Annotated in this window: 112 protein-coding genes and 1 riboswitch (2 of these 113 only partly in view); of the genes, 83 read left to right on the top strand and 29 right to left on the bottom strand. The window is 61.7% G+C overall.

Annotated features, from left to right (window positions below; all coding sequences use genetic code 11):
• The 4 genes from rlmD to V6M90_RS04860 all read left to right on the top strand — a co-directional run.
• Nucleotides 1-1,301 carry the 3' portion of a 23S rRNA (uracil(1939)-C(5))-methyltransferase RlmD gene (gene rlmD, locus V6M90_RS04875; protein WP_332846157.1) on the top strand. It extends 52 nt beyond the left edge of the window, so 1,301 of the gene's 1,353 nt are visible here — the last part of the coding sequence; the start codon falls outside the window, past its left edge; the stop codon is at nt 1,299-1,301.
• A 124-nt stretch (nt 1,302-1,425) separates the two neighbouring features.
• On the top strand, nt 1,426-3,669 hold the full coding sequence (gene relA, locus V6M90_RS04870; protein ID WP_078734156.1) for a GTP diphosphokinase: 2,244 nt from the start codon (nt 1,426-1,428) through the stop codon (nt 3,667-3,669).
• 152 nt (nt 3,670-3,821) lie between these two features.
• Entirely contained in the window at nt 3,822-4,655 is an 834-nt protein-coding gene (mazG, locus tag V6M90_RS04865) for a nucleoside triphosphate pyrophosphohydrolase (protein ID WP_332846156.1), read from the top strand.
• A gap of 25 nt (nt 4,656-4,680) precedes the next feature.
• The gene (locus V6M90_RS04860; RefSeq protein ID WP_078734154.1) at nt 4,681-5,226 is read left to right on the top strand and encodes a DUF2058 domain-containing protein; all 546 of its coding nucleotides are present in this window, start codon (nt 4,681-4,683) and stop codon (nt 5,224-5,226) included.
• Nucleotides 5,227-5,324: 98 nt separating this feature from the next.
• On the opposite strand, the gene V6M90_RS04855 is transcribed toward V6M90_RS04860, so the two are convergent.
• The 4 genes from V6M90_RS04855 to purM form a co-directional block, all read right to left on the bottom strand.
• Nucleotides 5,325-5,513 carry a hypothetical protein gene (locus V6M90_RS04855; RefSeq protein ID WP_003175379.1) on the bottom strand — a complete coding sequence of 63 codons (189 nt, stop codon included), beginning with the start codon at nt 5,511-5,513 and terminating at the stop codon, nt 5,325-5,327.
• A gap of 215 nt (nt 5,514-5,728) precedes the next feature.
• On the bottom strand, nt 5,729-6,442 hold the full coding sequence (locus V6M90_RS04850) for a DUF3108 domain-containing protein (RefSeq protein ID WP_003175378.1): 714 nt from the start codon (nt 6,440-6,442) through the stop codon (nt 5,729-5,731).
• Between the two features lie 8 nt (nt 6,443-6,450).
• On the bottom strand, nt 6,451-7,101 hold the full coding sequence (gene purN / locus V6M90_RS04845) for a phosphoribosylglycinamide formyltransferase (protein ID WP_003175377.1): 651 nt from the start codon (nt 7,099-7,101) through the stop codon (nt 6,451-6,453).
• Nucleotides 7,101-8,159 carry a phosphoribosylformylglycinamidine cyclo-ligase gene (gene purM, locus V6M90_RS04840; protein ID WP_003175376.1) on the bottom strand — a complete coding sequence of 353 codons (1,059 nt, stop codon included), beginning with the start codon at nt 8,157-8,159 and terminating at the stop codon, nt 7,101-7,103. Before purM ends, purN begins: the two co-directional genes overlap by 1 nt.
• 356 nt (nt 8,160-8,515) lie before the next feature.
• On the opposite strand from purM, the gene V6M90_RS04835 reads away from it, so the two are divergent.
• From V6M90_RS04835 to V6M90_RS04815, 5 genes are all read left to right on the top strand, one after another.
• Nucleotides 8,516-9,553, top strand: a complete 1,038-nt coding sequence (locus tag V6M90_RS04835; RefSeq protein ID WP_332846155.1) for a DUF2066 domain-containing protein — start codon at nt 8,516-8,518, stop codon at nt 9,551-9,553.
• A gap of 38 nt (nt 9,554-9,591) precedes the next feature.
• Nucleotides 9,592-10,665 carry an AI-2E family transporter gene (locus V6M90_RS04830; protein ID WP_003175374.1) on the top strand — a complete coding sequence of 358 codons (1,074 nt, stop codon included), beginning with the start codon at nt 9,592-9,594 and terminating at the stop codon, nt 10,663-10,665.
• Nucleotides 10,666-10,868: 203 nt separating this feature from the next.
• Complete coding sequence (gene hda, locus V6M90_RS04825; protein WP_003175373.1) at nt 10,869-11,573, top strand: DnaA regulatory inactivator Hda; 705 nt, start codon at nt 10,869-10,871, stop codon at nt 11,571-11,573.
• Between the two features lie 209 nt (nt 11,574-11,782).
• The gene (locus tag V6M90_RS04820) at nt 11,783-12,412 is read left to right on the top strand and encodes a C40 family peptidase (RefSeq protein WP_003175372.1); all 630 of its coding nucleotides are present in this window, start codon (nt 11,783-11,785) and stop codon (nt 12,410-12,412) included.
• A gap of 144 nt (nt 12,413-12,556) precedes the next feature.
• The gene (locus V6M90_RS04815) at nt 12,557-13,096 is read left to right on the top strand and encodes a C40 family peptidase (protein ID WP_003175371.1); all 540 of its coding nucleotides are present in this window, start codon (nt 12,557-12,559) and stop codon (nt 13,094-13,096) included.
• Nucleotides 13,097-13,178: 82 nt separating this feature from the next.
• On the opposite strand, the gene V6M90_RS04810 is transcribed toward V6M90_RS04815, so the two are convergent.
• Nucleotides 13,179-14,492 (bottom strand): PQQ-dependent sugar dehydrogenase, encoded by a 1,314-nt coding sequence (locus V6M90_RS04810; protein WP_141063581.1) that lies wholly within the window; start codon nt 14,490-14,492, stop codon nt 13,179-13,181.
• Between the two features lie 99 nt (nt 14,493-14,591).
• A riboswitch (cobalamin riboswitch) is annotated at nt 14,592-14,837 on the top strand.
• A 78-nt stretch (nt 14,838-14,915) separates the two neighbouring features.
• Here V6M90_RS04810 and cobO point away from each other — a divergent pair.
• The 14 genes from cobO (at nt 14,916) to V6M90_RS04740 (ending at nt 26,200) form a co-directional block, all read left to right on the top strand.
• The gene (gene cobO, locus V6M90_RS04805; protein WP_003175369.1) at nt 14,916-15,527 is read left to right on the top strand and encodes a cob(I)yrinic acid a,c-diamide adenosyltransferase; all 612 of its coding nucleotides are present in this window, start codon (nt 14,916-14,918) and stop codon (nt 15,525-15,527) included.
• On the top strand, nt 15,524-16,852 hold the full coding sequence (locus tag V6M90_RS04800) for a cobyrinate a,c-diamide synthase (RefSeq protein WP_332846154.1): 1,329 nt from the start codon (nt 15,524-15,526) through the stop codon (nt 16,850-16,852). Before cobO ends, V6M90_RS04800 begins: the two co-directional genes overlap by 4 nt.
• Nucleotides 16,849-17,499 carry a 5,6-dimethylbenzimidazole synthase gene (gene bluB, locus V6M90_RS04795; RefSeq protein ID WP_003175367.1) on the top strand — a complete coding sequence of 217 codons (651 nt, stop codon included), beginning with the start codon at nt 16,849-16,851 and terminating at the stop codon, nt 17,497-17,499. Before V6M90_RS04800 ends, bluB begins: the two co-directional genes overlap by 4 nt.
• The gene (gene cbiB, locus V6M90_RS04790) at nt 17,496-18,404 is read left to right on the top strand and encodes an adenosylcobinamide-phosphate synthase CbiB (RefSeq protein ID WP_305427593.1); all 909 of its coding nucleotides are present in this window, start codon (nt 17,496-17,498) and stop codon (nt 18,402-18,404) included. Before bluB ends, cbiB begins: the two co-directional genes overlap by 4 nt.
• On the top strand, nt 18,397-19,386 hold the full coding sequence (gene cobD, locus V6M90_RS04785) for a threonine-phosphate decarboxylase CobD (protein WP_003175365.1): 990 nt from the start codon (nt 18,397-18,399) through the stop codon (nt 19,384-19,386). The genes cbiB and cobD overlap by 8 nt, the downstream gene beginning before the upstream one ends.
• Nucleotides 19,383-20,834 carry a cobyric acid synthase gene (locus tag V6M90_RS04780; protein ID WP_332846153.1) on the top strand — a complete coding sequence of 484 codons (1,452 nt, stop codon included), beginning with the start codon at nt 19,383-19,385 and terminating at the stop codon, nt 20,832-20,834. The genes cobD and V6M90_RS04780 overlap by 4 nt, the downstream gene beginning before the upstream one ends.
• Nucleotides 20,835-20,907: 73 nt before the next feature.
• Nucleotides 20,908-21,429, top strand: coding sequence for a bifunctional adenosylcobinamide kinase/adenosylcobinamide-phosphate guanylyltransferase (cobU, locus tag V6M90_RS04775; RefSeq protein WP_003175363.1), 522 nt, complete (start codon nt 20,908-20,910; stop codon nt 21,427-21,429).
• On the top strand, nt 21,426-22,481 hold the full coding sequence (gene cobT, locus V6M90_RS04770; RefSeq protein WP_332846152.1) for a nicotinate-nucleotide--dimethylbenzimidazole phosphoribosyltransferase: 1,056 nt from the start codon (nt 21,426-21,428) through the stop codon (nt 22,479-22,481). Before cobU ends, cobT begins: the two co-directional genes overlap by 4 nt.
• The gene (gene cobC, locus V6M90_RS04765) at nt 22,478-23,053 is read left to right on the top strand and encodes an alpha-ribazole phosphatase family protein (RefSeq protein WP_332846151.1); all 576 of its coding nucleotides are present in this window, start codon (nt 22,478-22,480) and stop codon (nt 23,051-23,053) included. The genes cobT and cobC overlap by 4 nt, the downstream gene beginning before the upstream one ends.
• Nucleotides 23,054-23,055: 2 nt before the next feature.
• The gene (locus tag V6M90_RS04760; RefSeq protein WP_305427589.1) at nt 23,056-23,784 is read left to right on the top strand and encodes an adenosylcobinamide-GDP ribazoletransferase; all 729 of its coding nucleotides are present in this window, start codon (nt 23,056-23,058) and stop codon (nt 23,782-23,784) included.
• Nucleotides 23,785-23,826: 42 nt separating this feature from the next.
• Nucleotides 23,827-24,231 (top strand): MarR family winged helix-turn-helix transcriptional regulator, encoded by a 405-nt coding sequence (locus tag V6M90_RS04755; RefSeq protein ID WP_003175359.1) that lies wholly within the window; start codon nt 23,827-23,829, stop codon nt 24,229-24,231.
• A gap of 63 nt (nt 24,232-24,294) precedes the next feature.
• Nucleotides 24,295-25,494: an MFS transporter gene (locus tag V6M90_RS04750; protein ID WP_181408593.1), complete on the top strand. Its 1,200-nt coding sequence runs from the start codon at nt 24,295-24,297 to the stop codon at nt 25,492-25,494.
• Nucleotides 25,491-25,613, top strand: a complete 123-nt coding sequence (locus tag V6M90_RS04745; protein WP_003175357.1) for a hypothetical protein — start codon at nt 25,491-25,493, stop codon at nt 25,611-25,613. Before V6M90_RS04750 ends, V6M90_RS04745 begins: the two co-directional genes overlap by 4 nt.
• Nucleotides 25,614-25,648: 35 nt before the next feature.
• Complete coding sequence (locus tag V6M90_RS04740; protein WP_078734133.1) at nt 25,649-26,200, top strand: glutathione peroxidase; 552 nt, start codon at nt 25,649-25,651, stop codon at nt 26,198-26,200.
• A 65-nt stretch (nt 26,201-26,265) separates the two neighbouring features.
• On the opposite strand, the gene V6M90_RS04735 is transcribed toward V6M90_RS04740, so the two are convergent.
• The 4 genes from V6M90_RS04735 to V6M90_RS04720 all read right to left on the bottom strand — a co-directional run bounded on the left by V6M90_RS04735 (nt 26,266) and on the right by V6M90_RS04720 (nt 29,431).
• A complete protein-coding gene (locus V6M90_RS04735) occupies nt 26,266-27,549 on the bottom strand; it encodes an OmpP1/FadL family transporter (RefSeq protein ID WP_141063587.1) in 1,284 nt (427 codons plus the stop codon).
• A 145-nt stretch (nt 27,550-27,694) separates the two neighbouring features.
• Nucleotides 27,695-28,177, bottom strand: coding sequence for a hypothetical protein (locus V6M90_RS04730; RefSeq protein ID WP_332846150.1), 483 nt, complete (start codon nt 28,175-28,177; stop codon nt 27,695-27,697).
• Between the two features lie 280 nt (nt 28,178-28,457).
• Nucleotides 28,458-28,682 (bottom strand): hypothetical protein, encoded by a 225-nt coding sequence (locus tag V6M90_RS04725; RefSeq protein WP_003175353.1) that lies wholly within the window; start codon nt 28,680-28,682, stop codon nt 28,458-28,460.
• A 443-nt stretch (nt 28,683-29,125) separates the two neighbouring features.
• Nucleotides 29,126-29,431, bottom strand: coding sequence for a hypothetical protein (locus V6M90_RS04720; protein WP_003175352.1), 306 nt, complete (start codon nt 29,429-29,431; stop codon nt 29,126-29,128).
• A 457-nt stretch (nt 29,432-29,888) separates the two neighbouring features.
• Here V6M90_RS04720 and V6M90_RS04715 point away from each other — a divergent pair, with 457 nt between their 5' ends.
• Nucleotides 29,889-30,212: an SEL1-like repeat protein gene (locus V6M90_RS04715; protein WP_003175351.1), complete on the top strand. Its 324-nt coding sequence runs from the start codon at nt 29,889-29,891 to the stop codon at nt 30,210-30,212.
• A 175-nt stretch (nt 30,213-30,387) separates the two neighbouring features.
• Nucleotides 30,388-31,752: a DNA recombination protein RmuC gene (gene rmuC / locus V6M90_RS04710; protein WP_332846172.1), complete on the top strand. Its 1,365-nt coding sequence runs from the start codon at nt 30,388-30,390 to the stop codon at nt 31,750-31,752.
• A 40-nt stretch (nt 31,753-31,792) separates the two neighbouring features.
• Here rmuC and V6M90_RS04705 read toward each other — a convergent pair whose 3' ends face one another.
• The 3 genes from V6M90_RS04705 to V6M90_RS04695 all read right to left on the bottom strand — a co-directional run bounded on the left by V6M90_RS04705 (nt 31,793) and on the right by V6M90_RS04695 (nt 36,369).
• Nucleotides 31,793-35,263: a hybrid sensor histidine kinase/response regulator gene (locus tag V6M90_RS04705; RefSeq protein ID WP_305427588.1), complete on the bottom strand. Its 3,471-nt coding sequence runs from the start codon at nt 35,261-35,263 to the stop codon at nt 31,793-31,795.
• A 114-nt stretch (nt 35,264-35,377) separates the two neighbouring features.
• On the bottom strand, nt 35,378-35,761 hold the full coding sequence (locus tag V6M90_RS04700; protein ID WP_042945088.1) for a YbaN family protein: 384 nt from the start codon (nt 35,759-35,761) through the stop codon (nt 35,378-35,380).
• Between the two features lie 20 nt (nt 35,762-35,781).
• Entirely contained in the window at nt 35,782-36,369 is a 588-nt protein-coding gene (locus V6M90_RS04695; RefSeq protein WP_003175346.1) for a UPF0149 family protein, read from the bottom strand.
• Nucleotides 36,370-36,646: 277 nt separating this feature from the next.
• Between V6M90_RS04695 and recQ the strand changes: the two genes are divergently transcribed.
• Nucleotides 36,647-38,773, top strand: a complete 2,127-nt coding sequence (gene recQ / locus V6M90_RS04690; RefSeq protein WP_003175345.1) for a DNA helicase RecQ — start codon at nt 36,647-36,649, stop codon at nt 38,771-38,773.
• Nucleotides 38,774-38,894: 121 nt separating this feature from the next.
• Nucleotides 38,895-39,329 (top strand): MarR family transcriptional regulator, encoded by a 435-nt coding sequence (locus V6M90_RS04685; protein WP_003175344.1) that lies wholly within the window; start codon nt 38,895-38,897, stop codon nt 39,327-39,329.
• A gap of 113 nt (nt 39,330-39,442) precedes the next feature.
• On the opposite strand, the gene V6M90_RS04680 is transcribed toward V6M90_RS04685, so the two are convergent.
• Nucleotides 39,443-41,632, bottom strand: a complete 2,190-nt coding sequence (locus tag V6M90_RS04680; protein WP_332846149.1) for a patatin-like phospholipase family protein — start codon at nt 41,630-41,632, stop codon at nt 39,443-39,445.
• Between the two features lie 84 nt (nt 41,633-41,716).
• Here V6M90_RS04680 and V6M90_RS04675 point away from each other — a divergent pair, with 84 nt between their 5' ends.
• On the top strand, nt 41,717-42,004 hold the full coding sequence (locus tag V6M90_RS04675; protein ID WP_003175342.1) for a SelT/SelW/SelH family protein: 288 nt from the start codon (nt 41,717-41,719) through the stop codon (nt 42,002-42,004).
• Nucleotides 42,005-42,045: 41 nt separating this feature from the next.
• Here V6M90_RS04675 and V6M90_RS04670 read toward each other — a convergent pair whose 3' ends face one another.
• Both V6M90_RS04670 and V6M90_RS04665 read right to left on the bottom strand, forming a co-directional pair.
• A complete protein-coding gene (locus V6M90_RS04670; protein WP_332846148.1) occupies nt 42,046-42,327 on the bottom strand; it encodes a hypothetical protein in 282 nt (93 codons plus the stop codon).
• A 127-nt stretch (nt 42,328-42,454) separates the two neighbouring features.
• A complete protein-coding gene (locus tag V6M90_RS04665) occupies nt 42,455-43,339 on the bottom strand; it encodes a DMT family transporter (protein WP_003175340.1) in 885 nt (294 codons plus the stop codon).
• A 190-nt stretch (nt 43,340-43,529) separates the two neighbouring features.
• Between V6M90_RS04665 and V6M90_RS04660 the strand changes: the two genes are divergently transcribed.
• Nucleotides 43,530-44,339: a UDP-2,3-diacylglucosamine diphosphatase gene (locus V6M90_RS04660; protein ID WP_141063591.1), complete on the top strand. Its 810-nt coding sequence runs from the start codon at nt 43,530-43,532 to the stop codon at nt 44,337-44,339.
• Between the two features lie 62 nt (nt 44,340-44,401).
• Here the strand turns inward: V6M90_RS04660 and V6M90_RS04655 are convergent, their stop codons facing one another.
• The 3 genes from V6M90_RS04655 to phhA all read right to left on the bottom strand — a co-directional run bounded on the left by V6M90_RS04655 (nt 44,402) and on the right by phhA (nt 46,842).
• The gene (locus V6M90_RS04655) at nt 44,402-45,595 is read right to left on the bottom strand and encodes an amino acid aminotransferase (RefSeq protein ID WP_332846147.1); all 1,194 of its coding nucleotides are present in this window, start codon (nt 45,593-45,595) and stop codon (nt 44,402-44,404) included.
• Nucleotides 45,595-45,951 carry a 4a-hydroxytetrahydrobiopterin dehydratase gene (locus V6M90_RS04650; protein WP_003175337.1) on the bottom strand — a complete coding sequence of 119 codons (357 nt, stop codon included), beginning with the start codon at nt 45,949-45,951 and terminating at the stop codon, nt 45,595-45,597. The genes V6M90_RS04655 and V6M90_RS04650 overlap by 1 nt, the downstream gene beginning before the upstream one ends.
• A gap of 99 nt (nt 45,952-46,050) precedes the next feature.
• Nucleotides 46,051-46,842: a phenylalanine 4-monooxygenase gene (phhA, locus tag V6M90_RS04645; protein WP_332846146.1), complete on the bottom strand. Its 792-nt coding sequence runs from the start codon at nt 46,840-46,842 to the stop codon at nt 46,051-46,053.
• A 257-nt stretch (nt 46,843-47,099) separates the two neighbouring features.
• On the opposite strand from phhA, the gene V6M90_RS04640 reads away from it, so the two are divergent.
• The 52 genes from V6M90_RS04640 to yegS all read left to right on the top strand — a co-directional run bounded on the left by V6M90_RS04640 (nt 47,100) and on the right by yegS (nt 99,010).
• Nucleotides 47,100-48,662 carry a sigma-54-dependent phenylalanine hydroxylase transcriptional regulator PhhR gene (locus tag V6M90_RS04640; RefSeq protein WP_042945085.1) on the top strand — a complete coding sequence of 521 codons (1,563 nt, stop codon included), beginning with the start codon at nt 47,100-47,102 and terminating at the stop codon, nt 48,660-48,662.
• 265 nt (nt 48,663-48,927) lie between these two features.
• Nucleotides 48,928-49,668, top strand: coding sequence for a flagellar basal body rod protein FlgF (locus V6M90_RS04635; RefSeq protein WP_003175334.1), 741 nt, complete (start codon nt 48,928-48,930; stop codon nt 49,666-49,668).
• Nucleotides 49,669-49,748: 80 nt separating this feature from the next.
• Nucleotides 49,749-50,534: a flagellar basal-body rod protein FlgG gene (gene flgG / locus V6M90_RS04630; protein ID WP_078734118.1), complete on the top strand. Its 786-nt coding sequence runs from the start codon at nt 49,749-49,751 to the stop codon at nt 50,532-50,534.
• 53 nt (nt 50,535-50,587) lie between these two features.
• A complete protein-coding gene (flgH, locus tag V6M90_RS04625) occupies nt 50,588-51,283 on the top strand; it encodes a flagellar basal body L-ring protein FlgH (RefSeq protein WP_003175330.1) in 696 nt (231 codons plus the stop codon).
• 27 nt (nt 51,284-51,310) lie between these two features.
• Nucleotides 51,311-52,399, top strand: coding sequence for a flagellar basal body P-ring protein FlgI (locus V6M90_RS04620; RefSeq protein WP_141063612.1), 1,089 nt, complete (start codon nt 51,311-51,313; stop codon nt 52,397-52,399).
• 10 nt (nt 52,400-52,409) lie between these two features.
• The gene (gene flgJ / locus V6M90_RS04615) at nt 52,410-53,675 is read left to right on the top strand and encodes a flagellar assembly peptidoglycan hydrolase FlgJ (protein WP_332846145.1); all 1,266 of its coding nucleotides are present in this window, start codon (nt 52,410-52,412) and stop codon (nt 53,673-53,675) included.
• 10 nt (nt 53,676-53,685) lie between these two features.
• On the top strand, nt 53,686-55,722 hold the full coding sequence (gene flgK, locus V6M90_RS04610; RefSeq protein ID WP_003175327.1) for a flagellar hook-associated protein FlgK: 2,037 nt from the start codon (nt 53,686-53,688) through the stop codon (nt 55,720-55,722).
• Nucleotides 55,723-55,736: 14 nt separating this feature from the next.
• On the top strand, nt 55,737-57,320 hold the full coding sequence (locus tag V6M90_RS04605; protein WP_003175326.1) for a flagellar hook-associated protein 3: 1,584 nt from the start codon (nt 55,737-55,739) through the stop codon (nt 57,318-57,320).
• 277 nt (nt 57,321-57,597) lie between these two features.
• On the top strand, nt 57,598-58,527 hold the full coding sequence (locus V6M90_RS04600; protein ID WP_003175325.1) for a ketoacyl-ACP synthase III: 930 nt from the start codon (nt 57,598-57,600) through the stop codon (nt 58,525-58,527).
• Between the two features lie 274 nt (nt 58,528-58,801).
• Nucleotides 58,802-60,247 carry a flagellin N-terminal helical domain-containing protein gene (locus tag V6M90_RS04595; RefSeq protein WP_141063592.1) on the top strand — a complete coding sequence of 482 codons (1,446 nt, stop codon included), beginning with the start codon at nt 58,802-58,804 and terminating at the stop codon, nt 60,245-60,247.
• A gap of 75 nt (nt 60,248-60,322) precedes the next feature.
• Nucleotides 60,323-60,682, top strand: a complete 360-nt coding sequence (locus V6M90_RS04590) for a flagellar protein FlaG (RefSeq protein ID WP_003175322.1) — start codon at nt 60,323-60,325, stop codon at nt 60,680-60,682.
• 79 nt (nt 60,683-60,761) lie between these two features.
• On the top strand, nt 60,762-62,162 hold the full coding sequence (fliD, locus tag V6M90_RS04585; protein WP_003175321.1) for a flagellar filament capping protein FliD: 1,401 nt from the start codon (nt 60,762-60,764) through the stop codon (nt 62,160-62,162).
• A gap of 136 nt (nt 62,163-62,298) precedes the next feature.
• Nucleotides 62,299-62,688, top strand: coding sequence for a flagellar export chaperone FliS (gene fliS / locus V6M90_RS04580; protein WP_003175320.1), 390 nt, complete (start codon nt 62,299-62,301; stop codon nt 62,686-62,688).
• Nucleotides 62,689-62,712: 24 nt separating this feature from the next.
• The gene (locus V6M90_RS04575; protein WP_003175319.1) at nt 62,713-63,009 is read left to right on the top strand and encodes a flagellar assembly protein FliT; all 297 of its coding nucleotides are present in this window, start codon (nt 62,713-62,715) and stop codon (nt 63,007-63,009) included.
• Between the two features lie 168 nt (nt 63,010-63,177).
• On the top strand, nt 63,178-64,653 hold the full coding sequence (locus tag V6M90_RS04570; protein WP_003175318.1) for a sigma-54 dependent transcriptional regulator: 1,476 nt from the start codon (nt 63,178-63,180) through the stop codon (nt 64,651-64,653).
• A gap of 110 nt (nt 64,654-64,763) precedes the next feature.
• Nucleotides 64,764-65,975: a sensor histidine kinase gene (locus V6M90_RS04565; protein ID WP_332846171.1), complete on the top strand. Its 1,212-nt coding sequence runs from the start codon at nt 64,764-64,766 to the stop codon at nt 65,973-65,975.
• A 6-nt stretch (nt 65,976-65,981) separates the two neighbouring features.
• Nucleotides 65,982-67,358 carry a sigma-54-dependent transcriptional regulator gene (locus tag V6M90_RS04560; protein WP_332846144.1) on the top strand — a complete coding sequence of 459 codons (1,377 nt, stop codon included), beginning with the start codon at nt 65,982-65,984 and terminating at the stop codon, nt 67,356-67,358.
• Nucleotides 67,359-67,711: 353 nt separating this feature from the next.
• Complete coding sequence (gene fliE / locus V6M90_RS04555) at nt 67,712-68,041, top strand: flagellar hook-basal body complex protein FliE (protein ID WP_078734109.1); 330 nt, start codon at nt 67,712-67,714, stop codon at nt 68,039-68,041.
• Between the two features lie 16 nt (nt 68,042-68,057).
• Nucleotides 68,058-69,836, top strand: a complete 1,779-nt coding sequence (fliF, locus tag V6M90_RS04550) for a flagellar basal-body MS-ring/collar protein FliF (RefSeq protein WP_078734108.1) — start codon at nt 68,058-68,060, stop codon at nt 69,834-69,836.
• Nucleotides 69,829-70,845: a flagellar motor switch protein FliG gene (fliG, locus tag V6M90_RS04545; protein WP_003175313.1), complete on the top strand. Its 1,017-nt coding sequence runs from the start codon at nt 69,829-69,831 to the stop codon at nt 70,843-70,845. Before fliF ends, fliG begins: the two co-directional genes overlap by 8 nt.
• Nucleotides 70,846-70,855: 10 nt before the next feature.
• Nucleotides 70,856-71,620, top strand: a complete 765-nt coding sequence (gene fliH, locus V6M90_RS04540) for a flagellar assembly protein FliH (protein WP_332846143.1) — start codon at nt 70,856-70,858, stop codon at nt 71,618-71,620.
• A complete protein-coding gene (gene fliI, locus V6M90_RS04535) occupies nt 71,610-72,968 on the top strand; it encodes a flagellar protein export ATPase FliI (protein WP_305427585.1) in 1,359 nt (452 codons plus the stop codon). Before fliH ends, fliI begins: the two co-directional genes overlap by 11 nt.
• A 3-nt stretch (nt 72,969-72,971) precedes the next feature.
• Nucleotides 72,972-73,421, top strand: coding sequence for a flagellar export protein FliJ (gene fliJ, locus V6M90_RS04530; protein ID WP_003175310.1), 450 nt, complete (start codon nt 72,972-72,974; stop codon nt 73,419-73,421).
• A gap of 120 nt (nt 73,422-73,541) precedes the next feature.
• Nucleotides 73,542-73,847 carry an STAS domain-containing protein gene (locus V6M90_RS04525; protein WP_003175309.1) on the top strand — a complete coding sequence of 102 codons (306 nt, stop codon included), beginning with the start codon at nt 73,542-73,544 and terminating at the stop codon, nt 73,845-73,847.
• Between the two features lie 14 nt (nt 73,848-73,861).
• Nucleotides 73,862-75,562 (top strand): ATP-binding SpoIIE family protein phosphatase, encoded by a 1,701-nt coding sequence (locus V6M90_RS04520; RefSeq protein ID WP_408637278.1) that lies wholly within the window; start codon nt 73,862-73,864, stop codon nt 75,560-75,562.
• Nucleotides 75,563-75,592: 30 nt separating this feature from the next.
• Complete coding sequence (locus V6M90_RS04515) at nt 75,593-75,940, top strand: Hpt domain-containing protein (protein WP_003175307.1); 348 nt, start codon at nt 75,593-75,595, stop codon at nt 75,938-75,940.
• 87 nt (nt 75,941-76,027) lie between these two features.
• Nucleotides 76,028-77,368: a flagellar hook-length control protein FliK gene (locus V6M90_RS04510; RefSeq protein WP_305427584.1), complete on the top strand. Its 1,341-nt coding sequence runs from the start codon at nt 76,028-76,030 to the stop codon at nt 77,366-77,368.
• A 136-nt stretch (nt 77,369-77,504) separates the two neighbouring features.
• Entirely contained in the window at nt 77,505-78,011 is a 507-nt protein-coding gene (gene fliL, locus V6M90_RS04505; RefSeq protein ID WP_003175305.1) for a flagellar basal body-associated protein FliL, read from the top strand.
• Between the two features lie 9 nt (nt 78,012-78,020).
• Nucleotides 78,021-78,989: a flagellar motor switch protein FliM gene (gene fliM, locus V6M90_RS04500; RefSeq protein ID WP_078734099.1), complete on the top strand. Its 969-nt coding sequence runs from the start codon at nt 78,021-78,023 to the stop codon at nt 78,987-78,989.
• Between the two features lie 44 nt (nt 78,990-79,033).
• Nucleotides 79,034-79,501 (top strand): flagellar motor switch protein FliN, encoded by a 468-nt coding sequence (fliN, locus tag V6M90_RS04495; RefSeq protein ID WP_003175303.1) that lies wholly within the window; start codon nt 79,034-79,036, stop codon nt 79,499-79,501.
• Nucleotide 79,502: 1 nt separating this feature from the next.
• Nucleotides 79,503-79,937, top strand: coding sequence for a flagellar biosynthetic protein FliO (fliO, locus tag V6M90_RS04490; protein ID WP_003175302.1), 435 nt, complete (start codon nt 79,503-79,505; stop codon nt 79,935-79,937).
• Nucleotides 79,937-80,680: a flagellar type III secretion system pore protein FliP gene (gene fliP, locus V6M90_RS04485; protein WP_003175301.1), complete on the top strand. Its 744-nt coding sequence runs from the start codon at nt 79,937-79,939 to the stop codon at nt 80,678-80,680. The genes fliO and fliP overlap by 1 nt, the downstream gene beginning before the upstream one ends.
• Before the next feature lie 4 nt (nt 80,681-80,684).
• A complete protein-coding gene (gene fliQ, locus V6M90_RS04480; protein ID WP_003175300.1) occupies nt 80,685-80,954 on the top strand; it encodes a flagellar biosynthesis protein FliQ in 270 nt (89 codons plus the stop codon).
• A 4-nt stretch (nt 80,955-80,958) separates the two neighbouring features.
• Nucleotides 80,959-81,744: a flagellar biosynthetic protein FliR gene (fliR, locus tag V6M90_RS04475; RefSeq protein ID WP_332846141.1), complete on the top strand. Its 786-nt coding sequence runs from the start codon at nt 80,959-80,961 to the stop codon at nt 81,742-81,744.
• A gap of 3 nt (nt 81,745-81,747) precedes the next feature.
• Nucleotides 81,748-82,884, top strand: coding sequence for a flagellar biosynthesis protein FlhB (gene flhB, locus V6M90_RS04470; RefSeq protein WP_003175298.1), 1,137 nt, complete (start codon nt 81,748-81,750; stop codon nt 82,882-82,884).
• A 141-nt stretch (nt 82,885-83,025) separates the two neighbouring features.
• Entirely contained in the window at nt 83,026-83,238 is a 213-nt protein-coding gene (locus tag V6M90_RS04465) for a hypothetical protein (RefSeq protein ID WP_141063598.1), read from the top strand.
• A gap of 27 nt (nt 83,239-83,265) precedes the next feature.
• The gene (cspE, locus tag V6M90_RS04460) at nt 83,266-83,469 is read left to right on the top strand and encodes a transcription antiterminator/RNA stability regulator CspE (RefSeq protein WP_141063599.1); all 204 of its coding nucleotides are present in this window, start codon (nt 83,266-83,268) and stop codon (nt 83,467-83,469) included.
• Nucleotides 83,470-83,769: 300 nt separating this feature from the next.
• Nucleotides 83,770-85,884 (top strand): flagellar biosynthesis protein FlhA, encoded by a 2,115-nt coding sequence (gene flhA, locus V6M90_RS04455; RefSeq protein ID WP_370694860.1) that lies wholly within the window; start codon nt 83,770-83,772, stop codon nt 85,882-85,884.
• A 12-nt stretch (nt 85,885-85,896) separates the two neighbouring features.
• Nucleotides 85,897-87,213 carry a flagellar biosynthesis protein FlhF gene (flhF, locus tag V6M90_RS04450; protein WP_141063600.1) on the top strand — a complete coding sequence of 439 codons (1,317 nt, stop codon included), beginning with the start codon at nt 85,897-85,899 and terminating at the stop codon, nt 87,211-87,213.
• A gap of 104 nt (nt 87,214-87,317) precedes the next feature.
• Nucleotides 87,318-88,151, top strand: a complete 834-nt coding sequence (gene fleN / locus V6M90_RS04445; protein WP_003192912.1) for a flagellar synthesis regulator FleN — start codon at nt 87,318-87,320, stop codon at nt 88,149-88,151.
• On the top strand, nt 88,148-88,888 hold the full coding sequence (gene fliA, locus V6M90_RS04440) for an RNA polymerase sigma factor FliA (protein ID WP_003175292.1): 741 nt from the start codon (nt 88,148-88,150) through the stop codon (nt 88,886-88,888). The genes fleN and fliA overlap by 4 nt, the downstream gene beginning before the upstream one ends.
• A 168-nt stretch (nt 88,889-89,056) precedes the next feature.
• Nucleotides 89,057-89,431 carry a chemotaxis response regulator CheY gene (locus tag V6M90_RS04435; protein WP_160385018.1) on the top strand — a complete coding sequence of 125 codons (375 nt, stop codon included), beginning with the start codon at nt 89,057-89,059 and terminating at the stop codon, nt 89,429-89,431.
• A gap of 18 nt (nt 89,432-89,449) precedes the next feature.
• A complete protein-coding gene (locus tag V6M90_RS04430) occupies nt 89,450-90,238 on the top strand; it encodes a protein phosphatase CheZ (RefSeq protein ID WP_003175290.1) in 789 nt (262 codons plus the stop codon).
• Between the two features lie 11 nt (nt 90,239-90,249).
• The gene (locus V6M90_RS04425) at nt 90,250-92,457 is read left to right on the top strand and encodes a chemotaxis protein CheA (RefSeq protein WP_332846140.1); all 2,208 of its coding nucleotides are present in this window, start codon (nt 90,250-90,252) and stop codon (nt 92,455-92,457) included.
• Nucleotides 92,458-92,505: 48 nt separating this feature from the next.
• Entirely contained in the window at nt 92,506-93,645 is a 1,140-nt protein-coding gene (locus tag V6M90_RS04420; protein WP_332846139.1) for a protein-glutamate methylesterase/protein-glutamine glutaminase, read from the top strand.
• On the top strand, nt 93,645-94,385 hold the full coding sequence (locus tag V6M90_RS04415; protein ID WP_003175287.1) for a flagellar motor protein: 741 nt from the start codon (nt 93,645-93,647) through the stop codon (nt 94,383-94,385). The genes V6M90_RS04420 and V6M90_RS04415 overlap by 1 nt, the downstream gene beginning before the upstream one ends.
• 76 nt (nt 94,386-94,461) lie before the next feature.
• On the top strand, nt 94,462-95,349 hold the full coding sequence (gene motD, locus V6M90_RS04410) for a flagellar motor protein MotD (RefSeq protein ID WP_003175286.1): 888 nt from the start codon (nt 94,462-94,464) through the stop codon (nt 95,347-95,349).
• 51 nt (nt 95,350-95,400) lie between these two features.
• Nucleotides 95,401-96,189 (top strand): ParA family protein, encoded by a 789-nt coding sequence (locus V6M90_RS04405; RefSeq protein ID WP_003175285.1) that lies wholly within the window; start codon nt 95,401-95,403, stop codon nt 96,187-96,189.
• 2 nt (nt 96,190-96,191) lie between these two features.
• Complete coding sequence (locus tag V6M90_RS04400) at nt 96,192-97,004, top strand: CheW domain-containing protein (protein ID WP_003175284.1); 813 nt, start codon at nt 96,192-96,194, stop codon at nt 97,002-97,004.
• A gap of 80 nt (nt 97,005-97,084) precedes the next feature.
• Nucleotides 97,085-97,567, top strand: coding sequence for a chemotaxis protein CheW (locus V6M90_RS04395; protein ID WP_003175283.1), 483 nt, complete (start codon nt 97,085-97,087; stop codon nt 97,565-97,567).
• Nucleotides 97,568-97,963, top strand: coding sequence for a DUF2802 domain-containing protein (locus V6M90_RS04390; protein WP_003175282.1), 396 nt, complete (start codon nt 97,568-97,570; stop codon nt 97,961-97,963).
• A 126-nt stretch (nt 97,964-98,089) separates the two neighbouring features.
• Nucleotides 98,090-99,010, top strand: coding sequence for a lipid kinase YegS (gene yegS, locus V6M90_RS04385; RefSeq protein WP_332846138.1), 921 nt, complete (start codon nt 98,090-98,092; stop codon nt 99,008-99,010).
• On the opposite strand, the gene V6M90_RS04380 is transcribed toward yegS, so the two are convergent.
• From V6M90_RS04380 to V6M90_RS04370, 3 genes are all read right to left on the bottom strand, one after another.
• Nucleotides 98,969-99,628 (bottom strand): response regulator transcription factor, encoded by a 660-nt coding sequence (locus V6M90_RS04380; RefSeq protein WP_042945074.1) that lies wholly within the window; start codon nt 99,626-99,628, stop codon nt 98,969-98,971. The genes yegS and V6M90_RS04380 overlap by 42 nt on opposite strands.
• Nucleotides 99,625-100,518, bottom strand: coding sequence for a sensor histidine kinase (locus V6M90_RS04375; RefSeq protein ID WP_042945072.1), 894 nt, complete (start codon nt 100,516-100,518; stop codon nt 99,625-99,627). Before V6M90_RS04375 ends, V6M90_RS04380 begins: the two co-directional genes overlap by 4 nt.
• Nucleotides 100,519-100,875: 357 nt before the next feature.
• Entirely contained in the window at nt 100,876-101,325 is a 450-nt protein-coding gene (locus V6M90_RS04370) for a hypothetical protein (protein ID WP_176156659.1), read from the bottom strand.
• 553 nt (nt 101,326-101,878) lie between these two features.
• On the opposite strand from V6M90_RS04370, the gene V6M90_RS04365 reads away from it, so the two are divergent.
• Together V6M90_RS04365 and V6M90_RS04360 are read left to right on the top strand one after the other, a co-directional pair.
• On the top strand, nt 101,879-102,814 hold the full coding sequence (locus V6M90_RS04365; protein WP_003175278.1) for a chemotaxis protein CheV: 936 nt from the start codon (nt 101,879-101,881) through the stop codon (nt 102,812-102,814).
• 40 nt (nt 102,815-102,854) lie between these two features.
• On the top strand, nt 102,855-103,661 hold the full coding sequence (locus V6M90_RS04360; RefSeq protein ID WP_003175277.1) for an MOSC domain-containing protein: 807 nt from the start codon (nt 102,855-102,857) through the stop codon (nt 103,659-103,661).
• Nucleotides 103,662-103,726: 65 nt separating this feature from the next.
• On the opposite strand, the gene ppnP is transcribed toward V6M90_RS04360, so the two are convergent.
• The 8 genes from ppnP to V6M90_RS04320 all read right to left on the bottom strand — a co-directional run.
• The gene (gene ppnP / locus V6M90_RS04355; protein ID WP_332846137.1) at nt 103,727-104,008 is read right to left on the bottom strand and encodes a pyrimidine/purine nucleoside phosphorylase; all 282 of its coding nucleotides are present in this window, start codon (nt 104,006-104,008) and stop codon (nt 103,727-103,729) included.
• Nucleotides 104,009-104,072: 64 nt separating this feature from the next.
• Nucleotides 104,073-104,615: an exonuclease domain-containing protein gene (locus tag V6M90_RS04350; protein WP_003175275.1), complete on the bottom strand. Its 543-nt coding sequence runs from the start codon at nt 104,613-104,615 to the stop codon at nt 104,073-104,075.
• Nucleotides 104,616-104,688: 73 nt separating this feature from the next.
• Entirely contained in the window at nt 104,689-106,572 is a 1,884-nt protein-coding gene (locus V6M90_RS04345) for an acetyl/propionyl/methylcrotonyl-CoA carboxylase subunit alpha (RefSeq protein ID WP_003175274.1), read from the bottom strand.
• Nucleotides 106,573-106,690: 118 nt separating this feature from the next.
• Nucleotides 106,691-107,452, bottom strand: coding sequence for an enoyl-CoA hydratase/isomerase family protein (locus V6M90_RS04340; protein WP_332846136.1), 762 nt, complete (start codon nt 107,450-107,452; stop codon nt 106,691-106,693).
• Nucleotides 107,449-108,606, bottom strand: a complete 1,158-nt coding sequence (gene atuD, locus V6M90_RS04335) for a citronellyl-CoA dehydrogenase (RefSeq protein ID WP_332846135.1) — start codon at nt 108,604-108,606, stop codon at nt 107,449-107,451. The genes V6M90_RS04340 and atuD overlap by 4 nt, the downstream gene beginning before the upstream one ends.
• 16 nt (nt 108,607-108,622) lie before the next feature.
• Complete coding sequence (locus V6M90_RS04330; protein WP_332846134.1) at nt 108,623-110,239, bottom strand: acyl-CoA carboxylase subunit beta; 1,617 nt, start codon at nt 110,237-110,239, stop codon at nt 108,623-108,625.
• 3 nt (nt 110,240-110,242) lie between these two features.
• Entirely contained in the window at nt 110,243-111,115 is an 873-nt protein-coding gene (locus V6M90_RS04325) for an SDR family oxidoreductase (RefSeq protein ID WP_141063606.1), read from the bottom strand.
• Between the two features lie 11 nt (nt 111,116-111,126).
• Nucleotides 111,127-112,814, bottom strand: partial view of an acyclic terpene utilization AtuA family protein gene (locus V6M90_RS04320; protein ID WP_003175269.1) — the 3' portion only. Its footprint extends 91 nt past the window's final position; only the last 1,688 of its 1,779 coding nucleotides appear in the window; its start codon lies off the right edge, out of view; the stop codon is at nt 111,127-111,129.

Raw genomic sequence — 112,814 nt, 5'->3', positions numbered from 1 at the left:
CCCCGCAGATTCCGGTGGGCAAGAAACAGCGCCTGACCATCGAGCGCCTGGCCAACGACGGTCGTGGCATCGTGTTCTTTGAAGGTCGTACCTGGTTCGTCAATGGCGCATTGGCCGGCGAAGACGTCGAAGCGCGCGTATTGGGCGCCCACGGCAAAGTGGTCGAAGCCCGCACCGAGCGGGTGTTCAAGGCCAGCGAGCTGCGTCGTCCGGCACCTTGCGCGCACTTCGGCCGCTGCGGCGGTTGCAGCGTGCAGCATCTGCCCCACGACGAACAACTTGCCCTGAAACAGCGCATGCTCGCCGAGCAACTGTCGCGTGTGGCCGGTGTCGAACCGCAAGAGTGGGCGCCACCGTTGAGCGGCCCGGAATTGGGCTACCGACGCCGCGCCCGCGTGGCGGTGCGTTGGGATGCCAAGGCGAAAAAGCTCGAGGTGGGCTTTCGCGCCGTGGCCAGCCAGGACATCGTCGCCATCGATGATTGCCCAGTGCTGGTACAGGCCTTGCAACCGATCATGCAGCGCCTGCCGAACACGCTGCGTCGCTTGAGCAAACCTCAGGCGCTGGGGCACGTGGAGCTGTTCAGCGGTTCGTCCATCGCCGTGTTGCTGCGGCACATGGCGCCGTTGTCCGACGCGGACCTGCAGGTGCTGCAAGAATTCTGTGCTTTCCATGAGGCCCAATTGTGGCTGCATGGCGAAGGCCAGCCGCAACCCGTCGAGCCCGATCAGGCCCTCGGCTTTCGGTTGGAGGCCTGGGATCTGGCGCTGGCTTACCGGCCAGGCGATTTTGTTCAGGTCAACGCCGGGGTCAATGAGGCGATGGTTACCCAGGCCCTGGAGTGGCTGGCACCCCAGCCGGATGACCGCGTGCTGGACCTGTTTTGCGGCTTGGGCAACTTTGCCCTGCCACTGGCCAAACAGGTACGCGAGGTGGTCGCGGTGGAAGGTGTGCAGACCATGGTGGAGCGGGCGGCACTCAACGCCGTCAGCAATAATCTGGATAATGTGCAGTTTTTTCAGGCCGATTTGTCCCAGCCTTTGACTGACGCGGAATGGGCCAAACAGGGCTTTTCTGCGGTACTCTTGGACCCACCCCGCGATGGTGCCCAAGAGGTTGTGCGCAAGCTCGCCACTCTGGGGGCCAGGCGCCTGGTGTATGTGTCCTGCAACCCGGCCACGCTGGCACGGGACACGGTTGAGCTGGTCAAGCAGGGCTACCGGCTAAAACGGGCCGGGATCCTCGACATGTTTCCGCAGACCGCGCATGTCGAGGCCATGGCATTATTTGAAGCGGGCTAGGATGCCCGTTTAATCCGACCGGCCTGCGTTCTCCAGGGCCTATGACCTGCCACGGAGCTTGCAGTAAACAAGGTCGGCGATGATTTTGGCGCATCGAAGATGCGCCGTAGGGAAGGTAAGAGAAATGGTACAGGTGAGAGCACACCAGCCGATCAATACTGACGGCAGTATCAACCTGGAGGCATGGCTGGACCATGCCATCAGTGTCGACCCGGCACTGGACCGTGAAACCATGAAGGCCGCCTGCGAGTTCGCACGTGAGTCCGAGCAACAAGACAATGCGGCCAAGAACCTGTGGGCCGAAGGCACTTCCAGTTTTCGTACCGGTCTGGAAATCGCCGAGATCCTCGCCGATCTCAAGCTGGACCAGGATTCGCTGATCGCCGCCGTACTCTATCGCGGCGTGCGCGAAGGGCACATCCCGTTGGCGACCGTGGGCCAGCGTTTCGGCTCGGTGGTGGCCAAGCTGATCGACGGCGTGCTGCGCATGGCCGCCATCAGCGCCAGCCTCAGTCCGCGTCAGTCCCTGGTGCTGGGCACCCAGGGCCAGGTCGAGAACCTGCGCAAGATGTTGGTGGCGATGGTCGACGACGTGCGCGTCGCGCTGATCAAGCTGGCCGAGCGCACCTGCGCAATTCGTGCGGTGAAGACCGCCGACGACGAAAAGCGCAACCGCGTCGCCCGCGAAGTCTTCGACATCTACGCGCCGTTGGCGCACCGCCTGGGCATCGGCCATATCAAATGGGAGCTGGAGGATTTGTCCTTTCGCTACCTGGAGCCCGACCAGTACAAACAGATTGCCACCCTGCTGCACGAGCGGCGGCTCGACCGCGAGCGCTTCATCAGCGACGTGATGGGCCAGTTGCGTTCGGAGCTGCAGGCCACCGGCGTCGACGCCGATATCAGCGGCCGTGCCAAGCACATCTATTCGATCTGGCGCAAAATGCAGCGCAAGGGCTTGGCCTTCAGCCAGATCTATGACGTGCGTGCGGTGCGTGTGCTGGTGCCGGAGATGCGCGACTGCTACACCGCGCTGGGCATCGTGCACACCCTGTGGCGGCACATTCCCAAGGAGTTCGACGACTACATCGCCAACCCCAAGGAAAACGGCTACCGCTCGCTGCACACCGCCGTGATCGGCCCCGAGGGCAAGGTGCTGGAAGTGCAGATCCGCACCCACGCCATGCACGAAGAGGCCGAGTTGGGCGTGTGCGCGCACTGGCGCTACAAGGGCACCGACGTCAAGGCCGGGTCCAACCAGTACGAAGAGAAAATTTCCTGGCTGCGCCAAGTGCTGGAATGGCACGAAGAACTCGGCGACATCGGTGGCCTGGCCGAACAGCTGCGCGTGGACATCGAGCCGGACCGGGTCTACATCTTTACCCCCGACGGCCATGCCATCGACTTGCCCAAGGGCGCCACGCCGCTGGATTTTGCCTACCGCGTGCACACCGAGATCGGCCACAACTGCCGGGGCGCCAAGATTAACGGGCGCATCGTGCCGCTCAACTACAGCCTGCAGACCGGTGAACAAGTCGAGATCATCACCAGCAAGCACGGCACGCCGAGCCGCGACTGGCTGAACCCGAACCTGGGCTATATCACCACCTCGCGGGCGCGGGCCAAGATCGTACACTGGTTCAAGCTGCAGGCGCGCGACCAGAACGTCGCCGCCGGCAAGACCTTGCTCGAACGCGAACTGGCGCGCCTGGGTCTGCCGCAGGTGGACTTCGACAAGCTGGCCGAAAAGGCCAACATGAAGATTGCCGAAGACATGTTCGCCGCCCTCGGTGCCGGCGATCTGCGCCTGGCGCAACTGGTCAACCTGGCCCAGCAGTTGGTCGAGCCGGAGCGCGGCAATGAGCAACTGGAACTGATCCCACGCAAGGCCACCGGCTACAAGCCCGGCAAGCGCGGCGATATCCAGATCCAGGGCGTGGGCAACCTGATGACGCAAATGGCCGGTTGCTGCCAGCCGCTGCCGGGCGACGCCATCGTCGGCTACATCACCCAGGGCCGTGGCGTGAGCATTCACCGTCAGGACTGCGCCTCGGTGCTGCAACTGGGCGGGCGCGAGCCGGAAAGGATCATCCAGGTCAGTTGGGGCCCGGTGCCGGTACTCACCTACCCGGTGGATATCATCATCCGTGCCTACGACCGTTCCGGTTTGCTGCGTGATGTGTCGCAAGTGCTGCTCAATGAGCGGATCAACGTGCTGGCGGTCAACACCCGCTCGAATAAAGAGGACAACACCGCGTTGATGTCCCTGACCATCGAGATCCCCGGGTTGGACGCGTTGGGGCGGTTGCTGGGGCGGATTTCCCAGTTGCCGAACATCATCGAAACCCGGCGCAACCGCACGCCATGAGTCGCTGGATGAACACGGACTAAATGTGGAAGGGGGCTTGCTCCCGATAGCGGTGGGTCAGTCACTATTTGTACTGACTGATCCGCCCTCACCGGGAGCAAGCCCCTTCCCACAGTTGATCGGCGGCATTCTGACTGATCGGATAGAGATCGATGTATTCACTAGATGACCTGCTGCACCTGATGAATCGCCTGCGGGACCCGCACTACGGCTGCCCGTGGGACATCAAGCAAACCTACGCGACCATCGTGCCGCACACCCTCGAAGAAGCCTACGAGGTGGCTGACGCCATTGAGCGCGGCGACTTCGACCATCTGCAGGGTGAACTGGGCGATCTGTTGTTCCAGGTGGTGTATTACAGCCAGCTGGCGCGGGAAGAAGGGCGCTTTGAATTTGCCGGGGTGATCGACAGCATCACCCGCAAGCTCATCCGTCGCCACCCGCACGTGTTTCCCAGCGGCGATCTGTATGCGCCGCTGGATATCCCGCAATTGAGCGAAGAGCAGGTCAAGCTGCGCTGGGAGCAGATCAAGGCCGAGGAACGTGCAGAAAAGTCCGACGCGCCGGAGCAACTCTCCCTGCTCGATGATGTGCCCGCCGCCTTGCCGTCATTGTCCCGCGCCGCCAAATTGCAAAAGCGCGCCAGCCAGGTCGGGTTTGACTGGCCGTCAGCGTTGCCGGTGGTGGATAACGTGCGCGAAGAGCTCGATGAAGTGCTCGAAGCCATGGCCGATAACGACTCGGTGGCCATTGCCGACGAGGTCGGTGACCTGCTGTTTGCAGCGGTCAACCTGGCCCGCCACCTCAAGGTCGACCCTGAAACCGCGCTGCGTGGCGCCAATGCCAAGTTCGAACGACGTTTCCGATTTATCGAACAGGCATTGCGCGAGACGCATCAACCCATAGAAGATTGCACCCTCGAACAGTTGGACGCCCTGTGGGGCGAAGCCAAACGTCAGGAAAAGAATGTGTCCAGCTGCGGTTGAGCAGTTGCCTAAGTGAGTAAGCACCATGAGCCTTTCCCTTCGCGACCAGTTGCTCAAAGCAGGTCTGGTCAACCAAAAGCAGGCCAAGCAGGTCGGCAAAGAGAAACAGAAGCAGCAGCGTCTGGTCCACAAAGGTCAGATCGAGGCGGATGACACCCAGGCCCGCCTGGCCATTGAGGCTCACGCCGAAAAGGTCAAGCGCGACCAGGAACTGAACCGTCAGCAGCAGGAAAAAGCCGAGGCCAAGGCCCGTACGGCCCAGGTCAAGCAACTGATCGAGACCTCGCGCCTGCCCAAGCTGACCACCGAGGACTACTACAACTTCGTGGATGACAAGAAGGTCAAGCGCCTGTCGGTCAACACGCTGATGCGCAACAAACTGAGCAACGGCTCCCTGGCGATCGTGCACCACGGCGGCGGTTACGAAGTGATCCCGCGCGAGGCAGCGCTGAAGATCCAGGAGCGCGCGCCGGAGCGTATCGTGCAGCTCAACATCCTCACCGAAAGCCAGGTGCCGGATGAAGACGATCCGTACGCGGCCTACCAGATCCCTGATGATCTGATGTGGTAAGGCTGTAAAAACAACAAACCCCGCTCAACAGGCGGGGTTTTTGTTTGCAGGCACTCCAGCTGCTGTGTGGGGCCGGGTGCCTGCGGGATTTCAGTGTTTCAGGAGCTTTGTGCCTGGCGTTTCATCTCAAGCGATTCAAGCTCGTTTTTATAATTATGAGCATCGCTCTCGTTGTGAAACATGCCGACCAGCAAGTCTTGTTGGTGTACATCCCAGATGTGAATCCCATGGCCCAAGGCTTCGTGGGACATATGTTCGTCGTCGCGTTCAGTCACTTTTACAGTCATCTGCTTGCTCCAATCTCTGGTGGGTCTGCGGCAAGTCGTCGCAGGCCTTTTTTATACGATTTGTTAGCTTGCTAAGTAAACCGCTTTAGCGGTTTATGACAGAAGTTTCATGTTGGTCTCAGGCTTTGTATTGGCTCTAGACGCTTCAGGGCAAAATATTCAGGCGAAAAAAAGCCCCGCATTCAGCGAGGCTCCCGTTCAGCTCTTCCGCGCAATCAGCTGCCTTTGACGGCCTTACCGTCAACGGTACCGTCCTGCAGCATGATGTTGTATTCCTTGCCGTCGGTTTCCACCTGGCGCAGGGCAACCAGAATGCCGCCCTGGTCCTTGGCAAACCACATCTGGGTGATGCGTTTGCTCTGCGACGGGTCACGCACGCGCTCGACCTTGATCGCATCGATCGAGCCGACCTTGGTCTGGACCTTTTCCGGACCTATCACGCGAAAGTCGTAGGTGTCGACATCAGTGCCTTCGACGACGCGGTAGCTCATGCTCTTCTTGCCGGCCGCCACGTCACGCTGAAGGGCGAGCTGGTAGGTCGACTTGTCGAGCATGCCACTTTCCAGGGTGACGTTGACCGCGTCCTTGTTTTCAAACCCGGTGACTTTCTTCGCCGTCTGGTCGAAGTCCAGGTTGACCTTCTTGGCCTTGCCCAGGCCGCCGCGTTCGAAGGTGTAGCTCTTCGGTTGCAGGGTGTCCTTGTCAAACAGGATCACGCTGGTTTCGGTCAAGCTGGCGATCATCATGGATGCCTTGAAATTCAAGGTCCAGGTGCCGTCGCCGTTCTTGGTCAGGCTGCGTTCAGCCGAACCACTCATGGGCAACTGTTTCCAGTCGGCGGTATAGCTGACGGAGAAAGGGTGAAGGTCTGCCGCTTGCACGGCAGGCAAGGCAAACAGAGCAAAAGCGAAGAGCAAGGCGCGACGCATAAAATCTCCTAGGTTCGAATCAAGTGGCCGCTGGCCCCGAGTAACTGACCGTCCAATAATGCGCCGTGGTCACCAAGAATCAACCGCCCCTCGGCAAACCAGCGCACGGCCAGCGGGTAAATCCTGTGTTCCTGGGTATGAACCCGTTGCGCAAGCGTCTGCGCCGAGTCGTCAGACTCTACCGGAACTACTGCCTGTACGACCAGAGGGCCGCCATCGAGTTCCTCGGTGACGAAGTGCACACTGCAGCCATGCTCGCTGTCACCGGCATCGAGTGCCCGTTGGTGCGTGTGCATGCCTTTGTATTTGGGCAGCAGGGAAGGGTGGATATTCAGCAGGCGCCCGTCATAGTGCCTGACGAAATCCGCGCTGAGGATGCGCATGAAACCGGCCAGTACCACGAGTTTTGGCTTGAAGGCGTCGATCAGTTCGATCAAGGCGGCATCGAAGGCCTCGCGACCTTCGAAAGCCTTGTGATCCAGCGAGCGGGTTTCGATACCCGCATCCCTGGCGCGTTGCAGGCCGTAGGCGTCGCTGCGGTTGGAGATCACCGCTGCGATGCGCACCGGGCTGTCGCCGGTGCGCGTGCTGTCGATGAGGGCCTGCAAGTTACTGCCGGTGCCGGAGAGCAGCACCACGACATCACAGGTCGGAGACATTAATGAGCCTTGAGGTTCTTCAGTTCAACCTGAGCCGCGCCTTCTGGAGCGGTGGCGATCTGACCGATGACCCATGGCTGCTCGCCGGCTTCACGCAATACGTTCAGCGCGGTTTCCACGTGCTCCTGCGCCACGCAGATGACCATGCCCACGCCGCAGTTCAGCACGCGGTGCATCTCGGTTTCGTTGACGTTGCCTTTTTCTTGCAGCCAGTCGAAGACCGCGGGACGCTGCCAGCTGGCCACGTCGACAATCGCCTGGGCGCCTTTTGGCAGCACGCGGGGAATGTTGTCCAGCAGGCCGCCGCCGGTGATGTGGGCCATGGCCTTGACCGCGCCGGTGTCCTTGATCAGCTTGAGCAGTGGCTTGACGTAGATGCGGGTCGGGGCCATCAGCAGGTCGGTCAGTGGCTTGCCATCGAGCTGGATGTTCTCGATGTCGGCACCGGACACTTCGATGATCTTACGGATCAGCGAGTAGCCGTTGGAGTGCGGGCCGGACGATGGCAGGGCGAGCAGGGCGTCGCCGGCGGCCACTTTGGAGCCGTCGATGATGTCGGCTTTCTCTACGACGCCGACGCAGAAACCGGCCAGGTCGTAATCTTCGCCTTCGTACATGCCTGGCATTTCAGCGGTTTCGCCGCCGACCAGGGAGCAACCCGACAGTTCGCAACCCGCGCCGATGCCGGTCACTACCTGGGTAGCGGTCTCGACGTTGAGCTTGCCGGTGGCGTAGTAGTCGAGGAAGAACAGCGGCTCGGCGCCGCACACCACCAGGTCGTTGACGCACATGGCGACCAGGTCGATGCCGATGCTGTCGTGCTTGTTCAGGTTCAGGGCCAGGCGCAGCTTGGTGCCCACGCCGTCGGTGCCGGAAACCAGTACAGGCTGTTTGTAGCCGGCCGGGATTTCGCAGAGGGCGCCAAAACCGCCCAGGCCGCCCATGACTTCGGGGCGCGCAGTGCGCTTGGCGACGCTCTTGATGCGTTCGACCAATGCTTCACCGGCGTCGATGTCTACACCGGCGTCCTTGTAGCTCAGGGAGGGTTGCTTGCTCATGATCCAGGCCTTTAGGGGGGATTCAGGGGTAACGACCGAGTGGGCAGGCGCTTTTGGTAAAAGGCCCAGCCGTTGACGGTCTGCGAAGGCGCGCGATTTTATCAGGCTTGAGGGGCAGCGGCCATCCTCGGGCCGACGGGCAGGGCCATATAGCTTAAAAAAGCGCGTTAAAAAAATGCTAATCGGCTCTGCTTCGGGCCGTATTAAGGTATAGCCTTGAACCCGCTATCGTTATGACGGCGCGAAAACTTACCGAGGCCCTGTGAATGTTTTGTCGGTCGCCATGGTCACAGCCTTGGCAAACCGAGTTCATCCGGTCTGTTCCAGCCGCTAAATTTGTCGTTCGGGAATCTTCCATGCGTCTGTGTAAATTCTTCTTTGTGGGCTGCTTGTCGTTGGTCAGCCTGGCGAGTCATGCCGAAACCCTCAATGGCCTGTATCAAGTACTTGAACCGGTTGGCAGCCAATCGCCGCAAGAGCGCGACCAGGCGACCCAGCGAGCGCTGCAGACGATGGTGATCCGCCTGACCGGCGATGCCAAGGCCGCCGAAGGCCCGGGCCTGGCGGCGATTCGCAAGGACCCGCAGCAGATCATCACCCAATATGGCTACGACGCCGGTCCGCCCGAGAGCCTGCAAGTGGATTTCGACCCGGTCAGCACCGACCGCGCCCTGCGTGATGCGGGCCTGTCGATCTGGGGCAGCAATCGGCCCTCGATCCTCGGCTGGTGGCTGAACGACTCCACCGAAGGCAGCAGCCTGGTCGGCGATGGCCAGACCGTTGCGCAAGCCCTGCGCCGCGCGGCGCAACACCGTGGTTTGCCGCTGCGCCTGCCGCTGGGTGATCTGGACGAACAAGTCGTCGCCACCGCGCCGAATCTGGAAAGCACCGACGCTGCGCCACTGCGCGCCGCCTCCGAGCGCTATGGCGCCGACGCCCTGCTGGCGGTGCATGCCCGCCAGGAAGGCAGCCAATGGCAAGCCAAATGGCGCCTGTGGCTGGGTGACAAAAGCGAGCAGGGCAGCGTGCAAGGTGCCGACACCGGGGCGATGGCCGACGCGGTGATGTTGGCGATCAGCCAAAAGCTGGCACCGCGTTTTGCGGTCAAGCCCGGTGTGAGCACCGAACAATTGCTGGAAGTGCAGGGGATGACCCTGGAGCGCTATGCGGCGCTGGGGCATTTGCTTGAGCCGTTTGGTGGTCAGCCGCTACGGGTCGAGGGTGATCGCATCGTGTATCGCGTCAATGGCAGCGCCGATCAGTTGCGCACCCAGTTGAGCCTGGCCAGGTTGCAGGAGATCCCTGCGGGCGAGCCTGCGCCGCAACCGGTAGCGGCAGGCACGCAACCGCCCGCCGCCCCTGAGCCGCAGGCGCAACTGCGGTTTCGTTGGTAACAGTTCTTCCTTATATAGATAGAAGCATGGAGTGATGTATGGCGGATACGCGTCGTTGGGTGTGGCTTGGCGGGATCGTCCTGCTGTGCGTTTTTGTGTTCTTGCTGCATTCGATCCTGACGCCGTTCCTGGTTGCGTTGCTGCTGGCCTATCTGTTCGATCCGGTGGTGGATCGCCTGGAGAAAGCCGGGCTGTCGCGCACCTTGGGCGTGGTCGCGGTGTTCGCGCTGTTCACCTTGATCATCACTGCGTTGGTGCTGGTGCTGGTGCCAATGCTGGCCAAGCAATTGTTTCGCCTGTATGAGCTGGCGCCGCAGATGCTCGACTGGCTGCAACACACGGCCATGCCGTGGGCCCAGGCCAAGCTGGGGTTGTCGGACGGCTTCTGGAAGTTTGACAAGGTCAAGGCCGCCATCAGCGAGCACATGGGCCAGACCACCGACATTGTCGGCGTGATCCTCAGTCAGGCCACGGCCTCCAGCCTGGCGCTGATCGGTTGGCTGACCAACCTGGTGCTGATCCCGGTGGTGGCGTTCTACCTGCTGCGCGACTGGGACATCATGATGGCCAAGATCCGCAGTCTGCTGCCGCGCGATCGTGAGGAACGCATTGTGTCCCTGGCGGGCGAGTGCCATGAAGTGCTGGGTGCTTTCGTGCGGGGTCAGTTGTTGGTGATGCTGGCCTTGGGCATCATCTATGCCGCCGGCTTGATGGCGATTGGCCTGGAGCTGGGCCTGTTGATCGGCTTGATCGCAGGGTTGGCCGCCATCGTGCCGTACATGGGGTTTGTGATTGGTATCGGTGCGGCACTGGTGGCCGGGCTGTTCCAGTTTGGCGGCGACCTGTACCCGATGCTGGGCATCGTCGCGGTGTTCATGGTCGGCCAGGCCTTGGAGGGCATGGTGCTCACACCACTGCTGGTGGGTGACAGGATTGGCCTGCACCCGGTGGCGGTGATCTTTGCGATCCTGGCGGGCGGTGAGCTGTTCGGCTTTACCGGTATCCTGTTGGCGCTGCCGGTGGCGGCGGTGATCATGGTGCTGGTGCGCCATATGCACGATCTGTACAAGGATTCGGATGTGTATACAGGGGTTGAAGACCCCGATCTGTAATCGTGTTGTCACAGACCCGGCCCAGGCCGGGTTTGTCGTTTCTGGCGCCGGGTGCTCCAAACAAGCCGGGTAAACCTGCAAGTTAACGCAAACCTTTGATTTTGCTTGTGGTCTGCCGCATTGTGCACCCGGCTTCACGGGTATAAACTTTGCAAACTTTTCACAGAGGCCACTAACGGTTCGATGGGAGCCGTTCAGTCAGCATGAAACCGATTCAGCTGCCCTTGGGTGTGCGTCTGCGTGACGACGCCACCTTCATCAATTACTACCCAGGCGCCAATGCCGCTGCACTCGGCTATGTCGAGCGGCTTTGCGAAGCCGACGCCGGGTGGACCGAAAGCCTGATCTATCTGTGGGGCAAGCAGGGCGTGGGGCGTACCCACCTGTTGCAGGCCGCATGCCTGCGCTTCGAACAAATGGGCGAGCCAGCGGTGTACCTGCCGTTGGCTGAGTTGATGGATCGCGGTATCGGCATCTTCGACCACCTGGAGCAATACGAGCTGGTGTGCCTGGATGACCTGCAGGCGATTGCCGGCAAGGCGGACTGGGAAGAAGCGCTGTTTCACCTGTTCAACCGTTTGCGCGACAGCGGCCGGCGCCTGTTGATCGCTGCCGCTACCTCGCCGCGGGAACTGCCGATCAAGCTGGCCGACCTCAAGTCGCGCCTGACCCTGGCGCTGATCTTCCAGATGCGCCCATTGTCCGACGAAGACAAATTGCGTGCCCTGCAATTGCGTGCCTCCCGTCGTGGCCTGCACCTTACCGACGAAGTCGGGCACTTTATCCTTACCCGTGGTACTCGCAGCATGAGCGCCTTGTTCGATTTGCTTGAGCAGCTCGATCAGGCCTCTTTGCAGGCGCAACGAAAATTGACGATACCTTTTCTCAAAGAGACGTTGGGTTGGTAAGGCGTTGATCTGTCACGATTCGGCAATTTCCAGGCGCCAGGAAATCTGCGTCTGAGCCAGGCCGGCTACGCATTTACGTCATTAATTGGAATTAGGGCTTAGATGTCACGGTCCAATCGCGAAGTCACATAGAGCGCGATTGAATTTGCAAATCGATCTGATAGAGGGCATAGTCTCGTCTTCTTTACATACCAGCCACGGTCGTGCCCATGCTAAATCGCTTCGCACCCCTCGTGCCTCTCGCACTCGTTACCCTGTTGTTTGGTTGCGCCTCCCACCCTCAACAGGTGGCTGAGCAGCAGAAGCCTCAACAACAGTCCCAGGCAAAATTCGTCGCTGCGCAGTCCGCTTCCGTTTATGAGGAAGAGCTGGCAACCGAGAAGGAATTGGCCGATTTCTCCGGCAACAAGCCTTATCAGTTGCCTGTTCTGGCCGACAGCATCCTTGAGCGCGGCATGTCCCTGATCGGTACCCGTTACCGTTTTGGCGGTACCTCTGAAGCCGGTTTCGATTGCAGCGGCTTTATCGGTTATCTGTTTCGCGAAGAAGCCGGCATGAACCTGCCACGCTCGACGCGCGAAATGATCAACGTGAATGCACCGTTGGTCGCACGAAACAACCTCAAGCCCGGTGATCTGCTTTTCTTCAGTACTGCAGGCCGTGGTCGCGTCAGTCACGCCGGTATCTACCTGGGTGACAACCAGTTTATCCACTCCAGCAGCCGTCGCAGTGGCGGTGTACGAGTCGACAACCTGGGTGACAGCTACTGGAGCAAAACCTTCATCGAAGCCAAGCGTGCACTCGCCATGGCCCCGACCACGGTTACCGCCAGCAAGTAAACTTAAAGTGATACTTGAAGTTTGACGTGTAAGCGCTAGAATCCCTGGACATTGTTGTAATCCGTTCGCGCGAGCTTTGCTTGCGCGTTCTGGTTTTCAGCGTTCGGCAGCGAAAGCCGCATCCAGTCCAGGATTGTTCTGCACATGTCGACCTCGGCCCGCCTGTTTCTATTAGTTTGCGCCGCGCTCCTCAGCGCCTGCGCCAGCCGCACACCGCCGCCCGCGCCTGTCGCGGTCAAGCCAAAGCCGGTGTTCAACTATTCCACCCAGAATTTTTCGCCTGCTGCCGAAGACGTACTCTTTCGCGCGCTGGGTCTGGTCGGCACGCCTTACCGCTGGGGCGGCAACACACCGGATTCCGGGTTTGATTGCAGCGGCCTGATTGGCTTCGTCTACCGTGATGCCGCCGGCATTTCCTTGCCGCGCACCACCCGTGAACTGATCGTGATGCGCGCCCAGGATGTGAGTGAGCAGAACCTGCAAACGGGTGACCTGCTGTTCTTCGCCACCGGCGGTGGTTCGCAGGTCAGCCATGCCGGCATCTACGTGGGCGAAGGCCGCTTCGTGCATGCGCCGCAAACCGGCGGCACGGTGAAGCTGGATACCCTGTCCAAGGCGTATTGGCAGAATGCCTACTTGAGCGCCAAGCGTGTATTGCCAGCAAACCTGGCACGAAATCCCTAAAAGCAGCGATAAGCTTCAAGTTGTAAGCTGCAAGAGGGTGCACCGCCACCTTGCAGCTCCTAGCTTGAAGCTTGCGGCTTCGCTACCTAGCGGCCCACACCCGCCATACTTTATTCCCCACATCATCGGCCACCAGCAAATCCCCTTGCTGATCAATCACCACGCCCACCGGGCGGCCCATGGCTTTCTCGTCTTTATCGAGGAACCCAGTCAGTACGTCCACCGGCTGGCCCTTAGGCTGGCCTGCCTCGAACGGCACGAAGATCACCTTGTAGCCACTGTGCGGCTTGCGATTCCACGAGCCATGCTGGCCGATGAACGCGCCGTTGCTGAACGGCGCCGGGAGTTTGCTGCCCTCGGCGAACGTCAGGCCCAAAGACGCGGTGTGAGGCCCGACCGCATAGTCCGGCGCGATTGCCTTGGCGACCAGGTCCAGGTTCTGCGGCGTGACGCGCACATCCACATGCTGGCCGTAATAGCTGAAGGGCCAGCCATAGAAACCGCCGTCCTTGACTGAGGTGATGTAGTCCGGCACCAGGTCGCTGCCGATCTCGTCGCGCTCATTCACTGCGGTCCACAGCTTGCCGCTCTGTGGTTCCCAGGCCATGCCGTTGGGATTGCGCAGGCCCGACGCGAAAATGCGGTGCTGGCCGCTGGCGCGATCCACTTCCCAAATAGCCGCGCGGCCTTGTTCCGCTTCAAGACCGTTTTCGCCGACGTTACTGTTGGAACCGACGCTCACATAGAGTTTGCTGCCGTCCTTGCTGGCGACCACGTTTTTGGTCCAATGGTGATTGATGCTACCGCCCGGCAGGTCGACCACCTTGGTCCCCAGTGCCTTGATCGCGGTTTCGCCCGCGTGGTACGGGAAGCGCAGCAGCTTGTCGGAGTCAGCCACATACAGGTCGTTGCCAACCAGCGTCATGCCGAACGGTGAATTGAGGTTTTCCAAGAACACCGTGCGCGTTTCGGCCACGCCGTCGTGGTCGGCATCGCGCAGCAACGTGATGCGGTTCGGACTCGGCACACCCGCGCCGGCGCGGCCCATGACTTTTTCCATGACCCAGCCACGAATGCCCTTGGCATCATCGGGCTTGGGCGGCGCGTTGGTTTCAGCCACGAGCACATCGCCATTGGGCAACACATACAGCCAGCGCGGATGGTCCAGCCCTTCGGCAAATGCTGCTACCTGCGTTCCGGCTGCAGCGATGGGTTTGGCGCCCTCGGGCCAGCCAACGGCCGGGGCGATGTTGACGGTGGGGATCAATGTCTTGTTCGGCTCCGGTAATTGGGGTGACGGCCCTGTGCCGTCGGCGACCTGCAAGGTCGAAGTTTCTCCGCAGGCGACGAGGCTGCCTGCGAGCATCATCAGTAAGGCGAGTCTGGTTTTATGCATGATTTTCTCCGGTATACCTGTAAGGGTAGAGGAGTGCGGTGATGCGATGGTTCAAGTACACGGCCAGCTTTCATTGACGCTCCCCCATCAACCCACTAACCTTCGCCGCTTGTTCCAGGTGCTCTGTGACCCACGGGTCGACAGGGTGAAACAGGGAAGCCGGTGAGTGAGCGCGCTTGTACGCAGCGCCGCCGCAATTCCGGCGCTGCCCCCGCAACGGTAAATGAGTCAAGACGCTGCCTTTTGCCACTGTATCGCTCGCGATATGGGAAGGCGCAGCGTCGGTCTGTTCGCTTCAGAACGCCGCTCATGAGCCCGGAGACCGGCCTGGATCAATCAACAGCATCACGGTGGGCGATGCTTGGCTGTATGTGTTTCTTTTTCCTGCCCGCCGTTTTTGTCCAGCCCCAACGGAGAGCTGCCATGACCGATACCCCCGACCGCGACGAACGCCACCTGGCGCGCATGCTGCGCAAAAAAGCCGTGATCGACGAGCGCATCGCCAACTCTCCCAATGAATGCGGATTGCTGCTGGTGCTCACCGGCAACGGCAAGGGCAAGAGCAGCTCGGCGTTCGGCATGCTGGCCCGGGCCATGGGGCACGGCATGCAGTGCGGCGTGGTGCAGTTCATCAAGGGACGTAACAGTACCGGCGAAGAGCTGTTCTTCCGCCGTTTCCCCGAGCAGGTGCGCTTCCATGTCATGGGCGAGGGCTTTACGTGGGAAACCCAGGATCGCCAGCGCGACATCGCCGCCGCCGAGGCCGCCTGGGCCGTGTCGCGCCAATTGCTGCAAGACCCGTCCATTGGCCTGGTGGTACTGGATGAGCTGAATATCGCCCTCAAGCACGGCTACCTCGACCTCGACCAGGTCCTCAGTGACCTGCAGGCCCGCCCGCCGATGCAACACGTGGTGGTTACGGGGCGTGGCGCCAAGCCTGAATTGGTTGAAATGGGCGATACCGTCACCGAAATGGGCATGCTCAAGCACGCGTTCCAGGCCGGTATCAAGGCACAGAAGGGCGTCGAACTTTGAATCAGCCCCGTCAATGCCCCGCCGTATTGATTGCCGCACCGGCATCCGGCCAGGGCAAGACCACCGTCACCGCCGCGCTCGCCCGTTTGCACCGCAACCTGGGGCGCAAGGTGCGCGTGTTCAAATGCGGCCCGGATTTCCTGGACCCGATGATCCACGAGCGCGCCAGCGGTGCGCCGGTGTATCAATTGGACATGTGGATGGTGGGCGAGCAGGAAAGTCGCCGCCTGCTGTGGGAAGCGGCGGGGGAGGCCGACCTGATCCTGATCGAAGGCGTGATGGGCCTGTTCGACGGCACGCCGTCCAGCGCCGACCTGGCGCGGCACTTCGGTGTGCCGGTGCTGGGTGTGATCGACGGCACCGCCATGGCCCAGACCTTTGGCGCGCTGGCGTTGGGCCTGGCGCGTTACCAGCCCGACTTGCCGTTCGCCGGCGTACTGGCCAACCGCGTCGGCACCTTGCGCCATGCGCAGTTGCTCGAAGGCAGCCTCACCGAAGGCCTGCGCTGGTACGGCGCGTTGTCCCGCGAGACCGGGATCGAACTGCCCAGCCGCCACCTGGGCCTGGTGCAGGCCAGTGAACTCAATGACCTCGATGTGCGCCTGGACGCCGCCGCCCAGGCCCTGGGCAGCAGTTGCGAAGTCGCGCTGCCACCGCCGGTGGCCTTCGCCGCACCGCAGGTGATCGAGGCCGAGCCGTTGCTGGCCGGCGTGCGCATCGCGGTCGCTCGCGACGAAGCGTTCGCCTTCACCTACGGTGCCAGCCTCGATCTGTTACGGGCCATGGGCGCCGAGCTGAAGTTCTTTTCGCCTATCCACGATAGCCATTTGCCTGACACCGATAGCCTGTATTTGCCCGGTGGCTACCCGGAACTGCACCATCAAGCGCTGTCGGAAAATACCCCGATGCTCGCTGCGATCCGCGCCCATCACGCCGCCGGTAAGCCGCTGCTCGCAGAATGTGGTGGCATGCTCTATCTGCTGGATTCGCTCACCGATGTCGACGGCAGCCGCGCCGAACTGCTCGGCCTTTTACAGGGCGATGCGGTGATGCAAAAGAAACTTGCGGCCCTGGCTTTGCAAAGCGTCGAGTTGCCGGAAGGCGTGTTGCGTGGGCACACGTATCACCATTCCCTGACCAGCACCGAGTGCCAGCCGATTGCCCGTGGCCTGAGCCCGAACGGTGGGCGCGGTGCCGAAGCGGTCTTTCGGCAGGGGCGGATGACGGCCTCTTATGTGCACTTCTATTTTCCGTCGAATCCGACTGCGGTAGCCGCCTTGTTTGCACCCAATGTGGGAGGGGGCTTGCCCCCGATAGGGCCATGACCGACTACGCCTTTCCCCAGGCCGACCGCGACGCCGTCTACCGTGCCATCGCCGAACGCCGTGACATGCGCCACTTCAGCGGCGGCACAGTGGCCCCCGAGTTGCTGCACCGCCTGCTCCTGGCCGCACACCAGGCGCCCAGTGTCGGCTTGATGCAACCATGGCGTTTCATCCGCATCAGCGACCGTCACCTGCGTGGGCAAATCCAGCAGTTGGTGGAAGAAGAGCGCGTGCGTACCGCCGAGGCCTTGGGCGAGCGTTCCGATGAATTCATGAAGCTCAAGGTCGAGGGCATCCACGACTGCGCCGAAGTGCTGGTGGCAGCGTTGATGGAGGGGCGCGAGCGGCATATCTTCGGCCGCCGCACCTTGCCGGAAATGGACATGGCTTCGTTGTCCTGTGCGATCCAGAATCTATGGCTGGCGGCCCGTGCCGAAGGCCTGGGCATGGGCTGGGTGTCGTTGTTCGAGCCTGAGGCCCTGGCCGACCTGCTGGGCTTGCCGCCCGGCGCCAAACCCCTGGCCGTGCTGTGCCTGGGGCCGGTGACCGAATTCTATCCGGCACCGATGTTGCAGCTCGAAGGCTGGACCGAACCGCGGCCGCTGAGTGACATGCTGTACGAGAATACCTGGGGAGTGAGTCAATGAGTGTGGCCTTGCTGTGTGTCGCCGCGGTGGCGTTGGATGCGCTGCTGGGTGAGCCCAGGCGCTGGCATCCGCTGGTGGCGTTCGGCAATTTTGCCGGGCGCATCGAGCAACGCTTCAACAGCGGTGGCCGTGGCTGGCGCAGCCATGGCGTGACGGCGTGGTTTATCGCCGTGGTGCCGTTGACCCTACTGGCCACTGCGCTGTCGTGGGCGCCCTATATTGGCTGGGCGTTGGAGATTCTGGCCTTGTACTGTGCCCTCGGCATGCGCAGCCTCGGTGAACATGTGATCCCGGTAGCGCAGGCGCTGCGCAGCGATGACTTGGAGCAGGCGCGCCAACGCGTGAGCTACCTGGTGAGCCGCCAGACCAGTGAGCTGGACAGCACCGAAGTGGCCCGCGCCGCCACCGAATCGGTGCTGGAAAACGGCAGTGATGCGGTGTTTGCCGCGTTGTTCTGGTTCGTGGTCGCTGGCGTACCGGGTGTGGTGCTCTACCGCTTGAGCAATACCCTTGACGCCATGTGGGGCTATCGTAATGAGCGCTTCGAGCGATTTGGCTGGGCGGCGGCGAAAATCGATGACGTACTGAACTACATTCCCGCGCGCCTGGTGGCTTTGACCTACGCGTTATTGGGCAAAACCGCGCTGGCCCTCAAATGCTGGCGCACCCAGGGGTCGACATGGGACAGCCCCAACGCGGGGCCGGTGATGGCGTCCGGGGCCGGCGCACTGGGTGTCGAACTGGGCGGCGCGGCGATTTATCACGGTGAGCTGCATCAGCGCCCGCCATTGGGCGAAGGCCCGGCGGCGGATGCCGATGCTATCGAGCGGGGCTGGCAGTTGGTGCAGCGCGGCGTCTGGTTGTGGCTGCTGATCTTATGCGCGGGGGCGCAATTCTATGCTTGAGCACGGTGGTCGGCTGCGCAAGGCGTCCGTTCGGTACGGGATCGCCGAGGCCAATTGGCTGGATCTCTCCAGTGGGCTCGCGCCTTGGCCCTGGCCGATTCCGGAGATTGCGCTGCGTGCCTGGGCGCGCCTGCCGGAAACCGACGATGGCCTGGAGCAGGCCGCCAGCGAGTATTACGGCGCGGCGCATGTATTGCCGGTGCCCGGTTCCCAGGCGGCGATCCAATTACTGCCGCGCCTGCGCCGTGCGGGCAAAGTCGGCGTGTTATCGCCGTGCTACGCCGAGCACGCCGAAGCCTGGCGCCGCGCCGGTTACGTGGTGCGCGAAGTGCAGGAGCAGGAAGTCGACTTCTTCCTCGATGGCCTCGATGTGCTGGTGGTGGTCAACCCCAACAACCCCACCGGCCTGAGCCTCAGCCCACAACGCCTGCTGGACTGGCACACGCGGCTGGCCCAGCGTGGCGGCTGGCTGGTGGTGGACGAAGCGTTTATGGACGTGACCCCGCAATTGAGCCTGGCGAGCCAGGCCCATCAGGTCGGCCTGATTGTACTGCGCTCGTTCGGCAAGTTTTTCGGCCTGGCGGGTGTACGCCTGGGCTTTGTGCTGGCCGAGCGCCGGCTGCTCAAGTTGCTCGCTGAACAGGTCGGGCCGTGGGCGGTCAGTGGGCCGACGCGGGTGGTCGGCCAAGCGTGCCTGCGCGACACCGCCGGCCATGCGCGTCAGCGCGCGCGTTGCCTTGAGGCTGGCCGGCGCTTGTTTGAATTGCTGCAGCGCCATGGCTTTCAACCTCAGGGCGGCTGCGCCCTGTTCCAGTGGCTGATTACCCCGCACGCCGAACGCATGCACGAATTCATGGCCCAGCGCGGCATTCTGCTGCGCCTGTTTGTACACGACAGCAGCCTGCGCTTCGGCCTGCCCGACACCGAGGCCGATTGGCTGCGCCTGCACGAGGCCTTGGGCGCCTATAAGGACGCTGCATGAGTACGCTGATGGTGCAAGGCACCACCTCCGACGCGGGCAAAAGTACCCTGGTGACCGCGTTGTGCCGCTGGCTGGTACGCCAAGGCGTGGCGGTGGCACCGTTCAAACCGCAGAACATGGCGCTCAACAGCGCGGTGACGGCCGAAGGCGGCGAAATCGGCCGCGCCCAGGCCGTGCAGGCCCAGGCGGCCAACCTGGCGCCCCATACCGATATGAACCCGGTGCTGCTCAAACCCAACAGTGACACCGGCTCCCAAGTGATCATCCATGGCCGTGCGGTCACCAGCATGAACGCCGTGGCCTATCACGACTACAAAGCCATCGCGATGCAAGCCGTGCTGGCGTCCCACACGCGTTTGAGCGAAACCTACCCGGTGGTGATGGTGGAGGGTGCGGGCTCGCCCGCGGAGATCAACCTGCGCGCCAATGACATCGCCAACATGGGCTTCGCCGAGGCGGTGGATTGCCCGGTGTTGTTGATCGCCGATATCAACCGTGGCGGGGTGTTCGCCCATTTGGTCGGCACGCTGGAGTTGCTCTCGCCCAGCGAACAGGCGCGGGTCAAAGGTTTCATCATCAACCGTTTTCGCGGTGATATCGCCCTGCTGCAGCCGGGACTGGATTGGCTGGAGGCGCGCACCGGCAAACCGGTAGTGGGCGTATTGCCATATGTGATGGACCTGCACCTGGAAGCCGAGGACGGCATTGACCGGCGCCAGATCGACAAGGCGGCGCAGGTGCTCAAGGTGGTGGTGCCGGTGCTGCCGCGCATCAGCAACCATACGGATTTCGACCCGCTGCGCCTGCATCCCCAGGTGGATTTGCAATTTATCGGGCCGGGCCAACCGATTCCCGCCGCCGACCTGATCATTCTGCCGGGCTCGAAAAGCGTGCGCAGCGATCTGGCGTATTTGCGCGCCAATGGCTGGGACACGGCCGTGGCGCGGCATTTGCGCTATGGCGGCAAGGTGCTCGGCATTTGCGGCGGCCTGCAGATGCTTGGCGAGCAGGTGCACGACCCGTTGGGCCTGGAAGGGCCGGCAGGTTCCAGCGCCGGCTTGGGCCTGCTGGCGTTCAGCACCACGCTGGAAGAAGAAAAACAGCTGCGCAATGTACGCGGACGTTTGTTGCTGGAGGATGCCGAGGTCAGCGGCTATGAGATCCATGCCGGCGTGACATCGGGCGCAGCGTTATCGAACGCGGCCGTGCAACTGGATGACGGCCGTACTGACGGCGCCCGCAGTGCCGACGGGCAGATCCTCGGCACTTATCTGCACGGCCTGTTCGAAACCCCGGCTGCGTGCAGCGCTTTGTTGCGCTGGGCGGGACTGCGGGACGTGCAGGAGGTGGATTACCACGCCCTGCGCGAGCGCGACATTGAGCGGTTGGCGGATTTGGTCGAGAACCATCTGGATACCGAACTGTTACGCAGATTGTGTGGAGTTTAACGGATGCACACCGATCCCAATGTGTGAGGGTGTCAGCTTCAACTTATCTGCCGGGCGAGAAAGGAGTGTTCCCATGTTTCAACTGATCCTCGGCGGCGCCCGTTCCGGTAAAAGCCGCCTCGCCGAAAGGCTTGCCAGCGACAGCGCCTTATCCGTCATTTACATCGCCACCAGCCAACCGCTGGACGGCGAGATGAATGCGCGCGTCGCTCTGCATCGTCAGCGTCGCCCGGCGCATTGGGGCTTGATCGAAGAACCCGTCGAGTTGGCGCGGGTGCTGCGCGAGAACGCCGGCCCCGACCGCTGCCTGCTGGTGGATTGCCTGACCTTGTGGCTGACCAATCTGCTCATGCTTGAAGACCCGGAGCGCCTGGCGTTCGAGCGTGAGCAACTGCTGCAAAGCCTGGCCACGCTGACGGGTGAAATTATTTTTGTCAGCAACGAGACCGGTCTGGGTGTCGTGCCGCTGGGCGAATTGACTCGCCGCTATGTGGATGAAGCCGGTTGGCTGCATCAAGCCTTGGCCGAGCGTTGTCAGCGTGTTGTCCTGACGGTTGCCGGCCTGCCCCTGACCTTGAAAGGTACTGCGTTATGACTGACACCTGGTGGCTTAACCCTTGTAAGTCCATGGACACCACGGCGTACGAACACGCCCTGGCACGCCAGCAGCAATTGACTAAACCGGCTGGCTCCCTCGGCCAGTTGGAGGCGCTGGCGGTGCAATTGGCCGGCTTGCAGGGCCAGGTCAAACCGTCGATGGATCGGGTATGGATCGCGATTTTTGCCGGCGACCACGGTGTGGTTGCCGAAGGTGTGTCGGCCTTTCCCCAGGAAGTCACCGGGCAGATGCTGCATAACTTTGTCACTGGCGGCGCGGCCATCAGTGTGTTGGCGCGGCAGTTGGATGCGCGGTTGGAGGTGGTTGATCTCGGCACGGTGAACCCTTCGCTGAGCTTGCCCGGTGTGCATCACCTGAATCTCGGCGCCGGCACCGCCAATTTCGTCAAGGGTCCGGCCATGACCGTCGCGCAGGGACGATCGGCGCTGCAAGCGGGTCGCGAGAGTGTGCTGCGTGCACGTGAAAACGCTGCGCAACTGTTTATCGGCGGTGAAATGGGCATCGGCAACACCACCGCCGCCAGTGCGCTGGCGTGTGCGTTGCTCGAGTGCCAGGTCAGCGACCTGACCGGCCCGGGTACGGGCTTGAACGCCGACGGTGTCAGCCACAAGGTGGCGGTGATCGAGCGTGCCTTGGCGCTGCACGCCGGGCAGCGCGATGATGCGCTGCAAACCCTGTTCAATCTGGGCGGTTTTGAGATTGCTGCGCTGGCGGGTGCCTATCTGGCGTGTGCCCAGGAAGGCGTCGTGGTGCTGGTGGATGGGTTTATCTGCACGGTGGCCGCGCTGGTCGCCACGCGTCTGAACCCGGCGTGCCGCGACTGGCTGGTGTTCGGCCATCGTGGCGCCGAGCCTGGACATCGGCATGTGCTGCACAGCCTCGATGCGCAACCTTTGCTGGAACTGGGCCTGCGTCTGGGTGAAGGCAGTGGCGCCGCGTTGGCCGTGCCGCTGCTGCGCCTGGCGTGTGCGCTGCATGGGCAGATGGCGACCTTTGCCGAAGCGGCCGTGGCGGACCGCCCGGCATGATCTTGCACCTGGACCTGCTGCGCCACGGTGAAACCGAGCTGGGCGGCGGCCTGCGCGGCAGCCTCGACGACGCGTTGACTGCCAGGGGCTGGGAGCAGATGCGCGCCGCGGTGGCGGAGCGAGGACCTTGGGACCGGTTGATCAGTTCGCCATTGCAGCGCTGCGCGCGGTTCGCCGATGAGTTGGGCGCACGGCTCAATCTAACGGTGCACTTGGAAAAAGACCTGCAAGAGCTGCACTTCGGCGCCTGGGAAGGGCAAAGCGCGGCGGCGTTGATGGACACCGACGCCGAAGGCCTTGGGTTGTTCTGGGCCGATCCCTATGGCTTCACGCCGCCCGAGGGTGAGCCGGTCAGCGCATTTTCCGAACGGGTTCTAGGCGCTGTCTCACGCCTGCACCAGACCTACGCCGGTGAGCGCGTGTTGTTGATCAGCCATGGCGGCGTGATGCGCTTGCTGCTGGCGCGTGCCCGAGGGTTGCCCCGTGAACAGTTGCTGAATGTGGAGGTCGGCCATGGCGGCTTGTTCAGCCTGCGGGTGGCCGCCGATGGTGGGCTGAAGGAAGGAATCTGACGATGCTGCCATTTTGGATTGCCCTGCAATTTCTCAGCAGCTTGCCAATTCGTCTGCCCGGCATGCCGCAACCCCAGGAGCTGGGACGCTCGTTGCTGTTTTACCCGGTGGTGGGGTTGCTGTTCGGGCTGCTGTTGTGGGGGCTGAATTCGGCACTGATGGGCACGCCGCTGTTGCTGCATGCGGCGCTGCTGCTGACGGCCTGGGTGTTGCTCAGCGGCGGCCTGCACCTGGACGGCCTGGCGGACAGCGCCGATGCCTGGCTGGGGGGCTTCGGCGACCGCGAGCGCACCCTCACCATCATGAAAGATCCGCGCAGCGGGCCGATTGCCGTGGTCACGCTGGGGCTGGTGCTGCTGCTCAAGTTCACCGCCTTGGTGGCCTTGATCGAGCAGCACAACGGCGCGGCGTTGATCCTGGCACCGCTGATCGGGCGGGCCTCGATGCTGGCGTTGTTCCTCACCACGCGCTATGTGCGCGCAGGCGGGTTGGGCCAGGCACTGTCGGATCATTTACCGAGGACTGTCGGCCAGCAGGTACTGATCCTCAGTGGCCTGGCCTGCATGCTTATCGGCGGTTTCAACGGCGGCGTTGCCGTGTTGCTCGCTGCGCTCTGCTTTGTGGGCCTGCGCCAGTTGATGGTCAATCGCCTTGGCGGCACCACCGGCGATACGGCCGGAGCCTTGTTGGAGCTGCTCGAAGTCACGGTTGTGGTCGGCCTCGCCCTGTAACACTTTCTTGCATTCTCTTAATCGCGGGTATATACACGTTCCATGCTTGCTTCCCAATGTTTATGCACCAACCTGCGACGCGCCGCCCGTGGCGTCAGCAGGCACTACGACGGCGCCCTTGACGGCTTCGGGATCAACGTCGCCCAGTATTCCTTGCTGTGCAACCTGCAACGTCTCGATCAACCGAGCATTTCCAGCCTGGCGGAAGCCATGGGCCTGGATCGCAGCACCTTGGGGCGAAACCTGCGGGTGCTGGAATGCGAAGGGTTGGTGCAGTTGGTCGAGGGCAATGACCTGCGCAACCGCCTGGTGCTGCTCACCGAAGCCGGTGCAGAACGTCTGGCCGCCGCCTTGCCGGCCTGGGAAGCGGCGCAACAGAAACTGATCGATCGACTCGGCGTGCAAAAACGCGAAACCTTGTTGGCCTTGCTGGACGAACTCGCCTGAGGGCGGGTTTGTTCGAACACAAGCGGGTATATACCCGCGAGCGGAGAATAAGAAATGACCTCGATGTGGCGCACCAGCGGTTGGATCCTTGTGGGGAGTGCGCTGATCCTGGCGCTGTCCTTGGGCGTGCGGCATGGTTTCGGCCTGTTCCTGGCACCGATGAGCAGCGAATTCGGCTGGGGCCGTGAAACCTTTGCTTTTGCCATCGCCTTGCAGAACCTGATCTGGGGCTTGGCGCAGCCGTTTACCGGTGCGTTGGCCGACCGTTTCGGCGCCACCAAGGCCGTATTTGTCGGCGGGGTGCTGTACGCCGCCGGCCTGGTGCTGATGGGCATGTCCGATTCGGCCTGGACGCTGTCGTTGAGTGCGGGCCTGCTGATCGGTATTGGCCTGTCCGGCACCTCGTTTTCGGTGATCCTGGGCGTGGTCGGCCGTGCGGTGGCGCCGGAAAAACGCAGCATGGCCATGGGCATTGCCAGCGCCGCCGGCTCGTTCGGCCAATTCGCCATGGTGCCGGGCACCTTGGGCCTGATCGGCTGGCTGGGCTGGTCGGCCGCCTTGTTGGCGCTGGGCTTGATGGTGGCGCTGATCCTGCCGCTGGTGACGATGCTCAAGGATCGACCGCTGCCGGTCGTGGTTGGTCAGCAAACCCTGCGTGAGGCCTTGAAGGAAGCCTGCTCCCACTCCGGGTTCTGGTTGCTGGCTTTTGGCTTTTTCGTCTGCGGTTTCCAGGTGGTGTTTATCGGTGTGCATCTGCCGGCATACCTGGTGGACCAGCATTTGCCGGCTACTGTCGGCACCACTGTGTTGGCGTTGATCGGCCTGTTTAATATCTTCGGCACCTACACCGCCGGCTGGCTCGGTGGGCGCATGTCCAAGCCGCGCTTGCTGACCGGTTTATACTTGCTGCGCGCGGTGGTGATTGTGCTGTTCCTGTGGGCACCGGTCACCGAAATCAGCGCGTATCTGTTCGGCATGGCGATGGGCTTTCTGTGGTTGTCCACGGTGCCGCTGACCAACGGCACGGTCGCCACGCTGTTTGGTGTGCGAAACCTCTCCATGCTCGGTGGGATCGTATTCCTGTTCCACCAGCTGGGTTCATTCCTGGGCGGCTGGTTAGGCGGCGTGGTCTATGATCGAACCGGTAACTACGATTTGATCTGGCAGGTGGCGATCCTGCTCAGCCTGCTCGCCGCCGCCCTGAATTGGCCGGTACGTGAGCGGCCGGTCGCGCGATTGCAGGCGCAGATGGAGGCAGCATGAATTCGACTGGATACCTGTTCGGTGGGGCAGCCGCGATCGCGCTGTTGCTGGCCCTGGCCTGGTGGGGCTGGCAGCGGGGTGGGTTGGCGTTGATGCAACTGGGCATGTCGATCTGTTAAGTTCGATGCCTGGATTCTTTAAAGGACGTTTCGACATGCAGATGCGCTGGCTGGCTGTACCTGTGTTGATGGCTGCATTTGGCGGTGTGGCCCTGGCCGCCGATTGCCCGCCCTTGCTTGAAGGCCAATTGCCCAAGCTGCGCGCCAAGGAGTCCATCGACCTCTGCCAGCGCTTTGCCGGCAAACCGTTGGTCATCGTCAATACCGCGAGTTTTTGCGGGTTCGCGCCGCAGTTCAAAGGCCTCGAAGCCTTGTATCAACGCTACAAGGACCAAGGGCTGGAAGTGATCGGTGTGCCGTCCGATGATTTCAAGCAGGAAGCCAAGACAGGTGAGGAAACCGCCAAGGTCTGCTACGTGAATTACGGCGTGACCTTTACCATGACCGAACCGCAGAAGGTCAAGGGGCCGGACGCGGTACACCTGTTCAAGGTGCTGGCGCAGCAGAGCAACGCGCCGAAGTGGAATTTCTACAAGTACGTGGTGGACCGTCAGGGCAAGGTGATTGGTGATTTTTCCAGTTTGACCAAGCCGGACAGTCCTGAGCTGATCGAGGCGGTAGAGAAGGCAATCGCCTCCAAGCCCTGATCGACACCGACTAAAAAGCCCCGCCTCCTTTGCAGGAGAGCGGGGCTTTTTTACACCGGTCTGGATCAGAAGGTGTAAGTCATGCCCAGGCCGAAACCGTTGGCACTGTTTTCATACTTGGCGCGGTAGCTGGCCGTCGAAGGCGGGTTGGCTGTCTGGTTGACCTTGACGTCTTCTTCTTTCAGGTACGAGTAGGCAAGGTCGACCGTCATGTTATCCATGACTTTGTAGCCCAGACCCACGCTGAAGATCGTGCGGTCACCCGTTGGGATGCGTGGCGAACGATTGGTGTTGTTGGTCGGTGACTGGTCGAAGGTCAAACCGGTCCGCAGCACGACTTGCTTGGTCAACTGGTACGAGGTACCCACGGCGTAGGCCCAGGTGTCATGCCAGTTTTGTTCTTCGGTGATAGCGCCGAGCTGGCTAGGCGCGAGCAGGCCACCGGCAGCGGTTACGCCTTCGTTGTTGACGGTGATTTCTTTGAGGCGGCTCCAGCGTGTCCAGGTTGCACCGCCATAGAGTTTCCAGGCATCGGTCAGGTCTTGAGTGACCGACAGGTCGTAGGACTCTGGGGTATCGATTTTCAGCGAGGCGTCGTAACGGTTGTTACGCAGGAACGGCTGGGTGGCGGTCGGGCCGCTGACGGTGGTGTGGCCTTCGAGCTTGTACTTGACCTTCGAGTGGTAGGTCAGGCCCACGCGCGTGGTGTCAGTGGCCTGCACCAATACGCCGACGTTGAAGCCCAGGGCGGTATCGTCACCCTTGATTTTGACGTTGGTGTCGGAGGCCAGCGGGTTCAGTGTCTTGTCCGACTCGAGCACACCGGAAATACGGTTGATGGTCGGGCCAAAGCCGATGGATACCCGATCATTGAACGCATAGCTGACAGTTGGCTGGAAGGTCATGACCTTCACTTCGCTCTTGCTGCCGAAGCCACGGCCCTGGAAGCCGTTTTCATAGTCGGTCACCAGGCCGAACGGTGCGTAGACACCGAAGCCGACAGCCCACTGATCGTTGAGTTTGTTGGTGTAGAAACCAAATGGCACCGCGGTGAACGGAACCATGTCACCTTTGTTGGAGCCGCGAGAATTGCCGCCGGTATTGCTGATGTCGGTCGACGCATCGATGGCCGCGACGCCACCGGTGATCTGCTGGCCGCTCAGGCGAGCCATACCGGCAGGGTTACCGTACACAGTGCTTGCATCATCGGCAGAAGAAGAGCGACCTGCGAAACCGGTACCCATCCCGCTGACGCTCTGTTCGTTGAGTGCGAAGCCGCTTGCGAACAGTTGGGAAGATGCCATGGCAACGGCGAGGCTAAGTGTGGTCTTGAGCATTACTTTTTTCATTATTAGAACTCCGTGTGATCACCGCTGCGGAAAGTATCAATAAAATTAACATCGCGCTATAGGCTGTAATGCAGGAGATAGAGCGGTTTTGTAGGACAATCCGACCAGAATTCGGTGTTTTTGGCGAATCTTGCAAATTGCCCGGTCAGCAAGCCGTGTGATTCATGGGGGAAACGCTGGTTTGCCATGCGCGGGTGAAATCGCACAGTCGTCCTTGTGGATGAAATATTTCTTTCCAGATACGTGCCATGGCCAATACATCACCGGGTGGTGGCAGTGTCGGGCTGTGTTGTTCAACCAGTAACCAGGCAATGGCGGTGGCGTAGCGCAGGTTGACGGTCAACTCCAACTGGGGGGCGCTGAGGAATGCATGTTGGCTGGCCAGTCCGCGTACCAGGCTGGCACGTTCGGGATCCAGTGCCAGGTAGTCATCCCATAGGGCGCGATGGCGAAGTTCGGTGATGCTGTACAGACCATGGCCGTGCCGGTCATGCAAGGCGGAGCCGAGTTCCGACTGGCTGGCGGCAATGCCCAGCAGCAGGGATTCGGCCGCAGGGTCATGGCGGCCGAGGTACATCAGCGTGGGCCGGATCACATAACGACACAATTCGCTGGCGGCGATACCCATACAGGCCTCAATCCGTAAAAGTGGACGGCGAGGCCTGAGAAGGGGGTTTGGCAGCAGTTGAATCGAAGTCTCAGGCTCGCCGGAAGCGGATCATGCCGCTTGAGTTGAAGTGTAGTGTCATATTCATGATGTAAAGGACTGTTTTTAAAACATCTTGTCTGTGCAGTTATAACGGTTATATCCATTTGAACTTAGTGCAAAGGCTCAATTACCGAATCGCGGGCAATAAAAAACCCTGCGTGTTAAACAGGGTTTTTTGGGTTTCAGCGACTCGGGTCGATCAGGCAACCAGTGCCTGACGGGTACGCTCGATCACGGCCTGCAGCGGTTCTGCGCTGGAGTATTGATCGGGGTACAGGCGTTCGCTGTGACGTGCGATGCCGTGTTCGTTGACCAGAGTGAAGCTGAAGCAGCCTTTGCGAGCAGCCATGATCAGGCAGTTCATTGGGGCAAAAGCGTTGGTGAGGGTGCGAATGGCATCCTGAGTATGGATTTGAGCGTTCATGTTATGGGTGTTCCTACAAATGACACGGATTAAGAACCGTGCAACGTTAAAACGTTCCAGTAACGTTGATCACCATTGATCAAACGAAGAACCCGACTGGAACAAAGCAGCCAGTTTGAAGCGCTGATAAATTAGGCGCGCTTGGGCTGGCAGGTAGGTACTTAGGAGGGCAGGCAACACAACAGGGGCAAAGGTTCTGGGCCCAGGGTGAAGATCCTGATCAATTTGCAGGTTGGTTCGGTCAGAGTATGGAAACTTCGCGGCACCCTTTGCTTATTCAAAGGCAGTGTCGTCGCAAGTGATACCTGGAAACCATCTAGGTGGTCGATCCCGTGTTGTTCAGGGGAGTGTTCGACCAGAATTGACTTTCAGCTTGGTACTAACGCCGCGGATAGTAACGGATTGAAACGGCCAATGGAAGGGGCATCACCAAAAAGATTCAATCAGCCGCCCAGCAGGCAGCGATAGACCAGCACGGTAGCGGCCGCCGCCAATGAACAACCCAGCCCATAGGCGGCAAGGGTGAGGCGCAGGGACTGACCGGTTTCGATCGCCTTCATCACATCGCCCATGTCATTGATGCGGCCATCACCCAGTTCGATGCACAGGCTCGCGGCGGTGAAGGCGGCCGACAACAGGATAGCGATGGCAAACAATGCGCCATCCGGCGACGGCAGTGCGGCGTTGATCCCCAGGGAAATGGCGCAGGTGGCCAATAACAACACGGCAAATAACAGAATTCCTTTCATTGACCCCTCCACGTTGCGTTGCCGGCCGGGCAGTGTGGCGAGGCTGCAGAGATTTGAAAAGTCCTGTTTGCGCCCATGCGGTAACGCTGTTGAAGCTGTTGCTTTAAAAAAAAAGGGTGGGATAAACCGACGAATAGTGACTTGTGCACATTAGTTGCGGTCACTGTTACCACCCTGTCAACGGCCGCGCCGGGCCGCCATTTGCCTGCAATGGAAATTTAAGTCAATGAAAAATCTGGCTTTTTTTTATTGGTGAAAAAATCGTCAGTTTGACTGCGAGCCCCGTTCCATGGGCGTTTGCGCGGGTTAAAGGGGGGTTGTCCACTGAGTTATCCACAGCTTCTGTGGATTGTCCCAAGCGCTTGCTCTAGCACGGGCGTGCAAGATTTTTTCAGCTTTACCTCGACGAAAAAAAGGGTAGAGTGGCGCGCCTTCCGATCTGCTCCCACAGTGCTTTATGAAGTTTCGCTCAGTATCACTTTCTGTTACCGACACGCCGCAGGCTGTTACCGCGCCCAAGCGGTTCTCCTTGAAAGTCGCCTTGTGGTTGCTCGACAGCCCGCGCCTGGGGCACAAGCCCAACGTCCAGCACTTCGCCGGGCGCTTGCTCAAGCAGCCGGCCCGCGAAGGTGTGGTCGTCGCGCAAAGCCGCCTGGGCCAATTGATGTGCCGTGAATGCGGCAACGCCCGTGATCGCCGCATCGGTCACGACCTGTTGCGCCTGGCCGCCCGTGCCGGCGATCGCCGCGCCCAGCGCGAACTGGGCCAGGTCGAAGACTGAGCTGTCCTCCCGCGCTCTGCTTGGTTAACCTTGCTCTTTTTCGGTAATGGCAGAAATGGCTATGGTGTTTGACTGGACCAGTATCGCCCTGGGGCTTGCGGGTGCTGCAGTGCCGTTATTGGCCGTGTGCTGGCGGATTCAACGGCGACTGACCGAGCGCACCACCGGCTGGGAATTGCTCGAAGAACGCCTGGCCACGGCGCAACTGGCCCAGGAAGGCCTCATCGCGCAACTGGATGCCAGCCGCGATGAGATCAGCGACCTGAGCCAGGCCAACGCCGCCAAGCAAGCCGACCTGGCCGCCGTGCGCCGCGAAGTCGAGCTGTTGCAGATCGACCGCGACAACGCCCGCGACGCGGCGCATGCCTGGAACCTCGACCGCAACGCCAAGGAAACCGAATTGCGCCGCCTCGACGCACTCGCCGCCGCCTTGCGCGCCGAACTGCGCGAGCAGCAGGAAAGCCACCAACAGCGCCTCGCCGACCTGCAAGGCTCGCGGGACGAGCTGCGGGCGCAGTTTGCCGAGTTGGCCGGCAAGATCTTCGACGAACGTGAGCAACGTTTTGCCGAAACCAGCCAGGAGCGTCTGGGCCAGTTGCTCGATCCTTTGAAAGAGCGCATCCAGTCGTTCGAAAAACGTGTCGAAGAGAGCTACCAGAACGAGGCGCGCGAGCGTTTTTCCCTGGCCAAGGAGCTCGAACGCCTGCAACAACTCAACCTGCGTCTGTCAGACGAGGCCACCAACCTGACGCGAGCGCTCAAGGGCCAGAAGACCCAAGGCAATTGGGGCGAGTTGATCCTTGAGCGGGTGCTGGAACATGCCGGCCTGGAAAAAGGCCGCGAGTACCAGACCCAGGTCAGCCTCAAAGGCCCGGACGGCGAGCGTTTCCAGCCGGATGTGCTGATCATGTTGCCCGGCGACAAACAGGTGGTGGTGGACTCCAAAGTCAGCCTGACGGCGTATCAACAGTACGTCGCCGCCGATGACGAAGTGATCGGCCAGGCGGCGTTGAAGCAGCACGTGCTGTCGCTGCGCAATCACGTCAAAGGTTTGGCCGGCAAGGATTACAAGCGCCTGGAAGGGCTGCACAGCCTGGATTTCGTGTTGCTGTTCGTGCCGATCGAGGCGGCGTTTTCCGCCGCGTTGCAGGCTGAGCCGAACCTGTTTCAGGAGGCCTTCGACCGCCATATCGTGATCGTCAGCCCTACCACGCTGCTCGCCACGCTGCGAGTGATCGACAGCCTGTGGAAGCAGGAACGTCAAAGTCAGAATGCGCGGGAAATTGCCGAGCGCGCCGGTTGGCTGTACGACAAGTTCGTGCTGTTTATCCAGGACCTGGATGAAGTGGGCAACCGTCTGCAGCAGTTGGACAAGGCTTACAGCGCGGCGCGCAACAAGCTGACGGATGGACGCGGGAATCTGGTCAGCCGCACGGAGCAGCTAAGGCTGCTCGGCGCCCGCGCCAGCAAAAGCCTGCCGGCGGATTTGCTGGAGCGGGCGATGACCGACTCAGACGGCGTGGCGCACCTTCCCGAGTAAACGCAGTGCCCCTCCCAGATTTTGACTGAGTACAGCCGTTCTAAAGCGGCAAATGCCGACTGATCAACGCGCGCAAAGCCGCAGGCTTGACCGGTTTGGCCAGGTAATCCAGCCCCGCCGCATGCACCTCGGCGACCATCTCCGGACGGCCGTCGGCGCTGATGACCACGCCGGGAATCGGCTCTGCCAGTTGCGCGCGCAGCCAGCCCATCAACTCAGTGCCGGTTTCGCCGTGGTCCAGGTGGTAATCCACCAGCGCCAGTTGTGGCCGTACGCCTTCGGCCAGCAACGCGGCGCATTGCGCCTGGTCGCTGGCGGTCCATACCTCGCAACCCCAGCGCGTCAGCAAGCTGCGCATACCGATCAGGATGCTCTCTTCGTTATCCACGCACAGCACCTGCGCGCCGCTCAGCGGCAGACCGGTTTCCTGGGGGAGCTTGACCTGCGGGCTGGCCTGGTTGCGGGCCAACGGAACGCGCACACTGAATACGCTGCCTTTGCCTGGCCATGAGCGCACGCGGAGACGATGGCCCAGCACGCGGCACAGTCCGTCTGCAATCGCCAGGCCCAGGCCCAGGCCTTTTTCAGCACGGGTCTGATGGCTGTCCAGGCGCTTGAACTCTTCGAAGATCACTTTCTGTTTATCCACCGGAATGCCGGGGCCACGGTCCCAGACTTCCAGGCACAATTCGCCCTTGCGTCGGCGCACGCCAAGCAGTACCGGGCCGTCGGCATAGCGAAAGGCGTTGGTCAGAAAGTTCTGCAGGATTCGCCGCAACAGCTTGATGTCGCTGTCCACCCGCAAGCGACTGCCACGCAGGCGGAAGCGCAGGCCTTGCTCCTGGGCGAGTGCCTTGAATTCGGCGCCCAGGGTGTCAAACAGCTCGTTGAGCACAAAGGGCTGGCGTTGCGGGTTGATCTTGCCGTTTTCCAGGCGCGATATATCCAGCAGGTCGCTGATCAGGTCTTCGGCCGAGCGCAGCGAACTGTCCAAGTGCTGCACCAGTTGCCGGGCTTCGCTGGACAGTCCTTCGTTCTGGTGGGACAGGGCGGCGGAGAACAGGCGTGCGGCGTTCAGCGGTTGCATCAAATCGTGACTGACGGCCGCGAGAAAGCGCGTTTTCGACTGGCTGGCGGATTCCGCCACACCTTTGGCATCCGTGAGCGCGACATTGAGCTGCGACAGTTCATGGGTGCGTTCGGCCACGCGCTGTTCCAGGCCTTCGTTGGCCTCGGTCAGCGCCTGCGCGGCTTCGCGGAACGCGGTGATGTCGGTAAAACTCATGACAAAACCACCTCCGGGCATCGGGTTGCCGATCAACTCGATCACTCGCCCATTGGGGAACAAACGCTCGGAGGTGTGCGCACGGCCCTGGCGCATCCAGTGCAGGCGTCGCGCAACATGCACTTCGGCTTCGCCCGGCCCGCACAGGCCGCGCTCGGCGTTGTAGCGGATGATGTCGGCGATCGGCCGGCCCACGCTGATCAACCCCTCCGGGTAGTTGAACAGCTCCAGGTAACGGCGGTTCCAGGCCACCAGCTTCAGGGACTGGTCCACCACACTGATGCCCTGGGTGATGTTCTCGATGGCGCCTTGCAGCAACGCGCGGTTGAATTGCAGCACTTCCGACGCTTCGTCAGCGATACGTACGACATCCTCCAGTTGCATTTCCCGGCCTTCAATCGCTGCCTTTACGACTGCGCGTGTCGACGAGGCGCCGAGTACACCGGCCAATAGGCGCTCGGTGTGGGCAATCCAGTCGTTGTCGGCGTTCTGGTTGGGGTTGAAGCCCTTGCCCTGGCGATAAGCGAAGCGAATGAAACTCTGCTGGGCACGCTCTTCACCAACAAAACGCGCCGCAAGACTGAGCAGGTCACTGATCTGCACCGACAGCATCGAGCGCGCGCTGGCGCGCGGGCTGGTTTCCTGGCCGATAAAGCGACCGGCCTGCCAGTGTTCGGACACTCGCGTGCGCGACAGCATCGACACCCACACAAACAGGGTGAAATTACCCGCCAGCGAGAACACGGTGCCCAGCGTCAACGACGTGACGGACAGCCCCAGCGGGTGCGAATGCAGCCATGTCAGTCCAGGGAAGAGGCTGAGGGACCAACCCAGGCTTTTCGCCGTAACCGGCAGGACCAGCGTGTAGAACCACAGGAATGTACCGGCAGCCAACCCGGCAAACACCCCCCGCCGGTTGGCCTGCTTCCAGTACAGCGCGCCGAGCATGGCGGGAGCGAGTTGGGTCACGGCGGCAAACGCGATTTGGCCGATCGTGGCCAGGCTCGCGGTAGACCCCAGCAAGCGGTAGCTGACATACGCCAGCAACAGGATGATCACAATGCTGACCCTGCGCACCGAGAGCATCCAGTGGCGGAACACTTCGAACGGCCGCTCGGCGCTGGAGCGGCGCAACAGCCAGGGCAGCAGCATGTCATTGGAGACCATGGTCGACAGGGCGATGCTCGCCACGATCACCATGCCGGTGGCCGCCGAGGCGCCGCCGATAAACGCCAGCACTGCGAGTGCCGGATGGGCTTCGGCCATGGGCAGGCTGATCACGTAGGAATCCGGCAGTACCGAGCCGGGCAGCAGCATTTTGCCGCCGAGGGCGATGGGCACGACAAACAGCGCGGCAAGGATCAAGTAGGCGGGGAACACCCATTTGGCCAGGCGCAAATCCTGCGGGTCGATGTTCTCCACCACCGTCACATGGAATTGTCGCGGCAGGCAGATGATCGCCATCATCGCCACCCCGGTCTGCACCACCATCGACGGCCAGTTGACGGTTTCCTTCCAGTATTCCTCCAGCCGTGGCGCGAGCATCGCCTGGCTGAACAGGTCGCCGAAACCGTCATACAGGCCGTAGGTCACAAACGCGCCGACCGCGAGGAAGGCGAACAGCTTGACCAGCGACTCAAACGCAATGGCCAGTACCATGCCGCGATGGTGTTCGGTGGCGTCGAGGTTGCGCGTGCCGAACACAATGGTGAACAGGGCCAGCACCAGTGACACGATCAGCGCCGTGTCCTGGGCGCGAGTGCCGGTGGTGTCCGCCCCGGCACCGATCAGCAGGTTCACTCCCAGCACGATGCCCTTGAGTTGCAGGGCGATGTAGGGCAACACACCCACCAGGCAGATCAAGGCGACCACCACCGCCAGGGACTGGGACTTGCCGTAGCGCGCGGCGATAAAGTCAGCGATGGACGTGATGTTTTCCTGCTTGCTGATCAGCGTCATCTTCTGCAGGACCCAGGGTGCCAGCACCATCAGCAGCACCGGTCCCAGGTAGATCGGTAAAAACGCCCACAGCTGTTCGGCGGCCTGGCCTACGGCGCCGAAGAAGGTCCAGCTGGTGCAGTAGACCGCCAGCGACAGGCTGTACACCCACGCACGCATGCGTGGCGGCAGCGGCGCATGGCGACGGTCACCGTAGAAGGCGATGGCGAACATAATGGCCATATAGGCCAGGGCAACGGCGGCGATCAGCCCGCTGGACAGCGTCATGGTAACTCCGAGCATAAGAACGCCCGGGCCGTCCAGGCCCGGTTGGACAGTCTCGCATGATGCCTGGGGTTAGTCAGTGTCGACCATGGTCTGAGCGCGACGTGATGTCGCGGCTTATCGAGGGGGCAGGGTTTTCTGGCGCAGGATATAGATCGTTACCAGCACGGCACTGGTCAGCATGAACCCGCGCGCCCATGGCAGCGGCACCAGGTAACAGGAAATGCTGATGCTCAGCCACATCAAACCGATGGCGTAGACCTTGCCCTTGAGCGGGATACCATTGCCGTCCAGATAGTCACGAATCCACGGGCCCAGGCGCGGGTGATCCACCAGCCACTGGTAGAAGCGCGGGGAGCTTCGAGCGAAGCAGGCGGCAGCGAGCAGGAGGAAGGGCGTGGTCGGCAACACCGGCAGGAAAATGCCGATCACTCCCAGCGCTACGCTCAACCAGCCGATGGCCAGCAGCGCGTAACGCAGGAGCAGCGAGCGATTGCCCATGGGTGTCACGGGCAAACGGCTCAGTGGTGACGTGGCTTGAGGATCGCCGGTTTTTCGTCAGGTGCGTTGCACAGCAGGTACAGCGCGGTCAGGGCTTCCGGGATCTGGACGATCATGTCGTCCATCAGGTTGGCGTCGGCGGCGATGTCGGAGAACTCCGGCTGGTCGTCGAACAGGCCGGAACCGACCATGATCGGCAACAGCATTTCGCTGACTTCTTCCTCGGCGGTTTCGAACCAGGCGGCTTCGCGCAGGAACACGCCTTCCATGAACCCGATGCACCAGCCGCGCAGGTCGGAGTCGTCCGGGTCTTCACCCAGGTCCAGCTCGCAGGGCAGCTCGAATTCCTCGTCGGAAGCCAGTTGGCGACCGATGTGGGCCTTGAGGGCCAGCAGGGTGGCTTCGATTTCTTCGCGCTGGGCGTCGTCGGCGTAGTGTGGCTCTTCGGCGAACAGTGCATCGATCCACTCGCGATCGGGAACCTCTTCGGCGCAAATCGACAGGGCGGTCAGGTAGCCGTGGGCGGCCACGTAGTCCAGCGCCTCGTCATGCAGCTCGTCGGCGTCGAGGAAGGCTTGCAGGCGGGTTAGTTGCTCAGCGAAGGACATTGAAGGACTACCTTGGGAATAAACGATGCTGAATTCTAGGCGTTCTTGCGCGCCCAAGCCAGTCGCCATGCAGATTTGCCGGGTTTTAGAGACGGGCTGCAATTCGTCAGTGGTGCCCTTTGGCGGATGACGCTCGGGTATACTGCCGCGTTTTGTGATGCCCGTGCAGGCTAGGCGCCAGTCCGCGAAAACTTCGCTTACGGATTATTTTCCGTGAGCGCGTATTTTTTCGGCCAGCCTGTACAGAGGGTTTCGGGACTATTTTTTGGAGTTATACATGCTCGAGCAGGCTCAACGCGTCCTCAAGGACATCTTCGGCTACGACAGTTTTCGTGGCCGCCAGGGTGCGATCATTGAGCGCGTGGCCAGCGGCGGTGACGCGCTGGTATTGATGCCTACCGGTGGCGGTAAATCGTTGTGCTTCCAGGTGCCGGCGTTGCTGCGCAACGGTCTGGCCGTGGTGGTCTCACCGTTGATCGCGTTGATGGACGACCAGGTCGCGACCCTGGAGGAGCTAGGCGTCGCCGCCGCCGCCCTGAACTCCACCCTCAGTGCCGAGCAGCAGCGCGACCTGGCCGCGCGCATCAAGCGCGGTGAAGTGAAGATGCTCTACCTGGCTCCCGAGCGCCTCGTGCAGCCACGCATGCTCGCGTTCCTGCAGAGCCTGGAAATCGCCCTGTTCGCCATCGATGAAGCCCACTGCGTATCGCAATGGGGTCACGATTTCCGTCGCGAATACCTGCAACTGGGTCAGTTGGCCGAGTTGTTCCCCGACGTGCCGCGTATCGCCCTGACCGCCACCGCCGACAAGCGTACCCGCGAAGAAATCGTCGAGCGCCTGCACCTGCAGAACGCCGAGCGATTTCTGTCGAGCTTCGACCGACCGAATATCTTCTACCGCATCGTGCCCAAGGAGCAGCCGCGCAAGCAATTGCTCGCGTTTCTCTCCGAGCGGCGCAGCGATGCGGGCATCGTCTATTGCCTGTCACGCAAGAAGGTCGATGAGGTGGCCGCGTTTCTCTGTGAGCAGGGCTACCCGGCGCTGCCGTATCACGCGGGCTTGCCGAATGAAACGCGCTCCGCTCACCAGAAGCGCTTTCTCAACGAGGAAGGCCTGATCATGGTGGCGACCATCGCGTTCGGCATGGGCATCGACAAATCCAACGTGCGCTTCGTGGCTCACATGGACCTGCCCAAATCCCTGGAGGCGTACTACCAGGAAACCGGGCGTGCCGGTCGCGATGGCCTGCCGGCGGATGCGTGGATGGTCTATGGCCTGCAAGACGTGGTGATGCTCAAGCAGATGCTGCAGAACTCCGAAGGTGACGAACGCCACAAGCGCCTGGAGCAGCACAAGCTCGACGCCATGCTCTCGCTGTGTGAAGAAACCCGCTGCCGTCGCCAGACCTTGCTGGCGTACTTCGACGAAGACATGCCCCAGCCCTGCGGTCATTGCGACAACTGTATCGACGGCGTGCAGACCTGGGATGCCACCGAGCCCGCGCGCCAGGCGTTGTCGACTATCTACCGTACCGGCCAGCGCTATGGCGTGGGCCATCTGGTGGATGTGTTGCTGGGCAAGGACAACGAAAAGGTGCGCAGCTTCGGCCACGAAAAACTCTCGGTCTACGGCGTCGGCAAAGCCCGCGCCGAAGGCGAGTGGCGTTCGCTGTTCCGGCAAATGGTCGCGCGCGGCCTGGTGGATATCGATATCGAAGGTTATGGCGGCCTGCGCCTGAACGACAGTTGCCGGCCGCTGCTCAAGGGTGAGGTGAGCCTGGAACTGCGCCGCGACCTCAAGCCTCAGACTACCGCCAAGACCAGCACCAGCCAGGCCAGTCAGTTGGTGCGCGGTGAAGAGCGCGAGCAGTGGGAAGCCTTGCGCACCCTGCGGCGCAAACTGGCGCAGGAGCACAGCGTGCCGCCTTACGTTATTTTCCCCGACTCCACGTTGCTGGAAATGCTGCGCGAGCAGCCGACCACGATGGCGGAAATGGCGCGGGTCAGCGGTGTGGGCGCGCGCAAGCTGGAGCGCTACGGCCAGGCCTTCCTCGAAGTGCTCGGCGGCCAGGCTGAAGCGCCGAAGGAAATCGCCGATATTCGCCACGAACTGATCAGCCTGGCACGTGCCGGCATGACTCCGATCCAGATCGCCGGCCAGTTGCAATGCTCGGAAAAAAACGTCTACACCTTGCTTGCCGAAGCCATCGGCAAACAGCAGTTGTCGCTGGAGCAGGGCCTTGATTTGCCGGAAGATTTGCTCGGTGAGATCCAGGATGCGTTTCTTGATGGAGAGGGCGAATTGCCACCGGTTGCCGAGATCGCGCCGCTGTTTGCCGGGCGTGTGCCGGAAGGTGTTTTGTACTGTGTGCGGGCCGCTTTGCAGTCTGAATTCGAAATTTAGTGTGCCAATTACGACAATGTAACGAATCAGTACATAGCGACGCTTGCCTACGGGCAAGGCTCATGCTTAGCTGACTAATAATTAGCCACACTTTATTTTCAGTCTAAATCATGAGTTTTTTATGCCTTTAACCGATCAACACCGTTTTGGCATGCAGCTGGCGCAAATGTCCCGAGGTTGGCGCGCCGAGCTGGACCGCCGTTTGGCGGGGCTGGGTTTGTCCCAGGCGCGCTGGCTGGTGCTGTTGCACCTGGCTCGTTTTGAAGAAGCACCCACACAGCGTGAACTGGCGCAAAGCGTCGGCGTAGAAGGGCCAACCCTGGCCCGCTTGCTCGACAGCCTCGAAAGCCAGGGCCTGGTGCAACGCCAGGCCGTGGTGGAAGACCGCCGGGCCAAGCGTATTTTGCTGTGTGACACCGCCCGGCCGTTGATCGAGCAGATTGAGACCATCGCCACGGCCCTGCGTCATGAGCTATTCGTGGGGGTGAATGAAGAGGATCTGAGAGTGTGCATGCGGGTGCACGGGCACATTCTGGCGAATCTGGAAAAGTCCTGACCTGAACGCTGATTTATCCCAGGCAGGTTTGCTGTGGTGAGCGGGTTTGTTGTGGTAGCGGGGCAAGCCCGCTCACCACAAATGTCCCTCCCACAGTGGATGTGTGTGTGGCGCTAGAACGTCTGGCCGAGGTTCAGGTACACCGCCTTCTGATTGTCGTCATTGAACCCATAGCTGAAATTCAACGGCCCCAACGGCGTATCAAACCCGAGGAAAATACTCGCTGCGTTGATATAGCCGCTGTCGAATTCGTTGTCGTTGTTCCACGCCCGGCCCCGTTCCAGCGACGCTCCCATATACAGCGGGAAATCCAGCGGCAGGTACGAACGCGGCGTCAGCCGGCGGTAGTACACGGCACGCATCAGGCTGATGTTCTGCCCCGAGACCGCATCCTGGCGGAACCCCGACAACTGCCGCGCACCGCCCAGCAGGTAGCTCGAAATCACCACGTCCGCACCATCCAGGGTGCGCCCGTAGCGTCCGCCCAGAACGAGGGTGTCCGGTCCATGGCTCATGGCCTTGTCCAGCTTGAATTCCCACTGGCGGTAGCGTTGGTCCGAGCCCAGGCCCGGTTCGAACTCACGGAAGGCCAGGCCGATGTCCTCGCCGGTGTGGGGGAAGTACACGTTATCCAGGGAATCGAAGGAATATTTGAGTTCGTAGAACCCTTCGTTGAAGCTCACGCTGGGTAAGTTACGGTCGCCGATGCGCACGTCCGCCTTGCCCCAGGCCTCGCCGACGCCGAAGCGGATCTCGCCGCTGTTGCCGATCTGTCGACCCACATTCAAGCCGAAGCCGTAACGTTCCAGGCGGTATTCGGAGATCGGGTCGTTGTCCAGGATCAGCTCGACGTTCTGCGCCTGGGCGCTGAGGTAGGGCGCGACAAAGTAGCGCGAGCCGGTGTCCATCGGTTGGTAGAACTCGCTGTACAGTTCCTGCCGATCACCGATCTGCACGCGCGTCAGCCATTCGGCCCCGAGGCGGTTGATGCCGTTCATGCGATAGCTGGCGCCGAGGTTGAAGGCGCTGTCGCCGCGCATGTCGTCCGACAGGTTCAGGCCCAGGCGCAGGTAATCGGTGCCGGCGCGTTTGCCGCGGGCGCTGATCACCAGGGTGTTGTCCTGGCCCTTTTTCACCACGCGGTATTGCACCTGCTCGAAGTAATCCAGGCCGTACAAAGTGCCCATGTCGGTTTGCAGGCGGCCCAGGTGCAGTGGTTCGCCCAGAGGTTGGCGGATGTAGTAGCGGATCACGTCGTCGCTGACCTTGGAGTCGTTCTCCACCTTGATGGCGGTGATCACCGGGGTGCGCTCACCCGGCGTGCGTGCCGCGACCAGCGTCGGGTCGATGGGTTCGGCGGGGCGCAGGTGGGCCAGGCGCAGGTCGAGGGCGCGGGTGGCGCGGTAGCCGGCGTCGATCATGTCCTTGGCACGGCCGAAGTCCGTCACCCCGTAAGCGCTCAGCGGCGGCTGGATCAGCACGTCCTTGGGGTGCAGGGCCTTGAGCTGTTCTTCGGAGTTGCGCCGGGTCATCAGGGTGATGGATTGGTTGAGCACGTCCACCACCGTGGCCAGTTGCTTGCGTGAGCGCAGCGGGGTGCCGATGTCGACCACGATAGCAATGTCGACGCCCATTTCCCGCGCCACATCCAGCGGGATGTTATCGGTCATGCCGCCGTCCACCAGCAAACGGCCGTCCAGCTCCACTGGCGCGAACACTGCCGGGATCGACATGCTGGCGCGGATCACCTGGGGCAGGTGCCCCTTGCTGAACACGACTTTTTCGCCGGTGGTGATATCGGTGGCCACGGCGCGGAAGGGGATGGGCAGCTTGTCGAAGTTTCGCGTGTTGCTGCTGTGGGCGAACATGCTTTCCAGCAGCAGCGCGAGGTTCTGGCCCTGGATCACGCCCAGTGGCAGGCCGAGACTGCCGTCATCGCGAAAGCTCAGCTTCTGCTTGACCAGGAAATCCCGGTCATCCTGCTTGCGTCGAAACGGCACGTCTTCGCGGGGCGGCGCATCGGACAGGGCTTGTTGCCAGTCGATACTCAGCGCGAGCTTTTCCAGTTCGTCGATCTTGTAGCCCGAGGCGTACAGCCCGCCGATCACCGCGCCCATGCTGGTGCCGGCGATGGCGTCGATATGAATGCCCTGTTCCTCCAGCGCCTTGAGCACACCAATATGCGCCAGGCCACGGGCGGCGCCGCCGGACAGCACCAGACCGATTTTAGGGCGTGGCGGCTCGACGGCGTCGGCAAGCAAAGGGATGAGGCACAGGAACAGGCAGGACAACAGGCGGCGCATCATGAATCTCGAGGCTGGGCGACAAAGGCCGGTATTATAGCCGTCCGATCCGCCTCCCTTGTCATGCCTGGAGTCAGTCAAACCATGTCCGTGAGCAAACCCGAGATCGTCATCACCTATTGCACCCAATGCCAATGGCTGCTTCGCGCTGCCTGGCTGGCGCAGGAGCTGTTGAGCACCTTTGCCGAAGACCTGGGCAGAGTGTCGCTGGAGCCTGCAACGGGCGGCGCGTTTCGTATTACCTGCGACGGCGTGCAGATCTGGGAGCGCAAGGCTGACGGCGGGTTTCCCGAAGCCAAGGTGCTCAAGCAGCGCGTACGCGACCGGATCGACCCGCAACGCGACCTGGGGCATAACGAGCGCACGCAGTGAAGGTCACCGCCGCTGCCGCACGGTGACCGGTACGCGCGTGGCTACTTGTCGGCCATCTTGCTTTTGATGAAGCCCACGAGCCACGTCAACACCAGGCCTCCGAAGCCACCGCCGAGAATATTGCTGCCGACCGCCGCGACATCCAGTGCTTCGCCGCCGGCGGTGCCGGTGAGCGCTGACATTAGCTGGCCCAGCAGCAGGCCTCCGATAGTGCCTATGATGGTATTGGGCCCGGTGCCCAGGCTCTGTTTGGTCATGCCGGCCAGATTACCGCCAACGGCGCCGCTGATGACCTGGACCAGCAAGTTGATGAGCATTTCCATGTTGAAACTCCTGCATAGCGTTTAGGGAGTGACCACTCGCTTGCAGCAACTTCAAACATCATGGCTGTCGTCGAGGAGTCTTATCCGGTGAACGACGACAGACTGTTGCGGATGCGCACAGTATAGATCAGGCCGCCGTAACCGGCGGCTTGGCCTGGCTGGCACTGCCCATCAGCCCCGACAGCACGATGGCGACGATGATCAATGCGCCCCCCAGCAGCATGCGCAGGGTGGGCGTCTCGGCGAACAACAGCCAGGCCACGGTGATGCCGTAGACCGGCTCCATGGCAAACACCACCGAGGCGGTACGCGCCTTGATCACCGCGAGGCTGGCGACAAACAGGCTGTGGGCCAGGCCGGTGCAGAACACGCCGAGCAGGCCGATCCACAACCAGTCCAGCGCCCGCACGTGCGCCAGCCCCGGCGCCGCCACTGGCAGCAGGCACAGTGCAACCACCACGTTCTGGCACAGCGCGGCCTGTACCGCCGGAATTCGCCCGGAACTGGCGCGATTGTTCAGCGACAACAGGGAGAACAACAGCCCTGAGGCGATGCCCCACAGCAGGCCGCCGGTGGCTTCGCTGGCGAGGTTGAAATCCGGCGTCACCAGCACCAGCCCAACGCTGACCAGTACTACCAGGACGATTTCATTGGTACGGATGCGCTCGCGGAAGATCAGCCCTTCAAGGATCACGGTAAACGCCGGGAACGCCGTGAACCCTAGCGTGGCAACTGCCACACCGGCCACCTTGACCGCGATGAAGAACGTCACCCAATGCGCCGCCAGCAACACGCCGCTGACCAGCAGGCGTCGCCAGTCGCGTGGCTCAAGGGTTTTCCAGGCGGTGTTGCTGGCAAACCGGGCAAATACCGCCAGCGCCAGCACGGCAAAAACGGCGCGCCCAAATACGATGATCGACGGCGAGGCGGCCGCCAGTTTGCCGAACACGCCGGTAAGGCCAAACATCAGTGCGCCGATGTGCAGGGCGCCGAGGGCTGAGCGGGGAGTCATTGCAATCCTTTGAACGGACGAGGTAACCGCCTTGCAGTCTAAAGGGTTGGTCGTGCCGATGTCTTTGGGCTGCGGCGCGTTTTGCCTGACAGGGTGATGTGCTCATCGCTGTCATCAGACTGACGCACCGTTGTCATGGGCTATTAATCGCCAGGGCGCAAGCTCGCTAAAACAGCGCCGAGGGATGCCCATGACCAGTGCCGAGTTCACCCAGCCCAGCCGTAAGCAGCGGGTGCGAACCCTGTGGATTTCCGATGTGCACCTGGGCACCCGGGATTGCCAGGCCGAACACCTGTCGCAGTTCCTCAAGGGTTACCACGCCGACAAGGTGTACCTGGTGGGCGACATCATCGACGGCTGGAAAATGCGCGGCGGCATGTATTGGCCTCAAGCCCACACCAACGTGATCCGCCGCCTGCTGACGATGGCCAAGCGTGGCACCGAGGTGATCTACGTTACCGGTAACCATGACGAGTTCCTGCGCCGCTACTCCAAGCTGATCCTGGGCAATATCCAGTTGGTCGACGAGGCAGTGCACGTGACCGCCGATGGCCGTCACCTGTTGGTGATCCATGGCGATCAGTTCGATGTGATCACCCGCTATCACCGTTGGCTGGCATTTCTCGGCGACTCGGCCTACGAGTTCACCCTGACCTTGAACCGCTGGCTGAACCACTGGCGGGCGCGGTACGGCTATGGCTATTGGTCGCTGTCGGCGTATTTGAAGCACAAGGTCAAAACCGCGGTGAGTTTTATCAGCGATTTTGAAGAGGCCATCGCCCATGAAGTGACCAAGCGCGAGTTGCATGGCGTGGTGTGCGGGCATATCCACCATGCCGAGATTCGCAAGGTGGGCGAGGTGGATTACCTCAACTGCGGGGATTGGGTGGAGTCGTGCACGGCGTTGATCGAGCACTGGGATGGGCATATCGAGTTGTATCGATTGGCGGATGCACAGGCCAGAGCGGCACTGCTCAAGGCTGAGATGGTCACAAACTGAAGGTCCACCACAGTCCAAATGTGGGAGGGAGCCAGTCTCTCCCTCATTTGGAAGCGGTTTCTTCAGTTGCAGACGTCTGCGATGGCTTGGGCCAATAGCGCCAACCGCGTTGCATCCGCTCCCGCCACGTTGGCCCGTCCCGAACTGACCATATACACACTGTGCTTCTCGCGCAGTTGCTTCACTTGCTCGGCACTCAAGCCGGTATAGGAAAACATCCCGCGTTGCGCGCCGATATGTGCAAATCGCTCAGCCAATCCATGGGGTGCCAGTGCGTCCACCAGCCCGGAACGCAACTGCGCGATTCGTGCGCGCATGGCTTCGACTTCGCTACTCCACAGGGCTTTGAGCTCGGCGTCACCGAGGATGGTCGCTACCACCGCAGCCCCATGATCCGGCGGCGTCGACCACAGGTTTCGGGCGATATTCGCCAGTTGGCTGCGCACGTCGGTGAGTTTTTCCGCGTCCGCCGCACATACGATCAACGCGCCGACACGGTCGCGGTACAGGCCGAAGTTCTTCGAGCACGAACTGGTGATCAGTACTTCCGGCAGTTCAGCCGCAAACAACCGCACCGCCCAGGCGTCCTGCTCCAGGCCGTCGCCAAAGCCCTGGTAGGCGAAGTCGATCAGTGGCAGCAACTGGCGTTCGCGCACGATGTGCAGTACCTGGCGCCAGTCATCCTGGGACAGGTCGAAACCGGTCGGGTTGTGGCAGCAGGCGTGCAGCAGGACCACGTCGCCTTTGGGCACGGTGGAGAGCGTCGCCAGCATCGCCGCCACATCCAGGCGGTTGTCCGCGCCCACGTAGGGGTAATGGCTGACCTTGACTCCCGCCTTGGCGAAGAGCGTTTCGTGGATCGGCCAGGTCGGGTCGCTCAACCACACGCCACGGCCGGGCAGGTTGTGGGCGATGAAATCGGCGCTCAGGCGCAGGGCACCGGTGCCGCCAGGTGTCTGTGTGGCACCGGTGCGGCGGTCGCGGATCAGGGCTGAACCGGCACCGAGCACCAGTTCGCTGATCAGCGCGCCAAAGGCTGCATCGCCATGGCCGCCAATATAGGTCTTGGTGGTTTGCTGCTCCACCAGGCGCTGCTCCGCCCGCTTCACCGACGCCGGAATCGGCGTCAGGCCCTGGTCGTCCTTATAGACACCCACGCCCAGATCAAACTTGTTCGGGTTGGGGTCCTGGGCATACAGCTCCATCAACCCGAGGATCGGGTCGCCGGGAACACGGCCTATGGCATCGAAATGCATTACTTGCGGCCCTCGGCGCTCTTGGCCACTTCGTCGGTGCGTGCGGCCATGATGAAGTCGTTGCGGTGCAGGCCCTTGATGGAGTGGCTCCACCAGGTCACGGTGACTTTGCCCCATTCGGTGAGCAGGCCTGGGTGATGGCCTTCGGCTTCGGAGATTTCGCCCATGGCGTTGGTAAAGGCCAGGGCAAATTTGAAATTCTTGAACAGGAAGACTTTTTCCAGCTGCATCACGCCATCGCGCACTTCGATGTTCCAGTCGGGGATCTGCTTGAGCAGTACCGGCAGTTCTTCGTCGCTGACTTGCGGGGCATCGGCGCGGCAGGCTTCGCAGTGGGCTTGGTTCAAGGTGGTCATGTGCGGTGTCCTGAATTCGAATGATTGAAGATCAGTGAGCGTCACCCTAAAGCAACGCGGGGTCAGGGAAAAGACTCACCTGGCCTTAAAAATCGTGGTTTACGCGGCTTTGGGTTTGGGCGGGAATTTGGGGGCGTGCAGACCCAACTGCATGCCGCGTTCGACCATGCCCATGATGTCCTCCTGCGCCACTTCGAACAGGCGCTTGAGCTCGGGCAGCACGAAGTAGAGCGGTTGCAGGATGTCGATGCGATACGGCGTGCGCATCGCTTCCAGCGGGTCGAAGGTCTGGTGCTCAGGTTCGTCCGACAGGCAGTAAACACTTTCTTTAGGTGACGACAGAATCCCGCCGCCGTAGATGCGCAGGCCGGCGGGCGTGTCCACCAGGCCGAACTCGATGGTCATCCAGTACAGGCGCGCCAGGTACACGCGCTGTTCCTTGGTGGCCGCCAGGCCGAGCTTGCCGTAGGTGTGGGTGAATTCGGCGAACCAGGGGTTGGTCAGCAGCGGGCAATGGCCGAAAATCTCGTGGAAAATATCCGGCTCCTGCAGGTAATCCAGTTCTTCACGGGTACGAATAAAGGTCGCCACCGGAAACTGCTTGTTGGCGAGTAGCTCAAAGAAGGTCTGGAAGGGGATCAGTGCCGGCACCCGGGCGACTTGCCAGCCGGTGGTCTCGGCCAGCACTTTATTGATTTCGCCCAGTTGGGGGATGCGGTCCAGGGGCAGGCCGAGTTTGTCGATGCCGTCCAGGTATTCCTGGCAGGCGCGACCCTCGATCACTTTCAGTTGGCGCGTGATCAGGGTGTTCCACACCGCATGTTCTTGCGGCGGGTAGTGGATAAAACCTTGCGCATCGGGCTCGCGTGCCACGTAGTGCGTCTGCTTCATACGGCTCTCCTGCTAGGCATTCGTTCTTGTTATGTCCTGCGATGCACCTATTGATAACCCGTGGAGGGCGGGATTCCATCCGGCTGCGAGGTGCGCATGTAGGAAAAATGGCTGGATTTCGTAAAGTATTCGTTACGGTTGCGTGGCTCGTCGCCGCATTGGGCTGGGAAAAGCCCACAAGCTGTCACATAATCTTGACGACTATCTGCGCCCAGCGACAAAAAGACGCGGCGCTTCCCCACTTTTCGGGTCTTTTCATGCGTATCAAAGTGCACTGCCAGAACCGCATCGGCATCCTGCGGGACATTCTCAACCTGCTGGTGGAGTACGGCGTCAACGTCGCCAAAGGCGAGGTCGGTGGGGAACATGGCAATGCCATCTACCTGTTTTGCCCGAACCTGGTGAACATGCAGTTTCAGGCGCTGCGCCCGCAGTTCGAGGCGATTGCCGGCGTGTTCGGTGTAAAAAGGGTAGGGCTGATGCCCAGCGAGCGTCGGCATATGGAGCTCAACGCCTTGCTCGGTGCCCTGGAGTTTCCGGTGCTGTCCATCGACATGGGCGGTTCCATCGTCGCCGCCAACCGTGCGGCGGCGCAATTGCTCGGCGTACGCGTGGACGAAGTGCCGGGCATTCCGCTGTCGCGCTATGCCGAGGATTTCGACTTGCCGGAACTGGTGCGCGCGAGCAAGTCGCGGATCAATGGCCTGCGGGTCAAGGTCAAGGGCGACGTGTTCCTGGCGGATATCGCGCCGCTGCAATCCTCCGAGCACGATGACAGCGAAGCCATGGCCGGCGCCGTGCTGACCCTGCACCGCGCCGACCGCGTGGGTGAGCGCATCTACAACGTGCGCAAGCAGGAGCTGCGTGGCTTTGACAGTATTTTCCAAAGTTCCAAAGTCATGGCGGCGGTGGTGCGTGAAGCACGGCGCATGGCCCCGCTGGATGCGCCTCTATTAATAGAAGGCGAAACCGGTACCGGCAAAGAGCTGTTGGCGCGCGCCTGTCACCTGGCCAGCCCACGCGGGCAATCGCCGCTGATGGCGCTGAACTGCGCCGGGTTGCCCGAGTCGATGGCCGAGACCGAACTGTTCGGTTACGGCCCTGGCGCATTTGAAGGCGCGCGGGCTGAAGGCAAGCTCGGGCTGCTGGAATTGACGGCGGGGGGTACGTTGTTTCTCGATGGCGTGGGGGAAATGAGCGCACGCCTGCAGGTGAAATTGCTGCGTTTTCTGCAGGACGGCTGCTTCCGTCGGGTCGGCAGCGACGAAGAGGTGTACCTGGATGTGCGGGTGATTTGTGCGACCCAGGTGGACTTGTCCGAACTCTGCGCCCGTGGCGAATTCCGCCAAGACCTCTATCACCGCCTCAATGTGTTGTCGCTGCATATCCCGCCGCTGCGCGAATGCCTTGATGGGCTGGCGCCGTTGGTTGAGCACTTTCTCGATCAGGCCAGCCGGCAGATCGGTTGCCCGCTGCCCAGGTTGGCGCCGGCGGCCATGGAGCGACTGAGCCACTACCACTGGCCGGGCAATGTGCGGCAGTTGGAAAACGTACTGTTCCAGGCGGTGTCGTTGTGCGAGGGCGGGACGGTCAAGGCTGAGCATATTCGCCTGCCGGATTATGGCGTGCGTCAGCCGCTTGGCGATTTTTCGCTGGAAGGCGGCTTGGAGGCGATTGTCGGGCGGTTCGAGAAGGCGGTGCTGGAAAGTTTGTATGCCGAGCACCCGAGCAGCCGCCAACTGGGTAAGCGCCTGGGGGTGTCGCACACCACCATCGCCAACAAACTGCGCGATTACGAAATCCTCAAGACTGACAAATAACCACCTGACACCCTTGGGGTTAAAACTGTGGGAGGGAGCAAGTCGAATCGTCGTACCGCCCCTCCCACCTTTGACCTGTACTTGCCGCACGCGGCAGTAGTCCGCCGTTTTTTCGACTCTCTCCAACGCTCAAAAAGTCACGACCCGCCCGCAAACCCCCGTCCAGCCTGCACTTCACCCTCTTTTAGAAAGTTGGTTCGCAAATTGCTTAAGCCTCATCAGTACAGCGGTGGGCGGCAAGCCTGCGTCAGAAAGAGGAAAGAGCGTGGACAAGTACCTTTATGTGGCAATGACCGGCGCCAGCCAGAATGCACTGGCGCAGAAGGCCCATGCCAACAACTTGGCGAACATTTCCACCAACGGTTTTCAACGCGACCTGGAACAGGCGCGTTCGATGCCGGTGTTCGGTGACAGCTTTCCGGCGCGGGCCTTTGCCATGACCGAACGTCCAGCGACCGACTTCAGCCCTGGGGCGATGATCGAGACCGGTCGCGACCTGGACGTGGCCGTCAACGGTGATGGCTGGATGGCCGTGCAGACCCCGGACGGCGGCGAAGCCTACGTGCGCAGCGCCAGCATGAACGTCGACGCGTTGGGCGTACTGCGCGCCGGTAACGGTATGCCGATCATGGGCAACGGTGGCCCGATTGCCGTGCCGCCGCAGCAGAAGATCGAAGTGGGCGCCGACGGCACCATCAGTATCCGCGCCATGGGCGAAGGCCCGCGCGTCATGGCCGAAGTGGACCGTATCAAGCTGGTCCAGCCGGACCTGAAGAATATGAATAAAGGCCTGGACGGCACCATCCACACCAAGGATGGCAAGCCGGCCGTGGCCGATGCGAGCGTCAAGCTGACCTCGGGCTTCCTGCAGGCGAGCAACGTCAATGCCGTTGAAGAAATGACGGCGGTGCTGGCGCTTTCCAAGCAGTTCGAGCTGCACATCAAGATGATGAACAGCGCCAAGGAAGACGACCAGGCCATGACCCGCGTCATGTCGATGAGCTAATCGCCCTTTTTAAATAACGTTGGCTTTTAAATAAACAGCGCAGCACGGCGCCAACAAACAGGCGCACAGAGGAGAACAGCATGCTTCCGGCTCTATGGGTTGCCAAGACAGGTCTGTCCGCCCAGGACACCAACCTGACCACCATTTCCAACAACCTGGCGAACGTCTCGACCACGGGTTTCAAACGTGACCGTGCCGAATTCCAGGACTTGCTCTATCAGATCAAGAAGCAGCCAGGCGCCCAGTCGACCCAGGACAGCGAGCTGCCGTCCGGCCTGCAACTGGGTACCGGTGTGCAGATCGTCGGCACCCAGAAAAACTTCAGCGCCGGTAACCTGCAGCAGACCGGCCAGCCGCTGGACATGGCCATCAACGGCCGGGGTTTCTTCCAGATCCTGCAACCGGATGGCACCACGTCCTACACCCGTGACGGCACTTTCCACCTCGATTCCAACGGTCAGATCGTCACCGCCAACGGTTTTTCCCTGGAACCCGCCGTGATCGTGCCGGCCGATGCCAAGACGTTCACCGTCGGCAACGACGGCACTGTGTCCATCACCGTGGCCGGCAACCCGGCCTCGCAAGTGATCGGCAACCTGCAAACCGCCGACTTCATCAACCCGGCCGGCCTGCAGGCGATGGGCAACAACCTGTTCCTGGAAACCGCTTCCAGCGGCGCGCCGCAAATCGGCACCCCTGGCCTGAACGGTTTCGGCACCACGCTGCAAAGCACTCTGGAAACTTCCAACGTGAGCACCGTTGAAGAGATGGTCAACATGATCACCACTCAACGCGCCTACGAGATGAACTCCAAGGTGATCTCCACCGCCGACCAGATGCTCTCGTTCGTTACGCAGAATCTGTAATCAAGTCTATGGGGCGCCTTAGTCAGCGCCTGCAACACCGTGAGGTAAGGGTCATGAATCGCTATGTTTCCGTTTTGGCATTGAGTGGGATTGCCGTGCTCGCGGGCTGTGTCGCCCCGACGCCAAAACCCAATGACCCGTACTACGCACCGGTGTTGCCGCGCACGCCGTTGCCGGCGGCGGCCAATAACGGCTCGATCTATCAGGCTGGTTTCGAACAGAACCTGTACAGCGACCGCAAGGCGTTCCGGGTCGGTGACATCATCACCATCACCCTGAACGAGAAGACCCAGGCCAGCAAAAACGCCAACTCGCAGATCGGCAAGACCAGCAAGGCGAGCCTCGGCCTCACTTCCTTGTTCGGCGGCGTTCCCAACACCAATAACCCATTGGGCAGTGGTGACCTGAGCCTCGACGCAGGCTACAGCGGCGACCGCGCCACCAACGGCAAGAGCGCGGCGGCGCAGGGCAACACCCTGACCGGTTCGATCACGGTGACGGTGGCGGATGTGTTGCCCAACGGCATCATCGCCGTGCGCGGTGAAAAGTGGATGACCCTCAATACCGGTGACGAGCTGGTGCGCATCGCCGGGATGGTACGCGCCGATGACATCGCCACCGACAACACCGTGCCGTCGACGCGGATTGCCGATGCACGCATTACCTATTCGGGTACGGGTTCGTTTGCTGATGCGAGTCAGCCGGGCTGGTTCGACCGCTTCTTCCTTAGCCCGCTGTTCCCTTTCTAGGTGGCCACTTTGAAACTCAAACAGCTGATGGCGGCCGCACTCCTGCTTTCCTTGAGCGCTGTCGCCCAGGCCGAACGCCTGAAAGACATCGCCAGCATTTCCGGCGTGCGGTCCAACCAGTTGATCGGCTACGGCCTGGTGGTGGGGCTTAACGGTACAGGTGACCAGACCACCCAGACCCCGTTTACCCTGCAGACCTTCAACAACATGCTCTCGCAGTTCGGCATCAAGGTGCCTGCGGGCTCGGGCAACGTGCAGCTCAAGAACGTTGCGGCGGTGTCCATCAGTGCCGACTTGCCGGCGTTCGCCAAGCCGGGCCAGGTGGTGGACATCACCGTGTCGTCCATCGGTAACTCCAAAAGCCTGCGTGGCGGCACCTTGCTGATGACGCCGCTCAAAGGTATCGACGGCAACGTCTACGCCATCGCCCAGGGCAACCTGGTGGTGGGCGGGTTTGACGCCGAGGGCCGGGACGGTTCGAAGATCACTGTCAACGTGCCGTCGGCCGGCCGTATTCCCGGCGGCGCCACGGTCGAGCGCACCGTGCCCAGTGGTTTCAACCAGGGCAACAGCCTGACCTTGAACCTCAACCGCTCCGACTTCACCACCGCCAAGCGCGTGGTCGACAAGATCAACGACATGCTCGGTCCAGGCGTGGCTCAGGCCCTAGATGGCGGCTCTATCCGCGTGACTGCACCGCTGGACCCAAGCCAGCGCGTGGATTACCTGTCGATCCTGGAAAACCTTGAAGTCGACCCGGGCCAGGCGGTGGCCAAAGTCATCATCAATTCGCGTACCGGTACCATCGTGATCGGCCAGAACGTCAAGGTGTCGCCGGCAGCGGTGACCCACGGCAGCCTGACCGTGACCATTACCGAAGACCCGATCGTCAGTCAGCCTGGGCCGTTGTCCAATGGTCAGACGGCGGTGGTGCCGCGCTCGCGCGTGAATGCCCAGCAAGAAGCCAAGCCGATGTTCAAGTTCGGCCCCGGTACCACCCTGGATGAGATTGTCCGCGCGGTGAACCAGGTGGGCGCAGCCCCCGGCGACTTGATGGCGATCCTCGAAGCGCTGAAACAGGCCGGCGCCTTGCAAGCCGACCTGATAGTGATCTGAGGCCATGGTCATGGACATGCGCAAGAGCGGTCTCACCAGCACGGCGGACTCGGGGTCTTACTCCGACCTGAACCGGCTTAACCAGCTCAAGGTCGGTGACGACAAGAACAGCGAAGGCAACATGCGCAAAGTGGCGCAGGAGTTCGAGTCGCTGTTCCTCAACGAGATGCTCAAGTCGATGCGCTCGGCCACCGAGGTGTTGGGTAAGGACAACCCGATGAACACCCCGGCCGCCAAGCAATACCAGGAAATGTACGACCAGCAGTTGGCCGTCTCGATGTCCCGCGAAGGTGGGGGTATCGGCCTGGCCGACGTGCTGATGCGCCAGATGCAGAAGAACAAACCCGTGGACGCCCAGGCGGCCACCTTGCAGGGCCCGGCGGCTGCCGAGCCTGCGAAGAAAGTCGACGTGCCGACCGAAATTGCCGCCGGCACCCAGGCCTCCGGGCCGCTGGGCCGCTCCAATGGTCAGCGTCCATTGTGGGCCTATCGCGTGGCGGAACCCCAGGCCGGTGCGGCTGCTACCCACAGCAACGACGTGGAGCTGATGAACCAGCGCCGTATCGCCTTGCCGAGCAAACTCACCGATCGCCTGCTGGCCGGTATCGTGCCGACCACCCAGGTCGCCACCGAAGCCAAGTCCGCGCCGCTGCGTAACAGTGCGTTGCAAGACAACGTGGTCAACAGCGCCGCGCGCAGCTTTGCCGTGCCCAGCGACCGCATGCAGATCTACAGCCGCGCCGTGGCCCAGCCACCGTTGGCGCCGGCGAAGAAGGCGTTCAGCTCGCAGGATGAATTCGTCGCCACCATGTTGCCGATGGCCAAGGCCGCTGCCGCGCGCATTGGTGTCGATCCGAAGTACCTGGTGGCCCAGGCCGCGCTGGAAACCGGCTGGGGCAAATCGGTGATGCGCGCCGAGGACGGCAGCAGCAGCCACAACCTGTTCGGCATCAAAGCCGGCCAGAGTTGGCAGGGCGGCCAGGCGCGTGCGATCACCAGCGAGTTTCGCGACGGCGCGATGGTCAAGGAAACGGCGCAGTTCCGCTCCTACGACTCCTACCAGGACAGCTTCCACGACCTCGTGACCTTGCTGCAAAGCAATGATCGCTATAAAGAAGTTGTGAAGTCGGCCGACAACCCGGAACAGTTTGTGCGCGAGTTGCAAAAGGCCGGTTACGCCACTGACCCAGCCTACGCCAGCAAGATTTCGCAGATCGCAAAAACGATGAACAGTTACCAGAATTACGCTGCCGCGGGCGCGACCACTCATTTATAAGGTCTGAACCATGAGTTTGCTCAATATCGGGATGTCGGGGCTTAACGCCGCTCAAGGATCGTTGTCGGTTCTGAGTAACAACATCGCCAACGTCAACACCCCGGGATACTCACGTCAGCAGACCACTCAGAACGCCGGCGCCAGCAATCCCTACGGCGGCGTGTACATCGGCACCGGTACGACGCTGGCGGATGTGCGCCGCATTTATAACGATTTTCTGGGCGCGGCCTATCAAGGCAGCACCGCCCTCAACAGTGACGCCACCACTTACGCGGGCCAGGCCGCTGCGATCGACAAGACCCTGTCGGACAAGTCGACCGGCATGTCGGCCGTGCTCAGCGCATTTTTTGCCTCCCTGCAGACCGCGGCGGCAACGCCCAGCGATGTGTCCGCGCGGCAGTTGCTGGTCACCAGCGCCCAGACCTTGAGCAACCGCTTCAACGCGATCTCCACGCAATTGACCCAGCAGAAAGAAGGCATCAACGCCCAACTGAGCACCATGAGCGACCAGGTCAACAAACTGACGTCGTCGATTGCATCGCTCAATGCTCAAATCACCACCGCCCAAAGCTCGTCGACCAGCGCGCCGGCCAACTTGCTGGATGCGCGTAACGAGGCTGTGCGTTCGCTCAATGAGCTGATCGGCGTGACGGCCACCGAGAAAAACGGTCAGTTCAGCATCAACACCGGCACCGGCCAGTCGTTGGTGGAAGGGAACATCGCCAATACGATCTCGGCGGTGCCGAGCAAGGCCGACAACAGTCAGTACACCATCCAGCTGAACATGGGCGACACGGCAATTGACATCGGTAATGTGGTCAGCGGCGGCAGTATTGGCGGCCTGTTGCGTTATCGCAGCGATGCGCTGATGCCCGCCATCAATGACTTGGGGCGCATCGCCATTGCCACCGCCGACAGCGTCAACAGCCAGTTGGGGCAGGGCCTGGACCTGAACAGCGATTTTGGCTCCTCGCTGTTCGGCGACATTAACAGCGCCATCGCGATTGCCCAGCGAAGCCAGGCGTCAACGGGTAACAGTGCGGGGTCGGGCAACCTGAATGTGACGATTGCAGACAGCAGCAAGCTGTCGACCTTTGACTACAAGGTGACCTTCACCAGCGGTAACCTGTACAACGTGGTGCGCTCGGACGGCAAAGCCATGGGCTCGTTCGATACCACCACCACGCCCCCACCGGTGATCGACGGCTTCACCCTGGCGTTGGATGGCGCGGGCCCGGTCGCTGCCGGTGACAGCTTCAAGATCAGTCCGACGGCCAACGGCGCCAGCGGTATCAGTGTCGAGCTCAAAGATCCGAACAAACTTGCGTTTGCCGCGCCTTTGGCCGGTAACGCCAGCAAGACCAACACCGGTACCGGTGCGTTCACGCCGCCCACCTTGACGGTGCCGATCGATATCAATGGTGGCGCGGCCACCGCCCAGTTGCGCACCGGAATCGAAAACTCGATGCCGGTGAAGATGCTTTTCGGCAAGCCTGCGGCGGATGGTACCCAGCCGTATTCGATCAGTGATGCCCAGGGCAATCCGCTCGGCACCGGCACCATCATTCCGGGGCAGGGCAACAAGATCACCATCAACGTGCCGATGCGCGATGCCGCCGGCGCGTTGATTCCGGGCAAAAGCTTCAGTTTTGACACCAGTGTGTCCGGCGCGCCCGCCGACGGCGACAGCACGACCTTTTCATTCAATAGTGGCGCCACGTCCGATGGTCGCAATGCCCAGCAGTTGCTGGGGTTGCAGACCAAGGCGACGGTCGGCGCGGTGGATGGCAATGCGGGCGTGAGCCTGGTCAGCGCCAACAGCCGGCTGGTGTCCCAGGTGGGCTCCAAGGCAGCCCAGGCCAATACCGACAGCACCGCCACCGGCGCCTTGCTGGCGGCGAACAAGGCGGCCAGCAACTCCGTGTCCCAGGTCAACCTGGACGAGGAGGCGGGCGACATGATCAAGTTCCAGCAGTACTACACGGCGTCGTCGCAGATCATCAAGGCCGCGCAAGAAACCTTCAGCACACTGATCAACGCCCTTTAAAGGAGTCTGGAACGATGCGTATCTCTACACAGCAGTATTTCGACACCAGCTCCACCAAGTACCAGGACAACTATTCTGGTGTGGTGAAGGCCCAGGATCAGGCCTCTACCGGCGTGCGTGTGCAAACCGCTTCCGATGACCCGGTGGCCGCGGCCCAATTGCTGATGCTGCAACAACAGAAAGACATGCTGGGGCAGTACAACGGCAACATCACCACCTTGCAGAACTCGCTGAACAACGAAGAAAGCGTGCTGTCGAGTATCAGCCTGGCGATGCAGACCGCCAGTGGCCTGGCGCTGCAGGCGGGTAACCTGCAGATGAGCAACGATGATCGCAAGGCGATCGCCGCCCAGGTGGGAGCGCTTGAGGATCATGTGCTGGGCCTGCTCAACAGCAAGGACTCCAGCGGCAACTACATGTTCTCCGGGGCCAAGACCGACACGCCACCCTACAGCCGTAACAACGATGGCACCTACACCTATCAGGGTGATGAAACGCCGTTGAGCCTGCAGGTATCGAGCAACCTGTCGATCTCCATGGGTGATACCGGCAAGACCCTGCTTGAAAGTTCTTCCAATGTCGGTCGCACCCAAACCACGCTGTTGCCGCCTTCGGTCAATGACGGCAAGGTCTCGATCTCGGCCGGCCTGGTGACGTCCGGCACGGCTTATACCAAGAGTTTCGCCGATGGCCAGCCGTACAAGCTGACTTTCGCCAGCAGTACCCAATACAGCGTGACCGACAACGCGGGTAATGACGTCACGTCAGAGATCACCGGCAACGGTACGTTCGACTCCACCAAGGAAGGCGCGGCCAGCGTCAACCTGCGCGGGGTCAAGTTCGACATCACCTTGAACCTGGGGGCGGGTGTCGCCTCGGGGCCTCCCTCCGATGCATTGGTGGCCGGCAAGGAATTCACCCTTGAAAGCAAGCCGGATACCTTCAGCAGCTCGCGTACGGCAAGCAATGCATCCACCGCGCAGCTGACCGGTGGTCGCGTCACCGATCAGGCCGCGTACGCCAGCACTTTCCCGAACTCGGGGGCGGTGATCAAATTTACCAGCGGTACCGCCTACGACGTGTACGCCCAGCCCTATACGGTTGATAGCAAATCCATTGCCTCGGGCACCATTGCCGCGGGCGCGACAACAGTCACCACGGTCGGGGTGACCTTTGATGTGAGCGGCACGCCGGGTGCCGGCGATCAGTTTTCGATCGGTGCCACGAGCAATAAGAACATGAACGCCCTGGATACCCTGGGCCAATTGCGCAAAGCCCTGGAGGCTCCGGCGGATGGTGATCTGATTGCCAGGGCCAAGCTCAAGGATGTCATCAATACCTCCATCGGCAACCTGGCCAACGCTGACGCGCAGATCAACCAGGTACGCGGCTCCATTGGTGCGCGGCAGAACGCCTTGGATATTCAGGGCCAGGAAAACACCAGCCTGGGTCTGGCCAACACCTCCACCATGTCATCGCTGGCAAACGTCGATATGGGGCAGGCTGCGATTGACCTGACGTTGCAGCAGACCATGCTGCAGGCGTCGCAACTGGCCTTTGTGAAAATCTCCCAGTTGAGCCTGTTCAGCCGCATGTAATGGGCTGTCGGCGCAAGCGGCCCACCCTGGCGACAGGGTGGGCCGTTGTCGTTTCTGGCGCCGTGAATGTTGCGGGGTTTTGCATAAAGCGCACAAAATTGAGTGACCTGTGAGTCATAAAGCGCATCTTCACTGTATCGTATGAAAAGGATAAGTTGTCGCAGCTTCTTTACGCGGCGGCTTTCAGCGATTTTTTACGGGGTTATCCCCTTTATTGTCAGCGCTCCCGGCGTAGCCCGAGGGGTGTTATCCAGCTATTTAGTATTGGGAAGCCACAATGATTGGCATAAAAAGCATCGCCAGTTACGTGCCGGCGGACGGTATCGATAACTACGCCCAGGGTGCCAAATTCGCCAAGGATGAAGAATTCATCATCGGCAAGATCGGTTCGGCGTTCCTGCCACGCAAGGAAGCGGCGCAGGAGACCTCCGACCTGTGTGTCGAGGCGGCCAATGCCTTGTTTGCAGCCAACCCTGGATTGTCGCGCGAATCGATCGATGCGGTGATCGTCGTGACCCAGAACGGCGATGAGGAAGGGTTGCCCCACACGGCCGCCATCGTCCAGGACAAATTGGGCCTGCCGACTCACGTGGCGGCGTTCGATATTTCCCTGGGCTGCTCCGGCTATGTCTACGGCATCTATGCGATGAAAGGCTTCATGGAAGCCACCGGCCTGAAGAACGGTCTGCTGATCACCGCCGACCCTTATTCGAAGATCGTCGACCCGGAGGACCGCAACACCACCATGCTGTTCGGCGATGCCGCCACGGCCACCTGGATGGGTGAAGAGGCTCCATGGCAGTTGGGCAAGGCGAAATTCGGCACTGACGGTTCGGGCGCGCCGCACCTGAAGGTCAGCGACGGTGTGTTTTTCATGAACGGTCGCCAGGTGTTCAACTTCGCGTTGCTCAAGGTTCCCGCGCATTTGCACGAGCTGCTCAACGAATCGGACCTCAAGGCCGACGAGATCGATGCGTTCTGCATCCACCAGGGCAGTGCGGCCATTGTTGACGCCGTGGCGCGGCGTTTCGAAGACGCGCCGGTAGAGAAGTTCATCAAGGACATGGTCGAGACCGGCAACACCGTGTCATCGAGCATTCCGTTGCTGCTGGAAAAGCACGTGATGGATGCCACGTGGAAGCGCGTGGCGATCAGCGGTTTCGGCGTGGGCCTGTCGTGGGGCTCGGCGATTCTCTATCGTCCATGACGTTTCAGTAGACCGGTTCTGCATAAAAGCAAACGCCGATGATCAAAAGATCATCGGCGTTTTTTATTTGGCGCCAAAAAAAACCATAAAATCACGGGTTGGAGTCGGCCTAAGGCCTTGAATTACAAGGGGTGGCACGGCGCCATTAAAAAAAATCAAAAAAATCCTCAAGCAACCGGCTACCACGACGATAACTATTACGTAGGTTCTCTAGGCCACACCCGGCGGTTGCCAGGGCCGGAAGCCGCAGTACACCACCCACGAGGATTTCGTCATGGCATTAACAGTAAACACCAACCTTGCTTCGTTGACCGTTCAGAACAACCTGAACAAGGCTTCCGGCGCTCTGCAAACTTCCATGCAGCGTCTGTCCTCCGGCCTGCGTATCAACAGCGCCAAAGACGATGCGGCCGGCCTGCAAATCTCCAACCGTCTGACCAGCCAGATCAACGGCCTGGGCGTTGCGATCAAAAACGCCAACGACGGTAGCTCGATTGCTCAGACCGCTGAAGGCGCGATGCAGCAGTCCACCAACATCCTGCAAAGCATGCGTACCCTGGCCCTGCAATCGGCCAACGGCTCGCCAAGCGCTGAAGACCGCAAGTCGAACCAGGCTCAATACGCTGCTCTGACTGCTGAACTGACCCGTATCGCTACCACCACCACCTTCGGTGGCAAGAACCTGCTGGACGGTTCTTTCGGTACTACTTCGTTCCAGGTCGGCGCCAACGCCAACCAGACGATCGACATGAGCATCGGTAACGTTGCAGCCAACAACATTGGTTCGCAGCAGCTGAAAAGCCAAGGCGTTGCTCCAAGCGCGACCGGCGTTGCCGGCGGTGCAATCGACGTTACCGGTGGCGGCCAGTCCAAATCCCTGACCATCGCTGCCGGCGCTTCCGCCAAGCAGATCGCTGCTCAAATGAACGGCGCTGTCGGCGGCCTGGCTGCTACCGCCAGCACCACTGCTCAGTTCACCGTTGACGCCACTGCCATTGCTGCTGCAACGCCTGCCAGCGCCAACTTCACCCTGCAAGTGGGCAGCGGTACCGCAGTCCAGTTCACTGGCGTGACCAGCACTTCGGACCTGGCTGACCAACTGAAGTCCAACGCTGCCAAGCTGGGCATCAGCGTAAACTACGATTCGACCACCAACGCGCTGTCGGTCAAGTCCGATACCGGTGAGAACCTGACGTTCAACGCTGGTGACGCTGGCGCTATCGCAGGTGTCAAGGTTGCTACTCTGGATGGCACTGGTACCGCAGGTACCGCTGTTGCTCTGGCTGCTACCGCGATCATCGCTACTGGTGCAGTTTCCCTGAACTCCTCCAGCAGCTACTCGCTGAGCGGCGCAGGTGTAACTGGTCTGTTCGCAGCCGCTGGTACTGCTGCCAACTCCACCAAAACCACCGTCAACAACACTGACATCACCTCTGCTGCCAACGCACAGAACTCGATCGACGTGATCACCCAGGCGATCTCGGACATCGACTCCCAGCGTGCCGGTCTCGGTGCTGTACAAAACCGTTTCGACAATACCGTTGCCAACCTGCAGAGCATTGCAGACAACTCCAGCGCCGCTCGCGGTCAGATCCAGGACGTTGACTACGCTGCAGAAACTGCTCAGCTGACCAAGCAACAAACCCTGCAACAGGCTTCCACCGCGATCCTGTCCCAGGCCAACCAACTGCCATCCGCTGTACTGAAGCTGCTTCAGTAATAGCCATCGGTAGATGACTGACGGAAGGGCGCGTTTACGTGCCCTTTTGTCTTTTGCGTGATGAGGAGATTGGACATGGACATGAGCATCAAGTTGAACCTGTCTTATCCTGCAGCGGCGCCGCAGAGCGTTCCTGCTCCCGTAAACAATGACCTGCAGAAGACCAAGGTAGACCCTACGGCTGCCACGGTCGAAACCAGGCAGGACTCGAAGCCGTCCGACCTTCAACAGGCGGTAACGGACATTCGCAACTTCGTCCAGGCTGCTCAGCGCAACCTGGATTTTTCGATTGATGACAGCACCCATCAGGTGGTGGTCAAAGTCATTGCGACTGACAGTGGCGAAGTTATTCGCCAGATCCCGTCGGAAACCGCATTGAAACTTGCACAGAGCCTTCACGACGCCAGCAGCGTACTGTTTGACGCCAAAGTCTGAGCTGGCATGAATTTTGTTGCTGTAGCTGCTTTAGGCGTCGTCCGTCAATAAAGCGCCAGCCCCGATCAGGAGAAGTGTCATGGGTGATATCACGGTAAGCGGCCCGGTTACAGGGATTAATACCGAGTCGATCGTTACGGCCTTGGTGAACGCGGAGCAAGCGCCCAAGCAGTCGCAGATCAACAAGCAGACGCAGACGCAGACCGCCCAGCTGTCCTCGATCGGCAAGATTCAAGCGGCATTGTCGGCCTTTCGCGGCGCCATGGACAACATGACCAAGGACGCCAGTATCGGTGGCCTGACGGCCACGACTTCTGACACCGCCGTGTCCACTGTCACCTTGGGGGCCGGTGCTTCCGCGGGCAGCTATCAGTTGGTGGTCACCCAGCTGGCGACCGCCTCGAAGATCGCGACCCAGAACTTCGCCGGTGGCGCCAAGACCGTCGTCAACTCCGGCAGTACCGCGACGACCCTGGAGATTTCCCAGTCAGGCCAGAGTTATGGCGTGAGTGTTGCGCCGGGCGCCACCCTGCAGCAGGTGCGTGACTCGATCAACTCGCAGTACAGCAGCGCAGGCTTGAGCGCCAACATCCTGACCGACGCCACCGGTTCGCGCTTGGTTGTCACTTCGACCAACACCGGCGCAGGCACCGACATTACGCTGGGCGGTAATTCCGGCCTGCAAGCGGGTACTTCGGTGGTCGGCGGTGCACCGCAGAATGCCAAATACACCATTGACGGTACGGCTCAGGAGTCCAAGAGCAACACCCTGTCCGATGCGATCAGTGGTGTGAGCATCAAGCTCACGGCCGTATCGCCACTGCCCACCGGCGTCACGGATGAGACCAAGCGAATTGCGTCGACCATTACGGTCACCCGTAGCAACGACACCCTCAAGAGCTCGGTCAAGGGCTTTGTCGATACCTATAACGCCTTGATCACCGCGATCAGCACCGAGACCAAAGTCACCACCAACCCCGATGGCAGCACCACGCCGTCGGCGCTGACGGGCGATGCCACCATGCGCTCTTTGCAATCGGCGCTGCGCAGCGAGTTGAACGCACTGAGCGGTTCGGGCACGTTGAAGTCTCTGGCTCAATTTGGCGTGAACACTGACCAGACCACCGGCAAGCTGAGCATTGACGACAAGATCTTCAGCGCGGCAGTCGCTAGCAACCCTACGGACATCGGCGGCATTTTCAACGGTGACAAGGGCCTGCTGGCGCGCATGAAAACCGCGACCGACAGTTATGCGCTGAGCGGCACCGGCGTGCTCGCCACGCGCAGCTCGACGCTGTCGGATAACCTCAAGGACCTGCAGAACCAGCAGGACACCCTGACCGCGCGCATGGCTGCGCTGAAGACGAGCCTGACCGCCAAGTACACCACGATGAACAACCTGGTCGCCCAGCTCACCAACCAACGCTCCAGTGTCATGACCACGCTCAATGCGCTGAACAAAAACAACTCGGATAATTGATCCGCGTTGCAGTCGCCCCGGTGAGCGGCACCGGGCGCGGCGTCGCCTGATCGGCGGGTTAAAGTTTTGTGCAGTCCCGACGACATATTAGTCAGAGCCCATCCTATTTAGCTGTTGCCTGTCACGAGGTCGAAAAATGAATCCCATGAGAGCCCTTCGCCAATACCAGAAGGTCAATTCCCATGCCCAGGTCTCCGAGGCCAGCCCGCACCGTCTGGTCCAGATGCTGATGGAAGGCGCATTGGATCGCATGGCTCAGGCCAAAGGCGCCATGGCTCGTGGTGATATCGCGCAGAAAGGCCTGCTGTTGGGCAAGGCGATCGATATTCTGATCGGTCTGCGCGATGGCCTGAACCCGGAAAAAACCGATGACCCGGCCGCCTTGCAGCAATTGGACAACCTGTACGCCTACATGACCACGCGCCTGCTTGAAGCCAACAGCAAGAGCGATGTCACGATGATCGATGAAGTGGCGGGCCTGATGATTACCCTGAAGGAAGGTTGGGACGGTATTGCAACACAGTAGGCCGCTTGGCCTGAGGATGATGTCATGAGCCACGCCCTGCAACGGATTGACGAGACCCGCGAAGCCTTGGTGGACGCATTGGCGCAACGTAACTGGGACGCTATCGGCGAACTGGACCTGGGTTGTCGTGCGGTGATCGATGAGGCGCTGCACAATGCGCCGGTAGACGAAGGCGCACTGCGCGAGAAGCTAGAGAGCCTGCTGGCGGTGTACCAGCAGTTGCTCGAGGTGACGACCGGCGAGCGCCAGGCGATTTTTGAAGAGATGTCGCAGATCAACCGCGCGCAAAATGCGTCAAAGGTCTACCATCTGTTCGGCTGAACAGGCGCAGTTAATCCAACCGGTGCGTCATAAATTTGACCGTGCCAGCTTTTTTGACTTAACTAGTGCTGTTTTCAGAGTTCAGACGTCTATAGAGTAAGAAGTCCTACAGCCGTCTCGATTGCCCTTACACCGGGCAGGAAGTTTTACTAGGGAAGTTGCTATTGCATGTGGCGTGAAACCAGAATTCTGCTGATCGATGACGATAGCGTCCGGCGCCGCGATTTAGCGGTGATTTTAAATTTTCTCGGTGAAGAAAATTTGCCCTGCGGCAGCCATGATTGGCAGCAGGTGGTCAGCTCGTTGTCATCGAGCCGTGAAATCATTTGTGTGCTGATCGGGACGGTAAACGCTCCTGGCGCAGTTTTGGGCTTGTTAAAGACACTGTCTACCTGGGATGAGTTCCTTCCAGTGTTGCTAATCGGTGATATTTCTTCTGTCGAGCTGCCGGAAGACCAGCGCCGCCGCGTGCTTTCCACCCTGGAAATGCCGCCCAGCTACAGCAAACTGCTCGACTCCCTGCACCGTGCCCAGGTCTATCGCGAGATGTACGACCAGGCCCGCGAGCGCGGCCGTCACCGCGAACCCAACCTGTTCCGCAGCCTGGTCGGCACCAGCCGTGCGATCCAGCACGTGCGCCAGATGATGCAGCAAGTGGCCGATACCGACGCCAGCGTGTTGATCCTCGGCGAGTCCGGCACCGGCAAGGAAGTGGTCGCGCGCAACCTGCACTACCATTCCAAACGCCGCGACGGACCCTTCGTGCCGGTCAACTGCGGGGCGATCCCGGCAGAGCTGCTCGAAAGCGAACTGTTCGGCCACGAGAAGGGCGCCTTTACCGGGGCGATCACCAGCCGTGCCGGGCGTTTCGAACTGGCCAACGGCGGCACCCTGTTCCTCGACGAAATCGGCGACATGCCGCTGCCGATGCAGGTCAAGCTGCTGCGCGTGTTGCAGGAGCGCACCTTCGAACGCGTGGGCAGCAACAAAACCCAGAGCGTCGACGTGCGCATCATCGCGGCGACGCACAAGAACCTCGAAAGCATGATCGAGATCGGCAGTTTCCGCGAAGACCTGTACTACCGCCTCAACGTTTTCCCGATCGAAATGGCCCCGTTGCGCGAGCGCGTGGAAGATATTCCGCTGCTGATGAACGAGCTGATCTCGCGCATGGAGCACGAAAAACGCGGTTCGATCCGCTTCAACTCCGCCGCGATCATGTCCCTGTGCCGTCACGGCTGGCCGGGCAATGTCCGTGAGCTGGCCAACCTGGTCGAGCGCATGGCGATCATGCACCCCTACGGGGTGATCGGGGTGGTCGAGCTGCCGAAGAAATTCCGCTACGTCGACGACGAAGACGAGCAACTGGTCGACAGCCTGCGCAGTGACATGGAAGAGCGCGTGGCGATCAACGGCCACACGCCGAACTTCGCTTCCTCGGCCATGCTGCCGCCGGAAGGTCTGGACCTGAAGGATTACCTTGGCAACCTGGAACAAGGCTTGATTCAGCAGGCCCTGGACGATGCCAACGGCATCGTCGCCCGTGCCGCCGAGCGCTTGCGCATCCGCCGAACCACCCTGGTGGAGAAGATGCGCAAGTACGGTATGAGCCGTCGCGAAGGTGATGAACAGCCGGAGGATTGACGCCTGTTTTTCAACGCTATGATTTATAAGTAATTTTTTTTAGGCACGGGTATTGCTAAAGCCCTCGCAACGTTCCGTTTAACTGACGGTCAGCCAAGCGAGAGAGCATGATGCCCCACGCCGCCCAATTAGCTTCGGCCCCTGCCATCCAGGGGCTCATTCCATCTGCAGAGCCCCTGGCCCGCCAGGGTCTGGAACAAGCGTTCTCGCAATTCAGCCAGATGTCGAGCCAACTGACCGATTCCTACAGCCTGCTGGAAGCCCGGGTCTCCGAGCTCAAAGGCGAGCTGGCGGTGGTCAGCGCCCAGCGTATGCAAGAGCTGGCCGAGAAAGAGCGCTTGGCCAACCGCCTGCAAAACCTGCTGTCGCTGTTGCCCGGTGGCGTGATTGTCATTGATGAAGACGGTCGCGTGCGCGAAGCCAACCCGGCCGCCTGCGACATGCTCGGCCTGCCACTGGAGGGCGAGCTGTGGCGTCACGTCATCACGCGCTGCTTTGCGCCACGTGAAGATGACGGGCATGAAATCTCCCTCAAGGACGGCCGCCGCCTGTCCATCGCCACCCGTTCCCTGGACGCTGAGCCGGGCCAACTGGTGTTGCTCAACGACCTGACTGAAACCCGTCACCTGCAGGACCAACTGGCACGTCACGAGCGCTTGTCGTCGTTGGGGCGCATGGTCGCCTCTTTGGCGCATCAGATCCGTACGCCGTTGTCGGCCGCGTTGATCTACGCCAGTCATTTGACTGATGAGCAACTGCCCGCCGCCACCCAGCAGCGTTTCGCCGGTCGGCTCAAGGAGCGGTTGCACGAGCTCGAACACCAGGTACGCGACATGCTGGTATTTGCCCGCGGTGAATTACCGCTGACCGACCGCGTCACGCCTGACCAACTGATGCAAGCCTTGCAGGCGGCGGCCGCGGCCCATGTTCAAGACACCCAAGTGCGCTGGCAGTGCGACAGCCATTTCGGCGAGTTGCTGTGCAATCGCGATACGTTGGTGGGGTCATTGCTTAATCTGATCGAGAACGCGATCCAGGCCAGCGGGCCGGGCGCGCGGCTCAAGGTGCACCTGTACCGTCGCGAGCAAACCCTGCGTCTGTGCATCAGCGACAGCGGCAGCGGTATCGAGCCTAAGGTACTCCAGCGTCTGGGCGAACCGTTTTTTACCACCAAGACCAACGGCACCGGCCTGGGCCTGACCGTGGTCAAGGCGGTGGCACGTGCCCATCAGGGAGAATTGCAGCTGCATTCCCGTGTCGGGCGTGGCACCTGTGCATTGATGACCTTGCCGCTGTTTTCAGGCGCGGCAAGCGCGGAGTAAAGAGTCATGGCTATCAAGGTTCTGTTGGTGGAAGACGATCGCGCCCTGCGTGAAGCATTGGCTGACACGCTGCTGCTGGCGGGCCATGACTACCGGGCGGTCGGTTCTGCCGAGGACGCCTTGGAGGCGGTCGAGCAGGAGTCCTTCAGCCTGGTGGTCAGCGATGTGAACATGCCGGGCATGGACGGCCACCAGTTGCTGGGCTTGCTGCGTGTGCGCCAGCCGCAACTGCCGGTGTTGCTGATGACCGCCCACGGCGCGGTGGAGCGGGCGGTGGACGCGATGCGCCAAGGCGCGGCGGATTACATGGTCAAGCCGTTCGAACCCAAGGCGTTGATCGAGTTGGTGGCACGGCACGCCCTGGGCGTGATCCCCGCCGGCGACGGCGAGGGCCCGATTGCCTTTGAACCGGCCAGTGCGCAATTGCTGGAGTTGGCGGCTCGGGTGGCGCGCAGTGATTCCACGGTGTTGATTTCCGGCGAATCGGGTACCGGTAAAGAGGTTCTTGCGCGGTATATCCACCAGCAATCGACCCGCGCCAAGCAACCGTTCATCGCCATCAACTGCGCGGCGATCCCCGACAACATGCTCGAAGCGACGCTGTTCGGTCACGAAAAAGGCTCGTTCACCGGTGCCATCGCCGCCCAGGCGGGCAAGTTCGAACAGGCCGACGGCGGCACGATCCTGCTCGATGAAATCTCGGAGATGCCCCTGGGCCTGCAAGCCAAACTGTTGCGGGTGCTGCAGGAGCGCGAAGTCGAGCGCGTCGGCGCGCGCAAGCCGATCCAGCTGGATATCCGCGTGGTCGCCACCACCAACCGCGACCTCGCCGGTGAAGTGGCGGCGGGGCGCTTTCGTGAAGATCTGTTCTACCGGCTCTCGGTCTTCCCGCTGGCCTGGCGCCCGTTGCGCGAGCGCCCGGCGGACATTATTCCGCTGGCCGAGCGCCTGCTGAACAACCACGTCAAAAAAATGAAGCACGCCCAGGCTCGGCTGTCGGCCGAGGCCCAGGCCTGCCTGATCAGCTACCCCTGGCCCGGCAATGTGCGGGAACTGGACAACGCGATCCAGCGCGCGTTGATCCTGCAGCAGGGCGGCCTGATCCAGCCTCAGGATTTCTGCCTGGCCATGGGCAGTGGTACTGCGCCATTGCCGACGTTGGCGCCCGCGCCGGTGGTGACCGAGGCTGAGTCTGCCGGTGCTCTGGGCGATGACCTGCGGCGCCGCGAATTCCAGATGATCATCGACACCCTGCGCGCCGAGCGTGGCCGGCGCAAGGAAGCGGCTGAGCGCCTGGGCATCAGCCCGCGCACCTTGCGCTATAAGCTGGCGCAGATGCGTGACGCGGGGATGGATGTGGAAGCGTATCTGTTTGCCACCTGACTCGCCCTATAGCTACGCATCTTTGGCGTGAGCCTGAACCTGTGTAAGGGAGCTTGCTGTGGGAGGGGGCTTGCTCCCGATGGAGGCTAAACCGGCATCCCTGCCGGTTTACCCCCCCCCAATCAATGTCGAATTCCGGCCAGCGTGTTTGACAGGGCGCCTGAGATCAAGATCAAAAGCCAGAGCAACAGCAAGCAGTTGTGTAGAAACCCATGCCTACAGCGGGTAACAAATTGGACAAGCTCTGTCGCCTTTTCTTACGAGCTGATACGGATCTGGCACCCTTGTTGCTACCTCCCTTAGTAATTGCGGCGTAGCGTCAAAAAAATACGGGTTGTCGGAGAGAGAAGGTCATGAGCCAGGGTATTGAGTTCAATCGGTTGATGTTGGATATGCGCTCCATGCAGATGGATGCCATGGCTCAACCGAAATCCGTCGCGCCAGCGCCGGAGTTGGGCCAAAGCAATTTTGCCGACATGCTCGGCCAGGCCATCAATAAAGTCAGTGATACCCAGCAAGCCTCCAACCAGTTGGCCAACGCGTTCGAGATCGGCAAAAGCGGCGTGGACCTCACCGATGTGATGGTCGCCTCGCAAAAGGCCAGTGTCTCCTTCCAGGCCCTGACCCAGGTGCGCAACAAGCTGGTCCAGGCCTATCAAGACATCATGCAGATGCCGGTTTAAGGGCGAGATTTAAGTCATGGCAGAAGCAGTCTCCGACAACGTCCCCGCCAAGACAGACGGCAAGCCGCCGCTGTTTGGCCTGTCGTTCCTGGAAAACCTCTCGGAAATGACCATGTTGCGTCAGGTGGGCCTGATGGTCGGCCTGGCTGCCAGCGTGGCGATTGGTTTTGCCGTGGTGTTGTGGTCGCAGCAACCCGATTACCGTCCGTTGTACGGCAGCCTGGCGGGCATGGATTCCAAGCAGATCATGGAAACCCTGGCCGCCGCCGACATCGCCTACACCGTAGAGCCCAACTCCGGCGCCTTGCTGGTCAAGGCTGACGATGTGGCCCGTGCGCGCATGAAGCTGGCCGCCGCCGGCGTGACGCCGTCCGACAGCAATATCGGTTTCGAGATCCTCGACAAAGACCAGGGCCTGGGGACCAGCCAGTTCATGGAAGCCACCCGCTACCGTCGTGGCCTCGAAGGCGAACTGGCGCGCACCATCTCCAGCCTTAACAACGTCAAGGGCGCGCGCGTGCACCTGGCCATTCCGAAAAGCTCGGTGTTTGTGCGCGATGAGCGCAAGCCCAGCGCTTCGGTGTTGGTGGAGCTGTTTTCCGGGCGCTCCCTGGAGCCTGGCCAAGTCATGGCGATCATCAATCTGGTGGCCACCAGCGTTCCCGAGCTGAGCAAGTCGCAGATCACGGTGGTCGACCAGAAGGGCAACCTGTTGTCCGACATGGCCGAAAACTCCGCGCTGACCCAGGCCGGCAAGCAGTTCGACTACAGCCGTCGCATGGAGAGCATGCTCACCCAACGCGTGCACAACATTCTGCAACCGGTATTGGGCAACGACCGCTACAAGGCCGAAGTGTCGGCCGACGTGGACTTCAGCGCGGTCGAGTCGACTTCCGAGCAGTTCAACCCTGACCAGCCCGCGCTGCGCAGCGAGCAGTCCACCAGTGAACAACGCACCGCCAGCAATGGCCCGCAAGGCGTGCCGGGGGCCTTGAGCAACCAGCCGCCGTCACCGGCCTCCGCGCCGCAAACCACCGGTGGCGCGGCAGCCACGGCCGGCGCGATCCAGCCTGGCCAACCGTTGTTGGACGCCAATGGCCAGCAGATCATGGACCCGGCCACCGGCCAGCCGATGCTCGCGCCGTACCCGGCGGACAAGCGTAACCAGTCGACCAAGAACTTCGAGCTTGACCGCTCCATCAGCCACACCAAACAGCAACAAGGCCGCGTCAATCGCCTGTCGGTGTCGGTGGTGGTCGATGACCAGGTCAAGGTCAATCCGGCCGATGGCGCCGTGACCCGTGCGCCGTGGAGTGCCGACGAATTGGCGCGCTTCACGCGCCTGGTGCAGGACGCCGTCGGTTTTGACGCCAGCCGCGGTGACAGCGTCAGCGTGATCAACATGCCGTTCTCCGCCGAGCGTGGCGAAACCATCGCCGAGCCTGCGTTCTACTCGCAACCGTGGTTCTGGGACATCGTCAAGCAAGTGCTGGGTGTGTTGTTTATCCTGGTGCTGGTGTTCGGTGTGCTGCGTCCGGTGCTCAACAACATCACCGGCAATGGCAAGAAACAACTGGCGGCTTTTGGCGGCGGCGACGTCGAGTTGGGCGGCATGGGCGGCCTCGATGGCGAACTGGCCAACGACCGCGTGAGCCTGGGTGGCCCGCAAAGCATCCTGTTGCCAAGCCCGAGCGAAGGTTACGACGCTCAGCTGAACGCAATCAAAAGTCTGGTGGCAGAAGACCCGGGTCGTGTGGCCCAGGTCGTGAAAGAGTGGATTAATGCAGATGAGTGATCGAGCCGCTGTTGCCAAACTGACCAAGGTCGACAAAGCCGCTGTATTGCTGCTGTCGCTGGGTGAGACCGACGCCGCCCAAGTGCTGCGTCACATGGGCCCCAAGGAGGTCCAGCGCGTGGGCGTGGCCATGGCGCAAATGCGCAACGTGCACCGTGAGCAAGTCGAACAGGTGATGAGCGAGTTCGTAGAGATCGTCGGCGACCAGACCAGCCTGGGCGTCGGGTCCGACAGCTACATCCGCAAGATGCTCACCTCGGCCCTGGGCGAAGACAAGGCCAACGGCCTGATCGACCGTATCCTGTTGGGCGGCAACACCAGCGGCCTCGACAGTCTGAAATGGATGGAACCGCGCGCCGTTGCCGATGTGATCCGCTACGAGCACCCGCAGATCCAGGCGATCGTGGTGGCGTACCTCGACCCCGACCAGGCCGGTGAGGTGCTCGGCCACTTCGACCATAAAGTGCGCCTGGATATTGTCCTGCGCGTGTCGTCGTTGAACACCGTGCAACCGGCGGCCTTGAAAGAATTGAACACCATCCTGGAGAAGCAGTTCTCCGGCAACTCCAATGCCTCGCGCACCACCCTGGGTGGTATCAAGCGTGCGGCCGATATCATGAACTTCCTCGACAGCTCGGTCGAGGGCCAGTTGATGGACGCGATCCGCGAGATCGACGACACCCTGTCCGGCCAGATCGAAGACCTTATGTTCGTGTTCAACAACCTCTCCGATGTCGACGACCGTGGCATCCAGGCGTTGCTGCGTGAAGTGTCGTCCGACGTGCTGGTGCTGGCCCTCAAGGGCTCGGACGAAGGCGTCAAGGAAAAGATCTTCAAGAACATGTCCAAGCGCGCGTCCGAACTGCTGCGCGACGACCTCGAGGCCAAGGGCCCGGTGCGCGTCAGCGACGTGGAAACCGCGCAGAAAGAAATCCTCACCATTGCCCGCCGTATGGCCGAAGCCGGAGAAATCGTTCTCGGCGGGAAGGGCGGCGAAGAAATGATCTAAGGCGCCCCGCATGTCGAACAAAGATGAGGCGCCCAGCGATCTGATTCGCGCACGGGATGTCGGTGGGTTCGACATCTGGTCGTTGCCCAGTTTCGACCCGCATGTGCCGGAGCCCGAGCCGGAACCGGTGGTCGAACTGCCGGTGGAAATGGAAGAAGTGCCGCTGGAAGAAGTCCAGCCGCTGACCCTCGAAGAGTTGGAAAGCATCCGCCAGGAGGCCTATAACGAAGGTTTCGCGGTCGGTGAAAAAGATGGTTTTCGCAGCACCACGCTCAAGGTGCGCCAGGAAGCGGAGGCGGCGCTGAGCGTCAAGCTGGCCAGCCTGGAGCGCTTGATGGGCGTGCTGTTCGACCCCATCGCCGAGCAGGACTCGCAGATCGAAAAAGCCATGGTGCGCCTGGTGGAGCACATCGCTCGCCAAGTGATCCAGCGCGAACTGTTACTGGACTCCAGCCAGATCGAAAGCGTGATGCGCGAGGCCCTCAAGCTGCTGCCCCTGGGGGTCGGTAATGTGCGGCTGTACATCAACCCGCAGGATTTCGAACAGGTCAAAGCCCTGCGCGAGCGCCATGAAGAAACCTGGCGCATCGTCGAAGACGCCGCGCTGCAGCCCGGTGGTTGCCGCGTCGAAACCGAACACAGCCGCATCGATGCCACGGTGGAAACCCGCATCAGCCAGATCATGGCCAAGCTGTTGGACCAGCAGCACGAGCAAGCATTGAACCCGGCCGAACCCGACCTGAGCGTGGACCTGGACACCGCCGATGCGCCTTGATCGCACCAGCTTCACCAAGCGCCTGGACGGCTACGTCGAGGCCACCGAGCTGCCCGGCCAGCCGATCCTCGAAGGGCGCCTGCTGCGCATGGTCGGCCTGACCCTCGAAGCCGAAGGCCTGCGCGCCGCCATGGGCAGCCGCTGCATGGTGATCAACGACGACAGCTACCACCCGGTACAGGTCGAAGCCGAGGTAATGGGCTTTTCCGGCACCAAGATATTTCTCATGCCGGTCGGCAGCCTGGCCGGTATCGCCCCCGGTGCGCGCGTGGTGCCGCTGGCCGACACCGGGCGCCTGCCGATGGGCATGAGCATGCTCGGCCGGGTGCTGGACGGTGCCGGTCGCGCGCTGGACGGCAAGGGTGGCATGAAGGCAGAAGACTGGGTGCCGATGGACGGCCCGACCATCAACCCGCTCAACCGCAACCCCATCAGCGTGCCGCTGGACGTGGGGATTCGCAGCATCAACGGTTTATTGACGGTCGGCCGCGGCCAGCGTCTGGGCCTGTTCGCCGGTACCGGCGTGGGTAAGTCGGTGTTGCTGGGCATGATGACGCGCTTTACCGAAGCCGACATCATCGTGGTCGGGCTGATCGGCGAGCGGGGCAGGGAGGTGAAGGAATTCATCGAGCACAGCCTTGGCGCGGAAGGCCTCAAGCGCTCGGTGGTGGTCGCGTCGCCAGCGGACGATGCGCCGCTGATGCGCCTGCGCGCCGCCATGTACTGCACGCGTATCGCCGAATATTTTCGCGACAAGGGCAAGAACGTCCTGTTGCTGATGGACTCGCTCACGCGTTTCGCCCAAGCCCAGCGGGAAATCGCCCTGGCCATCGGCGAGCCACCGGCGACCAAGGGCTACCCGCCTTCGGTGTTCGCCAAGTTGCCCAAGCTGGTCGAACGTGCCGGTAACGCCGAGGCCGGCGGGGGCTCGATCACCGCGTTCTACACCGTGTTGTCCGAAGGCGATGACCAGCAGGATCCCATCGCCGACTCGGCGCGGGGCGTGCTCGACGGCCACATCGTGCTGTCGCGGCGCCTGGCGGAAGAAGGGCACTACCCGGCCATCGATATCGAAGCGTCCATCAGCCGGGTGATGCCGGCGGTGGTCACTCCGGAACATATGGCCCGCGCGCAGCAGTTCAAGCAACTCTGGTCGCGCTATCAACAGAGTCGCGACCTGATCAGCGTGGGCGCCTACGTGGCCGGTGGCGATCGCGACACCGACCTGGCGATTGCCCTGCAACCGCAATTGGTGACCTACCTGCGCCAGGGCCTCAACGACAAGATCAGCATGGGCGAGAGCGAAGCGCATTTGCAGTCCATTTTCGCCCCCGCGCCAGGCGGCTAAGCCATGGCCAACAGCCGCGCCGCCCGCCTGGCCCCGGTGGTGGACATGGCCGAGAAGGCCGAAAAAGCCGCGGTCCAGCGCCTGGGTTACTTCCAGGGCCAGGTACGTCTGGCCGAGAGCAAGCTGGGCGACCTGGAGCGCTTTCGCAGCGAATACCAGCAGCAATGGATCGAGCGCGGCACAAAGGGCGTGTCGGGCCAGTGGCTGATGGGTTACCAGGGCTTTCTCAACCAGCTGGAAACCGCCGTGGGCCAGCAGCGCCAAAGCCTCGCCTGGCACCAGAACAACCTCGATAAAGCCCGTGAGAGTTGGCAAGCGGCGTTCGCCCGGGTCGAAGGCTTGCGCAAACTGGTGCAGCGCTATATCGACGAGGCGCGGGCGCTGGAAGACAAGCGCGAACAGAAGCTGCTGGACGAACTGTCCCAGCGCCTTCCCCGCCAGGAACAGTTTTAACTAACGCAGCAGGGCAAATGTGGGAGGGGGCTTGTCTCCATACATTTGATGGTCTGTGTTGCTCATCGCCGGTTCAGCTGCTAAACCTTGTGTCTATGCCAATGACAAGGAAACAGTCGTATGTCAGTCGAGTCGGAAGTATCCCTGGATGGGAAGAAGTTGACGATCGCAATCAAGGGCCGGTTCGATTTCGGCAGTCACCAGGCATTTCGTGAATCGTATGAGCGCTATTACAAGGTGCCGGAGCTGTATGTGGTCGACCTGAAAGAAGCCACCTACATGGACAGTTCGGCCCTCGGCATGCTCCTGCTGCTGCGTGATCATGCGGGGGGGGACGAAGCGGAGGTCAAGCTGGTCAACAGCAGTTCTGACGTGCACAAGATCCTCGCCATCTCCAACTTCGAAAAGCTGTTCGACATCACTTGACGGGCCTCACCTCCGTGTCCGAGCCGTTGACCGTCCTGATCGCCGAAGACAGCGCCACCGATCTGCTGTTGCTGTCGACGATTGTGCGGCGCCAGGGGCATCACGTGCTCACCGCGACCAACGGCGAGGAAGCCGTTGAAGTATTCGCCCGCGAACGTCCGCAACTGGTGTTGATGGACGCCCTGATGCCCGTGATGGATGGTTTTATCGCCGCGCGGCGGATCAAGCAACTGGCGGGCGAAGAGCTGGTCCCCGTTATCTTTCTCACCTCCCTGCGTGAAAGTACCGCCCTGGCCGAATGCCTGGACGCCGGCGGTGATGACTTCCTGCCCAAGCCCTACAACCCGGTGATTCTGGCGGCCAAGATCAATGCCATGGACCGCCTGCGGCGCCTGCAGGCCACGGTTCTGCAGCAGCGCGACCAGATTGCCAGGCACCACGACTACCTGCTGCACGAGCAGCGGGTGGCCAAGGCGGTGTTCGACAAGGTCGCCCACTCCGGCTGCATCAACGCCGCGCCGAATATTCGCTACCTGCAATCGCCCTATGCGCTGTTCAACGGTGACCTGTTGTTGGCGGCCTACACGCCATCCGGCGACATGCATGCGTTGCTTGGCGATTTTACCGGCCATGGGTTGCCGGCGGCGGTGGGGGCGATGCCCCTGGCGGATGTGTTCTACGGCATGACCGCCAAGGGCTATGGCCTGGCCCAGATCCTGCGGGAGATGAATGCCAAGCTCAAACGCATCCTGCCGGTGGACATGTTCTGCTGCGCCACCCTGTTGTGCCTGAGCGCGGAGCGGCGCGTGGTGGAGGTGTGGAACGGCGGCATGCCGGACGGTTACGTGCATGAGGTCGCCAGCGGCAAGCGTACGCCGCTGCAATCGCGGCATTTACCATTGGGGGTGTTGTCGGCGCAGGCGTTCGATGACCGCACTGAAGTCTGGCCCATGGCCTTGGGTGATCGGGTGTTCCTGCTCTCCGATGGCGTGCTGGACACCGCCGATGGCAACGACCAACTGTTTGGCGCACAGCGTTTGCATGAGGTTTTCGCCGCCAACCGCGAGCCGGACCGTCTGTTCGAAGACATCGAGCAGGCCCTGGCTGCGTTTTGCGGTGAAGCGCGCGACGACGTGAGCATGGTGGAGATCACCCTGCAGCCTGGCCAGTCGCTGCGCGCGACGGGGCCGTTGTATGCCGACAGCGGCCAATCCTGCCCGCTGGATTGGTCGGTCAGTTTCGAATTTCGCGCCGAAACACTCAAACGCTACAACCCGTTGCCTTACCTGTTGCAACTGTTGCTGGAGGTTCATGGCCTGCGCGAGCAGAGCGGGGCGCTCTACAGCGTGATGGCTGAGTTGTATTCCAATGCCCTCGAACACGGCGTGCTGGGCCTGGACTCGCGGCTCAAGCGCGATGCCGCGGGGTTTGCCGAGTATTATCGCCAGCGCAATGACCGCCTGGCGGCGTTGAGCAGCGGCTACGTGCGCGTGCATGTGCAGGTGGTGCCCACCGAGACCGGCGGCAAAATGACGCTGCGCCTTGAGGACAGCGGCCTCGGCTTCGACGTGGAGCAAGTGCTGGCGCGGCCGCTGGATATCGACCGTCTGTCCGGTCGGGGCTTGAGCCTGGTGCGTCAACTGAGCAGCGCGGTGCGTTGGTCCGACGGCGGGCGCAGCGTCTGCGTAGAGTTTTGCTGGGGGGCTCTGGCATAATTCGCCGATTCTTGATCATGGAGCGAGCAAGTGGCTGAGATTCATATGGACCCTGAGGTGTTGTCGGTTTTGCAGGAAGTCATGGAAGACGGGTATCCGAAGTTGCTCGATACCTTTCTTGATGATTCCCAGAAACGCATCGAAGCGCTGCGCAAGGCGCGAGATGATGCAAAGGTGTTGGGGCAGATCGCGCATAGCTTCAAGGGCAGCAGCGGCAACCTGGGGGCCGTGCGGTTGGCGCAACTTTGCCAACAGCTTGAAGACGGCTCCGCCGAGCCTGCCGAGGTGGATCTGCGGGAGTTGGTGGACGAGATCGATCAGGAATTCGCGATCGTTCGGCCGTTGTACGAGCATGAGCGGCAACGATTCGAGCTGTGACTGAAGGTCATTGACCGACCTGGCCCGACTCTTGCTCTACCTCTTGATACTGCATCCCCGATCCCCATGCAGTGGAGACCTTTACCTATGCCAGTCGCCCCGAATTCGCTTCTCCAGGCTGCCCCCGCGGCCAAGCCTCAAGCGCCTGTCGCCACCCCTGCGGTGGTGGCCGCGGACCCGCAGGACAAGGGCCCTGGCTTCGCTCAAGTGTTCGCCAGCCAAGGTTCGAAACCCGTCGTAAAGGGTGACGATAACGCAGCCAGGCCGACCCGTGACAAGCCCGCCGATGCCGGCGCCAAGCCGGTGGACAGCCGCGATACGCCTGCCGCCACTACGCCGGCGGTTGCCGATAGCGGCAATACCTTGCCTGCCAAGCCGCCGGCCACGTCCGACGACAGTGCCGGCCAGGATGACGAGGCACCTGTCGATCCGACCCTGGTGCAGCAGCCCCCGGTTGACCCGGTGGTTGACCCGGCGTTGATTGCCGCTGTCACCCCGGTCGCCGTGCCCGTGCCGGTGGAAAACCCGGTGCCGGCCGCAGCCGTCACCGACGCCAAGGCGCAGCCGGTGGCGGCTGCGCCGATCACGGCGACTGAAGAGGTCAAGCCGGACTTCGACCCGGCGGCCGACCCACTGGACGCCATGCCGGTCGTGCGCCTGGCGATGGAGCAGGGCGGGCATGTATCGGCCAGCAGCCAGGCGCCCGCCAAAACCGCCGCGCCGACGACCCAGGATCAGCCGACCGCCGCGCAGAACTTTGCCGCGGGCCTGGCCACGATGGTCGACCAGCAAGCCACCAAGGACAGCACCGACACCGGTGGCGACAAGGCCTTTGGTGGTCTGATCGAAGATGGCCTCAAGGACTTGAAGCGTGCCGACAGTGACACCCGTGTCGATGACTTCGCCAATCGTCTGGCGGCACTGACCCAGGCGGCCACGCCGAAAACCGCGAATGCCTTGCCGCCGGTGACCAATGCACCGCTGGCCATGCACCAGAGCGGTTGGACCGACGAAATCGTCAACCGGGTGATGTACCTGTCCAGCGCCAACCTCAAGTCGGCGGAGATCCAGTTGCAGCCCGCAGAACTCGGGCGCCTGGACATCAAGGTCAACATGACGGCCGATCAGCAGGCCCAGGTCAACTTCATGAGCGCGCACCCGGTGGTGCGCGAAGCGCTGGAAAGCCAGTCCGGCCGCCTGCGGGAAATGTTCGCCCAGCAGGGCATGGGGCAGGTGGACGTCAACGTCTCCGACCAGTCCCGTGGTCAGGAACAGCAGCAACAGCAGGCCCAGACCCGTGGCGTGAGCGGCAGTGGCGGGCGCGGTGGCGATAACGGCGACAGCGGCGGCCACATTGATGTGGCCGAGACAATGACGCCCGTGACTTCGACGGTGATCGGCTCCAGCGCCGTCGACTACTACGCCTGACCTGAGCCCAACGCAGCACAAAATGCGGGAGGGGTGGCGTTCCTTTTGTCTCCTACTTGCCGGACAACTCTGGCATAACACTTGCTCTTGCCTTTGCGTAGATCTACGAATCCCCGAATAGTGACGGATTATTGGCATGGCGAAGAGCGAAGACGCAGCAACAGCACCCGCAGGGAAAGGCAAAGGCAAGCTCAAGCTTATCCTGATGATAGTCGTGGGCCTGCTCCTGGCCATCGGCGCCTCGGTGGGTGGCACCTGGTACATCATGCACAGCAGTGCAAGCAAACCGGCTCCCGTCGCCGAAGCCGCCACCAACGCCAAGCAGCCGGCAATCTTCGAACCCATGCTTCCGGCCTTTGTTGCCAACTTCAACCAGAACGGTCGTCAACGCTACCTGCAGGTGAGCATCACTCTGCTGGCACGCAACCAGGCGGACCTGGAGGCGCTCAAAGTGCACATGCCGGTGATCCGCAATAACCTGGTGATGCTGTTCTCCGGACAGAGCTTCGATACCCTGGCCACGCCGGTGGGCCAGGAAATGCTGCGCCAGAAGGTCACTGCCAGCGTGCAGGAAGTGGCCCAGAAAGAGCTCGGCAAAGTCGTGATCGAGCAGGCGCTCTTCACTAATTTCGTATTGCAGTAGGACCACGACATGGCCGTGCAAGACCTGCTGTCCCAGGATGAAATCGACGCGCTGTTGCATGGTGTCGACGATGGTCTGGTACAGACCGAAATGGCTGCCGACCCCGGCAGCGTCAAAAGTTATGACCTCACCAGCCAGGATCGCATCGTCCGCGGACGCATGCCGACCCTGGAGATGATCAACGAGCGTTTCGCCCGCTACACCCGTATCAGCATGTTCAACATGCTGCGTCGTTCGGCGGACGTAGCGGTGGGCGGTGTGCAGGTGATGAAGTTCGGCGAGTACGTGCACTCGCTGTACGTGCCCACCAGCCTCAACCTGGTCAAGATCAAGCCACTGCGCGGCACTGCGCTGTTCATCCTCGACGCCAAGCTGGTGTTCAAACTGGTGGACAACTTCTTCGGCGGTGATGGCCGTCACGCCAAGATCGAAGGCCGTGAATTCACGCCCACCGAATTGCGCGTGGTGCGCATGGTGCTGGAGCAAGCCTTCATCGACTTGAAGGAAGCCTGGCAGGCGATCATGGAAGTCAATTTCGAGTACATCAACTCGGAAGTGAACCCGGCCATGGCCAACATCGTCGGCCCCAGCGAAGCCATTGTGGTGTCCACCTTCCACATCGAACTCGATGGCGGGGGCGGCGACCTGCACGTGACCATGCCGTACTCGATGATCGAGCCGGTGCGCGAGATGCTCGACGCCGGTTTCCAGTCCGACCTGGACGACCAGGACGAGCGTTGGGTCAAGGCCCTGCGTGAAGACCTGCTGGACGTCGACGTACCGCTGAGCGCCACCGTCGCCCGGCGTCAGTTGCGCCTGCGGGATATTTTGCACATGCAGCCTGGGGACGTGATCCCCGTCGAGTTGCCGCAGGAAATGATCATGCGCGCCAACGGCGTGCCATCGTTCAAGGTCAAGTTGGGTTCCCACAAGGGCAACCTGGCGCTGCAAGTGATCGAGCCGATCAATCGTCGCTGATCACCCCTTAATTTTATGAATGTTTGCTCCGCCGAGGACATGTAATGGCTACCGAACACGAAAACACTTCCGCCGAAGACCAGGCCCTGGCTGACGAATGGGCGGCTGCCCTTGAAGAAACCGGCGATGTCGGCCAGGACGATATCGATGCCCTGCTGGCCGCTGACGCCGCCACCGCGCCTGCCGGCAACCGCCTGCAGATGGAAGAGTTCGGCAGCGTGCCGAAGAACAACGAGCCGGTGAGCCTCGACGGGCCGAACCTGGACGTGATCCTCGATATCCCGGTGTCGATCTCCATGGAAGTGGGCAGCACCGATATCAATATCCGCAACCTGCTGCAACTCAACCAGGGCTCGGTGATCGAGCTGGACCGCCTGGCCGGTGAACCGTTGGACGTGTTGGTCAACGGCACCCTGATCGCTCATGGCGAAGTGGTGGTGGTCAACGAAAAGTTCGGCATCCGCCTGACCGACGTGATCAGCCCAAGTGAACGCATCAAGAAGTTGCGCTGATATGAAACGGCTGATGGTGGGACTGTTGGTCGCGCTGCCAGTTCACGCCTGGGCCGCCGAGCCGGTGGCCCAGGCTGCCGCCGCGCCGGTGACCGGCAGTGTCGGCGGGCAGTTGACCCAGTTGGTGCTGGGCCTGTTGCTGGTGGTCGGTGTGATTTTCGTGCTGGCCTGGCTGATGCGCCGCGTGCAGAGCATCGGCCCGGGCAACGCCCAGGTGATCGAGCTGGTCGGCTCGCGCGCGCTTGGCCCGCGTGATCGGCTGGTGCTGGTACAGGTGGGCGAGGAACAGATCCTGCTGGGTATCACCCCTGGGCGCATCACCCCGCTGCATGTGCTCAAGACCCCGGTGCAAACCACCCAGTCACAGCCCGCCACGCCGGAATTCGCCCAGCGCCTGATGGAGTTGCTGGGCAAGGATCAGAAGGATAAGAAGTGATGCGTGTTTTATTGACGCTCATGCTGTGGCTGGCCACGCCGTTGGCCTTTGGCGCCGACCCGCTGTCGATCCCGGCGATTACGCTGGGCACCAACGCCGCCGGCGCCCAGGAATATTCGGTCAGCCTGCAGATCCTGCTGATCATGACGGCGCTGAGTTTTATCCCGGCGTTCGTCATGCTGATGACCAGTTTCACACGGATCATCATCGTGTTCTCGATCCTGCGCCAGGCCCTGGGCCTGCAGCAGACGCCGTCGAACCAGATCCTCACCGGCATGGCGCTGTTCCTGACGATGTTCATCATGGCGCCGGTGTTCGACAAGGTGAACCAGCAAGCCCTGCAACCGTACCTCGCGGAAAAAATGACGGCCCAGGACGCGATCGACAAGGCCCAGGGGCCGATCAAGGACTTCATGCTGTCGCAGACCCGCTCCAGCGACCTCGAACTCTTCATGCGCCTGTCCAAGCGTACCGACATCGCCAGCCCGGACCAGGCGCCGCTGACCATTCTGGTGCCGGCGTTTGTCACTTCCGAGCTGAAAACCGCCTTCCAGATCGGCTTCATGATCTTTATCCCGTTCCTGATCATCGACCTGGTGGTGGCGAGCGTGCTGATGGCCATGGGCATGATGATGCTGTCGCCGCTGATCATCTCGTTGCCGTTCAAGATCATGCTGTTTGTGCTAGTGGACGGCTGGGCGCTGATTATCGGCACCCTGGCCAGCAGTTTCGGCGGGGTATAGCGCGATGACGCCAGAAGTCGCCGTCGACCTGTTCCGTGAAGCGCTGTGGCTGACCACCATGATGGTCGCGGTGCTGGTGGTGCCGAGCCTGTTGGTGGGGTTGCTGGTGGCGATGTTCCAGGCCGCGACGCAGATCAACGAACAGACCTTGAGCTTTCTGCCGCGCCTGTTGGTGATGCTGGTGACGCTGATCGTCGCCGGCCCGTGGCTGGTACAGACCTTCATGGAATACATCCTGCAGCTGTACGGCAGTATTCCGCAGTTGATCGGCTGATCCGATGAACTCGCTGCTGGCGTTGACCGATACCCAGATCAGTACCTGGGTGGCCTCCTTCATCCTGCCGTTGTTCCGCGTGACGGCGATGTTGATGGCCATGCCGGTGTTCGGCACGACCCTGGTGCCACGGCGTATTCGCCTGTATTTCGCGGTGGCGATTACCGTAGTGATCGTGCCGGGGCTGCCGCCGATGCCGGCGGTCAATGCGCTGGATTTGAGCGCGTTGATGCTGATCGCCGAGCAGGTGCTGATCGGTGCCATGCTCGGGTTTTCGCTGTCGCTGTTTTTCCAGGCATTCGTGATTGCCGGGCAGATCATCTCGATCCAGATGGGCATGGGCTTTGCGTCCATGGTCGACCCCACCAACGGTATCTCGGCGGCGGTGATCGGGCAATTTCTGACCATGCTGGTGACCTTGCTGTTCCTGGCCATGAACGGCCATCTGGTGGCGTTCGAGGTGCTGACCGAAAGCTTTACCACCTTGCCGGTGGGCTCGGGGCTGGTGGTCAATCACTTCTGGGAAGTCGTCGGGCGCCTTGGCTGGGTGTTGGGCGCCTCTCTGTTGCTGGTATTGCCGGCGATCACCGCGCTGCTGGTGGTCAACATCGCATTCGGGGTGATGACCCGCGCCGCGCCGCAACTGAACATCTTCTCCATCGGTTTCCCCTTGACCCTGGTGTTGGGCATGTGGATTTTCTGGGTCGGCATGGCTGACATCCTCAATCAGTATCAACCGCTGGCCACCGACGCCTTGCAGTTCTTACGCGATCTGGCACGGGCGCGCTGAGCCATGGCCGAGAGCGAAAGTGGTCAGGACAAGACAGAAGACCCCACGGAGAAACGGAAGAAGGACTCCAGGGAAAAGGGCGAGATTGCGCGCTCCAAGGAGCTCAACACTGTCGCGACCATGATGGCCGGCTCCGGCGCGCTGCTGATCTACGGTGGCGGTCTGGCGCTGGACCTGCTGGAACTGATGAAACATAACTTCAGCCTGCCCCGTGAAGTGTTGCTCAACCCCGACTCCATGGGGCAATACCTGATGCACTCGGGGAAAATCGCGCTGCTGGCGGTGCAGCCGATCTTGATCACCTTGCTGCTGGCCGCGCTGATCGGCCCGGTCGCCCTCGGCGGCTGGCTGTTCGCGGCCGGCAGCATGGCGCCCAAATTCAGCCGCATGAACCCGGCCGCCGGGCTCAAGCGCATGTTTTCCGCCAAGGCGCTGGTGGAGCTGCTCAAGGCATTGGCCAAGTTCATCCTGATTCTGTTCGTGGCGCTGTCGGTGTTGTCGTCCGACGTCGATGATTTGCTGCGCATCGCCCACGAACCGCTGGAGTCGGCGATCATCCACAGCGTGCAGGTGGTCGGCTGGAGCGCGCTGTGGATGTCGGCCGGGCTGATCATCATTGCGGCGGTGGATGCACCGATCCAGCTGTGGGAAAGCCACAAGAAACTGCTGATGACCAAGCAGGAAGTGCGTGACGAGCACAAGGACCAGGAAGGCCGACCCGAGGTCAAGCAACGCATCCGCCAGCTGCAGCGCGAAATGTCCCAGCGCAAGATGATGGCGGCGGTACCCGACGCCGACGTGGTCATCACCAACCCGACCCACTATGCCGTGGCCCTCAAGTACGACCCGGAGAAGGGCGGCGCGCCGATGCTGCTGGCCAAGGGCAGTGACTTCACTGCCTTGAAAATCCGCGAAATCGCCGTGGCCAACGAGATCCTGCTGTTGGAGTCGCCGGAACTGGCGCGGTCGATCTTCTATTCCACCGACCTCGACCATGAAATCCCCGCCGGGCTGTACCTGGCCGTGGCGCAGGTACTGGCCTACGTCTATCAGATCCGCCAATACCGCGCCGGCAAAGGCAAGCGCCCCGACCCGCTCAAGGACTTGCCGATCCCGCCGGAATTGCGCCGCGATTCGTAATCCGCATGCCGCCTTCCCTTTAACGGTTGCCGTTACCACCTATCGTCAATCGATGTCTACCTGTCAACTCTGACAGTAGCCAACCACCTCTTCTCACGGTTCTATGGCCGTGGGTGGTTACGAGCTGCGGGGAGAAGGGTATTGGAAGTGGGCAGTGGTGTTATCGAGTCCTATAACCCGGCGACGGGAGAGGGTTTGATTGCGCTCGATGGCGGCGAAGAACGTGTGCTGGTTAACCGACGCAACTGGATTGGGACCACGCTTTGGGTGGGAAGGCGGATGACGTTTCAAATGAGACATGGACGCGAAGGTGTTTATGCGTTGCGCATCGGTGCATTGCCAACACCTGAATAAGCTCAATGAAAAGTACGGAGAACGGCAATGGCTACGGGTACGGTGAAGTGGTTCAACGCGGAAAAGGGCTTTGGGTTTATCACTCAGGATGAGGGCGGAGCTGACGTCTTTGTTCACTTTTCCGCGATCCAGAGTGACGGGTTCAAGACGCTCGAAGAAAACCAGAAGGTTGAGTTCGAAATCGAACAAGGACAAAAAGGACCTCAGGCTACGAGCGTGCGAGTGGTGTGAAGACTCATTGATTGATCGTTCGCCGGTAGCGCTGCACGCAAAAAAATCCAACTGTGGGAGGGGGCTTGCTCCCGATAGCAGTGTGTCAGGCAGCAGATTCATGGCCTGACTCACCTATATCGGGAGCAAGCCCCCTCCTACATTTGGATCGGTATATGGCCTTAGACACGGTCGCTTGTGAGGTTAACCAAACCCGAAACCAAAGTTGGAAGGCTTCTTGCACTACCCCCACCAGGACGCCTCCCGGCGTCAAAAGTTTGCTTTACGTTACGAGGAATACCGGTGGTGGATCGCTCTCAAATGCTCGGCACGGCCCGTACGACCCTGACTGACCTCTCGCGGGGTAATCTGGGTGTGCCGTTGTTGTTGCTGGTGATGCTGGCAATGATGATGTTGCCGATGCCGCCGTTCCTGCTCGACGTGTTCTTCACCTTCAACATCGCCCTGTCCGTGGTGGTGTTGCTGGTCTGCGTATACGCCCTGCGGCCGCTGGATTTCGCGGTGTTCCCGACGATTTTGCTGGTGGCGACCCTGTTGCGCCTGGCCTTGAACGTGGCCTCTACCCGCGTGGTGATGCTCCACGGCCAGGACGGTCACGCTGCCGCCGGCAAGGTGATCCAGGCCTTCGGTGAGGTGGTGATCGGCGGTAACTACGTGGTGGGTATCGTGGTGTTCGCGATCCTGATGATCATCAACTTCGTGGTGGTGACCAAAGGCGCCGGGCGAATTTCCGAGGTGAGCGCGCGGTTTACCCTCGACGCCATGCCCGGCAAGCAGATGGCTATCGACGCCGACCTCAACGCCGGCCTGATCGACCAGAACCAGGCCAAATCCCGCCGTCTGGAAGTGGCCCAGGAAGCCGAGTTCTACGGTTCCATGGACGGCGCCAGCAAATTCGTGCGCGGTGACGCCATCGCCGGCCTGCTGATTCTGTTCATCAACCTCATCGGCGGCATGGCCGTGGGCATCTTCCAGCACGGCATGACCTTCGGCGATGCGGGCAAGGTCTACGCCTTGCTGACCATCGGTGACGGTTTAGTGGCGCAATTGCCATCACTGTTGTTATCCACAGCGGCTGCAATCATGGTCACCCGTGCCTCGGGCTCCGAGGACATGGGCAAACAGATCAGCCGGCAGATGTTTGCCTCGCCCAAGGCCCTGGCCGTGGCGGCAGGCATCATGGCGATCATGGGTATCGTGCCGGGCATGCCGCACGTGTCATTCCTGAGCATGGCCGCCATGGCGGCGGGTGGTGCCTACCTGTTCTGGAAAAAGCAAAACGCAGTCAAGGTCCAAGCCCTGCAGGAAGTCGCGCGCCAGCAGGAGCTGCTGCCGTCCCCGGCCCGCGCCCAGGAAACCAAGGAGCTGGGCTGGGACGATGTGACCCCCATCGACATGATCGGCCTGGAAGTCGGCTACCGCCTGATTCCGCTGGTGGACCGCAACCAGGGCGGCCAATTGCTCGCGCGGATCAAGGGCGTGCGCAAGAAGCTGTCCCAGGACCTGGGCTTTTTGATGCCCACCGTGCACATCCGCGACAACCTCGACCTGGCGCCGAGCGCCTACCGCCTGACGCTGATGGGCGTGATCCTGGCCGAAGCCGAGATCTACCCGGACCGCGAGCTGGCGATCAACCCCGGCCAGGTGTTCGGCAGCCTCAACGGCATTACCGCCAAAGATCCGGCTTTTGGCCTGGAGGCGGTGTGGATCGAAATCAGCCAGCGCAGCCAGGCGCAGTCCCTGGGCTACACCGTGGTGGACGCCAGCACCGTGGTCGCCACGCACCTCAACCAGATTCTGTACAAGCACTCCCACGAGCTGATCGGCCACGAAGAAGTCCAGCAATTGATGGGTTTGCTGGGCAAAGCCTCGCCAAAACTTGCCGAAGAGCTGGTGCCCGGCGTGCTGTCGTTGTCGCAACTGCTCAAAGTGCTGCAAGCGCTGCTGGCCGAACAGGTGCCGGTGCGCGACATTCGCAGCATTGCCGAGGCCATCGCCAACAACGCCGCCAAGAGTCAAGATACCGCCGCGCTGGTGGCGGCGGTGCGTGTCGGATTGTCCCGCGCAATCGTGCAAAGCATTGTAGGGCTTGACTCCGAGCTGCCTGTGATCACCCTGGAGCCCAGGTTGGAACAGATTTTGCTCAATAGTATTCAGAAGGCGGGACAAGGCCAGGAAGAGGGCGTTCTGCTGGAGCCAAGCATGGCTGAAAAACTGCAGCGTTCTTTGATTGACGCCGCCCAGCGCCAGGAAATGCAGGGCCAACCGGTGATTCTACTGGTGGCAGGCCCGGTCCGAGCGATGTTGTCGCGGTTTGGACGCCTGGCAGTACCGAATTTGCACGTTTTGGCTTATCAGGAAATTCCTGACAACAAGCAAGTGACTATCGTCGCGACAGTAGGGCCCAACGGCTGAGGGTAGTGGGTTATGCAAGTGAAGCGTTTTTTCGCCGCCGATATGCGTCAGGCCATGAAACTGGTCCGTGATGAGCTGGGCGCCGACGCCGCGATTATCGGTAACCGTCGCATTGCCGGCGGTGTCGAGCTGACGGCTGCCCTGGATTACACCCCTCAGGCCCTGGCCCCGCGCGTGCCGAACATGGAGCTTGAAGACGAGCTGCGCAAGACCGCCTCGCGCATCGTCTCGGCCCAGGCCGAGCTGAGCATGCGTGGCGACAGCGATGCCACCACCAATCGCCAATTGTTCGCCGGCCTGCCGTTGACCGCCTCCGAGCCGCTGGTCGAGCCGACTTTCATCGAGCCACCGCGTCCTGCCGCGCCAGCCCCGGCCGCCGGCGTCGACCAGCGCGCGTTCGACTCGATGCGCTTTGAACTCAACGGCCTGCGCGAACTGCTGGAAGTCCAGCTGGGGTCGCTGGCCTGGACACAGTTGCAAGGCAGCAAGCCGCAACAGGCCAACCTCTGGCGTCGCCTGCAACGCATCGGCCTGTCTGGCCCGCTGTCCCGCGACCTGCTGGCACTGACCACCGAAATCGAAGAACCCCGCCAGGCCTGGCGCATGTTGCTGGCCCACTTGGCGCGGATGATCGCCACTCCGGAAATCGAGCCGCTGGAAGAGGGCGGCGTGATTGCCATGGTCGGCCCGGCCGGCATGGGCAAGACCACCACCCTGGCCAAGCTCGCCGCCCGATATGTGCTCAAATACGGCGCCCATAACATCGCGCTGGTGAGCATGGACAGCTATCGTATCGGTGCCCAGGAGCAACTCAAGACCCTGGGCCGTATCCTCAACGTGCCGGTGACCCACGTCGATCCGGGCCAATCCCTGGCCAATGCCCTCGATCCGCTGCTGCGCAAACGCGTGGTGCTGATCGACACCGCCGGCCTGCAAGCCAGCGACCCGGCGTTGCGCCTGCAGCTGGAAAGCCTGGCTGGACGTGGCATCAAGTCGAAAAATTACCTGGTGCTTGCAACCACCAGCCAGAAACAGGTTCTGACCGCTGCGTATCACAGCTACAAACGTTGCGGCCTGGCCGGCTGCATCCTGACTAAACTGGATGAAACCGCCAGCCTGGGCGAAGTGTTGAGCCTGGCGATCAGCCATGAATTACCGGTTGCCTACCTGACCGATGGGCCGCGGATCCCGGATGATTTGCATCTGCCGCGCCGTCATCAGTTGGTCAGCCGTGCCGTGAGCGTACAAATGCAAGACGAGCCTAGCGAGGAAGCGATGGCCGACATGTTCGCCGATCTCTACCACCACCCGGCAAAACGGGTCGGTTGAAGTCGATGAGCACCGTGAAATGTATCTACATCGATGGTCTGCAAGCGATTCACGCGGCCAAGCCATGTAGCCTGCGTCTAAGCAAGACAAGGTAAAGAAATAAAATGGGCAGCATGCATCCCGTACAGGTGATCGCGGTGACCGGCGGCAAAGGTGGCGTCGGAAAAACTAACGTGTCAGTGAATTTGTCCCTGGCGCTGGCAGAGCTTGGCCGTCGCGTCATGCTGCTGGATGCTGACCTGGGACTGGCGAACGTCGACGTTCTGCTGGGGCTGACGCCCAAACACACCCTGGCCGATGTGATCGAGGGGCGCTGTGAGCTGCGCGATGTGCTGCTGCAGGGCCCTGGCGGGATCCGCATCGTGCCGGCCGCGTCGGGCACTCAGAGCATGGTGCACCTGAGCCCGGCACAGCATGCCGGCCTGATCCAGGCCTTCAGTGATATTGGCGACAACCTCGACGTGCTGGTGATCGACACCGCCGCCGGGATCGGCGAGTCCGTGGTCAGCTTCGTGCGCGCGGCGCAGGAAGTACTGCTGGTGGTCTGCGATGAACCCACCTCGATCACCGACGCCTACGCCCTGATCAAACTGCTTAACCGTGACTACGGCATGAACCGCTTCCGCGTGCTGGCCAACATGGCCCAGAGCCCGCAGGAAGGACGCAACCTGTTCGCCAAGTTGACCAAGGTCACGGATCGTTTTCTCGATGTCGCCTTACAATACGTTGGTGCAGTTCCCTACGACGAGTGCGTGCGCAAGGCTGTGCAAAAGCAGCGTGCAGTCTACGAAGCGTTCCCTCGTTCCAAGTGCGCCTTGGCGTTCAAGGCGATTGCCCAGAAGGTCGATACCTGGCCCTTGCCTGCCAACCCTCGGGGGCATCTGGAGTTTTTCGTCGAACGATTGGTGCATCAGACGAGCGCAGGACCTGTGCTATGACAGCGAACGGCTATAACGCTTATAAGAAGTCCGCCCGTGACAGCCAGGGTGAGTTGATCGAGCGCTATGCGCCGCTGGTCAAACGCATTGCCTATCACCTGCTGGGACGCCTGCCCGCCAGCGTCCAGGTCGAAGACCTGATCCAGGCCGGCATGATCGGCCTGCTCGAAGTGTCGACCAAATACGATGCCAGCAAAGGCGCCAGTTTCGAGACGTATGCGGGTATCCGCATTCGTGGCGCGATGCTCGATGAAGTGCGCAAGGGGGATTGGGCGCCACGTTCGGTTCACCGCAATACGCGCATGGTCAGTGACGCAATTCGGGCAATTGAAGCAAAAACCGGTCGCGACGCTAAAGATCACGAAGTTGCGGCCGAACTCCAATTGAGTCTCGACGATTATTACGGGATTTTGAACGATACCTTGGGCAGCCGCCTGTTCAGTTTCGACGACCTGTTGCAGGACGGCGAACACGAAGGGCTGCACGAGGACGGCGCGAGCGCACACATGGAGCCGTCGCGCGACCTGGAAGATCAACGCTTCCAGGGTGCGTTGGCGGACGCCATCGCCAATTTGCCGGAACGTGAGCGATTGGTGTTGGCGCTGTACTACGACGAAGAGCTGAACCTCAAGGAAATCGGTGAGGTCCTGGGTGTCAGCGAATCGCGGGTCAGCCAGTTGCACAGCCAATGCGCCGCCCGTTTGCGGGGGCGTTTGGGAGAGTGGCGAGCGCGCTGACAGGCAGTGTGGGGACACTGCAAAGCGATACCGCGAGGGCGTTTGATTTTCGTGGTTCGGCCCGTGGTGGCCCCGGCAGTCCTATTTGTGTAATGCCTGTTGATTGAAATGGCGCGTCCAGGTGCTGGGCGCGTTTAAGACTGCTTGGAGGTCGAATTGGACAAGAACATGAAAATCCTCATCGTTGATGACTTCTCAACGATGCGGCGGATCATAAAAAACCTGTTGCGTGACCTTGGGTTCACCAACACGGTCGAGGCGGATGACGGCCTGACGGCTATTCCGATCCTCAACAGCGGGAGCATCGACTTTCTGGTAACCGACTGGAACATGCCGGGCATGACCGGTATCGACCTGCTGCGCCACGTGCGCGCCGACGAAAAACTGCGCAGCCTTCCCGTGTTGATGGTGACCGCCGAAGCCAAGCGTGAGCAGATCATCGAGGCCGCCCAGGCCGGGGTCAACGGTTACGTGGTCAAGCCATTCACTGCACAGGCCTTGAAAGAGAAGATCGAAAAAATCTTCGAACGCATCCACGGCTAATGCCATCGCGGGGGAGCTATGGAGCATAACGAAACGTCACAGGGAGACTTTGAGTCCACCCTGAAAAAACATGCTCACCAGTTGGTCGAATGCCTTGAAAAAGGCCAGTTCGGTGACGCGGTGCAGTTGATCCATGAGCTCAATCAGACCCGTGACCGAGGCCTGTACCAGGAAGTGGGCAAGCTCACACGCGAGCTGCACAGCGCGATCGTCAATTTCCAGATTGACCCGCACATGCCCCAGGCCGAAGAAATCTCACAGATCACCGACGCCACCGAGCGTCTGTCCTATGTGGTCAGGCTGACTGAAGCGGCGGCCAACCGCACCATGGACCTGGTGGAAAACGCCACGCCGCTGGTGACCGGCATGGCCACCGAAGCCCAGGCCCTGAGCGTTGACTGGGGCCGCTTCATGCGCCGCGAAGTGGGCGCTGAAGAGTTCCGTGAACTGGCCCGCCGGGTCGAAGGGTTCCTGTCACGCAGCGAGCAGGAAAACCGTACGGTTTCCAGCAACCTCAACGACATTCTGCTGGCCCAGGATTACCAGGACCTCACTGGTCAGGTGATCAAGCGCGTGACCCAATTGGTCACCGAAGTGGAAAGTAACTTGCTCAAATTGGTGCTTATGGCAGGCCAGGTCGATCGTTTTGCCGGTATCGAACATGACCGCGAAGCGATCCTCTCGGAAAAAGATCCACAAAAACATCTCGCCAAGGGTGAAGGTCCGCAGATTCATGCCGATAAACGTGAAGACGTTGTGTCAGGTCAGGATGACGTAGATGACCTGTTATCCAGTTTAGGCTTCTAAGGAGCACCCACATGAGCTTCGGCGCCGATGAAGAGATCCTTCAGGATTTCCTTGTAGAGGCCGGCGAAATTTTAGAGCAACTGTCCGAACAACTGGTCGAGCTGGAAAGCCGCCCAGATGATGCGAACCTGCTCAATGCAATTTTTCGCGGTTTTCACACTGTAAAAGGGGGCGCCGGCTTCCTCCAGCTCCATGAGCTGGTGGAGTGCTGCCACATCGCCGAGAACGTTTTCGACATCCTGCGCAAGGGTGAGCGTCACGTTGATTCGGAGTTGATGGACGTGATTCTCGAAGCACTGGATGCGGTCAACGGCATGTTCAGCCAAGTGCGTGAACGTGCCCCGATCACCGCAGCCACGCCGGAACTGTTGGCCGCCCTGGCGCGCTATGCGGAGCCTGCGGACACCTCGGCGGCGCCGGTGGTCGAAGCGGAGCCTGAACCGGAGCCTGAGCCCGATGTGACGGACACTGAGTTCGAACAGCTGCTCGACTCGCTCAGTGCCGTCAAGGCCGAAGCCGAAGCGCCGGCCACTGTGGCCCCGGCAGCGGCGCCGACCAGCGAAGACATTACCGACGCGGAATTCGAGTCGCTGCTCGACCAGTTGCATGGCAAGGGCCAGTTCGCTGCCGATGCGGTCGCGCCTGCCGCTTCTGCACCGGCTGCACCGGCCGCGCCTGTCAGCACCGACATCACCGACGACGAATTCGAAGCGTTGCTCGACCAACTGCATGGCAAAGGCACGTTTGCCGCCGACGCCTTGCCGGCAGTCGCTGCCACCGCCGCCGCGCCTGCAGCCAGCGCTGCGCCCGCCGCTGATGGCTTGATCACCGATCACGAATTCGAAGCCCTGCTCGACGATTTGCACGGCAAGGGCAAGTTCAGCGAAGCCGTCTCGACGGCAGCCGTCGCTGCGCCCGCACCGGTTGTCGCCAAAGCCGCCGCTCCAGCCGCCAAACCGGCTCCTGCTCCGGCAGCGGCCCCAACGCCGGCCCCAGCCCCAGCACGTGCCGCCGCCGCGGCACCGCCTGCGGACAAACCCGCCAGTGAAGCCGAAACCACCGTGCGCGTCGATACCGCGCGCCTGGACGACATCATGAACATGGTCGGCGAACTGGTGCTGGTGCGTAACCGCCTGGTGCGCCTGGGCCTGAGCAGTGGCGATGAGGCCATGCAAAAGGCGGTGTCGAACCTCGATGTGGTCACCGCCGACCTGCAAACCGCGGTGATGAAAACGCGGATGCAGCCGATCAAGAAAGTCTTCGGCCGCTTCCCGCGCCTGGTCCGTGACCTGGCGCGCCAGCTGAAGAAAGAGATCAACCTGGAACTGGTGGGTGAGGAAACCGACCTCGACAAAAACCTCGTCGAGGCCCTGGCCGACCCGCTGGTCCACTTGGTGCGCAACGCGGTCGACCACGGCGTCGAAACGCCGGAAGAACGCGAAGCCTCGGGCAAGTCCCGTGGCGGCAAGGTGATTCTGGCGGCGGAGCAGGAAGGCGACCATATCCTGCTGTCGATCACCGATGACGGCAAGGGCATGGACCCGACGATATTGCGCAACATCGCGGTCAAGCGTGGCGTGATGGACAAGGACGCCGCCGACCGCCTGACCGACACCGAGTGCTACAACCTGATCTTCGCCCCGGGCTTCTCGACCAAGACCGAGATTTCCGATGTGTCGGGCCGTGGCGTCGGCATGGACGTGGTGAAGACCAAGATCAGCCAGCTCAACGGCTCGATCAATATCTACTCGACCAAGGGCCAGGGCTCGAAGATCGTCATCAAGGTGCCGTTGACCCTGGCGATCATGCCGACCCTGATGGTGATGCTGGGCAACCAGGCGTTCGCCTTCCCGCTGGTCAACGTCAACGAGATCTTCCACCTCGATCTGTCGCGCACCAACGTGGTGGACGGCCAGGAAGTGGTGATCGTGCGCGACAAGGCGTTGCCGCTGTTTTACCTCAAGCGCTGGCTGGTGGCATCGGCGGCTCACGAGGAGCAGCACGAAGGTCATGTGGTGATTCTGTCCGTGGGCACCCAGCGTATCGGCTTTGTCGTCGATCAACTGGTGGGTCAGGAAGAAGTGGTCATCAAGCCTTTGGGCAAAATGCTGCAGGGAACCCCGGGCATGTCGGGTGCGACCATCACCGGTGACGGTCGGATCGCGCTGATTCTCGATGTTCCGAGCATGCTCAAGCGTTACGCCGCTCGGCGTATTTGATTCTGGTGGGGCAGGGCGGTCTCGCTCGCCCCACCTAACGGAGTGTTTATGGCAGTCAAGGTCCTGGTGGTGGACGATTCGGGTTTCTTCCGCCGCCGCGTCTCGGAAATTCTTTCCGCCGATCCAAGCATCCAGGTGGTCGGCACGGCCACCAACGGCAAAGAGGCGATTGATCAAGCCATTGCGCTGAAGCCGGACGTGATCACCATGGACTACGAGATGCCGATGATGGATGGCATCACGGCAGTCCGGCACATCATGCAACGCTGCCCGACCCCGGTATTGATGTTCTCCTCGCTGACCCATGAAGGCGCCCGAGTGACCCTCGACGCGCTGGATGCCGGTGCGGTGGACTTTTTGCCGAAGAATTTCGAAGACATCTCGCGCAACCCCGAGAAGGTCAAGCAGATGCTGTGCGAGAAAGTCCACAGCATCTCGCGCAGTAACCGTCGCAGCCTGTCCAGTGCGCCGACGCCTGCGCCGACGCCTGCTCCGGTGGCGGCACCGGCCGCGCCCACCGGTTCCTCGCTCGGGCGCCCGGCACCCGCGCCGCTTGCACGACCCGCGCCGCCACCGGTAAGGGCCTCGGCGCCGGCAACCGCGCATTCGCCTGCACCCAAGCGCAAAGCCTACAAGCTGGTCGCCATCGGCACCTCCACCGGTGGTCCGGTCGCCTTGCAGCGGGTATTGACCCAGCTGCCGGCCAACTTCCCGGCACCGATCGTATTGATCCAGCACATGCCCGCCGCGTTCACCAAAGCCTTCGCCGAGCGCCTGGACAAGCTGTGCCGCATCAGCGTCAAGGAAGCCGAGGATGGCGACATCCTGCGTCCTGGCCTGGCGCTGCTGGCGCCGGGTGGCAAGCAGATGATGGTCGACGGCCGTGGCGCGATCAAAATCCTGCCGGGCGATGAGCGTCTCAACTACAAGCCGTGCGTGGACATCACGTTCGGTTCGGCGGCCAAATCCTACGGCGACAAAGTTCTGGCGGTGGTACTCACCGGCATGGGCGCCGATGGCCGCGAAGGTGCGCGCCTGCTCAAGCAGGGCGGCAGCGCGATCTGGGCCCAGGACGAAGCCAGCTGCGTGATCTATGGCATGCCCATGGCCATCGTCAAGGCTGACCTGGCCGACGCCGTCTACAGTTTGGACGATATCGGCAAGCACCTGGTGGAGGCCTGCCTCTGATGGACGTGTTGAGCCTGATCGGCATTACCATGGCGTTTGTCGCGATCATTGGCGGCAATTACCTCGAAGGCGGCCACCTCGGTGCGTTGGCCAACGGTCCGGCGGCGCTGATCGTGATCGGCGGCACCGTGGGCGCCGCGTTGTTGCAGTCGCCGATGAGTTCGTTCAAGCGTGCGATGCAGATCATGATCTGGATCATCTTCCCGCCGCGTGTCGACCTGCCCGGTGGCATCGACCGCGTGGTCAACTGGAGCCTCACCGCCCGCAAGGAAGGCCTGCTGGGCCTCGAAGGCGTGGCCGATGCCGAGCCCGACAGTTATTCGCGCAAAGGCTTGCAGTTGCTGGTGGACGGCGCCGAGCCGGAAGCGATCCGCAGCATCCTCGAGGTGGATTTCTACACCCAGGAAAGCCGTGACATCAACGCCGCCAAAGTCTTTGAAAGCATGGGCGGCTACGCGCCGACCATTGGCATCATCGGTGCGGTGATGGGCCTGATCCACGTGATGGGCAACCTCGCTGACCCTTCGCAACTGGGCAGCGGGATTGCCGTGGCATTTGTCGCCACCATCTACGGTGTGGCCAGTGCCAACCTGGTGCTGCTGCCGGTGGCGAGCAAGCTCAAGTCGATTGCCATGCGCCAGTCCCGTTACCGTGAAATGTTGCTCGAAGGCATCCTGTCGATTGCCGAGGGCGAGAACCCGCGTTCCATTGAATTGAAGCTCCAGGGCTTCATGGATTGATGGATATGTATAGCTGGCCTGCGGCCTTGTTGTGGCGAGCGAGCCATAAGTCCTGTGTACAGAGAGGTGCCTGCCAGTGAGCCGTCGCCGTCGCGAGCCTGAAGAGCACGTCAACCACGAACGCTGGCTGGTGTCCTACGCGGACTTCATCACCTTGCTGTTTGCGTTTTTCGTGGTGATGTATTCCATCTCGTCGATCAACGAAGGCAAGTACAAAGTCATCTCCCAGGCGCTGATCGGTGTGTTCAACGACGCCGACCGCTCGCTCAAGCCGATTCCCATCGGCGAAGAACGGCCCAGGACCGTGACGCCGGCCAAGCCGCTGGTCAATGACAGCGATGAAACCGCTGCCGGTGTGGGGGGCACCAGCGATCCGCTGAAAAGCATCGCCGATGACATCAGTGCTGCGTTCGGCGACCTGATCAGCTCCAACCAGATGACCGTGCGCGGCAACGAGTTGTGGGTGGAAATCGAGCTTAATTCCAGCCTGCTGTTCGCCAGTGCCGACGCGATGCCCAGCGACCAGGCGTTCACCATCATCGACAAGGTGGCGGCGATCCTCAAACCGTTCGAGAACCCGGTGCACGTCGAAGGGTTTACCGACAATGTGCCGATCAGCACCGCGCAGTACCCGACCAACTGGGAACTGTCCTCGGCGCGTGCCGCGAGCATTGTGCGCATGCTCGCGATGCAGGGCGTGAGCCCCGGACGCCTGGCGTCGGTGGGGTATGGCGAGTTCCAGCCGGTGGCCAACAACGCTACGGTGGAAGGCCGTGCGCGCAACCGTCGGGTGGTGTTGGTGGTCTCGCGCAACCTGGACGTGCGCCGCAGCCTGACCGCCACCGGCACCGCCAATGCAACACCGGACGCGGCTTTGAGGCGTGCTGGCACACAAACTGCACCGGCCCCTGCAAAGCCGCCGGTTCGTCAGAGTGCCGTCAATTCTCCGTCGCCGGCTCAATAACCTTATGCAATGTCTCGGTCGCGCCTGTGCCCACCGGGAGGAACCATCCGAATGAGAGTCTGGGCAGTTGCCAATCAAAAAGGCGGGGTCGGCAAGACCACCACCTCCATCGCTCTAGCCGGTTTGCTGGCTGAGGCGGGCAAGCGCGTGGTCGTGGTCGATCTGGACCCCCACGGCTCGATGACCAGCTATTTCGGTTACGACCCGGATGCGCTGGAACACAGCTGCTATGACCTGTTCCTGCACAAGGGCAGTGTGCCGAGCGACTTGCCCGGCCAACTGCTTTTGCCGACCAGCAGCGAGCGCATTTCCCTGCTGCCATCGAGCACCGCGCTGGCCACCCTTGAGCGCCAGTCACCGGGCCAGAGCGGCCTGGGCCTGGTGATCGCCAAGACCCTGGCGCAGCTGTGGCAGGACTTCGACTACGCCATCATCGACAGCCCGCCGTTGCTCGGCGTGCTGATGGTCAACGCCCTGGCGGCCAGCCAGCAACTGGTGATCCCGGTGCAGACCGAGCACTTGGCGGTCAAGGGGCTGGAGCGCATGGTCAGCACCCTGGCGATGATCAACCGTTCGCGCAAACAGGCGCTGCCGTATAGCATCGTGCCGACGCTGTTCGATCGTCGCACCCAGGCGTCGCTCGGCACCTTGCGCGTATTGCGCGATGCCTACCCGCAGACCATCTGGAATGGCTACATCCCGGTGGACACGCGTCTGCGCGATGCCAGCCGTGCCGGGCTGACGCCTTCGCAATTCGATGCCAAGAGCCGTGGCGTGATGGCCTACCGCGCGCTGCTCAAGCACCTGTTATCGCAGCAGCTTGTGGCGCAGGTGGCTTGATGATGAACCGCCCCGTCGAACTCAAGACCAAGACCCGGCCGCAACTGGCGCTGGAATCCTACCTGGATGCCTTGCTGCAGGACGCGACCGAGGAGCAATTGCCGGAACCGATCCTGGCGCTGGAACCGGCGGTAGAAGTACCGTCGTCGAGCAGCCTGGATGAGTTCCAGCTGGCTGTATTGGAAGAGCAGGCCCGCGATGCACATGCTGCACCGCTGATCGTGCCGGTCGAGGCACCGGTTGTGGTGGAACCGGTGACGCCGCTGATGGTGGTCGAGCCGGTGGTAGACGTGCACCTGCCGCCAAGCATCACCCCGCCGCCGGTGAGCGGCGACGATCGCCCGTCCTGGGCGGCGGAACCGTTCGAATGTTTGCTGTTCGACGTCGCCGGCCTGACCCTGGCGGTGCCGCTGGTGTGCCTGGGCTCGATCTATTCCCTGGAAGGCCAGGAGCTGACGCCGCTGTTCGGCCAGCCCGATTGGTTCCTCGGGATCCTGCCCAGCCAGGCCGGCAACCTCAAGGTGCTGGACACCGCGCGCTGGGTGATGCCCGACCGCTACCGCGATGACTTGCGCCAAGGCTTGCAATACGTGATCTCGGTTCAGGGCTACGAGTGGGGGCTGGCGGTGCATCAGGTCAGCCGCTCGCTGCGCCTGGACCCGAATGAAATCAAATGGCGCAGCCACCGGGGCCAGCGGCCTTGGCTGGCGGGCACTGTGATCGAACACATGTGCGCGTTGCTCGACGTCGCCGAGCTGGCGGAATTGATCGCCAGTGGCGCCGTCAAGGAAATGTCCGCCAATAAACGCAGTTGATTGAACAACAAGGGCCGTGCGCAAGTGCGGCCAACGAAGCACACACGCCGTACGCAACGGCATTTGAAGGGGTCATGAGTATGAGCAGCAATCCAAGTAAGAGCACTACAGACGATCCGATCCTGCAATGGGTTACCTTCAAGCTGGACAACGAGACCTACGGCATTAACGTGATGCGCGTGCAGGAAGTGCTGCGCTACACCGAGATCGCTCCGGTTCCGGGTGCGCCAAGCTACGTGCTGGGTATCATCAACCTGCGCGGCAACGTGGTGACGGTGATCGACACCCGCCAGCGTTTTGGCCTCAATGCCACCGAGATCAGCGACAACACCCGTATCGTCATCATCGAAGCCGACAAGCAAGTGGTCGGCATCATGGTCGACAGCGTGGCGGAAGTGGTCTACCTGCGCCAATCGGAAGTGGAAACCGCGCCGAACGTGGGTAACGAGGAATCGGCCAAGTTCATCCAGGGCGTGTGCAACAAGAACAACGAACTGCTGATTCTGGTTGAGCTGGACAAGATGATGAGCGAAGAAGAATGGTCGGAACTGGAGAGTATCTGATTGTTCCTTGAGGCGGCGGTAATTGTCCTGGCCCTGCTGTGGGCCGGGACGTTGGCGTTTTTGCTGCGCCATGTCAGTCAGCAACGCGAATTGGCCTTGCAACAGGCCGAGCGCGATGCCATGCGTGATCGGCGTGTGCTGGAGCTGGTCAAGCGGGTCGACCATTATCAGCAAAGTGCGGTGAAGGTCGGGGACGAGGTGCACGAGTTGCGCGCAATCCTGGCGCCGTTGCCGGACAAGCTGGTGCAACTGGAGCAGCGCGATCCCGCCAGTCTGTCGTTCGCTCAGGCGGCGAAACTGGTGGGGATGGGCGCGACGGTGGACGAGCTGACCCAATCGTGCGGCTTGACGCAGGCTGAGGCGCAGTTGATGAGTAAGTTGCACAAGAGCAGTTGAAGGCTGCGAGCTTCAAGCGGCAAGGTTGAGGCGTGCGACTTGTCGCTGATGACTTGCGGCTGCACTTTCCTTCCTGGTTTGAGGTCAACATCCTTCAAGCACTTTCAACCCAGGAGTAACCCACCCATGACCACCGCCAAGGCACTGTTGATTCTCCACGGCAAGCAAGCCCTCAACGAGGACGTGCGTGCGGCCGTGCAGGCGCGGCGTGGGCAGGGTTGGGAATTGGCGGTACGGGTGACCTGGGAGGGCGGTGATGCCCAGCGCCTGGTCAGGGAGGCCCTGGATGGCGGTTATACGCACATCATCGCAGGCGGCGGCGACGGCACCTTGCGTGACGTGGCCGAAGCGATGGCACAGGCACAGGCCGATGCCAGTCTGGTGTTGATGCCCCTGGGCACGGCCAACGATTTCGCCAAGGCCGCCGGCGTACCGCTGGAGCCTGCCCTGGCCCTGGCGTTGCTGGATGTCCCGGCCAGGGCCATCGACCTGGGCCAGGTCGGCGGACAAATCTTCCTGAACATGGCCACTGGCGGTTTCGGCAGCCAGGTCACGGCCAATACGTCGGAAGACTTGAAGAAGGTCCTGGGCGGCGCCGCCTATCTGTTCACCGGCCTGTCGCGGTTCAGCGAGTTGAAGGCTGCCTACGCCGAACTGGATGGCCCGGATTTCCACTGGAAAGGTGAACTGCTCGCGCTGGGCATCGGCAACGGTCGCCAGGCGGGCGGTGGGCATGAGCTCTGTCCGCAGGCCATGGCCGATGATGGGCTGCTCGACGTGAGCATTCTGCCGGCGCCCCAGGAGGTGGTCGGCACGTTGCGTGAGCTGATGAGCAACGGCTGGGGCCTGGAGACTATGTTTGTGCGGGCGCGCTTGCCGTGGGTGCAGGTCAAGCAGGCCGAAGGCCTGTACTTAAACCTTGACGGTGAACCGCTCGAGAGCGACGACCTGCGTTTCGAGGTCTTGCCCAAAGCCTTGCGTGTGCACTTGCCGGTGGGGTCGCCGTTAGTCGTCCAGGCTGATGATCTGCTCGCGCACGGCAAATAACACCAAGCCCGCCACGTCGAATATCTGCAGGCGCTTCATGATCTGCGAGCGGTGCGCCTCCACAGTCTTGATGCTCAGGCCCAGGCCGTGGGCGATCTCGCGGGTGGACTTGCCGCGCACGATCAAGCGCAGGATTTCCAGCTGGCGGGCCGTGAGGTTGTGACTGTGGACGGCGGCGGCAGCCGGGCCCTGGTTGCGCACCAGCGCCTGGTTGATCACCGTGTGGGCGATCGCCGGGCTCAGGTAGCGTTCGTTGTTGCGCAAGGCCAGCAGCGCGTGTTCCAGCTCATTGGCGCTGGTGTCCTTGAGCAGGTAGCCATGGGCGCCGGACTCCAGCGCCTGCATGATCAGTTCCGGGTCGGTGTGCATCGACAGGATCAGCACCTTGCTCTTGGGGTAGACGCGCTTGAGTTGCTGCAGCGCATCCAGGCCGCCGGTGTGTTTCATCGATAGGTCGAGCAATACGATATCCGGCTGCAAGACGCTGAACTGCTCGAGCAACTGCGCGCCGTCGCTGGCTTCGCCGACAACGGTGTAGCCGCAAATATCCTGGACCAGTGCGCGTACGCCGGCCCGGATCAGTGCATGGTCATCCACCAGGAGTAATGTGCAGGTCACTCGTAAACCTTAGGGGAACTGGCCCGTTCGAGGGCGCGCGGCGCCCAGGGGAAAAGCACGTCAATCCGTGTGCCCTTGCCTGGCTGGCTGTTGACGGACAGGGTGCCCCCCAGTTGATTGATCCGTTCGGCCATGCCGGCCATGCCTCGTTGACCTTCACGCCCTGGGTCGAGGGCGGGCGAAAAGCCCTGGCCGTCATCGCTGATACTCAGCGACAGACCCTCGGGCAGACGTTGCAGGCGCACCAGCAGGTTGTGTGCCTGGGCATGGCGCAGCATGTTGGTCACCGCTTCCTGGGTAATGCGAAAGGCCGCCACGGCTATTTCTTCCGGGATGCCGGTCAAGCGCTGCTGACATTCCAGGCTCCAGTGCACGGGGGTGTTTTCCAGCGTCTTGAGCAGGTGCGCGCGCAGGCTGGCTTCCAGGCCCAGGCTGGTGAGCTGCCGGGGGTTGAGGATGGCCGAGACGTCGCGCACCTTGGCCAGGGTCTCGTTCAAGGTGTTGCACAGCACGTTGCACTGGTCTTGCAGGTCTGCCGGCAGACGACGCTTGAGCCACTCGCTCTGCAGCTTGGCGGCCGTGAGCAATTGGCCGATATCGTCGTGCAGGTCGCGGCTGAGACGATGGCGTTCGTTTTCCTGTACTTGCAGCAGGCGGTCGGCCAGCTCCTGCGGCTGGAACTTGATGGCGGTGCGCGAGCGCCACTGCCGCAGGCCCACTACCAGCAAGAGGATCAGATTGAGCAGCGGCACCATGATCGGCAGCGGCGCGCTGTACAGGTAGGCCCACAGACTCAACAGCAGCGAGCCGAGGCACAGCATGAGGATCAAGCGGCGTACATGGCTGCCTGACGCGGACCTGGCGATAAGTGTCTTGAGGCTGGCGTACATAGCGGAGGGAGCCGATGAAGGTTCACTGCGGGGAGACCGGTCATGGCGATTGGCCGGACTCTGTTGGGAACGCGTTGTCGAGTCTGTTTTATACATGATGAAGTTGAGTCACTTCGAGCGAGGCATAGTACCACCACTCTTACCGTTGGTCGCCTGGCGCAGTGGCCCGGCCGGCTCATTAATCGCGCCGATACCTGGGCGGTATTCCCAGTGTTCATGGCGTTGTGGGGAAGTCTAAAGGAGGTTGTATCGCTATGAGCAGTGATGGCTTATTGCTATTGTTGTGTGCCGGGTAACGTGCAGTGCGTTAAAAGTGCAGTGCGTTAGTTGATCCTGTCGTTGGCAGGTGCATACGCCTCACAGTGCCGGATGCACACGTTGCTGCGGTTTATGACTGAAGTTTTTCTGCGGAATCTGCAAGGTGACGGTTGCGATCAGCGTGGCCTGTTCACTCTCATCCATGGTCAACTCGCCGGTCCGGACATCGATCAGCTCCAGTTGCCAGGCCAGCAGGGTCAGGCAGTCATGCAGCGCGTCCAGCGCCTGGTCATGCAATTGCATCGGGCTTTCGGCGTTGGCGATCAGTTGCTGGATATGCCGGGAGAACTCACTGATGGCCTGCAGTGCCAGGCTGTCGGCCTTTTCGGCCAGTTTGATCAGGCTGGTCTTCATGCAGTCGATGGCATCGCTGTCATCGCGAATCAGGTGCAGATGGCTCAGGCACTCTTCTGACTTGGTCAGCAGCTTTTGCGCCTCAAGCAAGAATTGGGGGAGTGTGGTTTGCCATTCATTTGCGCTGTTCATCATACAAGTCTCCACAACGTAAGGTCGGGCGATGAGATGCTGCACCGGGTGAATGACTTAAAAATAGCGCCGAAAATTGACTTTGACCTGTAGGTCGAATCCGATAATTCAGTAGGACGTTTATTTGAATGACAGGGACGGCGACGCTCGGCCCGGGTGAGTGGGCTCGGTTGCACACCGTCAAGGGACGTGACACTTACGTCTGAAATACCCGTGGGCCGGGGGCTTGGCGTGGCAAACAAAAGCCTGACTCCATTCATGCAATGAGAATGGCGTCACATTAATGGCTATTAGATATTGCGAATATCAGGTTGGGCCTGATTGCGCCTAGGGGAATCCCCTATATAGAGGAACTTCGCGATGCTTTGAATGTCGCGAGGTGGCGGTGCGGCTCTCTTGGAGCACCTGCGCAGTAGAGCATGATGTCAGTGTGACATCAATGGGTTTGCATGGCATTTTATTGGGGTCAAGATCCGGCGTTCGCCGCCGATAACCCGCTTACAGCACTGCATAATCCCTCGCGCATGATGTTATCTGCGCACACCAGGAGCATTTGATGGCCAGCATTCTCGACTCGGTAGACCAACGCACGCAACTGGTGGGTGAGAATCGCCTGGAAATCCTCATGTTTCGGCTGTTCGGGCGGCAGTTGTTCGCGATCAACGTATTCAAGGTGCAGGAAGTCCTGCAACTGCCCAAGCTGACCCTGATGCCTCAGCGTCACCCTTTCGTGTGCGGTGTGGTCAACCTGCGTGGCCAGACCCTGCCGGTGATCGACCTGTCCCAGGCCATCGGTATGCGCCCGCTGGTGCCGGGCCCGAACAGCACCATCATCGTCACCGAGTACAACCGCTCGGTGCAGGCGTTCCTGGTCGGCGGCGTGGACCGCATCGTCAACATGAACTGGGAAGCCATCCTGCCGCCGCCGACCAGCGCCGGGCGCCAGCATTACCTCACCGCGATCAGCAAGGTCGATGACCAGCTGGTGGAGATCATCGACGTGGAGAAAGTCCTCGCCGAGATCGTGCCCTACAACGCCAAGGTGTCCCGTGAAAAGCTCGAAGATCCGGTATTGGAGCGCGCCCGTGGCCGCGAAGTGCTGCTGGTGGACGACTCCAACGTCGCCCTGTCGCAGCTGCGCGACACCCTGGGCCAACTGGGCGTGAAGATGCACATTGCCAGCGACGGCCTCAAGGCGCTGAACATGCTCAAGGCCTGGGCCGACGCCGGCCACGTGATGACCGACAAGCTGCTGATGATCTTCACCGACGCCGAAATGCCCGAGATGGACGGCTACCGCCTCACCACCGAGATCCGTAACGACCCGCGCCTGCGCAAGTTGTATGTGGTGCTGCACACCTCGCTGTCCGGCAGCTTCAACGACTCGATGGTGAAGAAGGTCGGTTGCGACAATTTCCTGTCCAAATTCCAGCCCGACAAACTGGTGGATGTGGTGCGTCAGCGACTGATGCTGGACGAAGCCTCGGCTTGACCTTAGGGTGGGCATCTTTGCCGTCCAGGAATGCAGGCCCATGCTTCGTCTCAGCGCGTTGTACCGTTACCCCTTGAAGTCCGGCAAGGCCGAAACCTTGCAGGCGGTAGGCCTGGATAAGCTCGGGTTGGAGGGGGATCGACGCTGGATGCTGGTGGACGAGGCCAGTGGGCGTTTCCTTACGCAGCGCGCGGTGGCGAAGATGAGCCAGCTGTCGGCGTTGTGGAACGCGGCCGGCGGGCTCACGCTGAGTTCGCCGGGCTACCCGTCCCTGGACGTGGCATTGCCCGACAGCGCCAGCGAACTGCGCGGCGTGACCCTCTGGAACGACACCCTGCGCGTACCGGACGCCGGTACTGCGGCCGCCGCCTGGGTCAGCGAGTTCATCGGCAAGCCGACGCGCCTGGTGCAAATGCCGCTGGAACGGGCGCGTACCACCCAGGCGGGCTATGGCCGCGATGATGACCAGGTGGCGTTCGCCGACGGTTATCCGCTACTGCTGATCGGCCAGGGTTCCCTTGATGACCTCTCGCGGGAAATCGGCCGCCCCATGGAAATGCTGCGCTTTCGCCCCAACCTGGTGATCGAGGGCGGTGAAGCCTTTGCCGAAGATGGCTGGAAACGCCTGCGCATCGGCGATGTCGAATTTCGTGTGGTCAAGCCCTGCTCACGCTGCGTGCTCACCACCATCGACCCGCAGACCGGCGAGCGCAGTGCCGACCGTGAACCCTTTGCCACCCTTCAGACTTACCGCAAGACCGAACAAGGCGCGATGTTCGGCCAGAACCTGGTCAACGACGGGGTGGGGCGCCTGGAAGTGGGCATGGCGGTGACGGTCCTCGAGTAATAGCCGACGCCCATAAAAAATGCCCGTCTCGCAGGAGACGGGCATTTTTTTCAGCGGTGCAACCCTTAGCTGCGGTATTCGCACAGGTAAGCGGTGTCCACGGCGACCTTCAGTTGGAACTTGCTGTTGGCCGGCACGTTGAACTGACTGCCGGCGGCGAAGGTTTTCCACTCGGCATCAGGCAACTTGACGATAAGGGCGCCTGAGACCACGTGCATGATTTCACGCTGGGCGGTGCCGAATTCGTATTCACCCGGGGCCATGACGCCGATGGTCGCCGGACCTTCTGCGGTGCCGAAAGCGATCGACTTGACGGTGCCGTCGAAGTACTCGTTGACTTTGAACATGGGCGATTCCTCGGAAAAAGGGGCTGGAAAGGTCGGCCAGTATGCCCAAGGCCGGGGAAGCTGCCTAGACCGGCAAAATCAGCGGCAGCAGGCGTGCGGTGTTACGTGCATCTTCCAATGCCCGATGTTGCTGGCCATGGAACTGCATTCCCGCCAATTGCAGCGCCCCATTGAGTCCCAGGGGCTTGTCCAGGCGCCGGGCCTTGGCGAAGCGCTGCTTGAGGTTCACATGGGGCGTGTCTGCCAGGGCGCTGGCCAGGCCATGGCGCTGCCATTCGAGCTCTAGCTGCACGCGATCGTAATCGCCCCAGCTGGCCCAGCCTTCCAGGCGCGCCTGATGCTGGCCCAACCAGCGCTCGAACAGGGGCCACACCTCGGTGACAGGGGCGGCGGCGTCGATGTTGGCTTGGGTGATGTGGGTCAGCTGGCGGCAAAAGGGCGTCAGCAATGGACGGCGCAGCGGCCGCACAAAGCGCTGGAAATGGTCCAGTTCGCGGCCCTGGCGGTTGACCAGGCTTGCGCCGATCTCGATGACTTCCATCTCCGTCACGGGCCAGCCGCCTTCATCCGTTGTGGCTTCAAGATCAATAATCAGCCAATGAGGCATCGTGCAGGTTCCCGTACTCTTCCCTTCCTGATGGGGATAGAGCGTAGCCCGGCCTTGTAGTTCCGCCTAGGGTCTATTCGATCTCCAGCAACACCTGGCGATTGCGCACCTGATCGCCCGCGAGTACTTGCACGCCTTTGACGATGCCATCGATGCCTGCGGTCAGCGGATGCTCCATTTTCATGGCTTCCAGCACCAGCAGCAGTTGGCCTTTGCTCACGCGGTCACCGGCACTGACCCGCACGTCGACGATGGCGCCGTCCATCGGCGCCTTGAGCGTGCCGCTGCGAACATCGGCCTGGCGGTGGGCGGCTTGGTGGGTACGGTCGGTCACCGTCACGCCTTGCAGCCACAGCCGGTTGCCGTGGAGGTGATAGGGGATGCGGCGACGGATGCCATTGAGTACCACGGTGGCGTGGCGGCCATCGGTGGTGAGTTGCAGGGGGCTGACGGTGATCGTATGGATGTCGTCGTTGACCTCGAGGCGACAGGTCCAAGGCGTGCCGAGGTTGTTCCGCCATCCCGTCAAGCCTGGGGGATGCTGGTCGGCGCCGTGGTGATAAAACAGCGCGGCGGCCAGGGCGAGCTGTTCATCGGTCGGCGCCAGGGGTGGGATGACGTTGAAGTGGTCGGCGATAAACGCGGTGCTGAAGTCACCACGGATAAAGTCCGGATGCTTGAGCAGCTCGGCCAACAGGCGCTGGTTGGTGGTGACGCCGAGCAGCACGCTGTCCTCCACCGCCCGCAGCAGCTTGCGCCGGGCTTCTTCGCGGGTGGCGCCGTGGGCGATGAGCTTGCCTTGCATGGCGTCGTAGAACGGGCTGATGGTGGCGCCTTCGCGCAGCCCATGGTCGATCCGGATCCCAGGCGCGGGCTCCCAGCGCAGCACCTCGCCGGTTTGCGGCAGGAAACCCTGGGCCGGGTCTTCGGCGTACAGGCGCACTTCCATGGCGTGGCCGCTCAGGGTCACCTGCGGTTGGGTGAGTGGCAGCGGTTGGCCGGCGGCAATCTGCAGTTGCCAGGCCACCAGGTCGAGGCCGGTGATCAGTTCGGTGACCGGGTGTTCCACCTGCAGGCGGGTGTTCATTTCCAGGAAGTAGAACCGGCCGTTGCGGTCGAGCAGGAACTCCACGGTGCCGGCGCCCACATAGTTCACCGCGCGGCCGGCCTTGAGCGCGGCCTCGCCCATGGCCTGGCGCAGCTCGGATGTCATCACCGGGCAGGGCGCTTCTTCGATGACTTTTTGATGGCGGCGCTGGATCGAGCAGTCGCGTTCGCCCAGGTAAATAAGGTTGCCCTGCGTATCGCCGAACAGCTGGATTTCGACATGGCGCGGTTCGATCAGGGCCTGTTCGAGGATCAGCTCGTCACTGCCGAAGGCGTTCTGAGCTTCTGAACGGGCGGTGCGCAAGTGTTCCAGCAACTGCTCGCGCTGATGCACCAGGCGCATGCCCCGACCGCCGCCGCCGGCGCTGGCCTTGATCATCAACGGGTAGCCGATGCGCTCGGCTTCGGCGTGCAGGGTGGTGTCGTCCTGGGCGCTGCCCTGGTAACCGGCGATGCACGGCACGCCGGCGTTGAGCATGGCCAGTTTGGACAGGCGCTTGCTGCCCATCAGTGCGATGGCTTCGGGGCTGGGGCCGATAAAGGTGATGCCGGCGTTCAGGCAGGCTTGGGCGAACTCGGGGTTTTCCGAGAGGAAGCCGTAGCCGGGGTGGATGGCGTCGGCGCCTGTGCGTTGGGCAGCGTCAAGGATAGCGTCGATGTTGAGGTACGACTGCTGCACCGGCGCCGGGCCGATATTCACCGCTTCGTCAGCCATTTGCACGTGCAGGGCCCAGGCATCGGCGTCGCTGTACACCGCCACGGTGCGGTAGCCCAGGGCCTGGGCGGTGCGCTGGATGCGACAGGCGATTTCGCCGCGGTTGGCGATCAGAATCTTTGTGAATCGCGGCATGGTTGTTTCCCTTGGGATCGAGTACATATCCGTTTCTTCGGTAACGCAGACCTTAAAGCCGACCGGTGTGGCAGGTCGAACTGGGTCCAGATGTGGGAGGTGGCTTGCCCCGATGGCTTCATTTGCACCACCCAGGCCTACGCTTCTGCACAAAAGCCTGTGTCCCTTCAATCCCTTCTTCACCGCTCACCGCCTCGGCAAACCACTGCGCCGCCTGGTCCAGCAGCGGCCCCAACGGCTGGTCCACGCTGGCTAGCAACAGCGCCTTGGTTCGTGCATTCGCCCGCGGCGCGCACTGCAGCACTTGCCCCAGCACTTCATCCAGTCGCTGCGCCAGCGCCTGCGGATCGCTTTCGGTAAAGTGCACCAGCCCCAATCGTTCGGCCTCAACCCCATCGAACCGCGCCGCCGTCAGCGCCAACCGCCGTGCCTGAGTCAGGCCGATGCGCTTGACTACAAACGGCGCAATCTGTGCCGGCAGCAAGCCCAGGCTGGTTTCCGGCAACCCGAACTGCGCCTTGTGATCGGCAATCGCAATGTCACTCACGCATGCCAGGCCAAACCCGCCGCCCAACACCGCACCTTGCAGCACCACGATCACCACCTGCGAAACCGCTTCCACTTCTTGCAGCAGGCTGCCAAACGCCCGGTTCAGCGCGGCCAAATGACCGCCCGCGGTGACCAGGTCCTTCACATCCGCCCCGGCGCAGAAGTGCCCGCCCGCGCCGCTGATCACCACGGCGCGCGTCTGGCTGTCCAATTGCGCCACCACCGCACGCAATTCGTTGACCATCTCCAGGCTCATGGCATTGCGGCATCCGGGCCGGTTCAGGGTGATGTGCAGCACGCCGTTATGGGGTTCGAGCAGCAAGGTGTTCATGGTTTTTTCCCTGGCAGGGTGCCCATCAGCTTGCAGATGATGCCCAGCATGATCTCGTCGGCACCGCCGCCGATCGACACCAGGCGCACGTCGCGATAGGCCCGTGCCACCGGGTTGTCCCACATGAAGCCCATGCCGCCCCAGTATTGCAGGCAGCTGTCGCTGACGTCGCGGCCCAGGCGCCCGGCCTTGAGTTTGGCCATGGAGGCCAGGCGCGTCACGTCCTGGCCCTTGATGTATTGCTCGGTGGCCTGATAGACCAGCGCCCGCAGGCATTCGATTTCGGTGGACAGTTCGGCCAGGCGAAAGTGGATCACCTGGTTGTCGATCAGTGCCTTGCCGAAGGTCCGGCGCTCCTTGCAGTACGCAATGGTGCTGTCGATGCAGTGCTCCAGGCCCTTGATCATGTTGGCCGCGCCGAACAGGCGTTCCTCCTGGAACTGCAGCATCTGCATCATGAACCCCGCGCCTTCATGGCCGATGCGGTTGCGCTGCGGTATGCGCACCTCGTCGAAGAACACCTGGGCGGTTTCGGAGCTGTGCATGCCGAGTTTTTCCAGGGGCGGGCTGACGCTGATACCCGGGGTGTTCATCGGCACCATGATCAGTGATTTGTTGATATGCGGCTTGTCGTCGGAGGTGTTGGCCAACAGGCAGATGAAGTCGGCGCTGGGCGAGTTGGTGATCCACATTTTGCTGCCGTTGATCACGTAGTCAGCGCCGTCCTTGCGCGCATGGGTCTTGAGCCCGGCGACGTCGGAGCCGGCGCCGGTTTCCGAAACGCCGATGCAACCGACCTGTTCGCCGCTGATGGCCGGGCGCAGGAATTCGTCACGCAGTTCATCGGAGCCGAAGCGGGCGAGGGCGGGGGTGCACATGTCGGTCTGCACACCGATGGACATGGGAATGCCGCCACAATGGATGGTGCCGAACTCTTCGGCGGCGACAATCGAGTAGCTGTAGTCCAGGCCCATGCCGCCGAACTTTTCCGGCTTGGAAATGCCCAGCAGGCCGAGGTCGCCGGCCTTGCGGAAGATCTCGTGGATGGGAAAGCGCCCGGCCTTTTCCCATTCGTCCACATGGGGGTTGATCTCGCGGTCGACGAAGGCGCGCACGCAGCGGCGCAGCTCCTGATGTTCCTGGGTGAAGATCATTGTTGTTGTTCTCCTGTTAGAGACGCGCCACGCCGAAGCTGTTCGGTTGCAATTGCCGTACTTCGGCCTCATGGCAGATATCCAGCAAAAAACCGAGCAACGTTCGCGTATCCCGTGGATCGATCAGCCCGTCGTCCCACAGGTTCGCGCTGCCATATAGCGCAGTGGATTGGCTGTCTAGTTTCTGTGCGGTGACCTGCTCCAGCATGTCCAGCATTTTGGGATCGGGCACCAGCCCGTCTTTCAACTGCTTGGCCTCGGTGACGATACGCAGCACCTTGCCCGCCTGCGCGCCGCCCATCACTGCCGTGCGGCTGTTGGGCCAGGCGAAGATAAAGCGCGGGTCGAGGCCGCGGCCGCACATTGCGTAATTGCCGGCGCCATAGGAGCCGCCGACCACAATCGTGAGCTTAGGCACCCGCGCATTGGCCACCGCCTGGATCATCTTCGCGCCGTGCTTGATCACCCCTTGCTGCTCGGACTCGGTGCCGACCATGAAGCCGGTGGTGTTATGCAGGAACAGCAGCGGCGTGCGGCTCTGGTCGCACAGCTGGATAAACTGCGCCGCCTTGCTCGCGCCCTTGGGGGTGATGGGGCCGTTATTGCCGATCACGCCCACGGCGCGGCCCTGGATATGCAGGTGGCCGCAGACGGTGTGGGAGTCGAACTCCGCCTTGAATTCGAGCCAGTGGGACGCGTCGGCCAGGCGCGCCAGGATTTCGCGCACGTCGTAGGGCTTTTTCGGGTCGTTGGGGATCAATCCCAGCAGTTCGTCGATGGGGTACAGCGGTTCTGTGTAGGTGTGTCGTGGTGCTGGCGGCAGGCGGTCGTCCCACGGCAACAGCCCGACGATTTCACGCACGATGCGTATGCCGTCCGCGTCGTTTTCCGCCAGGTATTCGGCGGTGCCGGCGGTTTGCGCATGCATCTGGGCGCCGCCCAGCTCTTCATCGGTGGCAATCTCGCCGGTGGCGGCCTTGAGCAGTGGCGGACCGGCGAGAAACAGCTTGGCCTTGCCGCGCACCACCACCACGTAATCCGACAGCCCCGGCTGATACGCCCCTCCCGCCGTGGCCGAGCCATGCACCACGGTGATCTGCGGCAGGCCCATGGCCGACATGCGCGCCTGGTTGGCAAAGCTGCGCGCGCCTTCGACGAAAATCTCGGCGGCGTAGTTGAGGTTGGCGCCGCCGCTCTCGGCCAGAGTCACCATCGGCAGTTTGTTTTCCAGGGCGATCTGTTGCAGGCGCAGGGATTTCTTCAGACCGGTGGGGGAAATGGTGCCGCCCTTGATCGCGCTGTTGTTCGCCACCACCAGCATGCGCACGCCGCTGACGTAACCGATACCGGCGATCAACCCACCGCCGGCGGCGCTGCCGTCCTTGTCATCATGCAACTTGTAGCCGGCCAGGCTGGCCAGTTCCAGGAACGGCGCGCCGGGGTCCAGCAGCAGGTTCAGGCGTTCTCGCGGCAGCAGTTGGCCGCGCTGGTCGAACTTGGGCTTGGCTTCCTGGGCCTTGTTCAACAGGTTCTGCTCCAGTTGGCGCAGGTGCTGGAGGCTTTCCAGCAGGGCGTTGCGGTTCTGCGCGAACTGGGGGCTGTGGGGGTCGATCAGACTTTCAATCACCGGCATGCGCTATTCCCCCGCCTTGAGTACATCCGGCAGGTACGCCCGGTGGAAACCGTTGAACGGCGCGCCTGGTGGCTGTGCCTTGTGCAGCGGCCAGGCGCGGCTGCCGAGGCTGGCGGCACCGTCGATGCGCAGGGTGCTGCCGCTGATGAAGGCGGCGGCGGGGCTGAGCAGAAACACGATGGCGGCGCTGACTTCCGATTCGGTGCCGATGCGCTTGAGCGGCACATGTTCGCGCAAGCTCGGGATTACCGCCTTGAACGCACCCTCATAGGTGTCCATGCCGCTGGAGGCGATCCAGCCCGGCGCCACGGCGTTGACCCGCACACCGGCGCAGCCCCATTCAACGGCGGCGGTCTTGGTGAAATTGTCCATGCCTGCCCGCGCCGCGCCGGAGTGGCCCATGCCGGGCATGCCGCCCCACATGTCGGCGAGCATGTTGACGATGGCGCCGCCGTGCTTATTCATCGATTGATTGAACACCTCGCGCGCCATCAGGAAACCGCCGACCAGGTTGGTGCGCACCACGGTTTCGAAACCCTTTTGGTTGATCGAGGCCAGCGGAGCGGGGTACTGGCCGCCGGCGTTATTCACCAGGCCGTGGATTGGACCGTACTGTTGAATCAGATGGCTGACGAGGGTGGTGACGCTGCTTTCATCGCGAATGTCGCAAGCGCCCCATTGCGCGATACCGCCATCCTCGGTGATCTCTGCCGCGACCTTTTCCAGTTTTTCCGGCTTGCGCCCGACCAGGATCACCTGGGCACCAAGCGCCGCCAGCTCGTGGGCGGTGCAGCGGCCAATACCGCTGCCGCCACCGGTGACAATCACGGTATGCCCCTGGAACAGGTCGGCTTTGAAGATCGAGTCGAAAGCCACGGCAACGCTCCTTATTTGAATTGCTCGGCGATGTGTTGCGGTACGGCGATGGGGATTTCCAGCAACTGCTGGGCAAAGGCCTTGCCTTGGGGGTCGATGCGCAGGCTGGCGATACCGCCGCCGCCCAGGGCATTTTCCAGCAGGAAGTTCAGGCTGTGGCTGCCGGGCAGGTACCAGCGTTCGACACGCCCGTAGACGGGGTCGAGCACGTGGCCCATCCAGTCGACGACTACCTCCGGGGTCAGCGCCTCGGCGATCCATGGCAGGTACGCGGGGTCGCGGGCGATCACGCCGATGTTGCTGTGGTTGCCCTTGTCGCCGGAGCGCGCCACAGCGAGTTTGACCAGCGGCACGCTGGCATCGGCGTGGCCCTCGGGCTTGGGCACGTCGATAGGCGCGACCGGCGCTTGCAGCGCGGCGGCGCTGGGCAATTGGACGGGATGGCGTTGGCCCTGGTAATCGATGGCGACCGTGCAGCCTGCCTTGTCGATCAGGAACGAAAACAATCGGATCAATGGGTACACCGTCGGCCGTCCGCCGACGATGCCGGTGAGCCCCGGCGCCATGCCGGTGGCGGCCTGGGCGATCTCGCGAGCGAACAGCACCAGCGCCTGCTTGTTGGGGTGCCGCACGGCCAGCTTCACCACCACTTCACGGCAATCCTGGCGCTGGGCGTGGGCGCCGTAGGTCGCTTCACTGCCGAGCAGTTCGATATTCACCTCGGTGTACGGTGCCCAACCGCGCTGGCTGAATAACTCCGAGGTCTTGTGGATGATTGCCTGGCTGACCCGCTCGGCCTTGGCCACCGCATCGATCCCGGCGATCAGGCAACTGGCGGTGCAGCGAAAGCCATCGGGATACGTGGCGCTGACCTTGTAGTGAGCGGTCGGCGGCAAGCCCTTGGCGCCGTGCAGGCGCACCTGGTGCCTGCCTTGCTGCTGCAGTTTGACCTGGCTGAAATCACAGATCACATCGGGCAATACATACGCGCGTGGGTCGCCGATTTCATACAACAGTTGTTCGGCGACGCTGAGTTCGCTGATCAGCCCGCCGCTGCCATCGACCTTGTTGACGGTGAACTGGCCGTCGGCGCTGACCTCGACGATGGGGAAACCGATGTGTTCATAGTCCGGTACATCGCGCCAATCGGTGAAATTACCGCCGGTGCACTGGGCCCCGCATTCAATGATATGCCCGGCCAGTGCGGCCTGGGCCAGGCGGTCATAGTCGTGCCAGGACCAGTTGAATTCATGCACCAGCGCGGCACTGACCACAGCGCTGTCGACCACCCGGCCGGTGATGACGATATCGGCGCCCAACTGCAAGGCCTGGGTGATGCCCGGTGCGCCGAGGTAGGCATTGGCCGACACGCACATCGGCGGCAGCGGCGTGCCGTTGAACATGTCGGTCACACCGTGCAGCTGTTTGAGCTGGGGTTGCAGGTCATCGCCCAGCAGCACGGCGATTTTCAGCGGGACCTGCGCCGTGTCGCAGGCGGTTTGCAGGGCGGCCGCGCAGGCCAGCGGGTTGATGCCGCCGGCATTGCTGATCACGCGGATGCCCTGGCGCCGGATCTCGCCCAGCAGCGGGGTGAGCACCTCGATGAAGTCCGTGGCATAACCGGCCTGGGGATCTTTCATGCGCGCACCCGCCAGGATCGACATCGTGACTTCCGCCAGGTAGTCGAACACCAGGTAAT

The organism is Pseudomonas lactucae (assembly GCF_036688725.1).
In the GTDB taxonomy this organism is placed as follows: Bacteria; Pseudomonadota; Gammaproteobacteria; order Pseudomonadales; family Pseudomonadaceae; genus Aquipseudomonas; species Aquipseudomonas lactucae.
The sequence above is the reverse complement of the archived record's forward strand: the minus strand, read 5'-3'. Positions and strand labels throughout refer to the sequence as shown.

Excerpts from the sequence above, each read along its gene's own strand:
- relA (WP_078734156.1), top strand. The coding sequence starts at position 1,426 with ATGGTACAGGTGAGAGCACACCAGCCGATCAATACTGACGGCAGTATC.
- mazG (WP_332846156.1), top strand. The coding sequence starts at position 3,822 with ATGTATTCACTAGATGACCTGCTGCACCTGATGAATCGCCTGCGGGAC.
- V6M90_RS04860 (WP_078734154.1), top strand. The coding sequence starts at position 4,681 with ATGAGCCTTTCCCTTCGCGACCAGTTGCTCAAAGCAGGTCTGGTCAAC.
- V6M90_RS04855 (WP_003175379.1), bottom strand. The coding sequence starts at position 5,513 with ATGACTGTAAAAGTGACTGAACGCGACGACGAACATATGTCCCACGAA.
- V6M90_RS04850 (WP_003175378.1), bottom strand. The coding sequence starts at position 6,442 with ATGCGTCGCGCCTTGCTCTTCGCTTTTGCTCTGTTTGCCTTGCCTGCC.
- purN (WP_003175377.1), bottom strand. The coding sequence starts at position 7,101 with ATGTCTCCGACCTGTGATGTCGTGGTGCTGCTCTCCGGCACCGGCAGT.
- purM (WP_003175376.1), bottom strand. The coding sequence starts at position 8,159 with ATGAGCAAGCAACCCTCCCTGAGCTACAAGGACGCCGGTGTAGACATC.
- V6M90_RS04835 (WP_332846155.1), top strand. The coding sequence starts at position 8,516 with ATGCGTCTGTGTAAATTCTTCTTTGTGGGCTGCTTGTCGTTGGTCAGC.
- V6M90_RS04830 (WP_003175374.1), top strand. The coding sequence starts at position 9,592 with ATGGCGGATACGCGTCGTTGGGTGTGGCTTGGCGGGATCGTCCTGCTG.
- hda (WP_003175373.1), top strand. The coding sequence starts at position 10,869 with ATGAAACCGATTCAGCTGCCCTTGGGTGTGCGTCTGCGTGACGACGCC.
- V6M90_RS04820 (WP_003175372.1), top strand. The coding sequence starts at position 11,783 with ATGCTAAATCGCTTCGCACCCCTCGTGCCTCTCGCACTCGTTACCCTG.
- V6M90_RS04815 (WP_003175371.1), top strand. The coding sequence starts at position 12,557 with ATGTCGACCTCGGCCCGCCTGTTTCTATTAGTTTGCGCCGCGCTCCTC.
- V6M90_RS04810 (WP_141063581.1), bottom strand. The coding sequence starts at position 14,492 with ATGCATAAAACCAGACTCGCCTTACTGATGATGCTCGCAGGCAGCCTC.
- cobO (WP_003175369.1), top strand. The coding sequence starts at position 14,916 with ATGACCGATACCCCCGACCGCGACGAACGCCACCTGGCGCGCATGCTG.
- bluB (WP_003175367.1), top strand. The coding sequence starts at position 16,849 with ATGACCGACTACGCCTTTCCCCAGGCCGACCGCGACGCCGTCTACCGT.
- cbiB (WP_305427593.1), top strand. The coding sequence starts at position 17,496 with ATGAGTGTGGCCTTGCTGTGTGTCGCCGCGGTGGCGTTGGATGCGCTG.
- cobD (WP_003175365.1), top strand. The coding sequence starts at position 18,397 with ATGCTTGAGCACGGTGGTCGGCTGCGCAAGGCGTCCGTTCGGTACGGG.
- V6M90_RS04780 (WP_332846153.1), top strand. The coding sequence starts at position 19,383 with ATGAGTACGCTGATGGTGCAAGGCACCACCTCCGACGCGGGCAAAAGT.
- cobU (WP_003175363.1), top strand. The coding sequence starts at position 20,908 with ATGTTTCAACTGATCCTCGGCGGCGCCCGTTCCGGTAAAAGCCGCCTC.
- cobT (WP_332846152.1), top strand. The coding sequence starts at position 21,426 with ATGACTGACACCTGGTGGCTTAACCCTTGTAAGTCCATGGACACCACG.
- cobC (WP_332846151.1), top strand. The coding sequence starts at position 22,478 with ATGATCTTGCACCTGGACCTGCTGCGCCACGGTGAAACCGAGCTGGGC.
- V6M90_RS04760 (WP_305427589.1), top strand. The coding sequence starts at position 23,056 with ATGCTGCCATTTTGGATTGCCCTGCAATTTCTCAGCAGCTTGCCAATT.
- V6M90_RS04755 (WP_003175359.1), top strand. The coding sequence starts at position 23,827 with ATGCTTGCTTCCCAATGTTTATGCACCAACCTGCGACGCGCCGCCCGT.
- V6M90_RS04750 (WP_181408593.1), top strand. The coding sequence starts at position 24,295 with ATGTGGCGCACCAGCGGTTGGATCCTTGTGGGGAGTGCGCTGATCCTG.
- V6M90_RS04745 (WP_003175357.1), top strand. The coding sequence starts at position 25,491 with ATGAATTCGACTGGATACCTGTTCGGTGGGGCAGCCGCGATCGCGCTG.
- V6M90_RS04740 (WP_078734133.1), top strand. The coding sequence starts at position 25,649 with ATGCAGATGCGCTGGCTGGCTGTACCTGTGTTGATGGCTGCATTTGGC.
- V6M90_RS04735 (WP_141063587.1), bottom strand. The coding sequence starts at position 27,549 with ATGAAAAAAGTAATGCTCAAGACCACACTTAGCCTCGCCGTTGCCATG.
- V6M90_RS04730 (WP_332846150.1), bottom strand. The coding sequence starts at position 28,177 with ATGGGTATCGCCGCCAGCGAATTGTGTCGTTATGTGATCCGGCCCACG.
- V6M90_RS04725 (WP_003175353.1), bottom strand. The coding sequence starts at position 28,682 with ATGAACGCTCAAATCCATACTCAGGATGCCATTCGCACCCTCACCAAC.
- V6M90_RS04720 (WP_003175352.1), bottom strand. The coding sequence starts at position 29,431 with ATGAAAGGAATTCTGTTATTTGCCGTGTTGTTATTGGCCACCTGCGCC.
- V6M90_RS04715 (WP_003175351.1), top strand. The coding sequence starts at position 29,889 with ATGAAGTTTCGCTCAGTATCACTTTCTGTTACCGACACGCCGCAGGCT.
- V6M90_RS04705 (WP_305427588.1), bottom strand. The coding sequence starts at position 35,263 with ATGACGCTGTCCAGCGGGCTGATCGCCGCCGTTGCCCTGGCCTATATG.
- V6M90_RS04700 (WP_042945088.1), bottom strand. The coding sequence starts at position 35,761 with ATGGGCAATCGCTCGCTGCTCCTGCGTTACGCGCTGCTGGCCATCGGC.
- V6M90_RS04695 (WP_003175346.1), bottom strand. The coding sequence starts at position 36,369 with ATGTCCTTCGCTGAGCAACTAACCCGCCTGCAAGCCTTCCTCGACGCC.
- recQ (WP_003175345.1), top strand. The coding sequence starts at position 36,647 with ATGCTCGAGCAGGCTCAACGCGTCCTCAAGGACATCTTCGGCTACGAC.
- V6M90_RS04685 (WP_003175344.1), top strand. The coding sequence starts at position 38,895 with ATGCCTTTAACCGATCAACACCGTTTTGGCATGCAGCTGGCGCAAATG.
- V6M90_RS04680 (WP_332846149.1), bottom strand. The coding sequence starts at position 41,632 with ATGCGCCGCCTGTTGTCCTGCCTGTTCCTGTGCCTCATCCCTTTGCTT.
- V6M90_RS04675 (WP_003175342.1), top strand. The coding sequence starts at position 41,717 with ATGTCCGTGAGCAAACCCGAGATCGTCATCACCTATTGCACCCAATGC.
- V6M90_RS04670 (WP_332846148.1), bottom strand. The coding sequence starts at position 42,327 with ATGGAAATGCTCATCAACTTGCTGGTCCAGGTCATCAGCGGCGCCGTT.
- V6M90_RS04665 (WP_003175340.1), bottom strand. The coding sequence starts at position 43,339 with ATGACTCCCCGCTCAGCCCTCGGCGCCCTGCACATCGGCGCACTGATG.
- V6M90_RS04660 (WP_141063591.1), top strand. The coding sequence starts at position 43,530 with ATGACCAGTGCCGAGTTCACCCAGCCCAGCCGTAAGCAGCGGGTGCGA.
- V6M90_RS04655 (WP_332846147.1), bottom strand. The coding sequence starts at position 45,595 with ATGCATTTCGATGCCATAGGCCGTGTTCCCGGCGACCCGATCCTCGGG.
- V6M90_RS04650 (WP_003175337.1), bottom strand. The coding sequence starts at position 45,951 with ATGACCACCTTGAACCAAGCCCACTGCGAAGCCTGCCGCGCCGATGCC.
- phhA (WP_332846146.1), bottom strand. The coding sequence starts at position 46,842 with ATGAAGCAGACGCACTACGTGGCACGCGAGCCCGATGCGCAAGGTTTT.
- V6M90_RS04640 (WP_042945085.1), top strand. The coding sequence starts at position 47,100 with ATGCGTATCAAAGTGCACTGCCAGAACCGCATCGGCATCCTGCGGGAC.
- flgG (WP_078734118.1), top strand. The coding sequence starts at position 49,749 with ATGCTTCCGGCTCTATGGGTTGCCAAGACAGGTCTGTCCGCCCAGGAC.
- flgH (WP_003175330.1), top strand. The coding sequence starts at position 50,588 with ATGAATCGCTATGTTTCCGTTTTGGCATTGAGTGGGATTGCCGTGCTC.
- V6M90_RS04620 (WP_141063612.1), top strand. The coding sequence starts at position 51,311 with ATGGCGGCCGCACTCCTGCTTTCCTTGAGCGCTGTCGCCCAGGCCGAA.
- flgJ (WP_332846145.1), top strand. The coding sequence starts at position 52,410 with ATGGACATGCGCAAGAGCGGTCTCACCAGCACGGCGGACTCGGGGTCT.
- flgK (WP_003175327.1), top strand. The coding sequence starts at position 53,686 with ATGAGTTTGCTCAATATCGGGATGTCGGGGCTTAACGCCGCTCAAGGA.
- V6M90_RS04605 (WP_003175326.1), top strand. The coding sequence starts at position 55,737 with ATGCGTATCTCTACACAGCAGTATTTCGACACCAGCTCCACCAAGTAC.
- V6M90_RS04600 (WP_003175325.1), top strand. The coding sequence starts at position 57,598 with ATGATTGGCATAAAAAGCATCGCCAGTTACGTGCCGGCGGACGGTATC.
- V6M90_RS04595 (WP_141063592.1), top strand. The coding sequence starts at position 58,802 with ATGGCATTAACAGTAAACACCAACCTTGCTTCGTTGACCGTTCAGAAC.
- V6M90_RS04590 (WP_003175322.1), top strand. The coding sequence starts at position 60,323 with ATGGACATGAGCATCAAGTTGAACCTGTCTTATCCTGCAGCGGCGCCG.
- fliD (WP_003175321.1), top strand. The coding sequence starts at position 60,762 with ATGGGTGATATCACGGTAAGCGGCCCGGTTACAGGGATTAATACCGAG.
- fliS (WP_003175320.1), top strand. The coding sequence starts at position 62,299 with ATGAATCCCATGAGAGCCCTTCGCCAATACCAGAAGGTCAATTCCCAT.
- V6M90_RS04575 (WP_003175319.1), top strand. The coding sequence starts at position 62,713 with ATGAGCCACGCCCTGCAACGGATTGACGAGACCCGCGAAGCCTTGGTG.
- V6M90_RS04570 (WP_003175318.1), top strand. The coding sequence starts at position 63,178 with ATGTGGCGTGAAACCAGAATTCTGCTGATCGATGACGATAGCGTCCGG.
- V6M90_RS04565 (WP_332846171.1), top strand. The coding sequence starts at position 64,764 with ATGCCCCACGCCGCCCAATTAGCTTCGGCCCCTGCCATCCAGGGGCTC.
- V6M90_RS04560 (WP_332846144.1), top strand. The coding sequence starts at position 65,982 with ATGGCTATCAAGGTTCTGTTGGTGGAAGACGATCGCGCCCTGCGTGAA.
- fliE (WP_078734109.1), top strand. The coding sequence starts at position 67,712 with ATGAGCCAGGGTATTGAGTTCAATCGGTTGATGTTGGATATGCGCTCC.
- fliF (WP_078734108.1), top strand. The coding sequence starts at position 68,058 with ATGGCAGAAGCAGTCTCCGACAACGTCCCCGCCAAGACAGACGGCAAG.
- fliG (WP_003175313.1), top strand. The coding sequence starts at position 69,829 with ATGAGTGATCGAGCCGCTGTTGCCAAACTGACCAAGGTCGACAAAGCC.
- fliH (WP_332846143.1), top strand. The coding sequence starts at position 70,856 with ATGTCGAACAAAGATGAGGCGCCCAGCGATCTGATTCGCGCACGGGAT.
- fliI (WP_305427585.1), top strand. The coding sequence starts at position 71,610 with ATGCGCCTTGATCGCACCAGCTTCACCAAGCGCCTGGACGGCTACGTC.
- fliJ (WP_003175310.1), top strand. The coding sequence starts at position 72,972 with ATGGCCAACAGCCGCGCCGCCCGCCTGGCCCCGGTGGTGGACATGGCC.
- V6M90_RS04525 (WP_003175309.1), top strand. The coding sequence starts at position 73,542 with ATGTCAGTCGAGTCGGAAGTATCCCTGGATGGGAAGAAGTTGACGATC.
- V6M90_RS04510 (WP_305427584.1), top strand. The coding sequence starts at position 76,028 with ATGCCAGTCGCCCCGAATTCGCTTCTCCAGGCTGCCCCCGCGGCCAAG.
- fliL (WP_003175305.1), top strand. The coding sequence starts at position 77,505 with ATGGCGAAGAGCGAAGACGCAGCAACAGCACCCGCAGGGAAAGGCAAA.
- fliM (WP_078734099.1), top strand. The coding sequence starts at position 78,021 with ATGGCCGTGCAAGACCTGCTGTCCCAGGATGAAATCGACGCGCTGTTG.
- fliN (WP_003175303.1), top strand. The coding sequence starts at position 79,034 with ATGGCTACCGAACACGAAAACACTTCCGCCGAAGACCAGGCCCTGGCT.
- fliO (WP_003175302.1), top strand. The coding sequence starts at position 79,503 with ATGAAACGGCTGATGGTGGGACTGTTGGTCGCGCTGCCAGTTCACGCC.
- fliP (WP_003175301.1), top strand. The coding sequence starts at position 79,937 with ATGCGTGTTTTATTGACGCTCATGCTGTGGCTGGCCACGCCGTTGGCC.
- fliQ (WP_003175300.1), top strand. The coding sequence starts at position 80,685 with ATGACGCCAGAAGTCGCCGTCGACCTGTTCCGTGAAGCGCTGTGGCTG.
- fliR (WP_332846141.1), top strand. The coding sequence starts at position 80,959 with ATGAACTCGCTGCTGGCGTTGACCGATACCCAGATCAGTACCTGGGTG.
- flhB (WP_003175298.1), top strand. The coding sequence starts at position 81,748 with ATGGCCGAGAGCGAAAGTGGTCAGGACAAGACAGAAGACCCCACGGAG.
- cspE (WP_141063599.1), top strand. The coding sequence starts at position 83,266 with ATGGCTACGGGTACGGTGAAGTGGTTCAACGCGGAAAAGGGCTTTGGG.
- flhA (WP_370694860.1), top strand. The coding sequence starts at position 83,770 with ATGCTCGGCACGGCCCGTACGACCCTGACTGACCTCTCGCGGGGTAAT.
- flhF (WP_141063600.1), top strand. The coding sequence starts at position 85,897 with ATGCAAGTGAAGCGTTTTTTCGCCGCCGATATGCGTCAGGCCATGAAA.
- fleN (WP_003192912.1), top strand. The coding sequence starts at position 87,318 with ATGGGCAGCATGCATCCCGTACAGGTGATCGCGGTGACCGGCGGCAAA.
- fliA (WP_003175292.1), top strand. The coding sequence starts at position 88,148 with ATGACAGCGAACGGCTATAACGCTTATAAGAAGTCCGCCCGTGACAGC.
- V6M90_RS04435 (WP_160385018.1), top strand. The coding sequence starts at position 89,057 with ATGAAAATCCTCATCGTTGATGACTTCTCAACGATGCGGCGGATCATA.
- V6M90_RS04430 (WP_003175290.1), top strand. The coding sequence starts at position 89,450 with ATGGAGCATAACGAAACGTCACAGGGAGACTTTGAGTCCACCCTGAAA.
- V6M90_RS04425 (WP_332846140.1), top strand. The coding sequence starts at position 90,250 with ATGAGCTTCGGCGCCGATGAAGAGATCCTTCAGGATTTCCTTGTAGAG.
- V6M90_RS04420 (WP_332846139.1), top strand. The coding sequence starts at position 92,506 with ATGGCAGTCAAGGTCCTGGTGGTGGACGATTCGGGTTTCTTCCGCCGC.
- V6M90_RS04415 (WP_003175287.1), top strand. The coding sequence starts at position 93,645 with ATGGACGTGTTGAGCCTGATCGGCATTACCATGGCGTTTGTCGCGATC.
- V6M90_RS04405 (WP_003175285.1), top strand. The coding sequence starts at position 95,401 with ATGAGAGTCTGGGCAGTTGCCAATCAAAAAGGCGGGGTCGGCAAGACC.
- V6M90_RS04400 (WP_003175284.1), top strand. The coding sequence starts at position 96,192 with ATGAACCGCCCCGTCGAACTCAAGACCAAGACCCGGCCGCAACTGGCG.
- V6M90_RS04395 (WP_003175283.1), top strand. The coding sequence starts at position 97,085 with ATGAGCAGCAATCCAAGTAAGAGCACTACAGACGATCCGATCCTGCAA.
- yegS (WP_332846138.1), top strand. The coding sequence starts at position 98,090 with ATGACCACCGCCAAGGCACTGTTGATTCTCCACGGCAAGCAAGCCCTC.
- V6M90_RS04375 (WP_042945072.1), bottom strand. The coding sequence starts at position 100,518 with ATGTACGCCAGCCTCAAGACACTTATCGCCAGGTCCGCGTCAGGCAGC.
- V6M90_RS04370 (WP_176156659.1), bottom strand. The coding sequence starts at position 101,325 with ATGATGAACAGCGCAAATGAATGGCAAACCACACTCCCCCAATTCTTG.
- V6M90_RS04365 (WP_003175278.1), top strand. The coding sequence starts at position 101,879 with ATGGCCAGCATTCTCGACTCGGTAGACCAACGCACGCAACTGGTGGGT.
- V6M90_RS04360 (WP_003175277.1), top strand. The coding sequence starts at position 102,855 with ATGCTTCGTCTCAGCGCGTTGTACCGTTACCCCTTGAAGTCCGGCAAG.
- ppnP (WP_332846137.1), bottom strand. The coding sequence starts at position 104,008 with ATGTTCAAAGTCAACGAGTACTTCGACGGCACCGTCAAGTCGATCGCT.
- V6M90_RS04350 (WP_003175275.1), bottom strand. The coding sequence starts at position 104,615 with ATGCCTCATTGGCTGATTATTGATCTTGAAGCCACAACGGATGAAGGC.
- V6M90_RS04345 (WP_003175274.1), bottom strand. The coding sequence starts at position 106,572 with ATGCCGCGATTCACAAAGATTCTGATCGCCAACCGCGGCGAAATCGCC.
- V6M90_RS04340 (WP_332846136.1), bottom strand. The coding sequence starts at position 107,452 with ATGAACACCTTGCTGCTCGAACCCCATAACGGCGTGCTGCACATCACC.
- atuD (WP_332846135.1), bottom strand. The coding sequence starts at position 108,606 with ATGATCTTCACCCAGGAACATCAGGAGCTGCGCCGCTGCGTGCGCGCC.
- V6M90_RS04330 (WP_332846134.1), bottom strand. The coding sequence starts at position 110,239 with ATGCCGGTGATTGAAAGTCTGATCGACCCCCACAGCCCCCAGTTCGCG.